This window comes from Aeromicrobium sp. Root236 (assembly GCF_001428805.1).
Taxonomy (GTDB): domain Bacteria; phylum Actinomycetota; class Actinomycetes; order Propionibacteriales; family Nocardioidaceae; genus Aeromicrobium.
This window is the reverse complement of sequence record NZ_LMIS01000001.1, coordinates 1-109,582: the sequence shown is the minus strand read 5'-3', so window position 1 is coordinate 109,582 and position 109,582 is coordinate 1. Positions and strand designations below refer to the sequence as shown.

Here is a 109,582-nt window from a genome sequence, read left to right as displayed (position 1 = left end):
CTGAAACAATCCAGTGACTACCGGGAAACTGCCCGAGCCTAGCGTCAACGGTACGGTGCAGCGACGCACTCACCTGTCATCGACAACACAGGCCGCCCAGCGGCCGAGGAGGCCCCATGTTCGGCAATGCCGACGAGTTGTTCAAGTTCATCAAGGACGAAGGTGTCGAGTACCTGGACGTCCGTTTCACCGACTTGCCCGGCATCCAGCAGCAGGTCACGCTGCCGGCTTCGACGTTCGACGCCGACATGGTCGCCAACGGCGTCGCGTTCGACGGTTCGTCGATCCGCGGCTTCCAGACCATCGACCAGTCCGACATGGTGCTCTTCCCGGACATCAAGACGGCGTACGTCGACCCGTTCAAGGCTCGCAAGACCATCGCGATGGACTTCTTCGTCCACGACCCGATCACCGGTGAGGCGTACTCGCGCGATCCGCGCAACATCGCCCGCAAGGCCGAGGCCTACCTCGCGACGACCGGCATCGGCGACACCGCCTACTTCGCGCCCGAGGCCGAGTTCTACATCTTCGACCGGGTCAACTACGGCACCAGCGCCAACAAGTCGTTCTACGAGATCACCTCGGCCGAGGCCGCCTGGTCCACGGGCGACTCGATCGACGACAACCGTGGCTACAAGGTCCGCTACAAGGGCGGCTACTTCCCCGTCGCGCCGACCGACAAGACGGCCGACCTGCGCAACGACATGATGACCAACCTCACCAACGCCGGGCTCATCCTCGAGCGCGGTCACCACGAGGTCGGCACGTCGGGTCAGGCGGAGATCAACTACCGCTTCGACACGCTGCTCAAGGCCGCCGACGACGTCATGAAGTTCAAGTACATCGTCCGCAACACCGCCTGGGCCAACGACAAGACCGTCACGTTCATGCCGAAGCCGATCTTCGGTGACAACGGCTCGGGCATGCACGTGCACCAGTCGATCTGGAACGACGGCAGCCCGCTGTTCTACGACGAGGCCGGCTACGGCGGACTGTCCGACCTGGCGCGTCACTACATCGGCGGCATCCTGAAGCACGCGCCGTCGCTGCTCGCGTTCACCAACCCGTCGGTCAACTCCTACCACCGTTTGGTGCCGGGCTTCGAGGCTCCGATCGCGCTGGTCTACTCGGCCCGCAACCGCTCGGCCTGTGTCCGCATCCCGATCACGGGCTCCAACCCCAAGGCCAAGCGCATCGAGTTCCGCTGCCCCGACCCGTCGGCCAACCCGTACCTCGCCTTCTCGGCGCTGCTGCTGGCCGGACTCGACGGCATCAAGAACAAGATCGAGCCGCCGGCCCCGATCGACAAGAACATCTACGAGCTGCCGCCCGAGGAGTACGAAGCCATCGACATGGTGCCGACCTCCCTCAACGCGGTGCTCGACTCGCTCGAGGCCGACCACGAGTTCCTCACCGCTGGTGACGTGTTCACGCCCGACCTGATCGAGACGTGGATCGACTACAAGCGCAACGAGGAGATCCTCCCCGTGCAGCTGCGCCCGCACCCGCACGAGTTCGAGCTCTACTACGACATCTGACCGGTGGACTCAGCTGGGCAGGCGATCGACGCGAGGCGGCCCCTCCGTCGCGAGACCCTCACCTGGCTGAAGGGCCGGTCACGATGACGTGAGCAGAACGCCCCCGACCACTCAAGGTCGGGGGCGTTCTGCCGTCCACGACTCTGCTGCCGCCATGGGCCGGAATCCCAGCCGCGGCGCCTGAGCTGGCTTACATTTGATCTCTGACCTTCAACGGGGCTGGTCTCCCAAGCTGAGAGCGGGAGACGATGAGCAAGCCGAGCACGAGTGCACTCGTGAAGCTGCTCATCGCCGGCCTTGCCATGGTGCTGCTCGTCCCGGCCGCACCAGCCGTCCCGGCGGAGGCGCAAGCCGTTCCGGCTCCCAAGGTCCTGTTCATCGGCGACTCGATGACATCGCTCTACAACAACAAGGTCGGCGACTACCACCGCGGCTGGTGGTCCTACGTGGCGGCGGCCAAGGGCTGGACCCCCATGAAGGACGCGGAGTACGGGTCGGGCTACCTGCGGCGCGGCCTGTCCTGCACCGGCACCCGGTTCGAGCACCGCCTGCCGACCGTCACCGAGCGCAAGCCCGACGTGATCGTCGTGGCGGGTGGCCGCAACGACGGCAAGAAGTGCGTTAAGGGCAAGCTCGTCGCCGCCACGACGTCCGAGCTGACCCAGGTGGTCAACACCTACTTCACCGGGCTCGCCGCCACGGCCAAGGCGCTCGGCGTCGACAAGGTCTACGTCGTGTCGCCGTGGGCCGGGGACTTCGCCACCGGCTACAAGGTCAGGGCGGTCATCCGCGACGCTGCTCGCGCGTACGGGTTCACGTGGATCACCACGCCCTTCATGCCACGCAACTACACCACCGACGGTCTCCACCAGAACGCCAGCGGCAACCGATGGCTCCGCGACCAGGTTCTGGCAGGCATGTCCTAGCGCTCCTGTGTGACGCCGTCGCCGGTCGACACCGACGAGCTACCGCTCGTCCAGGAACCAGCGCACGCCGGCGCGGATCGAGTCCTCGATCGGGGTCGGTTCCCAGCCGAGCTCGCGTGTTGCCTTGCCGTGGTCCAGCGGGGTCTGGATGTGCATCAGCCGGACGCTGGTCGACGTCACCACCGTGTCCTTGCGCAGCAACCGGGACGTCGCGCCACCGATGACCCCGATGACCCGCATCAGCGGCAGCGGGATGCCGACCCTGGGCGGTCTCGCCCCACCCTCGGCGGCCGCGATGCCGAACAGGTCCCGGATGGGCAGGTAGCGCTCCGAGATGATGTAGCGCTCACCGGGCCGGCCGTGCTCCTCGGCGAGCAGGAACGCGCGAGCGGCATCTTCGATGCCGACGACCTCCATCGACACACCCTTGACGTACGCGGGGACCTTGCCCCGCGCGGCAGCCCGGACCAGCTTCCCGTGCGGCGTCGGGCCGTGGTCTCGCGGCCCGTACGTCGTCGCCACGTTGAGGACGATCGCCGGAAGACCGTGCTCGCGGTGGTGCTGCAGGACGAGCTCCTCGGCCTGGATGCGCGAGTCGATGTAGGCGCCGCCGAGGTGTCGCCAGTTGTGCGGCATCGTCTCGTCAGCCAGGCCGGACTCCGCGACCGCGATCGTCACGACGCTGCTGCAGAAGACGAATCGCGGCACCCCGACCTCGACGGCCACCTCCAGCACGCTGCGCAACGCCTCGACGTTGGTGGCGTAGAGCGGCGTCGGGTCGCGGAGCCAGGCCCGCGCGTCGACGATGCAGTAGAAGACCGTGTCGACACCCTTCATCGCCGTGCGGAGCGCGTCGAGGTCGTCGAGGTCACCGTGGTGCCGTTCGACGTCGAGGCCGTCGAACCCGACGGTCGAGCTGGACTCCCGGATCCACACCCTGACCTGGTCACCGCGTTCGACGAGCTGACGGGTCACGTGCGAGCCGACGAACCCGCTTGCGCCCATGACGAGCTTGACTCCACCCACCGGGTCACTCCTTCTGCAGACTCCGACGATTCTGGCCCATGGAAGGCGTGGCGGCGGCCGAACGGGGCGAACGCGCCGGCTGGGTCAGCGAGGAGCGTACGCTCCGGCGTCGATGTCCTCGATGAGCGTCGGGCCCGAGGGCGTCCAGCCGAGGAGCTCACGCGTCGCAGCGCTGGTGGCACGCCCATCCATCGCGAAGAAGGTGCCGATCCAGCCGAAGTGGTCGACGACGTCCTCGGTCGCGATCGAGGCGACAGGCAGGTCGAACGCGCGCCCGATCGCCTCGGCGATCTCACGTGTCGTCACGCCCGTCTCGGCGATCGCGTGCAGGCGAGCGCCTGCCGGGGCCTTCTCGAGGGCCAGCGCGACGAGCTTCGCGGCGTCGGACCTGTGGACCGCGGACCAGCTGTTGGTGCCGTCGCCCGGAAAGCCGGAGACCCCTCTCTCGCGGGCGATTCCCGAGATCGTCGCGATGAATCCGTGATCCGCCACGCCGTGCACCGTGGGTGGGAAGCGCAGGCTCACGCTGTGGACGTCACGCTCGACGAGCTCCAGGGCCAGGTTCTCGCTGCCACCGCGCGGCGAGTCAGGACCGTGCGACGGTGACACGTCGTCCTCGGTGCCCGGCCTGCCCTGGGCGAGCCCCGCAACACCTGCGGCCAGCAGGAACCGGCGACCCGACCCGGCCAGCGTGTCGCCGATGGTCTGGACGGCGGCCCGTTCGGCCGCGTTCGAGACGGCAGGGTTGTCGAAGTCGTGCTTGTTGGCGAGATGTACGACCGCGTCGGCGGCGGCCGCACCGTCGCGGATGCTGTCCAGGTCGTCGAGATCTCCTCGCCGCACGTCGACTCCCTTCGCCGCGAGCGCAGCTGCGGAGGCGTCGGAACGGGCCAGGCCGCTGACCTCGTGACCAGCGGCGAGCAGCTCATCGACGGTGGCCGAACCGATCCAGCCTGAGGCTCCAGTGACGAATACGCGCATGATGTTCTCCTTGTCCGGTGACTGATGTCAGTCACAGACATGACGCTACCACCTGTACGTCAGTCACTGTCATCACTACACTCGCCACATGGTGCGATGGGAACCGGGGACGCCGGAACGGCTGCAGCAGGCAGCGCTCGAGCTCTTCGCCACGCGCGGCTACGAACAGACGACCGCCACCGAGATCGCACAGTCCGTCGGGCTGACGGAGCGAACGTTCTTCCGTCACTTCACCGACAAGCGTGAAGTGCTCTTCTTGGGGCAGGACGTGTTCAACCAAGCGTTCCTGGACGGCGTGGAGGCGGCGCCCGCCCAGGCCGCCCCCATCGAGATCGTGGCGAGCGCACTGGAGTCAGCCGCAGCACTGTTCCCCGACGAGCGGCGCGACCACTCCCGCACGCGGCAGCTCGTCATCGAGCAGAACCCGGCGCTGCGGGAACGCGAGGCGCACAAGCTGAGGAGCCTCGCCGCGACGATCGCCGACGCCCTGCGCGCTCGTGGCATCGACGATCCCGCAGCGACGCTGGCCGCCGAGTCCGGCGTCACCGTGTTCGGCATCGCCTTCACGCAGTGGCTTCGCCAGGACGAGCAACGCTCGTTCGGCACCATCACCACGGACCTGCTGCGCGAGCTCCAGACCGTGGCCCGCGGGACCGGGGCCTGACGCACCCACGACTCGAACATATGTTCTATGGTGTGCCACATGGGGTTCGTCGACCGGTCCGAGAGCGAGTTCCCGGAAGGCCGCGACCCCGTCAAGCAGCCGGCCCGCCATGTGTGGGTCAAGCCGTCGGCGCAGTACGCCATGACGCCGTGGGCCGGTCTGCTCATCGAGTGGCGGCGTACGTCCTCGGGTGAGTGGCTCGCGCTCGTCGCGGTGGTCACCGGCGGCGTCGGCAACAGCCTGACAGTGCAGTGGCACAAGGCGGAGCAGCTCGTACCGGCCAAGGGGTATGAGGCCCCGAAGCGCTAGGCCTGCGCGTCGGCTCCCCCGGACTCGCGGTGGCGCAACGTCGTCAGGGCCGCCGCCCAGGCTGGGTCCGACCAGTAGCGACCGTGACCGCGGAGCGCGTTGATCGGCGCCTCGACGATCGGATCGACGCCGGGCGGCAGCTCGACGGGCCGCCGGGTCGGGTCGGTCAGGCGCCAGTCGTCACCGCAGCGCCAGACCGCGAACGCTGCCGTGATGTCGTCGACCTGGTCGATCGCCGGGATGCTGCCGTCGATCGGCTCGAGCCGACCTGCAGGGACCTCGAAGTGCGACTCCCGCGGCGGCGTCACGTGGATGTCGTGGTTCCAGGACAGCACGGGACCTGCCAGCGGATCCGTGTCACGCCAGAGGTTGATCCACGCGTCGCCGAGCAGGCCGCGCGTCGACACGATCGCGGTGTGGTTGACGTACGCCGGGAACGCCCTCGGGAAGATGACTCGCAGCTGCGAGCCGAACGTGAGCAGGCCGATCCTCGAGAGCTCCTCGTCGCTGAGCAGGTTGAGGGCGGCGAAGGACACCAGGCTCCCCTGGCTGTGCCCGCAGACGATGACGGAGCGACCCGGCGCATCCTCCGGCGCGGTGGCGACGTGGTAGCGGATCCGCTCCGTCAGGTCGACCACTGCACGTTGGGAGTACGGCTCGGGCGCGAACGGGTGGACGGCGTGCGGCCAGAACGCGACGACGTCCCACACGATGTTGATGCCGCGCCTGGTCTGCTCGTCGCCGAGGGCCTGGCGTCCCTTCGCGATCAGGAGGGCGATCAGCCCGAGCAAGGTCCACGCACCCACCTGGGCCAGCACCGGAGCCCACGACTCGACCCGGTTCGGCAGCTCATTGACCTCGTCGGACGCCACGCTCAGCACCCTGAGGTCCTCCGGCGGGCGGGCGACGTGCTTGAGCGCTGCGAGCTCCGACCAGCCGAGGAACAGCGCGAGCACGGCACCTACGAGCACCACGGACCAGATGATCAGCTGGATCTGGTTCTTGAGCCGCGCCCGCCAGACCGCACTGCTGAGGGCGTGCCGCCAGCCGGCGGCCCTCGGCGCCGGATAGGGCTCGGCATCCTCGCGCCGGCCTTCGAACACCCGACCACTGGGATAACCGACGTCGACGTGCGCCAGCAGCCGGCGCCGACTCGCGATCCGGCTCACCAGGAGGCAGATGGCTGCCGCCAGGGCGACCACGATGATGCCAAGACCCCAGGCGTACGCGACCCGGTCGATCAGGGGCGTCGAACCCAGGGCGGTCTTCTTGCTGTCTCCCCCGGCCTTGACCTCCCGCTGGCCCAGTGCGGTCGACACCCCGGTCACCAACGCCGCGGAGAAGCCCACCCCGAGGATGACGGCCAGGTTGGCGACGGCGATCGAGGTCAGGCCCCAGCTGTAGGGCCGGAACGCCCAGGCGTCCTCGTCGGGACGCGCGCGCCACCTCCGGGCGCGCAGGGCCAGGCCGACGGCGAACAGTCCGGCGACCAGGGCTGCGACGGCGGCGAGCATGACGAGCCACCGTCCGATCACGTCGAACTCGACGACGCGACTGAGGAACTGCGGGATGCGGAACCGGTCGAGCCCGTCCAACGCGCGCTCCCGTGGCAGCCCCCGCAGCTGGAGCGCTCGAGCCGCGAGGCCCACCGACAGCATCGACAGCAGGAGGAGCACCAGGGACAGCCGGGAGATCCAGCGGTGCCACGTCAGCGCCCATCCGCGGCTCGCCCCTCCGTGCAAGGTCGTCGCTCCGCGCTCGGGGTCCCCGAGGCTGACGGTCGCGGCGATCGCGATGCCGAGCAGGACGAGGATCACCACGCCGAGGCCGGGCCTCCCCTCCGAGGCGTCGACGCTCCACAGCTGCCGCGCGCTGAAGCGTTGGGCCATCAGCGCGATCGTGAACAGCCCGATCGCGACGTGCAAGGCGCGGAACGCCGACGTGTCCGAGTCGCCGCGATAGAACTCCGGCCGGGCGAACGGCGTGCGACGCTGCACGTGCTCGACCTTTGCAGCAGGCCGAGACGGCGCGTCGACGGGTTGCAGCGCCGGATCGGGACCAGGGCGGGCCGGTGGTCCGTCGATCAGTGGCCCGGGTCGAAGGGACGACCCGAGCGGCAGGATCATCAAGGCGGCAAGCACGGCAGCGGCCGCCGGCACGAGGTTCTCGAACCCGTCAGGGATCGCCGACAGGTGCCGGTACGCCCACCGTGTGCCGATGATGTCGATCAGCACCATGCCGATCGCGAACGCGAACGTGACCGTCAGGAACACCGCCTGCAACCGCAGCCCCGCCATCGCGCCGATCCGCAGCCGCCGGGCCAGCGGGTCGACCTTGCCCTGGTCGTCCTCGACCGGCGGCAGCATGAACGCCGCTGCGTTGATCAGCCCGAACGGGATCAGCGCGAGCCACAGCGCCTTGCGCCACGAGCCCGACGTGTAGTTGCCCCAGTGGAATCCCTCGACGACGTGACCGTCAGCAGCCCTGATCTCGCGGCCGTCGTCGTCGACCGCGCGGAAGAAGCGCGACTTGTCGTCGCCGTCGACCTGCAGGACGTGCGGCTTGGCAAGCATCGCCTCAGGAGGTGTGCCGCTGACGCCGTGCACCCTGAGCTCCACCCAGTCCGCATGCGTGGCCATCTCGGGCTCCTCACTGTCGCGGGTGCTCTTCATCATGGCCCAGGAACCGCCACGTTCGCAGGCCCTGTGCGTGACGCCGGCTGAGATGGGTACGGACATCGCGACCGAGAGGAGCCCAGCATGACCACACCACACCCCGAGCAGCCCGCCGAGGGACCCGACGACCCGGCCGGCAGCGAGCCGGCAGAGGACCAGCCGTCCGAAGGCGGCAACTCGATCGACAACGACCCCGCCGAGGCCTGACGGGTCAGGTCAGCCACGCTGACAGAATGGCCGTATGACGGTCAGCACCGCACACGAGCTCATCGATCGCTGGATCATCACCTGGGCGCACGCGCGCGGGCTCGAGACCTCGATCGTCGACGGCTGGCCGCTCGTCCACGTGCGCTCGCGGACCCGCGAGACCGAGCTGATCTGCATCGATCCCGGTCTCGACGCGTTCGCCTCGCTCTTCCGCCACGTCGACGGCGACCCTCGGGCGATGCTCACCGTGATCGCCGACGACGCCAGCCCGTACGCCGAGCTGGCCCTGCCGCCGGGCGTACGCGTCGACCGCGACGACGAGACGCTCATGGCGACGACCTCCAGCCCGATCGAGGTACCGGCGCTCGACGCCCGGTTCACCCCGCGCTGGGACATCGAGGACCACCGCGCCCGCTACGTCGTCGAGGCGGGCGACCGCGTCGCGGCCGAGGGCACCGTCGGCATCCTCGGCGAGGACGCCACGTTCGACGCGGTCGAGACCACGCCGGCCTTCCAGCGGCGTGGGCTCGGCCGCCACGTCATGGCCACCCTCACCGCGTACGCACTGGAGCAGGGTGCCACTCGCGGCGTCCTGGCCGCCTCGGCCCGGGGCCGGCTCCTCTACGAGTCGCTCGGCTGGGAGGCAGCGGCCGACATGTTCTCGTTGATGGGCGCCGCGGAGTCGGACTAGACCCCGGCCACCGGCTGAGCGGCCGGGATCTCGCGGTCGAGGTCGACGCCGTGCGTCGAAGCCCATGCCGTGAACGCCGCGCTCGTCGGCTCGGACGCCGCTTCGAACGCAGGTCCCCATGGGTCGACGCTCTGCCCCGCGCCGGTCCGGAGCGTGGCGAGGCCGCCGTTCCAGGTGAGCGCGAATGCCGCAGCGCCTTCACGCACCAAGCTGTCGGCCGCTGCGTCCGCCAGCAGTCGAGCGACGATCTCGCGCTCCTCCTCGACCTCGGCGCCCTCCAGCAGCCCCGGGCTCCCTGGCCTGCCCAGCCGCTCGACGGCGGTACGCAGCGTCGGCGGCGCACCGACGCGTCGTGCCTGCGTGGCCAGAGCCTCCGCGGCCCGGCCCACCCGCGTGGTGAACGCGTCGGTGACCAGCACCTCCCACGCCGTCGGTCGCAGGTTGCTCCCGGCGAAGATGTCCGCCTCGAGCTTCCCGAACGCCGCGGCCGGATCGTCGAGCAGGGACGTGCCGGGGGTGCCGTCGTCGACGACCCCGTCGTCCGCCAACGCCTCGATCTTCGCGATCCGCTGGCTGGTCGGTGGGTGGCTGTCGTAGACCGAGGACGGCTGCTCAGGATGCTCGTCGCGGATCTTGACCAGCTGCTCGCGGGTCTCCGGGTCGTCGAGCATCGAGGCGAATCCTTGGAAGATCTCCGCGGGCCGCCGCCCGGAGTCCTGACCGAGCGCGGCGTACGAGTCGACGAAGTGGTCCCACGCGGCGTCGAGCGGCAGCAGCTTGCTCAACGACGAGGCAGCGGCTCCACGGCCGGCCAGGCGGGCGCTGAACTCGTCCGCCTCGAGCTCCTGACGGCGACTGACTGAGTGCGAGACGGCGTAGTACAGGCGGGCATACAGGCCGAGGAGCCGCCCGACGATCGAGTCGGGACCGAGCTCGCCGAGCACGCGGGCGATCGCCTCCTTGCCGCGATAGGTGACGGGTCCCAACGCCGTGTGCTTGCCGGAGTAGTGACCGAGCTCGTGAGCGAGCACCGAACGGAGCTCCTGGCGGGACAGGCCCAGCACGAGGGGCACACCGATGTACATCCGACGGGTGCCCGAGATCAGACCGAGGAACTTCGCATCCTCCGACACCGCGGCGTTGACCTGCGGCACCAGGCGGATCTCGTCGGGCGAGCGGGTGCCGACCGCGCCGGCGAGCTCGCGTACTTCGGACCACAACCCGGGCTGGTCCCGGTCCGACACCAGCACACCCGCCGGTCCGCTCGTGTCCTTGGTGCGGCTGAACAGCCCCTTGAAGATGCCGAACGCCACGATGACGACGACGAACCCGATCTTGGCCAAGGCGAATCCCGACAGGCCGACCCGCGCGGCTTCCACGACCAGGAAGATCAGTCCCGCGGCGACGCCGATGGCGACGACATAGAACCCGATCAGCAGGGCCACCGCCAGCGCTGCGCGCACCGTGTACTTCATCGATCCCACCCGTCTCGCCCGTCGCAGTCTGCGCGGAGTGGAAGGATCCTATGCGAGCCGAAGCCCTCTCGTTCGCGGTTTCACGACAGTCGTGCAAGCCTGTCTGACTCAGACCACCGCGCTGCGGCGACAGACCTCGTCCCACGGCGTCGGCTCCATGCCGAAGTGCTCGCGAGCGGCGCTGTCGTCGAGCACGTACGGCTCGGTCCACTGGTAGGACAGCTCACGCAGCTCACGGAGCAGCGGCACGACCTTCGCCAGCCCAGCGAACACGGCGTTGGGCACGACGCTGACCTTGACGGCCGGCTTGCCGACGCTGGTGAGCACGTCGGTGATCGCCTGCTCCTGCGTACGCGGCGGGTTGCTGGGCACGTGCCACGTACGGCCGTGCGCCGACTCGTCCTCGGCAGCGGCGATGAGGAGCCGTGCGGTGTCGAGCACGTCGGTGAACGTGTGAGGGACGTCCTTGGCGTTGAAGACCCAGGCACGCCTGCCCTTGAGCGCCCCGGGCACCTGCCGCGTGACGTGGCCGTTGCCGCCGACGCCCGTGCCCATGTAGTCCGAACCGCGGACCTCGACGGTGCGGATCCGGCCGGCATCGTGCAGCGCCTTGGCCTCGGCCCACATCGAGGCACGCAGCCGGCCCTTGTGGTCGGTGGCCGCGTCCGGCAGGTCCTCCGTCATCGGCTGGCCCACCGGCCCGTACGGATAGAGGTTGCCGGTGATCGCATACACCGCGCCGGACCGCTCGGCAGCGACGAGGAACGCCGCAGCGAGCGGCGGCCAGAACTTCTGCCACGTGGTGTAGTCCGCGGGGTTCGCGCAGTTGTAGAGCACGGAGACACCCTCCGCGGCAGCACTCAGGGCGTCGGCGTCCGAGGCGTCCAGCTTCAGGTGCGTCACGCCGTCGATGCCGGTGTCCGTGCCCGAGCGGGTGGCGACCGTGACGTCTGCACCGCGGTCCGCGAGCAGCTGGGCGACGTGACGGCCGACGGGTCCGGCTCCGACGACGAGGTGACGATCAGACATGGTGGTCCTTCCGATGATGGAGAGCACCGCTCTCGGTTGCGAGCATGGCAGACCCCGGACCCGAATGCAAGAGCAGTGCTCTCATTTGTTGCACATGCTCTCGCAATGCCGCACAGTAGGTGCATGGTAGTTGCCAGAACCGCCCGAGAACGGGCCCGCGCCGAGATCACCGCCGAGATCCTGGCCGCCGCCCGCGCCCAGCTCGGCGAGGTGGGCCCCAGCCAGCTGTCCCTGCGAGCCGTCGCCCGCGAGGTCGGCATGGTCTCGTCAGCGGTCTACCGCTACTACGCCAGCCGCGACGAGCTGCTGACCGCGCTGATCATCGCGGCGTACGACGAGCTCGGCGCTGCGGCCGAAGCCGCCGACGAGGCGGTCGAGGACCGCACGGACCACTTGGGGCGGTGGATGGCGACCTGCCGAGCGACCCGCGAGTGGGCCGTCAGCCACCCGCACGACTACGCCCTGATCTACGGCTCCCCCGTGCCGGGCTACGCCGCACCCCAGGACACCGTCGTACCGGCGACCCGGGTGATCGTACGACTCGTCGAGATCATCGTCGCCGCACACGCGTCGGGGTCCGCCGCGCAAGGGACCCGGCCACCCGCCGAGGCCGCCGATCCGTCGGACGTGGTCGCCGATGCGATGGCGTTCATCGCCGAGCGGAGCGACGTCGACCTCGAGGCGCTCCCTGAGCTGGTGATGCGCACGCTCATGGTGTGGTCCGCGATCTTCGGGACGCTGTCGTTCGAGATCTTCGGACACCTCAAGGGATCGGTGAGCGACTACGAGGGCTACTACGAGCAGACGACGCTCCGGCTCGCCGGTGACCTCGGCCTCGCCGAGTGAGCAATCCCTCACTGCTCTGATGGCCGCCAGAGGCGGTTCGCACGCGACAATGTTGGGATACGTCTGCTGTCGTGCCGAAGGAAGTCAATGCCCCGGATCACCCGTCGTACGTTCGTCGCCGCCCCCGCCCCGCACGTGTGGCAGCTGGCCGGCAACTTCGCCGAATGGCACCCCACGCTCCGCATCTACGCCAACGGGCCCGAGGCACCGGCCGACGTCGTCGTGACGATCGTGTCGCGGGACGACGAGGCGATGACGCTGTCGTACCACATCCCCGATCCGCCGTTCCCGATCGCGAACCACCGCGCGACGATCCTCGTCGAGGACGCCGGCCACTCCTGCTCGTACGTCACGTGGGAGGCCGACTTCACGGCCGAGCCCGAGGTGCTGCAGGAGCTCGAGGACTCGATCGGCGACGACGTCTTCGCCAAGGCTCTCGACAACCTCGCGACGTACGCGCAGGACGAGTACGGCAACCAGCAGGTCAACCGCGCCAGCTGATCCAGCTGGGTGCTCAACTGCGCCAGTCGCGGAAGCCGACGACGATCAGGCGCATCTGCCGGCGGGCGCCCTCCTTGATCTGCTCCTCGAGGTCGGGCCGCCCGTCAGGCATCTCCACGACCTCCTCGGCGTTGGACACCATGTTGCGGACGAACAGGCGCGAGACCATCTGCACGTCCTCGGTCGACCAGTTCTCGATGTTGGGCAGCCGCGCCAGCACCACCGCGAGCTCGCTGACGAACAGGTCGAGCTCGTGGCGGATCGCCGTGCGTACGACCTCGGGCCCGCCGACCCGCTCGCGGGCGACGAACGCGAAGTGCGCCTTGCTCTGCTTGACCGCCTCGACCAACACGTCTGCGGCGGCGTCGATGATGTTGTCGAACACGTGCGGATCGCGCTGCGCGTCGCGGATCATGCGCCGCAACGTCGAGAACGACTGCTCGACAAGGGCGAGGCCCAGCTGGTCCATCGACTCGAAGTGGCGGTAGAAGGCCGTCGGCACGACGCCCGCGTGGCGTGACACCTGGCGGAGGCTGACCTGCGCAAAGCCCTTCTCGTGGCTCAGCTCCAGCGCCGAGGCGAGGATGGCCTGGCGGGTGCGCTCCTTCTGGGCCTGACGCGAGGCGGATGGTGCTGGCTCGGTCATCCTCACAGCCTAGTCACCCCTTTCGGTGCACACTTGTATCACTCGTGTTCGAGGTCACTCGGCGCGCCGGTTGCGCGTGGGCCTCGGGTCGTGCACACTTTGAGTGTACGCATGTTCACTGATTTCGAGGAGGTTACAGATGGGCATCATCCGCAAGGCGCTCACCTCGCGCCCGGTCGCCTCTCTGACCTCCCCCCACACGATCGACCACTACCTCGACCAGATCCACCCGATGCTCGCAGCGGAGAACGTGCGCGCCCGGGTCGTCGAGGTCGTCCAGGAGACCGGTGACGCCAGCACGGTCATCCTCCGCCCCAACGGCGCCTGGAAGGGCTTCACCCCCGGCCAGCACGTCCAGTTCGGCGTCGAGGTCGACGGCACGCGCCGCGTCCGCTGCTTCTCCGTGTCGAGCTCGCGGGCGGCCAAGAAGGGCACGTTCAGCGTCTCGGTCAAGGCCCACCCCGACGGCTACGTCTCGCAGTTCCTGCACAAGGAGCTCAAGCCGCGCACGATCGTCTACCTGTCCCAGGCCGAGGGCGAGTTCGTCCTCCCCCGCCAGGTGCCCGACAACCTGCTGCTGGTCAGCGGCGGGTCCGGCATCACGCCGGTCATGTCGATGATCCGCACCTTGCGCGACACCGGCCACCAGGGCCGTGTCACGTTCCTGCACTACGCCCGTTCGCGCGACGACGAGATGTTCACCGCCGACCTCGACGCGCTCGCCGAGGCGGCCAACGTGACGGTCATGCGCATCTACACGCGCCAGCCGGCACCCGGAGCCGAGCTCAAGGGCCGCTTCCACGTCGACCACCTCAAGCACCTCGGCATCGACCCGACCGAGACCCTCACGTACGTCTGCGGCCCGGCCGGCCTGATCGCCACCGTCCGCGACACCTACACCGAGCTCGGCGCCGCAGACCAGCTCCAGCTCGAGTACTTCAAGGTGCCGTCCGTCGACCTCGACGCGGCTGACGCCACCGGGACCCTGACGTTCGACGACGCCAAGATCGAGGCCGACAACTCTGGCGCCACGATCCTCGAACAGGCCGAGGCCGCGGGACTCAAGCCCGAGTTCGGCTGCCGCATGGGCGTCTGCAACACCTGCGTCGTCAAGAAGAACCACGGTGCGGTGCGCCACGTGATCAGCAACGAGATCAGCGCCAACACCGACGAGACCATCAAGATCTGTGTGCACGTCCCCGTCGGCGACGTCAACGTCGCACTCTAGGAGAGGGAGAACCACCATGGCCAAGACCAAGAACGCGCCCATCAAGCCCCACAGCGCGCGCAACCACAACGCCGCTCCCCTGTCGCTGGTCGACACCACCAGCGACAAGAAGGCCACGATCGGCCTCGAGTACATGACGTACGAGCAGCTCGAGGAGTTCGGCGAGGAGCTCAACGCCGTGCGCCAGCGCGTGCTCGACGACCTCGGCCAGAAGGACGCCGACTACATCCGGCGCGTCATCAAGGCGCAGAAGGCCAGCGAGGTGCTGGGCCGCATCGGCATCTTCATGCCGTTCTTCCCGCCCGTCTTCATCGCCGGCATCCTGTTCCTCGGCCTGGCCAAGATCCTCGACAACATGGAGATCGGCCACAACGTCATGCACGGCCAGTACGACTGGATGAACGACCCGATGGTCGACGCCAGCCGCTACGAGTGGGACAACATCGCCCCCGCCAAGGACTGGAAGCACGGCCACAACTACATCCACCACACCTACACCAACATCCACGGCATGGACCGGGACATCGGCTACAACATGTTCCGCATCGACGAGGACCAGCCGTGGTACGCCAGCCACCGCTTCAACCTGCCGCTCGCGTTCATCCTGATGCTCGTGTTCGAGTGGGGCATCATGTACCACGGCGTCGAGCTCGACCAGTACCTCCAGGGCAAGATCACCAAGGAGGACTTCCAGGGTCGCAAGAAGCGCGCGCTCAAGAAGATCCGCAAGCAGGTCTTCAAGGACTACGTCGCGTGGCCCGCCCTCGGCCTGGCCCTCGTGCCGTTCGTCGGCTGGTGGGCGCCGGTCGCCATCCTGGTCGCCAACATCGTCGCCAACGTGATCCGCAACGTGTGGTCCTTCATCATCATCTTCTGCGGCCACTTCCCGGCCGAAGTGCAGACCTTCGCCGAGGAGGACGCGCAGAACGAGACCCGCGGCCAGTGGTACCTGCGCCAGCTGCTCGGCTCGGCCAACATCACCGGGCACAAGCCGTTCCACGTGCTGACCGGCAACCTGAGCTACCAGGTAGAGCACCACCTGTTCCCCGACATCCCGGCCCGTCGCTACCCCGAGGTCGCCGAGGACGTGAAGCGCCTGGTCGAGAAGTACGGCCTGCAGTACAACACGGGCCGGTTGTCCAAGCAGGTCGCCAGCGTCATCCGGCAGCTCGCCAAGCTCGGCCACAAGCCCGACGACCCGTACAAGATCGGCAACAGCCCCGAGTCCAAGGCGCTGCGCCGGGCCAAGCGGGAGGCGGAAGCCGCCCGTCGCGAAGAAGCGGCACGTGCGCCACAATTGACCTCGTAGTCGACTGCGACCGAGAGGTACACCCGATGGCACTGAGCCGACGTGAGATCGCCAAGGACGTCCTCCAGCAGTCGACCGAGGCGGCGATCGCCAGTGCCGGGCACGTCGTGGCGATCCTCTTCGAGTCGGCGCGCAAGATCACGACGGAGATCGGCGCGTTCGGCACCGAGATCTTCGAGATCACCGAGGCCAGCAAGCGGGCCGGTCAGGACGGCGACGGCACCAATCCGGCTGCCGAGTAGCAACGAATCACTGGCATGAGCATCTCTGCCGACCGGCCACCAGCCCATTCCTTCGGTGTCTCACGCGCACCACGCACTCCGTTCAAGGCACGCGCCGCCAAGGCGATCCTCAGGCCCACCGTCAACCGGGTGCCCGTACGCCTGAGGTTCGCCGACGGCCGTGCCTGGGGCGCCGGCGGTCCGGACGCCCCGGAGATGCGGGTCGTACGCCCCAAGGCGTTCTTCGCCCGGCTCGGGGCGGACACCAAGATCGGGTTCGGCGAGGCCTACATGGCCGGTGACTGGACGACCGGCAACGGGACCGACCTGGCTGACCTGCTGGAGCCGTTCGCCGCGCGGATGGCGACGATCGTCCCGGTCCCGCTGCAGAAGTTCCGCGTGTTCGTCGACAAGCGGCTGCCGCACCACCAGCGCAACTCGGTCAAGGGTTCGCGCCAGAACATCGAGGCGCACTACGACCTGTCCAACGACCTGTTCGCGCAGTTCCTCGACCCGTCGATGACGTACTCGTCAGCCTGGTTCGAGTCGGCTGACCAGGACCTCGAGGCCGCCCAGCTGCGCAAGATCGACGCGATCCTCGACGACGCGCATGTCACGGCCGGCACCCGGGTGCTGGAGATCGGCAGTGGCTGGGGTGCCCTCGCGATCCGCGCGGCGCAGCGCGGCGCTGCGGTCACGACCATCACGCTGTCGTCGGAGCAGGCCGCCCTGGCGCAGGAGCGGTTCGCCGAGGCCGGCGTCGAGGTCGACCTGCAGCTCGTCGACTATCGCGAGGTCACCGGCGAGTACGACGCCATCGTCAGCGTCGAGATGATCGAGGCCGTCGGCGAGGAGTACTGGCCGACCTACTTCGCCACGATCGACAAGCTGCTCGCACCCGGAGGACACGTCGCGATCCAGGCGATCACGATGGCGCACCACCGCTACCTCGCGACCCGCAACTCGTACGGATGGATCCAGAAGTACATCTTCCCCGGTGGGCTGATCCCGTCGCTCGAGGCGATCGACCAGTCGCTCGACGCGCACACCTCGCTGGCGGTGACGCATCGCCGTTCGCTCGGTCAGGACTACGCCCGCACGCTGCACCAGTGGCGCGACACGTTCAACGCCAACTGGGACGCCATCAGGACGCAAGGGTTCGACGAGACGTTCCGGCGTATGTGGGAGTTCTACCTCGCCTATTGCGAGGCGGGCTTCCGCACCGGCTACCTCGACGTCTTCCAGCTCTCCATCGCCCGGCCCGCGGAGGGCTGACCGGTGGCCAGCATCGGCCGCCTGCCCAAAGCGTTGCAGGAGGTCTACGAGTGGCAGTACGACGCGGCCTGCGTGGGCGTCGACGAGTCCGTCTTCTTCTCCCCCGACGCTGAGCGCGGCCCGAGTCGCCGGGCTCGCGAGGCGGCCGCCAAGGCGCTGTGCGCCGTGTGCCCGGTCGTCCGGGAGTGCCTCGAGCACGCGCTCGCGGTGCGCGAGCCCTACGGCGTCTGGGGTGGCCTGAGCATCAACGAGCGCATGCACCTGCTGCAGGACCGCAAGACCGCCTAGCGTTCTGGCGCACGTTGTCGGCCGTCGCTGGCATGCTGAGGTCATGGCCAGGAACGAGCTGCAGGAAGCCGCACACGCCCGCCTCGAGGAGCTGTCGGCTGAGCACCAGAAGCTGCCCGGCGTCGACTGGGGACGCATGTTCGGGTCGACCGGGCTGCGCGTACGCGGCAAGGTCTTCGCCGTCGCCGCCCATGCCGGCGGGTTGCTGATCAAGGTGCCCGAGGCGCACGCCGACGCGCTCGCCGAGTCCGGCGTCGCCGAGCACATGGTCATGGGTGGCGTGCCGCGACGTGAGTGGGTGCTCGTGCCGGACGACGCCGACGACGCGACGTGGGCCGAACAGCTCGCCGCCGCCTACGCCTACGTCGACTCGATCACGCCCTGAGCCTCACTCGTAGAAGATGCGCTCGACGACCTTGCGCGCCTGACGGGTGGTGCGGAGGTACTCGTCGACCATGCGCTCGCTCTGCTCCATGCCGTAGCCCAGCAGGTGCGCGACACCGGCGCGCTCGCTGGCCTGCTCGACCATCGACTCGGCGGGCTTGCCGCGCATCAGCACCACGGCGTTGCGGATGCGGCTGACGAGGCGCCAGGAGGCCTCGAGCGCCTGCGCGTCGTCGTGGCTGACGAGGTCGGCCTTGAGCGCAGCGTGGAGGGCGTCGAGGGTGCGGGTCGTACGCATCTCCGGCACGGCGTGCGCGTGCTGCATCTGAAGCAGCTGCACGGTCCACTCGATGTCGGCGAGCCCACCGCGCCCCAGCTTGAGGTGGGTGTTGGGGTTGGCGCCGCGCGGCAGGCGCTCGGAGTCGACGCGAGCCTTGATGCGTCGGACCTCGCGGATCTCGGCCGGCGTCGCACCGCCTTCGGGCCACCGCAGCGGGTCGATCAACGCCGTGAACCTCTCGTTGAGACCGGGGTCGCCGACGTCGGCGCTGGCCCGCAGCAGTGCCTGCGCCTCCCACACCGCCGACCACTTCTCGTAGTACGCCTTGTAGGCGGCGAACGTACGCACGAGTGGACCGTTCTTGCCCTCGGGCCGCAGGTCGGCGTCGACGTCGAGCGGCGGGTCGTCGCCCGGGGCGGCGAGCATCTTGCGCAGTCCCTGCGCGACCGCCATCGCCGCCTCGGCGGCCTCGGTCTCGTCGGCGCCCTCGACCGGGTCGTGCACGAACATCACGTCGGCGTCCGAGCCGTAGCCGGCCTCGCCACCCCCGAGGCGGCCCATGAGCACGATCGACAGCCGGGTCGGCATCGTGCCACGCTCCGCCTCCACCGCCGCGGTGGCGGCCTTGAGCGCGCCGTCGAGCGTCGCCGTCGAGACGTCGGTCAGGGCCTCGCCGACCTCGAGGATGTCGAGGCGGCCGAGCACGTCGGCGATGCCGATGCGCGAGAGCTCGCGGCGACGCACGCGGCGCACGGCGCGGATCGCGTCCTGCGGGTTCTTGTGCCGGCTCGTCGCGAGCTCGACCTCCGTGCGCAGGCGGTCGCGCTCGAGCGGCTTCAGCTCGGCGTCGTCGCCCAGGAGCGCGACGGAGTCCGGGGCCCGCAGGATGAGGTCGGTGACGTAGCGGCTCGACGACAGCACGTGGGCGAGCTGTTCGGCGCCCTCGCCCTCGTCGCGGAGCTTGCGGAGATACCAGTGCGTCTCGCCGAGGCCCTCGGAGATCTTGCGGAACGCCAGGAGGCCGCCGTCGGGGTCCGGCGACTCGGCGAACCACGCGAGCATCGCCGGGAGCAGCGACTTCTGGATCGCCGCACGCCGCGACACCCCTGATGTCAGCGCCTGGATGTGCGCCAGCGCGCCCTTGGGGTCGGCGAAGCCCAGCGCGGTGAGCCGCTGCTCGGCCGCCAACGGGGTGAGCCGCATACCGTCGGTCGGCAACGAGGCGACCGCCTCGAGCAACGGTTGGTAGAAGAGCTTCTCGTGCAGCCGGCGGACGATGCGCCGGTGCGCCTGCCACTCGCGGGTGAGGTTCTCGGCGGGATTCTGCCGGAATCCCATGCTGCGGCCGATACGCCTCAGGTCCTCGGCATCGTCGGGCACGATGTGGCTGCGCCGCAGCTTGAACAGCTGGATGCGGTGCTCCAGCGTGCGGAGGAACTCGTACGCCTCCTCCATCGCGGCGCCGTCGCGACGGCCGACGTAGCCACCCTCGATCAGTGCCTTGAGGGCGTGGAGGGTCGTCGAGCTGCGCAGGGACACGTCGGCACGACCGTGCACGAGCTGCAGCAGCTGCACCGCGAACTCGACGTCACGCAATCCGCCGGCACCGAGCTTGAGCTGACGCTCGCGGTGGTTGGGCGGGATGTTCTCGATGACGCGACGACGCATCGCGCGTACGTCGGCCACGAAGTTCTCGCGCGTGCTCGCCATCCAGATCATCGGCGAGAGCGCGTCGAGGTAGCCCTGCGCCAGCTCCTCGTCACCGGCGGCGTACCGGGCCTTGAGCAGCGCCTGGAACTCCCACGTCGTGGCCCACCGCTCGTAGTAGGCGATGTGGCTCGACAGCGAGCGCACGAGCGGGCCCGAGCTGCCCTCGGGCCGGAGGTTGGCGTCGACCTCCCAGATCGTGCCCTCGCTGGTGTGCTCGTGGCACAGCTTCATCACGGCGGCGGCGAGGCGGGTCGCCGCCGCGATGGCGGCACCGTCGTCGGCGCCCTCGGCGGGCTCGTGGATGAAGATCACGTCGACGTCGCTGACGTAGTTGAGCTCGCGACCGCCGGTCTTGCCCATCGCCATGATCGTCAGCCGGCAGAGGTCGGCGCTCTCGTCGGCCGCCTTGGCGATCTTGAGGGCCGCGCCGAGCGTCGCCACGGCCAGGTCGGCGAGCTCGGCCGACGACTGCTCGAACGAGGTCAGGGCCGTCAGGTCTCGCGCCGCGATGTGCAGGAGCTTGCGGTAGTAGGCGACGCGCAGCTCGTCGGCGGTCGTGGCCTCCTCCATCTGCCGCCGCCGCACGTCGAGGCCGATCGGTGTGGTCGACAGCTCTGCCGTGCTGAGGTCGAGCAGGTGCTCGGGATGACGCACGAGGAAGTCGCCGAGGGCCTGGCTCGTGCCCAGGACGACCAGCAGTCGCTGGCGCAGATCGGCGTCACCGGCCAGCAGGTCGAGCAGCTTGCGTGCCCCGAACCGCTCGCCGATCGACGTGAGCGAGGCGAGTGCCGTGTCGGGGCTCGCCACGCCGGCGATCTGGTCGACCAGGATGTCCGGTACGTCGCCCAGCCTCGTCAGGTCGGCGACCGCTCCGTCACCGTTGCGGAACCCCTTGCGGGCAAGTGCGAGGGCGAGCTCACGCGCGTCAGTTGCCACTCGATGAGGCTACTCGACACCGTGATGCACGATGGAGGTCGTGACCCCTGACGATCCTGCCCTCTCGTTCGGCGCTGCGGCCGATGCGTACGACCGCGCGCGGCCGCCCTACCCCGACGAGGTGGTGGACTGGCTGCTCGACGGTGTCGACGGACCCGTCACCGACGTCGGTGCGGGCACCGGCAAGCTCACCACAGCCCTCGCTGCTCGCCGTGACGGCGTCGTCGCCGTGGAGCCGGACCCGGGCATGCGAGCCATCCTCGGGCAGATCCCCGGCATCGACTCTCACGGCGGCTCGGCAGAGAACCTGCCCCTGGGTGACGGCGCCGCGAGTCTCGTCACCATGGCGCAGGCGTGGCACTGGGTCGACGTCCCGCGGGCGTCGGCCGAGATCGCCAGGGTGCTGCGTCGGCCCGGGCGTTTGGGACTGGTGTGGAACTACCGGTCGTCAGCCGACGCGTGGGTCGTGCGGCTGAGCGCTGCGCTCGGCGGGGTCGACTCGACGGGGCTGATGCACGAGATCCGCGGGCACGGCCCGGCTGCGGCGAGCCCGTTCGGCGCGTACGAGCGACTCGTCGTGGCCTGGGAGCACGTCATCGACGTCGACACCCTCGTCGCGCTGGCCGCGTCGCGCAGCTACGTCATCGTCCGGCCGCCGCACGAGCGTGAGCACGTGCTGTCAGCCGTACGGGAGCTCGGTGAGGAGCGTGCCGGTGCCGACGGGTCGGTCCGGCTGCCGTACGAGACGTACGCCTTCCGGTTCGACCTGGTCTGAGGCTCAGACCATCGGCATGAGGCGGTCGAGCTCGAACTGGGTGACCTGGGACCGGTAGTCCTGCCACTCCGCCCGCTTGTTGCGCAGGAAGAAGTCGAAGACGTGCTCACCGAGCGTCTCGGCGACGAGCTCACTGCTCTCCATCGTGCGGATCGCCTCGTCGAGGTTGCGCGGCAACGGGGCGATGCCCATCGCCTTGCGCTCGTTCTCGCTGAGGCCCCAGACGTTGTCCTCGGCCTCGGCCGGCAGCTCGTACTTGCCCTCGATGCCCTTGAGACCAGCGGCCAGCACGAGCGCGAATGCGAGGTAGGGGTTGCAGCCGGAGTCGATGCCTCGGTGCTCCACGCGCGCCGAGCCACCCTTGTGCGGCTTGTACATCGGCACGCGGATGAGCGCCGAGCGGTTGTTGTGGCCCCAGCACACGTAGTTGGGTGCCTCTCCCCCGCCGGCCAGGCGCTTGTAGGAGTTGACCCATTGGTTCGTCACCGCGGTGATCTCGGGGGTGTGCTCGAGCACGCCGGCGATGAACGCGCGACCGGTCTGCGACAGCTGGTACTCCGCACCGGCCTCGTAGAAGGCGTTCTCGTCGCCCTCGAACAGCGAGACGTGCGTGTGCATGCCCGAGCCCGGGTGCGCCGTGAACGGCTTCGGCATGAACGACGCCCACTTGTCCTGGCTCAGTGCCACCTCACGGACGACCGTGCGGAACGTCATGATGTTGTCGGCCGTGGAGAGCGCGTCGGCGTAGCGGAGGTCGATCTCCTGCTGGCCGGGTCCGCCCTCGTGGTGGCTGAACTCCACCGAGATGCCCATGTTCTCGAGCATCGTGATGACCTCGCGGCGGAAGTCCTGGCCGCCGCCCTGGGCGGTGTGGTCGAAGTAGCCGCTGTCGTCGACGGGGACGGGCTGCTCGCCGAGGCCGGGCTTGCCCTTGAACAGGTAGAACTCGATCTCGGGGTGCGTGTAGAACGTGAAGCCCGCCTCGGCCGCCTTCTGCAGCGTCCGCTTGAGCACGTGCCGCGGATCGGCGTACGACGGCGTGCCGTCGGGCATGAGGATGTCGCAGAACATGCGCGCCGTCGCCGGCGTCTCGCCGCGCCACGGGAGGATCTGGAACGTCGACGGGTCAGGCATCGCGAGCATGTCGGACTCGTGCACGCGGGCGAAGCCCTCGATCGCCGAGCCGTCGAAGCCGATGCCCTCGGCGAAGGCGCCTTCGAGCTCGGCCGGTGCGATGGCGACAGACTTCAGCGAGCCGAGCACGTCGGTGAACCACAGCCGTACGAACCGGACGTCACGCTCCTCGAGAGCGCGCAGCACGAAGTCTTCCTGTTTTCCCATGCTCACAGTGTGACGACGACGTGTTACGGCAATGTTTCGTCGCGCTGGGACAGCGCCCTCAGCCGTTCGAGCTGGTCCCAGTGCCGCGCGACCCGCTCGGCACCGTCCTTGGTGAGTGCGACGTTGGTGTTGGGCTTCTTGCGGACGAAGCGCTTCTCGACCGTCACGAGACCAGCGTCCTCGAGCTTGGTCAGGTGGCTCGAGAGATTGCCCTTCGTGAGTCCCGTCGTCCGCTGCAGGAACACGAAGTCGGCGTCGGCGACCGAGGAGAGCACGGTCAGGATCGCCAGGCGGCCCGGCTCGTGGATCAGCCGGTCCAACAGGAAGCCGTCGTCAGACTCCGGCACGGTCGGCCCCGATCCCGGACTCGGCTGCCGGTCCGAAACGGCGTACCAGGAGCCGATGATCCAGGAGTCCGCTGACGATCATCGCCACGCCGGCGAGCCACAGCCCGGTGTTGCCGCTCTCGCCACCGCGTTCCCAGACCGGCAGCGCACCGACGATCACGAGCCCGCCGTAGATCACCACGTGATGTGCCCGGAGTCCCACCGCGGCACCGATCGACAGCAGGAACACCAGTCCGAGGGTGATGGCCGTGGTGTTGACCGGAAGGTCCAGCGACCACGACACGCGGCTCGACAACCACAAGGAGCCGAGGATGACCAGCGGAATCGCGACCAGCACGACCACGGCGACCCGCACCCGGTGCTTCATCGACGGTGTCGCCCGCCCGAAACGGTCGGTGTAGAAGGTGTGGATCGGCCACGTCAGGCCGGCCAGCACGATCACTCCGACGACGAACACCCAGTTGTGCCGGAGCGGCCCCCACGAGGTGTTGCCGAGCGCAGCGAGGATCGCCAGAAGGCCGCCCACCACGCCGAACAGGCCTCGGAACTGAGCGTTCTCGGCCACTGCTGTCTCGATGCCCTTGCGGTCCATGTCAATCTCCAGACTGGTTTGTGCTGCAAACCTAGACCCGCTCTCCCGCGATGTCAAACCAGTCTGTGCGGCAAACCTGGGGTCCCGTCACCGCGCGCTCGTCCCGAGGCCACGGATAGGCTGATCCCGTGCCCCAGATGCGTCTCGCCCTTGCCCAGGTCAACGCCACGGTCGGCGATCTGGCCGCCAATGCCGACCTCGTCGTCGACTACTGCAAGGAGGCCGTCTCCCGGGGCGTCCACCTCGTGGTGTTCCCGGAGATGATGCTGACGGGCTACCCGATCGAGGATCTCGCGATGCGGGCCTCTCTCATCAAGGCGTCGCGTGCCGCCGCCGAGGACCTCGCCGTACGCCTGAAGGACGAGGGCTGCGGCGATCTCGTCGCGATGGTCGGCTTCCTCGACCAGGCGCAGCACGTGACCGAGCAGGTCGGCATCCCCAAGAACGCCCCCACCAACTCCGTCGCGGTCATGCACGGCGGCGAGATCGTCGCGCGCCAGGCCAAGCACCACCTCTGGAACTACGGCGTCGGCGACGAGATCCGCAACTTCGTCGCCGGTGACACGATCAACATCGTCCAGATCGGCGGTGTCGACGTCGCGCTCGCGATCTGCGAGGACCTCTGGCGCGACGGTCCGTCCGCTGCGGCCAAGGCGGCCGACGCGGCGCTGCTCGTCGTGCCCAACGGCTCGCCCTACGAAGCCGACAAGGACGACGTACGCCTGGAGCTCTGCGCCCGCCGCGCCGCCGAGGGCGAGTGTGTGCTGGCGTACGTCAACCTCGTCGGTGGCCAGGACGAGCTGGTCTTCGACGGCGACTCGATCGTGGTGGACGCCTCCGGCACGGTGCTCGGCCGCTCCGGTCAGTTCGAGCCCGAGCTGCTCGTGGTCGACCTCGACCTGCCCGCCGCGACCCCGGCCATGCCCGACGCCGACGAGCGCTTCGGCGGCCTCGCCATCAAACGTACGATCGTCAGCTCCGATCCGTTCGAGGCGTACGAGCCGCTGCCGACGGTGACCAACGAGCGCATGCCGCGCCTCGAGGAGATCTGGACCGCCCTCGTGGTCGGGCTGCGCGACTACGTGCGCAAGAACGGGTTCCAGTCCGTCCTGTTCGGCATGTCCGGCGGCATCGACTCCACCCTCGTCGCCGCGATCGCCGTCGACGCGCTCGGGCCCGAGAACGTCTTCGGCGTCTCGAACCCCAGCGCCTGGTCGAGCGAGCACTCCAAGTCGGACGCCGCCGAGCAGGCCCGCAGGACGGGCCTGACGCTCGACACCGTCCCGATCGCACCGATCTTCGACGCCTATCAGGACGCCCTGCACCTCGACGGGCTCGCCGAGGAGAACCTGCAGGCCCGCATCCGCGCCGTCATCTGGATGGGCCTGTCCAACCAGCACGGCCACCTGGTGCTGGCCTGCGGCAACAAGTCGGAGCTCGCGACCGGCTACTCCACGATCTACGGCGACGCCGTCGGCGCGTACGCCCCGATCAAGGACGTGCCCAAGACGTTGGTCTGGGAGCTCGCGAAGTGGCGCAACCAGGCCGCCTCCGAGCGCGGTGAGACCCCGCCGATCCCCGAGGACACGATCACCAAGCAGCCCTCGGCCGAGCTGCGACCGGGCCAGTACGACTCGGACTCGCTGCCGCCCTACGACCTGCTCGACGCGGTCCTCGATGCGTACGTCGAGCGGGATCTCGGGTCCGCCGACGTCATCGCCGAGGGCTTCGACCCCGCCTTGGTCGAGCGGGTCATCACGTTGGTCGACCGCGCGGAGTACAAGCGCCGGCAGTACCCGCCGGGCCCCAAGGTGTCGCGCCGCAACTTCGGCCGCGATCGCCGCGTGCCGATCACCCACCGCTGGCGCGAGAAGCTGTAACGAGTCTCACGTCTCCTTCTCACCCGGATTCTGGCACGCTGGAGACATCCGTGGACTCCGCAAGGAGCTGCGAGACGACAAGGAGAATCACCATGGCTGACGCCACCCCTGAAGAGACCGCGCCCTACGGCTCCGGACCCGCCGCAGCACCCGCTGCCCAGGCCGGAAGCACCCAGATCCGCAAGATCCGCACCCACCATCTCCTGCAGATGAAGGAGCGCGGCGAGAAGTGGGCGATGCTCACGGCGTACGACCAGTACGCCGCAGCGACGTTCGACGAGGCCGGCATCCCCGTGATGCTCGTCGGTGACTCCGCGAGCAACAACGTGTTCGCCAACGAGACCTCGCTGCCGGTGACGGTCGACGAGCTCATCCCCCTCGTCCGCGCGGTCACCCGCTCGACGACCCGTGCGCTGATCGTCGCCGACCTGCCGTTCGGGTCCTACCAGCGCTCCCCCGAGCAGGCCTTCGACACAGCTGTCCGCTTCATGAAGGAGGCGAACGCGCACGCGGTCAAGCTCGAGGGCGGGCTGGCGATGGTGCCGCAGGTCAAGCTGCTCACCGACGCCGGCATCCCCGTCATGGCGCACATCGGCTTCACACCTCAGGCCGAGCACAACCTCGGCGGCTATCGCGTGCAGGGCCGCGGCGACGCCGCCGAGCAGCTCATCGCCGAGGCCAAGGCGCTCGAGGAGGCCGGCGCCTTCGCGGTCGTCATGGAGATGGTCCCGGCGCCGGTCGCCGCCGAGGTCACCAAGGCGCTGCGCATCCCGACCGTCGGCATCGGTGCCGGCATCGACTGTGATGCCCAGGTGCTGGTGTGGCAGGACATGATGGGCCTGCGCACGGGCAAGGCACCCAGGTTCGTCAAGCGCTACGCCGACCTGCACGGCGTCATGCTCGAGGCCGCCAAGGCGTACGCCGACGACGTGGCCAACGGCGCGTTCCCCGCAGCTGAGCACTCGTTCGAGAGCTGACTGCGTGCTCGGCACCTCGGGCGGACCGCCGGTCGACCGCGACAGCCTCGACGTCGCGCTGGCCGAGCGGCTCGTACGCACCCAGTTCCCGCAGTGGGTCGACCTGCCGGTCCGGCCGGTCGACCTGCCCGGGTGGGACAACCGGACGTTCCGGCTCGGCGACGAGATGTCGATCCGCCTGCCGACCGGGCCCTGGTACGCGTTGCAGGTCGAGAAGGAGCAGCGCTGGCTGCCCGAGCTCGCCCCGCAGCTGCCACTGCCGATCCCGGCACCGGTCGCGCAGGGCCGGCCCGGCGAGGGCTATCCGTACGCCTGGTCGGTCTATCGCTGGATCGACGGCCGGCCGGCGCGCCGGGACAGGATCGGCAGCCTGACGACGTTCGCCACAGATCTCGCCGGCTTCCTCGCAGCGCTGCAACGGGCGGACGCCACAGACGGTCCCGGACCCGGTCGACACAACTTCTTCCGCGGCGGACCGCTCGACACGTACGAGAGCGAGGCCCGTGACGCGATCACGGAGCTCGGCGACGTGATCCCGGGTCGCGCGGCGCACCGCATCCTCGACGAGGCGCTGCAGGCCGAGTGGTCGGGCGTGCCGGTCTGGTTCCACGGCGACGTGGCGACCGGCAACCTGCTGGTCACGGACGGCGTGCTGTCGGGGGTCATCGACTTCGGCACGTCAGGCGTCGGCGACCCGGCCTGCGACGTGGTGATCGCGTGGACGCTGCTGGACGACGAGAGCCGAGCGGCCTTCCGCCATACGCTCGGCGTCGACGATGCCATGTGGGCGCGCGGACGCGGCTGGGCCCTGTGGAAGGCCCTCATCACGTACGCGCAGCACCGACGGGACGCTGACCCCGTCGGGGCAGCCGATGCCAAACGCGTTCTCGACGAGATCTTCACGGAGCACGAACGCTCCTAGGGACTCCAGCCCCACACCTTGGCGCCGAACCAGGCATAACCGGCCCAGACGAGGAGCCCCACGATCGGGACGACGATCGTGCGCCGGGGATGCGTGCGAGCCCATCTCGCCACGAGCCAGATCTGCGGGACGAGCAGCGCGAACGCGATCACGACGCCCCACCACGGCGCGAAGAGACCGGTCGAGACCGAGCACCACAGCACCATGCAGAGCCCGACGACCGCTATCCACGGACCGGAGCGGTCGAGCTGGAGCCTGCGGCGGCTCACTCCTTCGGCTGCTCGGCGTCGTCGTTCCAGTCGGGGTCGTTGTCCCAGTTCTTCGTGCGCTCCGCCGCGATCTCGTAGGCGTGCGAGGCCTCCTCGGCCGTGTCGTACGGGCCGAGGCGATCGGCCGCACGGCAGCCGTCCTCGCCCTCGACCGTGTTGTGCTTGGTGCAGTAGTAGAACTTGCCGTCGCTCATGCCTCCATCCTGCCCCAACAGGCGTTCGCGTGCGTTCTCTAGACTCGGCGGGTGACTGTCCTGACTGCCGGCCGCCTGTCTGCCGAGCGTGCGGTTCCTGCGTCGATCGAGCGTCCCGAGTACGTCGGCCAGATCGCGCCCCTGCCCTACCGAGGCCCGTTGGTGCGCGACGCCGAGACCATTGCGGCCATGCGGGTCGCCGGCCGGATCGCGGCCCAGGCCCTCGACGCGGTCGAGGCTGCGATCGCCCCCGGCGTCACGACCGACGAGCTCGACCGCATCGGCCACGAGTTCCTGGTCGAGCACGGCGCCTACCCGTCGACGCTCGGTTATCGCGGCTACCCCAAGTCGCTGTGCAGCAGCGTCAACGAGGTCATCTGCCACGGCATCCCCGACGACCGTCCACTCGCGGACGGCGACATCGTCAACATCGACATCACGGCGTACGTCGACGGGGTCCACGGCGACAACAGCAAGACCTACCTCGTGGGCGATGTCGACCAGGAGTCACGGCTGCTCGTCGAACGTACGCACGAGGCCACGATGCGAGCCATCCGCGCCGTCAAGCCCGGCCGCGAGGTCAACGTCATCGGCCGCGTCATCGAGTCGTACGCCAAGCGGTTCGGCTACGGCGTGGTCCGCGACTTCACGGGCCACGGCGTGGGGCCGGCGTTCCACGACGGGCTCGTCATCCCGCACTACGACGAACCGTCCTACGACACCGTGATCGAGAAGGGCATGACGTTCACGATCGAGCCGATGCTGACGCTCGGGTCCGTCGAGTGGGACCTGTGGGACGACGGCTGGACCGCGACGACCCAGGACAAGTCGCGCACGGCCCAGTTCGAGCACACGCTGCTGGTCACCGCCGACGGCGCGGAGATCCTGACCCTGCCCTGACCGCTCAGGGGATCCAGTTGAACTCGTCCGGGTTCGGCCCCGTGCGCTGATCCTTGTTGAGTGCCGTGATGAGGCCCAGGTCGGAGTCGGACAGCTCGAAGTCGAACAGGTCGAAGTTCTCCTCGACGCGGCTGCGGGTGACCGACTTCGGGAACACGATGTCGCCGCGCTGCACGTGCCAGCGAAGGACGACCTGCGCCGGCGTCTTGCCGTGCGCAGCAGCGATCCCCGTGATGACCGGGTCGTCCAGCACGAGCCCCTGAGCGATCGGCGACCACGCCTCGGTCGCGATGCCGTGCTCGGCGTTGACCGCGCGCACGTCGTCATTGGTCAGGTAGGGGTGCACCTCGATCTGGTTGACCGCGGGGACGATCTCGGTCTCCTGGACGAGGCGACGGATGTGGTTGGCCTGGAAGTTGGAGACGCCGATCGCCTTGGCCCGGCCGTCGCGATAGACCTCCTCGAGCGCCTTCCAGGTCTCGACGAAGTCGATGTCGATGCCCGGCAGCGGCCAGTGGATCAAGAACAGGTCGAGGTAGTCGAAGCCCAGCACATCGAGGGACTCCTCGAACGCCGCGATGGCGTCGTCGTGCGCGTGGAACCCGTTGTTGAGCTTGCTCGTGACGAACACCTCGGACCGGTCGAGGCCGGACTCCCGAACAGCCTCACCGACACCCCGCTCGTTGCGATACATCTCCGCGGTGTCGATGTGCCGGTAGCCGACCTCGAGGGCCGTCAGCGTCGCGTCCTTGGTGTCCTTGGGCGGCACCTGGTAGACGCCGAATCCCAGCTGAGGGATGGACACACCGTTGTTCAGGGCAATCGCGGGCACAGTGCTCATGAAGCAGAACTCCTGGAAGGTCGTGGACGGATTCGGGGCCGGCCGAGGGCCTCTGCGAGGCTCGCCGGCGCAGCCTCCACCAGCCTACGCGGGACGTGATGCTGCCCACGCCTAACTTCCGGCTGCCCTCGTCGTTCTTGATGTGGGGGCCCAGACAGGGAGGTCGGACGTGCATCGAGTCGTACTCAACATGCAGATGAGCAGCGACGAGGCATTCGCCACTGTGTCGACCGCATTGGGCGCCATCCCCGACATCACGATCGACGCTCCCGGGTGGAACAACAACCGTCACCTCGTCGTCACGATCCAGACCGAGGACCCCGACATCGTCGACATCGTCCGCGAGATCACGTGGCAGTTCGACGCCCTCGCGATCCAGCACTCGCTGCACCTCGCCGACGCCGGCTGACCGCCGTCGCGGTCAGTCCCGGATGATCTCCGGCGTCATGATCTTGGTGGCGCCGACCAGGGCCACCGTCCCGACCGCGCCGAGCACGATCGCCGGCACCACGACATCGCTGTCCAGCCCGCCAGCCATGGTCGGCACCAGCACCATCCAGCCGAACGACACCACGGCGCTGAACAGCGTGTGCCACCACAGCGGCCGTTGCTTGGGCTGCTTGCGTCGCTTGCGGTTGAGCCCGATCGTGAGCCCCACGGCGCAGCCCAGCAGCGGACCGATCATCCCGCCGAGGAAGCCCGCGAGGCGATCGGCACGACCGAGCCAGGCGAGCTCGGCCAAGGCGAGGCCAAGCGTCACGAGCAGTCCGAGCATCCCGCCCAGCAGATGGTTGCGCTTGTTGGCGATGGGCCGCGGTTGCTCGTCGGCGTACGCACCGGTCCACCGCGAGCCGTCCCACCACTGCAGGCGCCCGGAGTCGTCCGGATACCACCCCGCGGGCGACGTGGTCTGCTCCGTCATGTGGATCCCCTTCCACCTTCGGAGGTACACGATTGCACCAGTCCGTACCCCGGGCGCCTCCGGGGCATTCCTCGAGGTCGCTCAGCGTCGCTTGAGCGGTCGCAGCGTGAAGAGGTTGTCCGAGGGGTCGACGACGGCGTTGAACCTCGCACCGACGACGTACGCCTTGTCGTGCGTCTCCTTGCAGACCGCCTGGAACTCTGGGACGTCGTCGCCGCTGATGCGCAGCTGCATGCGGGCGACGTCGGCCGAACCGTCGCCCGGATCCGTCACCTCGACGTCGAGGATCTCGGCGACTGCGTCCCGCCCGTCGCGCAGCAGTCGTTCGGTGTCGGCCGCCGCGCTGGCGGCCTCGAACCACAGGACCAGACCCAGCAGGCCCATGAGGACGACGAAGCCGAGGATGGTCAGCGTGGCGAGCCACCACGACTGCTCGACCTGGCCGAACACCAACCTCGCCGGCCAGAACAGGATGAACAACCAGCAGGCAACGGCACACACGCGGAGATAGGTCCGCGCGAAGCGGCCGGCGATCGACGCCTGCTTGGCCGTGACGACCTCATCGGTGGACATGCTGTCAGGATATCGGGGCGCAGGGGTCGCGGGGCGAATGAGCCGGCCTGTAAGCCGGATCCTGTCGGGCCACCGAGGTGGCCCGGGCGACCATCCATCTGGGACGCCCATTGCTGGGCGCCTCGTGCGACCTACCCGCTGACATAGGACGAGCAGCCCGTCAGCGCAGACTCCACGTCGCCGAAACGGCGTGGCGTCCTCTTGGTCTTGCTCCCGGTGGGGTTTACCTAGCCGCCCCGGTCACCCGGAGCGCTGGTGAGCTCTTACCTCACCGTTTCACCCTTACCCGTTCCCCGAAGGGCCGTTGGCGGTTTGATTTCTGTGGCACTGTCCCGCACGTCGCCGTGGGTGGCCGTTAGCCACCACCGTCGCTCTGCGGAGTCCGGACTTTCCTCGACACCGCAAGGGTGCCGCGGCCGCCCGGCCGACTCATTCGCGTCCGCAAGCCTACCGCCCGCCGAGGTGTCGCGGCGCCGTCCGCTAGACTGGGGACACGAAAGGGAGTAGTCCCCAACGGCTGTGTCGACATACTGACTCCACGAAACTGTGGGTTCCGGTGCAGCAGGCCACCTCACAGTGGCGGACGAGACTTTCGACCGGAATTTGTCATTGGCAATGCCTGGTCGAAGGCTTGTCATCCCGGCTCTTCGTCCAGGTGGACGAGGAGCTTTCTTCATGTACGCGGTCCTGCTGAGTGCGGCGTTGGTGTTCATCGCCGAGCTCGGCGACAAGAGCCAGCTGATGTCGATGACGTTCGCGACCCGCTACCGGGCGCGCACCGTGATCATCGGTGCCGGCATCGCCTGTGCCCTCACCAACCTGGTCTCCGCCCTGGTCGGCAACGCGATCGGTGACGCACTGCCCCAGCACGCCGTACGCGTTGCCGGTGGCGTGCTGTTCCTCGTGTTCGCGGCGCTGACGCTGCGCCATCTCGCCGCCGGAGAGGAGCCGAAGCCGCCGGCGAAGGGCGGCGCGGCGATCTTCGTCGTCGGCGTTGCCTTCGTGCTCTCGGAGCTCGGCGACAAGACGATGCTGGCGACCATGACGCTGTCGACGCAGTATCACTGGGTGCTGATCTGGATCGGCAGCACGATCGGCATGCTGGTCTCGATCGTGCTCGCCGTGTTCGTCGGGCGAGCCCTCCTGCAGGTCCTGCCGATCAAGGCGGTCCACCTCGTCTCGGCGCTGTTGTTCGCCGGTGTCGGGGTGTGGATGCTGGTCGGCTAGCCTCCTCCGGGTGACACACGACCTGGGCTCGCTGGCGGAGATCGTCGGCTTCCTGGTCGCGATCATGGTCCTGGCGCAGGCGTGCGCCGACGAGCGCCTGTTCGACGTGCTTGGCGACCGGGTGTCGAGGTCCGCCGGCGGGTCGAGCGTCCGGCTGCTCGCCTGGAGCGTCGGCCTCGCCGCCGCGGTCACGGCCGTCCTCAGCCTCGACGCGACCGTGGTGCTGCTGACCCCGATCCTCATCGCCGCCAGCGCGCACCGCTCTCACGCGTACGCCACGGTGCGGCTGGCCAACTCGGGCTCGACCCTGCTGCCGGTGTCCAACCTGACCAACCTGCTGGTGTTCGGCGCCACCGGCCTGACGTTCGTGGGGTTCACCTGGGCGATGCTCCCGGTGTGGCTGGTCGCCGTGGCGGGCGAGTACGCGGTGCTGCGGTGGTGGTTCCGCGCCGAAACCCGTGAGCCGTACGCGACCCCCACCGGCGAGCCGTATGCCCTCCCGGTCTTCCCGCTGATCGTCGTCCTGCTCGTCCTGGTCGCGCTCGCGACCGGCACGACGCCGTGGATCCCCGCGGCAGCCGGAGCAGTGCTGGTCGGCGCCTACGCGCTCGTCCGCCGCACCGCGTCCTGGCGGGACCTCGTGCACGCCGCGAACCTCCCCCTCGCGGTCGTCGTACTGGCTTGGGCCCTCGTGGTGTCCTGGCTCGGCACGACCGCCGTCGGCGAATGGTTCACGGACGCGATGCCGGCCGGCACGGGCCTCGGAGCATTGCTGGTCACGGCGCTGGTGGCGATGGTGGCGGCCAACCTCATCAACAACCTGCCGGCCACTCTGCTGCTCCTGCCCGCCGCCGACTCGGCCGGGTCGCTCGCAATCCTTGCCCTGCTCATCGGCGTCAACGTCGGCGCCAACCTGACGATGATCGGGTCGTTGGCCAACCTGCTGTGGCGCCAGTCCGGCGGCCGGGCCCTCTCGACTGTGCGTGAGTTCCACCTCCTGGGCCTCGCGACCACGCCCGCTCTGGTCGCTCTCTGCACCGTGGTGCTCTGGGCGTGGACCTCGCTCATCTGGTGACTCTGTAGGGTCGGTCCGTGCTGATCCTGCTGCCGCCTTCCGAAGGCAAGACCCGCCCGGAAGCCGGAGCGCCCCTCGACCTCGAGGCACTGTCCTTCGGCCGTCTCACGCCCGTGCGCGCACAGCTCCTCCGTACGCTCGTGAAGCTCTGCAATGGCAACCCGAAACGGGCCATGGAGGTCCTGGGCCTCGGCACGACACAGGCCGACGCGATCGCCGTCAACGCGGTGCTGCCGGACGAGCCCACCGCGCGCGCCGACGAGATCTACACCGGCGTGCTGTTCTCCGAGCTCGACCTGCCGAGCCTCGACGAGTCGTCACGCAAGCGCGCCGACGCGTCTCTCGCGATCTCCAGCGCGCTGTTCGGCCTGCTGCGCCCCGACGACCTCATCCCGGCCTACCGCCTGTCGGGCAACGTGACCCTGCCGCGACTCGGCACCGTGGCGGGCCGTTGGCGTACGCCGCTCCCCCGCGTCATGCGCGACCTGGCCGGCGACGGACTGCTGGTCGACCTGCGCTCCGGGACGTACACCGCCCTCGGCAAGCCGCCCGCGGAGCTGGCCGAGCGCACCGCGACGATGCGGGTGCTGCACGAGCACGGCGGTGCGCGCAAGGTCGTCAGCCACTTCAACAAGGCGACCAAGGGCCGGATCGTCCGCGGCCTGCTGGAGTCTGGCGCCGATCCGCGCACGGTCGAGGAGCTGCAGAGCGTGCTGGCCGACCTCGGCTGGACCGTCGAGCGCGACGGTCAGCGGCTCGACATCGTCGTCGCCGAGGTCTGACGCCCTCGCCCAACTACTCCGGGACGACGTTGACGTTGCGGACCGAGGCCACACCGTCGGGGTACCACTGGATCGTCGTGATCGACGCCGGCGACAGCTCGACCTTGTAGATCATCTGCATCGGGGCGTCGAGCGCGAGTCGCACGAGCAGCTTGATCGGCGTGACGTGGGTGACCGCGACGACCGTCTTGCCGGCGTACGTTCCAAGGATCCGGTCGCGCGCCGCCGCCACCCGCTCGGCGACCGTGTCGAACGGCTCGCCCCCGGGCGGCGCCACCGCCGTCGACGCGAGCCAGGCGTCGAGCTCGGTCGGCCAGCGCTCCATGATCTCGGCGAACGTGAAGCCGTCCCACTCGCCGAACGAGGTCTCGGCGAGGCCGGCCTCGAGCTCGACGTCCAGGCCGAGCTCGCCGGCCACGACGGCCGCGGTCTCACGCGTGCGCTGCATCGGCGACGAGATGACCGCGTCCACCCCGCCGAGCCGCTTGAGCCATGCGGCAGCCCGCCGGGCCTGCTCGATGCCCGTCGGAGTCAGGCTGGGATCGGCTCCCCCGCTGCCGGAGAACACCTTGCGCTCGGTCGCCTGGGTGACGCCGTGACGCAGCAGGACGATCGTGGTCGGCTCGCCGTGTGCACCGCCGCGCCAACCGAGCTGAGCGCTCTGGGTCTGCCTAGCGGGCTCGCCGGCACGAGCGGGCTCGCCGACCGTGCCGGTGCCGCCGGCTGCCTCGTCGTCGAGGGCGGCGTTGGCGAGCGCATCCGCGGCGGTGTTCTGCTCGCGGGGCACCCAGGTCCAGGTGACCGTGCCGCGCGGCAGCAGGGCACGGGCGTGCTCGGCGAGCGGCTGCATGCTCGCGTGCTTGATCTTCCAGCGGCCGGCCATCTGCTCGATGACCAGCTTGGAGTCCATCCGCACCTCGATGTCATCGACGTCGGGTGCGTGCTCACGCGCCAGCTCGAGACCGGCGATGAGGCCGGTGTACTCCGCGACGTTGTTGGTCGCGATGCCGATCGTCTCGCCCCTCTGGGCGATGACCGTGCCGGTGTCGGCGTCCCGGACCAGCGCCCCGTACGACGACGGGCCCGGGTTGCCCCGCGAGCCGCCGTCGGCCTCGACGATGATCCGCGAGGTCACAGCCCGGACTCGGGCGTACGTACGAGGATGCGGCCGCACTCGGGGCAGCGCAGCACCTCGTCCTCAGGCGCGGCCGCGATGTCGCGCAGGTCCGCGCCGTTGAGCTCGAGGCGGCAGCCCTCGCACTTGCGGGCACGCAGTGCCGCCGCACCGAGACCGCCGTACTGGGCCCGCACCTTGTCGTAGAGCGCGATCAGGTCGTCCGGCACGCCCTGTGCCGCCTGCGCGCGGTCGGCCTGGGCCGCCGCGGCCTGCTCGTCGAGCACGACGATCGCCGCGTCGCGGGCGTCGGTCGCCTGTGCGAGATCCTCGTTGACGGCGGTGAGGTCGGACTCGAGGGCGGTCAGCCGGGTCTGCGCCTCCTCGAGCTTCTCCATGACCTCCAGCTCGTCGTCCTCGAGCGTCGAGATGCGGCGTTCGAGCGCGACGAGCTCGTGCTGCAGGCTCTCGAGATCCTTGGGGTTGCTGATCGCGCCGGAGTTGAGCCGCTCCTCGTCGCGAGCCCGGCGGGTCTTGACCTGCTCGACCTCGGCGTCGGCCTTCTTCTGCGCCCGGGTCAGGTCCGACACCTCGGTGTCGGCCTCGATGCGGGCCCCGTCGAGCTCGTTCGCCTTGGCCTGCAGATCCGCGATCTGGGTGTGCTCGGGGAGTGAGTTCTTGCGGTGCTGGAGCTGGGCGAGGGCGGAGTCCTGGGCCTGCAGGTCGAGCAGGGCGGACTGGGCGGCGGGGTCGGCTTTCACAAGGGCTACCGTACCGGCTCAGAGTTCCCCGTCACGGTCCGCTCGACCCGGGCGCAGCTCACGAAACGTGGGACGTCCAGGGATCGGTCACGATCGTCGAGACCTTGGTCTCGATGCCGGCCAGGCGTTCGCTCAGGGCTCGCGCTCCCACGGGCAGCCACGTCCACTCGGCGGCCCAGTGCGGCACGTCGATGACGGCGCACGCACCGGGGTTCTCGAGGTGCTCGCTGACCGGGTGGTGGCGCAGGTCCGAGGTGACGTAGACATCGGCGCCCGACGCGTTCGCCGTCGACAGGAGGAAGTCACCCGAACCGCCGCAGAGGGCCACCGTCCGGACGAGAAGGTCCGGATCACCGGCGACGCGGGTGGCACTGTGGTGCGTCGGCAGCCGGTCCGAGACGTGCGACGCGAACGCGGCCAAGGTCATGTCCGTGGGGAGGGTGCCGATGCGGCCGCTGCCCCAGTCCGCCGCGCGGGCAGCCGGCTCGAGCACGTCGTAGGCGACCTCCTCGTACGGGTGAGTGGCGAGCATGGCCGCACGTACGTCTTCGCGCAGCCGGCGGTCGGCCGTCATCTCGATGCGCGCCTCCGCAACGTGCTCGACCGCCCCGACCTCGCCGATGGCGGGGTTCGCGCCGGGGAGCGGCCGGAAGGATCCCGTGCCGGTCGACCGGAACTGTGCCGAGTCGTAGTCGCCCACGTGTCCGGCGCCCGCTCCGTGCATCGCCGCGGCGACCCGGTCGGCGTCCGCCTCGGGCACGAACACGATCCACGTGTCGGTCGGGTCGCCGGCGTCGGGTTCCAACGGGCGTACGTCCGACAGCCCGAGCGCCAACGCCATCGACTCCGACACCCCCAGAGCAGGACTGTCGGCGTTGGTGTGACACGTGTGCAGGCCGATGCCGTTGCTGATCAGCGTGTGGACCACGCGACCTTTGGGCGACGTCGCCGCGACGCTCGTGACTCCCTTGAGCCACAGCGGGTGGTGCGTGACCACGAGATCGGCACCCCAGGCGACGGCCTCGTCGACGACGGCCTGGACCGGGTCGACAGCGAACAGCACCTTGCCGACCTGGGCCTCGGGGTCGCCTGCGACGGTGCCGACGGCGTCCCAGCTGTCCGCCCACCTGGGGTCGTACAAGCCGTCGAGAACGCCGACGACGTCACGCAGTGTGGGCATGCCGTCACTGTAGTGAACGCACGACGCCACCCCGCACGAGCCGCATGAGCGGTTGTGCGAGATGGCGTGCGAACGAGTCAGCCGGCCTTGACCTTGACGTGGTTCAAGGACTTCACGGTGCCGTCAGGGCGCAGCAGGACGTTGTGCTGCTGTGGGTGCCCGAACGTGAACAGCGTCGTGATGTTGTTGGCGCGGGCATCGAACGAGTGGTCGCCGATGCTCTTGACTCCCCAGTTCTGCTCGATGAACTGCAAGACCGAGGTCTGCTCGAGCTTGGAGTGCGAGACGTAGTTGCGCTTCGCGTAGGGCGAGATGACCAGGAACGGCAGCCGCTGGCTTGGTCCGCAACGGTCGGCGTACCCGCCGGCGGGAGCCGTCGACGCCTTCGCTGCCGCCGTCGTGCACACTGCCTGGTCCGTCGCAGGGTCGGCCGAGCCGTTGAGGATCGACGGTGCCACGTGGTCGTACCAGCCGTCCGAGTCGTCGTACGTCACGACGATCGCTGTGCTCGGCCACGACTTGGACGCCTGGATCGCGTTGATCTCGCGGGTCAGGAACTTCTGCTCGTCGAGCGGGCTGGAGTACGACGCGTGGCCGTCCTGCGCCTCGGGCGCCTTGACGAACGAGACCTCCGGCAACGTGTTGGCCTTGACCGCCTTGTCGAACCACGTGAGGTCGTAGTTGTGGTTGGCCCGGCCGTTGTGGCCGACCTCGGCGAGCGACGTCGGCGCGAGGTGGTGCGGGTTGGACGTCGACTTGAAGTACTCGAACGGCGAGTGGTGCGGCGAGTAGTCCCGGACGTTCTGCCCGATGCTGTTGGTCGTCGTGGTCTCGCACTTCGCGTAGTCACCCTCGGTTCCGTCCCACGCCGTCGACGGGGTGAAGCCGCCCTGGAACCAGCCCCAGGTGACCTTCTTCTCGTTGAGCCGGTCGCCGATGTTCTTGCCGGACATGCCGACCAGGGCGGAGGTCGCCGTGTGGTCGTTGTCGGAGCAGTCGTCGTACACCGGGTCGGGGTCGCCGATGACGGTGCCGACCCCGCTCGCGTTCGGGCTCGCGACGGCCGTGGATCCGGTCAGGACCGCGCCGGTCTTGGGGTCGTACGCCGTGCCGCCGTGGGTCTGGCCCGACACGAGGTTGAGCGCACCCGGGGTGGACGGGCCGAAGGTCGTGTCCCAGTTGTTGTCGCTCATCGCGTAGTTCTGCGCGTAGTTCCACAGCCCGGTGACGGTGTTGCCGTCGAAGTAGTCCATCGCGAGGCCGGGGCTGCCGTAGAGACCCGTGCAGGTGTCGACGCTGGTGGACTCGACGAACTTGTCCATCGCGCCGCCGTTCACGGCCTTCTGCTCCGGCGTGTAGTTGTGGTTCTGGCTGCAGGTCGCGTTCTGCTCATGGGTGAGCCGGCTCGGCGCGTACGCGTTGGGGTTGTCCGTCAGCGCGTTCGACGACACGAGGTTGTTGTTCTTGGGCGTCTTGGTCCCGGCGTGGAACGTCACGCCGTCGGTGTTGGCGGCCTTGGGGTAGGTGCCGAAGTAGTGGTCGTACGACACGTTCTCGTCGAACAGGACCACCAGGTGCTTGATGGGGGTCTTGGTGCGGGACGTACGCCCGCTCTGGTGTGCCACGCGCGTATGGGCGCTCGCAGCAGACAGCTGCATGCCGCCGGCCACGAGACCGGCTGCCGCCATGAGCGCCATCGCGCCCTGGCGCAGACGCTTGGTCCTTGTCACCATGTTTCGTTCCTCATCTTCTCGGGGGTTGGTGTTGCCGGTGGCTGGGGCGACGGCTCAGGCGAGCAGTCGCCGGCCCAGCCAGTCCTGGTGATCCCGGACGCCGGGGAGGGCGAAGAAGTAGCCGCCCCCGAACGGCGAGACATAGTCGACGAGTGGCTCGTCGGCGAGGCGCTTCTGGATCGCGACGAACTGCTTCTCGAGGTCGGCGTTGAAGCACGTGAAGATCAAGCCCATGTCGAGGTTGCCGTTGGCGTCCGTGCCGCCGTCGTAGTTGTAGCCGCGACGCAGGATCTGCTGCTTCTTCGCCTGCGCCGTGTGGGGGTTGGCCAGCCGGATGTGCGCGTCCATCTGGATCACCTCGCCGGAGGGGTCGGCGGCGTAGTCGGGCACGTCGTGCTCCTTGGAGCCGGTCAGCGGCGCACCGCTGTCGCGCCGACGACCGAAGATGTTCTCCTGCTCGCGGATCGAGATGCGGTCCCAGAACTCCACGAGCATCCGGATCTGGCGGACCACGTGATAGCTGCCGCCGTCGACCCAGTCGGGCTCGTCGCCCCCCGACCGGGTCCAGACCAGTTGGTCCATCAGCGACGCGTCCGCGGTCGTCGGGTTGGCCGTGCCGTCGCGGAAGCCCATGAGATTGCGGGACGAGCCGGCCGGCCGCGGCGGGGAGTGGAAGCCGTCGCGCCGCCAGCGCACCTGCATCGCCCCGCGGGTGGCCCGCGTGATCTCGCGCAGTGCGTGCAGCGTCGTGTCCTGGTGGTGTCCGCAGATCTGCAGCAGCAGGTCGCCGTCGCAGACCGCACGGTCGAGGTCGTCGTTGGGGAAGTCCTCCATGCGGCGCAGACGCGCAGGCTTGTCGGCGGCCAGGCCGAAGCGGTCGTCGAACAGCGAGGCGCCGACCGACGTCGTGACCGTCAGGCCGTCGGCCGGGACCACCGGCCCCAGCATCCCGGAGTCCGACGGCGGTGTCGCGAGTCCGCTGTCCGGCGGTGTGCCACCCGTCGTCAGCGCTCGGGCCGTCGAAGTGATCGTGCGGAACAGGTCGGCGAGCTCTGCCTTGGAGGACGCCGTCACGTCGAGCGCGACGTACGACGCCTGCGCCTGCGGTGGGGTGAGGATGCCGCGCTGGTGCACGCCCTCGAAGGCGTACCGGTGTGACGCGGTGTCGGTCGCCGCACCGGCCGAGCGGGGCACGAGCGCCGAGCCCGCTGCCACGGCGACTGCTCCGGCTGCCGCCCCGCCCAGGAGGTTGCGGCGGCTCAGACCATGGACCTCGGTGCCGCGCTTCACGCGGTCCGCCTCGGGTCGCAGATCGCGGCCACCGGAGCGAGCAGCTCGAGCGTCGCGTCGATCTGGGCGTTGACCTTCTGCCGCTGGCTGCGGGTCAGCGCCGAGAGCGGGGCCCACTCGCCGTCGGTGCGCTTGAACGTACGGACCAGATGCTGGGAGGTGTCGAGGGCCCGCTCGGTCGCCGCCAGGTCGGGATAGCGCGACGCGAGGATCGTCCGGAGCGGGGCCAAAGCCTCGCGCGTGCCGGTGAGGTTGGCATCGACGGTGGCCAGTGCGGTGTGGCTCCCGGCGTCGGTGCGGCCGGTGAGCTCGAGCTCGAGCGCGTTCTCGAGGATCTCGTGCGACCGGAGCCCGATGTCGACCGGATCGACCCGGCCGCTCACGAACGCCGTACGCAGGTCCGCGACCGCGTGTGCCAGCCGGGCGACGTGCGGGGCGATCGAGCCGGCCGCCGCGCCGCCGTAGAGCAGTGCCTCGATGCGATGGAAGCCCTCGAGGTGATCGTCCTGCAGAGCCGTCGTGCCGGGCGCGGGCAGCCCGTTGATCGCCGCGTCGAGGTCGCCGAACGCGCCGTAGGCGGCGCCGAGCGTCTCGTACGTCTGGTGCGCGGCGAGCCAGCTGGTCCTGGCCGAGGCGAGGTCACCTGCCTTGACGTCCGACTCGAGCGCCCGTACCTGGCTCTGCAGCACGGGCAGCCGGCCCCGCACCCATGCCTGGTACGTCTTGAGGGCCGGGATCAGCTCGTTGCGGGTCACCGGCTTCAGCGCGGGTGTCACGTCAGCGACGTGGCTCGAGCCGGAGATCGTGACCTTGGGCCCCAACGCCGGCTCGCCGTCGGCCGGCAGGCACACGAATCGGTAGGTGCCGTTGCCGAGCGTGACGGTGGCGGACTGGCGGGCATCGGCGCCAAGGCTCTCGACGTCGAGGTACAGGGCACCCGTCGCCGCGTTCTCGAGGTGGACCTCCTCGCCGGCGATCGTCGTGTTGTGGATCTCGAACGTCTGACGACCACCGTCGGACGAGCTCCAGCCCTTGCCGCAGTCGTCGACGCCTGCCGAGACACGAAGGGCCGTTGACGGCTTGGCCGTCTCGCCCGGTCCCCCACACGCCGTCAGGGCGAGAGCTGCTCCGAGAATCCCCGCCAGAGCACCGTTGCGAGAGTTGATCGACCGCATCCTGATGTCGTCCTGTCCGAGAGCTCATGGCTGGTTGCCACAAGAAGGTTGCAGGATGAAACAACGGCTTCCAAGCCAGAACCGGGGTTCTCGCCGACCCTTCGGCGAGCGTTCATGCGCCGGTCATCTGGCGCGCCGATCGTTCAGGCAACGACCGCCAGGGCCAGCGGGAGCACGGACCCGGCACCGTGCCGGCGCAGCTCACGCGCGGCCACGGTCATCGACCAGCGGCTGTCGATGCGGTCGTCGACCAGGAGCACCGGCTGGCCGCCCAGCGCTGCCAGTCCTTGGGCGAGGCGCTCGCTCACCCCGAACGTGCCCCACACGTCGGCCAACCGGTAGGCGCTGTTGCCGCCCGGGCCGCCGCGGGACCCCTCACCGACCTGATCGAGGGAGCCGAGGTCCTCGAGCCTGCCGATCCGCGCGATGCCCCTGGCCAAGGAATCGACGAGCTGGGGATGGGATCTCGACGGCATGCTCACGACAGCTGCGGGCCGCTGCGCCCAGCCCCAGTCCTTGAGCACCCTGACGCAGGCGCCGAGCAGCTCGTCGGTGACCGGCGCATCGTCGACGCCCGGCGAGAACAGCTCACGCAGCACGCCACCCCAGCCGAGGTCGGTCAGGCGGGCGACTGCGCGGCCGGGCTCGAAGCGTTCGTCCTCGGCGATCTTGCCCTTGGCCTCGACGCCCAGACGCGTGGCGCCGGTCGGCCACTGGGCACGCGGCTCGATCTCGACACCGACCTTGTCGAGGGTGCTGGACGCCACGCGGGCAGCATCGTCGGCGACGTCGGTCGGGAACCATGGCTCGGTGCAGTTGTCGCACCGCCCGCACGGCGCAGCCGTGGGGTCGTCGAGGTCGCGCTGCAGGATCTCCATGCGACACGTCGACGCGCGCTCGTAGTCGATCATCGACTTCTGCTCGGCCGCACGCGCCTCGGCGATCCGCTCGTAGCGCTCCCGGTCGTACGTCCACGGCTGGCCCGTCGCGACCCATCCGCCCTGCACCCGGCGCACAGCACCGTCGACGTCGAGCACCTTGAGCAGCAGCTCCAGCGGCGTGCGCCGGATGTTGACGAGCGCCTCGAGCGCAGGCGTCGACAACGGCGTGTCGCTGAGCTCGCCGATCACCGCAGCGGCACGCTCCTCGCTCGGCATCGACGAGGTGGCGAAGTAGTGCCAGATCTCGGCGTCCTCGCGTCCGGGCAGCAGCAGGACGTCGGCGTTGTCGGTGGCGCGACCCGCACGGCCGACCTGCTGGTAGTAGGCCACGGGGGACGACGGCGCGCCGAGGTGGATGACGAAGCCGAGGTCAGGCTTGTCGAACCCCATGCCGAGGGCGCTCGTGGCGACGAGAGCCTTGAGCTCGTTGCCCTTGAGCTGACGTTCGAGCTCCTCGCGCTGCTCCGGGTCGGTGCGACCCGTGTAGGCGCGCACGGCGTGCCCACCCTCGCGCAGCAGCCGGGCGGTGTCCTCGGCGGCCGAGACGGTCAGGGTGTAGATGATGCCGCTGCCCGGCAGCTCGGCGAGGTGGCTCAGCAGCCAGCCGAGGCGGTCGCGGGAGCCGGTGAGCTCGAGCACGCCGAGTCGCAAGGACGTACGGGCGAGGGAGCCGCGGATCGTGGTGACCTGGTCGACGGATCCGAGCTGCTCGGCGACGTCGGTCACGACGCGGGCGTTGGCCGTCGCGGTCGTCGCGAGGACCGGGAGGTCGGCCGGCAGCCGGCCGATCAGCTCCGCGAGGCGTCGATAGTCGGGGCGGAAGTCGTGGCCCCAGTCGGAGATGCAGTGCGCCTCGTCGACCACGAGCATGCCCATGCGGTCGATCAACGCCGGCAGCTGCTCGTCGCGGAACCGCGGGTTGTTGAGCCGCTCCGGCGACACGAGCAGGACGTCGACCTCGTCCGCGGCGAGCTTGGCCTGCGTGTCCTCCCACTCGTGCGGGTTTGCCGAGTTGATCGCGACGGCCCGTACGCCCGCCCGCGCGGCGGCGGCGACCTGGTCGCGCATCAGCGCCAGCAAGGGTGAGACGAGCAGCGTCGGGCCAGCGCCCCGCTGTCGCAGCAACAGCGTGGCGATGAAGTAGACCGCTGACTTGCCCCAGCCGGTCCGTTGCACGACGAGCGCCCGACGTCGGTCGTCGACGAGCGCCTGGATCGCCTCGAGCTGCCCGTCGTGGAAGACCGCGTCGTCGCGCCCGGTCAGCTTGCGCAGCGCGGTGGTGGCGTCCAGCTCGGTGCTCGTCGTCGAAGGCATGACCCCCACTGTGTCAGCCGATGCCGACAGCGTCGCGCTGCGGCCGTGAGGCTGTGGACAGGAACCGCGTCAGCTCACCGGTGGGATCTGCACGATGAACTGCTTCCACGACTTCGAGCCCCGGATGACCAACAGCGCCTGAGTCTCGTCGTCGTTCATCGCATCGAACGACGTGCCCTTGGGGAACGCCCTCATCACCTTCGACTCCAGGTCGACGAGGAACACACGATCGTCGCCACCGTCACTGGTCAACGTGACACCGGTCCATGGCCCGATGGGAACCACATGGTGGGGAACCGGGTAGTTCGACGAGGTCGTCGGGAACGGCTTGAAGCGGGTCGTCCTCCCCGACCTCTCCGTGATGGTGAGCTCCGGGTCCACCACGCCCTCCATCTCGTCGTTGGAAGGGCTGCCCACGCACATGGTCTCGAATGACGCGGTGAACTCTGCTCCGCAGAAGCCTGGGTCCTTCGTACGTGGGCTGACCGGCGCCGGCTTCGTCTCGCCGATCTCGAGGTCGCGGGTGAATGGCTTGTCCTTGACCTCGTACGTCAGGAAGTCCCCCGCGAGCGCCACCCACTTCCCGCCCTTGACCAGCACCCTGGCCGGTGACGAACCGTCGATCGGCACCGAGTACACCGCGGCGTTCCCCCGGTCCCTCTTCCGGCAGCAGGCGAACCTGCTGAAGTACGCAGTTCCTCCTCTGACAACGAGATCAGCGCCGCCGTTCATCACGCCCTTGGGGTCGTCCGCACTGAACAGCTGCACCACCTTCTTGCTGCGCCGGTCGTACGAGTGGATCGCGATCCTGGAGCTGCTGGCCGTGGTCTCCGGAGACTCCAGCCACACCACGAAGTCGCCCGAGCTGACGACAGTCCATATCTGCGTGTTCGTCTCGCGCTTGCGGGAGTCCAGGACCGTGAACTCCTTCGTCGCCACGTCATAGAGCACCGGATACGCCTGGTGCGAGAAGCCGCCGATCCCACCGGTTGACGGGTCCTCCGGCAGCGACACGCTCCCCACGAGCTTGCCGTCGGCAGTGAATCCGTCGAACGAGGCCTCTTGCTGCCCGAACCTGTTCGGCAGCTGGGCGACAATCTTGAGGTCCTCACCGAGCGTCATCGTCGTGGCCTTCGAAGGATCGATCGTACGGACGGCGGCCTTGGTCGGCTTCGGCTTCGCCGGCTCGTCGGAGCCGGACGTGCACGCGGCCAGGCAGGCCACCACAACGGCGCCGATGACAAGCTCTCGCACTCGCATGACGCATGGTGACACTGATTCAGCGTGCGTGTCCGCCGATCACGACAGTTCCGTCGACGTCGTCGGCGCGCCGCACCTCAGGGGTCAATCCGCCCTCACGGAACGCGTCGACCGTCAGGGGCGCCTGTGCCACGCTCGTCTCGATCAACATGTGCCCGCCAGGCGCCAGCCATTCCGCGGCGCCGGCAGCGACCCGTCGCTGGATGTCGACGCCGTCCGCTCCCCCGTCGAGCGTCACGTGGGGCTCGTGCTCGCGGGCCTCCGGCGGCATCAGCGCGATGGCATCCGACGGTACGTACGGGGCGTTCACGACGAGCAGGTCGACGCGCCCGCGCAGCGACGCCGGCAGCGTCTCGTACAGGTCTCCTTCGAACACCAGGCCACCGAGCGGCTCAAGGTTGCGACACGCACACCGTACGGCGGCGGGCTCGACGTCCGACGCATACAGCTCGACGCCACCGAGGGCCGCGTGGATCGCAGCTCCGACCGCACCCGTGCCGCAGCACAGGTCGAGCACCACCGCGCCCGTACGCCCGGCGGCGACCGCTTCGCGAACCACCACCTCCGTGCGCCTGCGCGGCACAAAGACCCCGGGTTCGACGACGATCCGCCGACCGCAGAACTCGGCCCAGCCGACGATGACCTCGAGCGGCAGCCCGGCGACGCGCTGCCCGATCATCGACTCGAGCTCGTCGGGCGTGCGCGCCTCCGCAACGAGCAGCGCCGCTTCGTCCTCGGCGAACACGCTGCCGGAGGCGCGGAGCCGGGAGGCGATGTCGCCGACGTCAGGCATCGACCCTGCGGCTCACTGCCACTCGTGGACGCGGGCCGCGAACATGTGGACGTAGCCGCAGCGATCGCAGACCACGCCGTCGGACGACTCGTTGAGGAAGTCGAGGTCGAAGAACGTCATGCCCGTCGTCTGCATCTTGATCTCGCGCTGCAGGAAGCGGTCGTTGCCGCACACCTGGCACACCAGGGGCTTGTCGAAGACCAGCACGCCGCGTCCGTCTTGGCTCATGGCGACATCGTTTCACGAAGCGCGCTCACGCCCTGATCGGGTTCTGTACCTACTGGTATGTATAGACTGCTCACATGAGCTCCCGAGACCTGCTGGTCGAGACCATGAGCGACCTGTTGTGGGAACGCGGCTATGCCGACACGAGCCCCCGTGACGTACGCCAGCGGTCCGGCGTCGGCCAGGGCAGCATGTATCACCACTTCCCCACCAAACGAGATCTCGCGCTCGCCGCCCTCGAGCGCAACGTTGCGGACGCCCTCCCCGCAACGTCCGACCTGGACGGTCCGGGTGACCCGATGGCTCGCATCGAGGCCTACCTGACCCGGCCGCGGCAAGCCCTCAAGGGCTGCAAGGTCGGCCGCATGACCCAGGACCCGCAGGTCCGCGAGGACCCGGTCCTGCTCGCCCCCGTGGCACGCGCGTTCGCCCGGGCGCAGGTCAGCTGGGCGGGCGCGCTCCGCGAGGCGATCGCCACCGGCCAGCTGCCCGACAGCCTCGATCCCGAGCGTCTCGCGCACACCCTCATGGCCGTGATCCAGGGCGGCTACGTGCTCGCGATCGCCCAACAGGACGCGGCTCCCTTCGAGGACGCGTGCGCCGGCGCCCTCGACCTGCTGCGTGCAGCAGCGCCATCGACCCGCAAGACCACGACACCAAGGAGAACGTGACCATGACCGTACGTATCGGCATCAACGGGTTCGGGCGGATCGGCCGCAGCTACCTGCGCGCCGCCCTCGCAAACGACGCAGACATCGAGATCGTCGCCGTCAACGACCTCACCGACGCCCGTACGCTGGCGACCCTGCTGGAGTGGGACTCCGTCTCCGGCCACCTCGACGGCGTCGCGGTCGAGGACGGCGCGATCCTCCTCGGCGACAAGCGCATCACGGTGTTCGCCGAGCCGGATCCGGCCGCGATCTCGTGGGGCGACGTGGGCGCCGACATCGTGATCGAGTCGACCGGCCGCTACACCGACGGCGACACGGCAGCCGCACACCTCAAGGGTGGCGCGAAGAAGGTCATCGTCTCCGCTCCGGCCAAGGGCGACGTCCCGACGTTCGTCCTGGGCGTCAACGACGACACGCTCGACCCCGACACGTACGACGTGTTCTCCAACGGCTCGTGCACGACGAACTCACTGGCACCGTTGGCCAAGGTGCTCAACGACTCGTTCGGCATCGAGTCCGGGCTCATGACGACGATCCACGCCTACACAGGTGACCAGAGGCTGCACGACGCTCCGCACTCGGACCTGCGCCGGGCCCGCGCCGCGGCGCTCTCGATCATCCCGACGTCGTCGGGCGCGGCGAGCACGATCGGCAAGATCATCCCCGAGCTCGACGGGCTCCTCACGGGAGCCTCGCTGCGCGTGCCGGTTCCGGTCGGCTCGATCACCGACTTCACGGTCGTCCTCAAGCAAGCCGCCAGCGTCGACGAGGTCAACGCAGCGTTCCGCGAGGCCGCCGACTCGCAACCGTTACAGCGCTACCTGCAGTACTCGGAGGCTCCCCTTGTGTCTTCGGACATCGTGGGCAACCCGCACTCGTCGATCTTCGACGCGCCGCTGACCGAGGCCGTCGGCAGGCAGGTCAAGGTGCTCGGCTGGTACGACAACGAGTGGGGCTTCTCGAACCGCCTGGTCGAGTTCTCCGAGCGCATCGGCACCGCCGTCAGCTGACCGGGCACCTCATGCCAGTCGTGAGGTCTCCGTCGCTTCGTCGCGGCCCCGCAGGACAAGGCTCTGGTGGTCGACCCAGTGCCTCTGCTCCTCGGGGCTGGCGGCGGACACGCTGGCCGACGACACCAGCACGCGCCCCTCGACGTCCTTCGCCAGCTCGGTGAGGCGCGCAGCCGCGTTGACCGCGTCGCCGATCACGGTGTACTCGAAGCGCGAGCTGTGGCCCACGTTGCCCGCGACCGCCTGCCCCGTCGACACCCCGATGCCGGCGCCGATCTCGGGCATCTCCTCCGCGAGGCGATGCGCGATCACGCGCGCAGACGCCAGCGCTGCCGTGGCGTGGTCGTCGAGGTCGACGGGCGCGCCGAAGATCGCGAGCACGGCATCGCCCATGAACTTGTTGACCAACCCGTTGCGGCGGTCGACCTCCTCGATGACGACCGCGAAGAACCGGTTGAGCATGTCGACGACCTCGCTGGGTGGCCGGTTCTCGGCGTATGTCGTCGAGCCGACGAGGTCGATCATGAGGACCGAGACGATCCGGGTCTCGCCGCCCAGCTCGACGTCGCCCACTGTGGCGGCCTGCGCCACGGACTGACCGACGTGACGGCCGAACAGGTCCCGGATCCGCTCCCGCTCCCGCAGACCCTGCACCATCTCGTTGAACCCCGACTGCAGCAGGCCCAGCTCGGTCCCGTCGTCGACGCGCACCTCGACGTCGAAGTTGCCCTCGCCGACCCTGGTCAACGCCGCCTGGACCGCCTTGATCGGGCCGACGACCGCGCGGGCGTTCAGCACCGTGACGAGCAGACCGAAGACCAGGATCACGACGGCGAGGCCCGCCACCACCCACGACAGGCGCGCCACGCTCGGGTCGTCGATCGTGAGGGCGATGAAGGCAGCAACGACCAGCCCGAGGACCGGTGCACCCGTGCCGAGGCTCCAGAACACGATCATGCGGCGCTGCACGCCGGCACCGAGCCGGTCCGTCGTCGACCGCCCGGCGAGGGCCCGTGCCGCGACCGGCCGCAGCGCGAACTCCGTCACCAGGTACGCGATCGCGCTCACCACCACTCCCGCGATGCCGACGGCGAAGAACGCACTCACGGCGGCGCCCGGCTGGATGACGATCGCGAGGGTGCCGAAGACGATGACGCCGCCGAACCACAGCAGCGACTGGATCAGGGTCAGCCGCAGCGGCAGGCGCAGGGCCGTACGCCGCTCGGCGTCGGTCGGCTCGCGCTCCTCGAGGGCCCAGCGCAGGGCCCGCAACGCGCTCACGGTGACGGTGCTGGCGCCGATCACCACGGCACCGACGACGTACGCCGGGACCGCGATCGCCAACGCCGTCAGATAGGCCGTCGACGGTCCCTCGCCCGGGGTGATGAGGAACGTCAGGCCGAACACGATGCCGGCACCGATGACGTTGGTCAGGATCAGCAGGATCGTCAGCAGGACCTGGACGCGGGCGCGCAGCCGGGTGAACGGCTGCTCCGGCGAACCCACGAGCCAGTCGTTGCCACGCCGGTACACGCTTGCCACGCAGACTCCGTTCGGCTCACGTCGGTGGCGGGCGGAACTGCCGCGACCCCGAGCAAAGACTAGTCGGGGTCACGGCGAATGTGGGCGAAGAGGGACTCGATCCCCTACTGCTCGCTGCGCTCGCAGCGGGGGCCCACCCAAGGGGTTCTCGTGCCGTACCCGAAATTCGCTGTGAACCCCGACCAAAGGACAGTCGGGGTTCACAGCGAATGTGGGCGAAGAGGGACTCGAACCCCCGACCTTCCGGGTGTAAACCGGATGCTCTAACCAGCTGAGCTATTCGCCCTCAGGACCAGCGGAACGATACCGCAAGCGGGCCGCCGAGCCCGCATCCCTCGGCGCCGGCACGTAGAAGAACCGCGGCTGCCAAGGTCTCGGGTCCCTGGCAGCCGCGGCAGGTCAATCAAACCGTACTGACGGGTTCAACCGCAGGTGATTTGGCAAGAATTCAGGAAACTTCGGCCACTGCCGCGAGGGTCTCGGCGAGGTTGCGGCGATCACCGATCCCCACCTGCACCTTCCACCTCAGGATTCCCTCCCGATCGATCACGTACGTACCGCGGTTCGGGGCCCCGGCGTCCTCGTTGAACGTGCCGTACGCCCTGCTGACCTCGCCGTGCGGCCAGAAGTCGCTGAGGACCGGGAACGTCAATCCTTCGGCGTCCGAGAAGGCTCGGTTGGAGAAGAAGTGGTCGCACGAGACCGCCAGCACCTGGGCGCCATGGCCGGCGAATGCGTCGAGGCTGTCGCGGATCTCGCCGAGCTCGCTCGTGCACGTGTTGCTGAAGGCGAACGGGATGAACACCAGCACGACGTTGCTCGAGCCCCGATAGAACGCCAGCGTGACGTCCTCGCCGTGCTGGCTCTTGAGGCTGAAGTCCGGCGCGACAGCTCCGACGTCGACGGTCACGCGGTCTCAGCGTTTGTGTGCCGTCAGACGGGTCGAGGCCCAGTCGTCGGAAGCCGAGGCCGTCGTCGTCGTCGACAGGCCCGCGATCGGGGCCGCCTCCACGACGTCGGCACCGGGCACGTAACCAGGTCGGCCCACCTTGGGGGTGAACAGCCAGACCGAGCCACCCTCGGCGAGATCCTGCAGAGCGTCGACCAGCGCATCGATGAGATCGCCGTCCTTGTCGCGCCACCAGACGATCACACCGTCGACGACGTCACCATGGTCTCCGTCGACCAGATTGTTGCCGGTGACACGCTCGATCTCGACACGGAGCTCCTCGTCGACGTCCTCATCCCAGCCAAGCTCCTGGATGACGGTGTCAGGACCGAAGCCCAACTTGCCCGCGTCCACCGCGATGTCTCCCTACGTTCGTGGAAAACCTACTGAAAAGTAGGTTCGTCAGCACTGTTGCCGCTAACACAGTAGCGAACCCGGGGTGGAATGATGGACACGTCCACAAGACTCTAGGGAGCAACCATGCCGCAATCCGGCCCCGAACGCCCGGCTGTCATTCACGAGGGTCTGCCGACCCAGTTGCCCGACATCGATCCGGACGAGACATCCGAGTGGGTCAGCTCGCTCGACGAGATGATCGAAAGCCGCGGACGCAGCCGTGCCCGCTACGTCATGCTCAAGCTCCTCGAGCGCGCCCGTGAGCAGAACATCGGCGTGCCCGCCCTGCGCAGCACCGACTTCATCAACACGATCCCGCCCGAGCGCGAGCCGTGGTTCCCCGGCAACGAGGCGATCGAGCGACGCATCCGCTCCTACATCCGCTGGAACGCCGCCGTCATGGTGTCGCGCGCCAACCGCCCGGGCCTGGGCGTCGGCGGCCACATCGCGTCCTACCAGTCGGCCGCCAGCCTCTACGAGGTCGGCTTCAACCACTTCTTCCGCGGCAAGAACCACCCCGGCGGCGGTGACCAGATCTACTTCCAGGGTCACGCGGCACCCGGCATCTACGCCCGGTCGTTCCTCGAGGGCGGCCTCAGCGAGACGCAGCTCGACCGCTTCCGCCAGGAGCACTCGCACGGCGAGGGCAACGGCCTGTCGTCCTACCCGCACCCGCGCCTCATGTCGGACTACTGGGAGTTCCCCACGGTCTCGATGGGCCTCGGGGCGATCAACTCGATCTACCAGGCGCGCTTCAACCGCTACCTGCACAACCGCGGCATCAAGGACACGAGCCAGCAGCACGTGTGGACGTTCCTCGGCGACGGCGAGATGGGCGAGCCGGAGTCGCTCGGCGCGATCGGCATCGCCGCGCGAGAGGAGCTCGACAACCTCACGTTCGTCGTCAACTGCAACCTGCAGCAGCTCGACGGCCCCGTGCGCGGCAACGGCAAGATCATCCAGGAGCTCGAGTCCACGTTCCGTGGCGCGGGTTGGAACGTCATCAAGGTCGTCTGGGGCCGCGAGTGGGACGACCTGCTCGCCCGCGACACCGACGGCGTCCTGGTCAACCAGATGAACCGCACGCCCGACGGCGAGTTCCAGACCCTGTCCGTCGAGTCCGGCGCCTACAACCGCGAGAACTTCTTCGGCCCCGACCCGCGCCTGCGCAAGATGGTCGAGCACCTGTCCGACGAGGAGATCGAGCGTCTCCCCCGCGGCGGCCACGACTACCGCAAGGTCTACGCCGCGTTCGACGCCGCCCAGAAGCACACGGGCCAGCCGACGGTCATCCTGGCGCACACCATCAAGGGCTGGCTGCTGGAGTCGTTCGCCGGCCGCAATGCCACGCACCAGATGAAGAAGCTCACCAAGGACGACCTCAAGGGCTTCCGCGACCGCCTCAACATCCCGATCTCCGACGCCCAGATCGACGGCAGCGACATCGCGCCGTTCTACCACCCGGGCGAGGACAGCGAGGAGATGCAGTACATGCGCGCCCGGCGCGAGGCGCTCGGCGGCTCGTTGCCCAAGCGCGTCGTCAACCCGGTCAGCGTCAAGCTGCCCGAGGACAAGATGTTCGACGAGCTCAAGAAGGGCTCGGGCAAGCAGCAGATCGCCACGACGATGGCGTTCGTACGCCTGCTGCGCGACCTCATGAAGGATCCCGAGATCGGCCACCGCATCGTGCCGATCGCGCCCGACGAGTACCGCACGTTCGGCATGGACTCGATGTTCCCGTCGGCCAAGATCTACAACCCGGCCGGCCAGACGTACGAGTCGGTCGACCGCAAGCTGCTGCTCGCCTACAAGGAGTCGGCGCAGGGCCAGCTCCTGCACGAGGGCATCAGCGAGGCCGGCGCCATGGCGTCGGCGATCGCGGCCGGCAGCGCGTACGCCACGCACGGCGAGCCGATGATCCCGGTCTACCTCTTCTACTCGATGTTCGGCTTCCAGCGCACCGCCGACTCGATCTGGGCGATGGCCGACCAGCTGGCCCGCGGTTTCCTGATCGGCGCCACCGCCGGTCGTACGACGCTGACCGGTGAGGGGCTGCAGCACGCCGACGGCCACTCGCCGTTGATCGCCCAGACCAACCCGGCGGTCGTGCACTACGACCCGGCCTACGGCTTCGAGATCAGTCACATCATGAAGTACGGCCTCGAGCGGATGTACGGCTCGACGGAGACGTTCCCCAACGGCGAGGACATCATCTTCTACCTCACCGTCTACAACGAGGCGATCAACCAGCCCGTCGAGCCGGAGGATGTCGACGTCGAGGGAATCCTCAAGGGCGCCTACGTCTACCGCAAGGCGACCGGGGGCGAGGCATCTGCGCGCATCATGGCGTCGGGTGTCTCCGTGCCGTGGGCGCTCAAGGCGCAGGAGATCCTGGCCGCCGACTACGGCGTCGAGGCCGACGTCTGGTCGGTGACGTCGTGGAACGAGCTGGCCCGCGACGCCATCGCCGCCGAGAAGTGGAACCTCAACCACCCGGGCGAGTACAGCCGGATGCCCTACATCACGGTCAAGCTCATGGACACGTCCGCCGTGACGGTCGCGGTCAGCGACTACATGCGTGCGGTGCCCGACCAGATCGCCCGCTGGGTGCCCGGTCCGTGGCAGTCGCTCGGCACGGACGGGTTCGGCTTCGCCGACACGCGCGCCGCTGCCAGGCGTACGTTCCAGGTCGACGCCGAGTCGATCGTCGTGTCGGTCCTGCAGACGCTGGCCCAGCGCGGCACGGTGCGGCCCGAGGTCGTACGTGAGGCGTTCAACCGCTTCCGCATCGACGATCCGACGGCCGTCGCCGACGTCCCGCAGGAGGGCGGCGACGCCTGACCCGGGCCGAGACAAGCCCTCACAAGAAGTCCTCAGGGTCGCCCAATAGGATGGCGACCATGCGTCAACGGCCCTATCATTTCGCAGTCTGCCTCTCGATTGTCGTGGGGCTGGCAGCGATCGTGGCGTCGAAGAAGTACGACGTCCCGTTGCGCGACCCTGATGGATTCCTCGGCCCGGCCTACATCCGACTGCCGGTGATCGGCCTGCTGTTCTTCGCCGCAGGCATCGCTCCCCCGGCGTTCCGCCGCTCGAGGCGTACGTTCACGGGCACGCCCCAGTGGCGCCGCTCGCTCGACTTCAGCTCGCCGCTCACCAGCCGCCTGCTCGACGCCCTCGTCACGACGTTCTTCTGGGGCCTCGTCGCCGGCATCGCGTCGATCGGCTGGACCGCCGCCGACGGCTCGACCGCCGGCCGGCTGTCGGTCGTCGTCGTCGCCCTGGCCGTCGTGGCCGCGTTCGCCGCGCTCGAGCTGCGGAGCCAGACCACGACGGGCATGACGACGATCTCGCGCCTGACCGAGATCGTCGTGCTCGACGAGTCCACCCTGCGCCCGATCTCGTGGCGACGTGCCCTGGCGCGCCAGACGCTCAGGATCGTGCTGCCCCTGCTGGCCGTACGCGCCGTCGCGGACTACGCCCACCCCTACATCGGCGACTGGGCCTGGCTCGGTGTGCTGCTCATCCCGCTGTGGCTCACGACGAACGGCGCCGACCGGCTCGTCGCGGCCCGCCGTTTCGAGGCCAACCGTATGCCGGCCGACGTCGCGCCGCTGCGGGCGCTCGAGACCCGGCCGCGGCTGTTCATGTTCATGGACATCATCCGCGACGAGTGGACCTGGAAGCGCGTCCTCTACATCGTCCTCGGACTCGTCTCGTTCTACATCTGCTACGTCAGCTACCGAAACCTCAAGAGCGACCTGCCGCTGGCCCGCGAAGGCGTGCACTTCGACAAGCAGATGCTCGACATCGACTACTTCCTGTTCTTCAACCACAACCCCGCGCCGGTGCTGCACGACCTGCTCGGCACGGGCTTCGCCGCCCAGGTGCTCTCGGTCATCTACGTGGCCTACCTGCCGTTGATCCCGCTGACGCTCGGCGCGTTCCTCGTGTGGGGCAAGGACCTGTCCCTGGGCGCCTGGTACGCCACGGCGCTGAGCCTCAACTGGGTGCTGGGCGTCATCAGCTACTACATCTTCCCGACGTTCGGCCCCGCATTCGTGCAGCCGTCGATGTTCGCCGACCTGCCCGACACCAGTGCTGCGCAGCTCCAACGCAGCCTGTTCAGGGCCGCCACCAAGTTCTACGAGGACCCGGCGGGCGGCAGCACGTACGGCATCGCCGGCTTCGCCTCGCTGCACGTCTCGGTCGTCGTGTCGGCGGCACTGTTCCTGCGCGCGACCAACCAGCGCAAGGTCGTGCAGCTCATCGGCTGGGTCTACCTCGGGCTCGTCGTGCTCGCGACGATCTACTTCGGCTGGCACTTCATCGCCGACGACATCGCCGGCGCGTTCATCGGCTGGGCCGCGGTGGTGGTCGGGGCGTGGGCCACGGGCAACACCAAACGACAACGCCGCAAGGAGCAGGCCGCGCTCGAGGCTTCTCCAGCGGAGTCACCCAGCCCGGTCGCCTCTAGCTGATCGCCGGCTCGGCGGCCGCCGGCACGCTCTCGAGCGCGTACTGGTCGCCGCGGCGCAGCAGCGCCCGCCAGCGACCGCGGTGGTAGTGCGCGGGCTCGTTGGACGCGATGAACGCCGTCACGAGGTCGCAGAACTCCTCCGGGTGGTCCTTGTGCGGGAAGTGCCCGGCGTCGTTGAGCACGTGAACATCCGAGACCTGCGTCGGCGCGAAGTCGGCGTGCTTGGACGGGATGACCATGTCGTCGCGGCCCCAGACGACCAGCACCGGCATGAGGCGGGCCAGGTAGCTGCGGTCCGTCATCGTGACGAACTGGCCCTTCCAGTTGAGGACGTGGCTCGTCACGCGCTGCACGGCCCTGCGGGTGGCACGGTCAGCCAGTGACTCGTAGATGCGGGCGACCTCGTCGAGGTCGCGCGTCGCGGTGAGCGGCGTACGGGAGAGCGCCCGCATGCCGCCGGCGACGAGAGGTCGCCAGGGGCGGAACGTGGCGGCCGCGAGCGCGGCGCTGCTGCCCGGCACGGTGAGGAACCGGATGAGTGGCGTGACCTCCTTGCCGAGCCCGCCGGTCGACACGAGCACGACGCGTTCGGTGCGGTCGGGGAACTGGTAGGCGAACTGCATCGCGACACCGCCGCCGAAACTGTGGCCCACCACGGTGACCTTGTCGATGCCCAGCACCGTCAGCAGGTCGCGCATGCCGTTGGCGTAGCCGCCGAGCGAGTAGTCGGCGTCAGGCTTGTCGGACTCGCCGTGGCCCAAGAGGTCAGGGGCGATGACGGTGAAGTGCTCCGACAGCGTCGGGATGACGTCGAGCCAGGTCGACGAGTCGCACGCGAGGCCGTGCAGCAGGAGCAGCGCAGGGCCGGAGCCGGAGATGCGGAACGCGCGCCGATAGCCATGCACCACCAGGTACTGGACGTCCTCGACGCTTTCCATCCCGACATCCTAGGGCTGCCCTGTCGGGGGCCTCGGGCTGGCCCTGCGTGGTGTGCGGGATCGTCCAGGCCGCTCGTTAGACTCGACGCGTGCCGTCTCCCTCATCAGTCCATGAACACCTCAAGGACATCCTGGTCCGCGTGGTCGGCTGCCCGGCCGATGCAGTCGTGCCGGACGCCAGCCTCAAGGAGCTCGGCACCGACTCGCTCACGATCGTGGAGCTCGCCGACGAGCTCGGCCGGCGCTTCGACCTCTACCTGTCCGACGACACCGTCGACAGCCTGGTGACCGTGCAGGACGCGATCGACGCGGTCGTCAACCACGACGGTGCGACGGCCCCTGCTCGCAGCGGCCGCGTGCCGACGGCGCTGGAGTCCCCCGCGCCGCCGGTTCGCGACGATGAGGACGTACGCCGTCGCCGGCTCCTCGAGCGCTTGCTGGTCTCGTTCGTGTTGGTCGGCGCCGCCGTGGGCGCGATCCTCGGGTTCGGCGGATCAGCCCTCATCGACGCAACGGGACTCGGTTCCGTCAACCTGGCGCCGATCAACAACCCGACGACAGCCCCCTCGACGACTCCGACAACCACGCCGGCGCCGACCCCGACGCAGACGACCGAGCCGGACTCCGACGAACCGAAGCCGACGATCAAGGTGTCGAAGCCCCAGGTCGCACCCGGCGAGCGGTTCGTCATCGAGGGCAGGTTCCCCGAGCTCGGCGAAGGCGCGGAGCTCCAGGTCCAGGTCAAGGACGAGGGCAGCGACTGGGACGACTTCCCGATCGAGACCACGACCAAGAGTGGCGGGCGCTTCAAGACCGAGCTCTACACGTCCCGCACGGGTGATCGGCAGTTCCGCCTGCTCAACAAGAAGACCGACAAGTCGACACCCGCGGTCACCGTGCAGATCGGCTAGATCACCTGGTGCAGCCAGCGCACGGGAGCCCCGTCGCCGGCGTGCCGGAACGGCTCGAGCTCGGCGTCCCAGGCGGACCCCAGCAGCCCGTCGAGCGCCGAGTCCATGTCGACCTCGCCCAGCGCGACCTTGACCCGGAACGCCTTGATGCGGTCCTCGGGGATCAGGATGTCGCCGTGCAGCCCGGCCATCGCGTGGAAGATGCCCAGCGACGGCGTGTAGGAGTAGCGGGCGCCCTCGGTCGACGCCGTGGGCTCCTCGGTGACCTCGAAGCGGAGCTTGTCCCATCCCCGGAGGGCCGACGCGAGCGCGGCCGCCGTGCCTGCGGGTGCCTGCCATGACAGCTCGGCCCGGTAGGTGCCGGGCTCGGCCATCTGCGGCACCCAGGCCAGGTCGGGAGTGCCGCCGAGCACGCCGGCAGCAGCCCACTCGACGTGCGCGCAGAGCGCAGACGGAGCTGAGTGCACGAAAAGAACACCCCGGGTCGGGGTGGTCGGCGAAGACATATTCATCGGTGCCTCCCTAGTGTCGCCTTCCCCAGCGTCTTGGGTGCACCTGAGACCATTGTGACGCATGTTCTCCCGTACGGACAACATCACAGCCGAAGGGAATGTCGGATGACGACCACTGTGGCGGACAATCCCGCCTCGTCGAGGTTCGAGATCACGGTCGACGGCGAGCTGGCCGGGTTCCTCGACTACCGCAAGGACGGCGACGAGTACGCCCTCCCGCACACCAGGATCTACACGGAGTTCGAGGGCCGCGGCCTGGGCACCGAGCTCGTACGCGGCGCATTGGCCGAGATCGCGGCGCGCGGCGGCACGGCGCTCCCCTACTGCCCGTTCGTGCCCCGCGTGATCCGCGACAACCCCGAGTTCCTCGAGCTCGTGCCCAAGGACCAGCGCGACACCTTCGGGCTCTGACCGAAACGGTTGATCCTGGGGCAACCGGGTAGGTAGTCCCCAATGGACGAAGCACTGCACGACAACATCCGCCGTCTCGCCGAGGCGCTCAAGCCCGGCGACTTCGACGCGACCCTGAACGCGATCACGACAGCGGCCGTCGAGGTCCTGCCGGACGTCGACTACGCCTCGATCACGGTCAAGCACGCCGACGAGTCGATCACCACGGTCGCGCCGACGGCGGACCTCGTCCTCGACCTCGACGGCAAGCAGTACGAGCTCAGGGAGGGCCCCTGCTACGAGGCTGCCGTCGAGACGGCGCACGTCATCTCCCCCGATCTCGCCACCGACGAGCGGTTCCCCCAGTACGGCCCGTACGTCGTCGAAAAGGGCATCCGCGCACAGGCCGGACTGCGACTCTTCGACGCGCCGACCTCGCAGGGTGCGCTCAACATCTACTCCCACCGGCCGGGGGCGTTCGAGGACTTCGCGACCATAGCCGACCTGTTCTCGCACCAAGCGGCCATCGCGATCGGCTACGCGCGGGAGATCGCCGACCTCAACGACGCGCTCCGCACACGGACGACGATCGGCCAGGCCGTCGGCATCATCATGGAGCGCTACGAGCTCAACGACGAGCGCGCGTTCGCGTTCCTGACCCGGCTGTCGCAGCACCGCAACGTCAAGCTGCGGCTCATCGCGGCCGAGATCGTGGACGACGTGGAGCGCCGCCGCAACTGACTCAGTCGACGACGTGCACGTCGATGCCGTTGTCGCGCCACAGGTCGATCACCGCCGGCTTGTCGTCCCACGCCTCCAGCACCGAGAACCCGTCGTCCGCGATCTGCGCGAGGATCTCCTTCTTGATGACCACGTCCTTGCGGTAGTCGCCGACGATCCGCATGTAGAGCGCGTCGTACGGGATGCCGTGCTCGACCAGCCAGTCGAGCGTCAGGTCGCGCCAGATGAACTCGCGGGACGTCACGACGAGGATCGCCCGGCCCTTGTCGCGCTCGGCGCGGGCGGCCTTGACGACCTTGGGCCGCGGTGGGCAGGTCGCCGAGGCAGCGTGGAACGCGTGGAAGTCCTTCTCCTGACCCGAGATGAAGTGCTCGATCGTCGTGGTGTCGCACAGCGTGCCGTCCATGTCGAAGATCACCGCGTCGCGCATGCCTCTGATTGTGGCCCATCGAGTGGCCAGACAGGACTATCGCCTTCACCGATCGGCGGGCGTACCGTCGGATCCGGGGTACAAGCAGAGGAAGAAGTCATGTTGAGCGATCTGGAAATCTATGCCGTCGTCCCCGCTTCGGATCTCGGCCGCGCGCGCGAGTTCTACCGGGACAAGCTGGGGCTCGAGCCAGTCGAGGAGCGACGTGAAGGGCTGATCTATCAAGGTGCGGGCGGCACGAAGTTCCTGCTCTACGAGACGCAGTTCGCCGGCACGGCGCAGAACACCGCCATGAACTGGGCCACCCCGGACCTCGACGCCGAGATGACGGAGCTGCGGGGTCGGGGCGTGGTCTTCGAGGAGTACGACTTCCCGGGCTTCAAGACCGAGAACGGCGTCGTGGCGGACGATGACGGCCGGGCTGCGTGGTTCAAGGACTCCGAGGGCAACATCCTCGCGCTGTCCGAAGGCATGTGACCGGACGATCGTAGGGAGGGCGGGGCTCGAACCCGCGACCCAGGGATTATGAGTCCCCTGCTCTAACCAGCTGAGCTACCTCCCCTTGGGAATGCGGGCTTAGCCTAACCGTATGGAACCCACACCACTCGAGCCTGTCAGCGAGCACTGGGAACGCGCCCTCGTGGTCGTCGCGCACCCGGACGACGTCGAGTTCGGCGCAGCCGCGGCGATCGCGCGCTGGACCGACCAGGGCAAGACCGTCGTCTACTGCATGGTGACCAGCGGCGAGGCGGGCATCGACGGCATCGCGCCCGACGAGTGCCGTGAGATCCGCATCGCCGAGCAGATCGCCTCGGCCAAGATCGTCGGCGTCGACAAGGTGGAGTTCCTGGGCCTCCCCGACGGGGTCGTCGAGTACGGCGTGCCGCTGCGCCGGGCGATCACCGAGGTCGTACGCCGGCACCGTCCGGAGGTCATCATCACCAACAACTTCCGCGAGACGTGGGGCGGCTCGATGCCCAACCAGCCGGACCACATGGCCGTCGGCCGGGCGGCGCTCAACAGCGCGGGCGACGCGGGCAACCGGTGGATCTTCCCCGAGCAGCTCGTCGACGGACTCGAGCCGTGGGGTGGCGTCACGCAGGTCTGGGCCGCTGGATCCCCGGACGGCAAGCACGGCGCGGACACCACCGCGACGTTCGACCGTGGGGTCGAGTCGCTCAGAGCCCACAAGGCGTACATCGACGGTCTGGGCTGGGAGAACTTCGATCCGGCTGAGTTCCTCGAGAGCATGTCCCGGCCGACCGGTTCACGCCTGGGCGTCACGCACGCGACCCCGTTCGAGGTCTTCTCGATGACATTCGGCGAGTGACCTCAGCGTGAGCGCGATCGACGAGCCGCACGGTAGGCGCCTTCGCGCATCGCCGCGGCCCAGTCGTAGTAGGCGAGCCCCGGCAGCTGGTTGAGCACCGGGTCGAACGACGGCGACTCGTCCGTCGTCGCCTCGGTCAGGGTCATCCGGGCGAAGGACTCCCAGGCACCAGAGGGCCGGGCGTACGCGAGGTCGAACGTCAGGCCGTCGCGCGCCACGGGCACGGCCGCGAGGACGACAGGACCTGTCGAGGTGCGGTACGGCAGCAGGGTCGAGTACGCCCGCTGCCCCGGGTGCTGTGCGGGGAAGAGGACGAACCTCGACAGGCGCCCCAGCCCTGTCGTGGCGAAGAGGATGTCGGCGTGCGCGTCGCCGAAGAGTGGCAACCGCAGCGACAGACCGTAGATGTCCGGCAACGCGTTCGGGATCCCGATGGCGCGCGACACGCGTGCGAGACCGATGGAGCTGCCCGGCTCGTCGATCCACGGGACGCCGATCCGGTCCCGGAGTCCTGAAATCTCGATGCTGGCCGTGTGCAGCTCACCGCGTGGGTGCAGAGGCTTGCGCGTGGGCCGGAGGCGCGCCGTGGCAGCGAAGACTCCCTCGAGCGCCTTGCCGGTCAGTGCCGCGGCACCTCGGCCGACCCCTTCGACCTTGGGCTTGATGTCCACACTGGTCGCGTACCCAGCGCCGTCGATCTGACGCGGATCGACAGGTGCCCGGAAACCACGAAACGGCGCCGAGATCGGCGCCGTTCGGGTGATGCTCCCCCACTTGGACTCGAACCAAGAACCCTCCGATTAACAGTCGAATGCTCTGCCAATTGAGCTATGGGGGATCGGCTCCTCTTGCGAAGGAGCACGGTCAACTACTTTAGCAAGCCGCCTCCGGAGTTGTCGCATCGCCTTGGCCTCTACGTTGCGCACCTGAGCGACGGTCAGCCCGAGGCGTTCGGCCACGATCCGCCGGGGCATCGGCACGGCCAGCGGATCGCCCACTCCGAACCGCAGGCGAAGGACCTCGGCCAGCTCGTCGGGCATGCCGTCGAGCAGGTCGAGATCGCCGGATTCGCCCTGCGGTGCCGGTCGGTCCTCGTCGCCGAGGGGTTGCTCGGGACGGTGCTGCACGGTCATCGCGGAGCCGATCCAGTGCCAGGCGTACGTCGCGAGCCGAGCCCCACGGTCAGGATCGAACCGGTCGATCGCGCGGATCAGACCGACGGCACCTGACTGCACGGCGTCGCGCAGCTCCTCGCCGTGGAACCCCCGGAGGCGGGCGCGCATGGCCACGGAGCGCATGCCCGCGGTGATCAGTGCCTCGCGCGCCTTGCGGTCGCCCCGACGCGCGAGCCGGGCCAGCGCCAGCTCCTCGGCAGCGTCCATCGGCGGGAGGGAGAGCAGCTCACGTACGAATCGGTCCATGCCCCCAGCGTCGGACGGCGCGGCGGCGCAGGCAGGTGCCGTCGACGCGCCCTGTGGACCGCCGGACGTACGTGCGTCAGCTGGGGATGTCGCCGCCGAGCGAGCGGTCACGCAACGTGCGGAACTGCTGCTCGAGGGCGATGAGCTCGCCGAACATACGGTTGTAGGACTCGGCCTGCTCGATCGGGTTGGTGCGCTGCAGCTTGGACTTGATCTCGGTGATCCGGCGGCCGCAGGTCAGCATCTGGAGGCGGAGGATCACCGACGCCACGACCGCGGCGGTGTTGCTCTCGCGTGCGCGCATCGGCTCGACCGCGGCCACCGACAGCACGCGTCGAGCGTCCTCGTCCTGGACCGACTCGGCAAGCCTGGGCAGCCAGTTGGAGTCGGGTCCGGTCGGCCAGGTCATGCCCTGGATGTGCTTCCAGAGGTACTTGGACACGAAGTGGGTGAAGTCGTTGTCGTCGAGCTCGTCGGCGTGCTCCCTGGCGAGGTGCGGGTATTGCACGATCGCCTTGAGCGCCTCGCGCTCGTCGGAGAACTGCGGCGCGCCGAAGCTGACCGCCTGGCTGGGCGGCTCGACCGGCGCAGCGGCCTCCCCCGACACCGGCTGGGCGACCTTGGCAGGACCCGCGCTCGTACGCTTGCGGTGCTCGGCCCGGACCTGCTCGATGTCGGTGCCGACCCGCCCGGCGATCTCGCGGAGCAGCTCGTCGACCTTGGACTTGTCGCGGATCGCGGACGCCAGCCCCACGGCCTCGCGGACGGCGTCGACGCGCTGGTCGCCGCGATCGAGGTCGTACTTGCCGAGCATGTTGTCGAGCACGAAGCGATAGAGCGGGATGCGCGAGGCGACGAGCTCGCGCACCGCGGCGTCGCCCTCGGCCAGGCGCAGGTCGCACGGGTCCATGCCGCGCGGCTCGACGGCGACATAGGTCTGGGCGACAAACTGCTGGTCGCCGCTGAACGTCTTGAGCGCCGCGCGCTGCCCGGCCTCGTCGCCGTCGAACGTGAAGATGACCTCGCCGTGGAAGGCCTGGTCGTCGAGCATGAGCCGGCGCATGACGCGCGCGTGGTCCTCGCCGAAGGCCGTGCCACAGGTGGCCACCGCGGTCGTGACCCCGGCTTCGTGGCACGCCATGACGTCGGTGTAGCCCTCGACGATCACGGCCTGGCCCGATGACGAGATCGACCGGCGGGCAAGGTCAAGACCGTAGAGCACCTGGCTCTTCTTGTAGATCGGCGTCTCGGAGGTGTTGAGGTACTTAGCCTCGACCCGGTCGTCGTCGAACATGCGACGGGCGCCGAAGCCGATGATCTCGCCGGTCATCTCGCGGATCGGCCACAGCAGGCGACCTCGGAACCGGTCGTAGAGTCCCCGCGACCCCCGAGCGGCCAGCCCGCCGACCATCAGCTCGTCGTCGGTGAAGCCCTTGGCCTTGAGGTGGGCGACCAGCGCCTCTCCCCCGCGTGGCGCGAACCCCATGCCGAACTTCTCGGCGACGCTCTGGTCGAAGCCGCGGTCCTTGACGAACTGGCGGCCGACCTCGGCGTCGGCGGAGCTCTGCAACGCGGCGGCGTAGAACGCGCCGGCCTCGCGATGGGCCTCGAGGAGTCTCGGCCGCTGCTGCGGATCGCGGCGCGGACCGGTGCTGGCGCCCTCTTCGTAGTGCAGCGTGATGCCGACTTTGACGGCCAAGCGCTCGACGGCCTCGACGAATGTCAGCCCCTCGATCTCCATGAGGAACTTGTAGACGTCGCCCGACGCCCCGCAGCCGAAGCAGTGATAGAAGCCCTGCACCGGTCGTACGTTGAACGACGGCGACTTCTCGTCGTGGAACGGGCAGAGCCCCTTGCGGGAGCCGCCGCCGGCGTTCTTGAGCGTGACGTACTGCTCGACGATCTCGTCGATGCGGGCGCGTTCGCGGACGAGCTGGATGTCGTCGTCCTTGATGCGTCCGGCCATGGGGTGAATGTTAGTCGCCACCACCCACGGCCGAACCGGGTCATGGCACGCGACACATGCGAGCACCCGGACGTACGTCGTGCGGACCCGTCATTTCTCTGACACCGGACGTTGCCAGGAGTAGCGTGACGTGCACTTCTCCTTGACATGGCAAGGGTTTCACCGGGGGCTCATGGAGGTCTCATGGTGACGTATGCACGACGGACGATGTCAGAGGCGCTGGCGCGGGCGAAGCATCTCGACGGCCACCGCAACGAGGTCGGCATGTGCCTGGCCGAGGTCGCCGAGATCTTCGGGCTGACCGGACCGTTCAGGTGGGGTGGCAACGGCAGGGCGTGGGCGATCAACTTCTGGCTCGCCGCGGTCGAGCACGGCAAGGTCGTCAAGACGTCCGACCCCGCCAAGGTCCCCGCAGGGGCAATGCTCTTCCACGCGCCGCGGCCGGGAGCGAAGTCGGTCGGCGGCCGCGCCGGCCACGTCGCGATCAGTGCCGGCGGCGGCAAGGAGTACTCGACCGACCAGCCGCACGACGGTCGCCGCGGCAAGGTCTCGATCCGCTCCGTCGAGAAGGCGTGGGGCAAGAAGCTGCTCGGCTACATCGTCGTGACAGGCGACGGGATCACGCTGACGGACCGACCCGGCTCGATCTCGACGGACCGAATGGACCCGGCGGCGTACTTCCTGGACGCCCGCGGGCCACACGTGACCTGGCTCGGCGAGAGACTCGAGCTGCATCTCGCGGCGTTGGGGATCCCTTCTCCGTACGCGTTGGGTCCCGGACCACACTTCACAGAGGTGGACCGGGCCGCCGTGAAGCTGTTCCAGGAGGCGCAGGGCTGGATCGGCGACAACGCCGACGGGTTCCCCGGCCCCACCACGCTCCTCCGGCTGTCCCGCACTCCGGGCCCCACGCCGATCAGGGCGCTGGCGATGGTGGCCTCCAGCGATCACTTCATGGTCCCGCAGCGCAGCCTCTCGATGAACTGCGCCGGGTACGACCACGTCGGGCGCGGTGCGGCGACGGCTCGGCGGAGGGCCGCCCGTATCGGCGCCAAGATCCTGACCTTCAAACCCACTGTCGTCTGCCTGCAGGAGCTGGAGATCCACAGCGTGAGGGAGATGGACCGGGCGTTGAGGCCCGGTGGTTATCGCCGGATCGCGGGCGGCGGGAAGGGACGCGAGATCTACCTCGGCAAGGGCTGCTCGCAGATCGCCTCGGGGCTGGGGCGGGTCCACACCGAGCTGCACGACGACGACAAGCCGTGGGTGTGGACGGCGTACACGTTCAAGGGCACGCGGTGCCTGGCCGTGTCGTTCCACAACGAGAACCAGGGTCACGCGGTGCAGCGACAACAGCTGGCCGAGGTGCTGCAGAGCGCCCTTGCACTGGCCAACAAGTACAAGGTCCCTTGGGCGAACCTGTTCGTCACCGGCGACGGCAACCTCCCGACGGCCGAGGACGCCGCCGAGGAGCTCAACTGGATCTCGGCGGGCAAGCACGCCCCCAAGCGCACCAACTACGGCCTCCGCACGGCGACGGGCTGGGGACCGAAACGGCTCGGCAAGCCGATCGACGTCGACCTGTTCCGGCACAACGCGGCGGTCGAGGCGTACTCCCAGCTGGTCAACAACACGTTGTCGGACCACTACCTGCACTACGTCGACTTCAAGGCCGTCGGACGCTGAGCCACGCGGTCAATTGAGCAGGCGGAGGGCCCACGTACGCGCGGAGGCGTCCGTGAGGCTGGCGACCTGGTCGATCACGACCCTGCGACGGGCCGCGTCGTCAGCGGCCTGGGCGAAGTCGAGGGCGAACTCCGCCTCGAGCTCCTGACCGTCCGACTTGTCGAGCACCTCGACGAGCGCCAGCAGCAGCTCGCGCTGGCGACTCAAGGGCCCGGCTCGGTCGTCCGAGCGCATGACGTAGTGCGCGGCGATCGACTTCAGCACCGTGATCTCGTCACGCGTGTCATCAGGCACCTCGAGGTCGGCGGCGAAACGTATGAGCGGACCGGCGCCCCACGCCTCGACGGTCGCAAGCTCGGCCTCGTGCGCGAACCGGCCGATCAGCGCGCTCGTGAGGCTCTTGAGGACGGCCCGGGCGGCACGGCTGCCGTCGAACGGCGTGGTCGGCCACTCCGGCATCTCCTGGAGGCGGCCCAGCGCGGCGTCGAGCCGGTCGTCGGAGGCGGTCGGGTCGTACCAGTCCCGTGCGACACCGTGGATCGCCTCGCGGTCGAGCTCACCGGAGCGCAGCACGAACCAGCCCCCGACGACCCCGTCCTCGACGTCGTGCACCGAGTAGGCGATGTCGTCCGCAAGGTCCATGACCTGCGCCTCGATCGGTCGGCGCTTCGCGGGTGCGCCCTCGCGCAGCCACTCGAAGACCGCGACGTCGTCGGCGTACGCGCCGAACTTCCCGCTGGCGTCGGGTGCCTCGCCACGAAGCCACGGATACTTCACGCACGCCGAGAGCGTCGCGCGCGTCAGGTTGAGGCCGACGCTGGAGCCGTCGCCCGCGAACGCCTTGGACTCGAGCCGACTGAGGATGCGCAGCGTCTGGGCGTTGCCCTCGAACCCTCCGCACGACTGTGCCGCCTCGTCGAGGGCCGCCTCACCGTTGTGACCGAAGGGCGGGTGACCGAGGTCGTGCGCCAACGCCGCCGAGTCGACGATGTCGGGATCGCAGCCGAGCGCCTTGCCGAGCTCGCGCGCCACCTGGGCGACCTCGAGCGTGTGGGTCAGCCGGTTGCGTACGAAGTCGTCGAAACCGGCGCCCATGACCTGCGTCTTGGCCGACAGCCTGCGCAACGCGGCCGAGTGCACCACGCGGGCCCGGTCACGCTCGAACGGCGTACGGCCTGAACGCTTGGGCGGCTCGTCGACGAAACGCGCGCGGGCCTCGTCGCCGTAGGGTGCGTCGGTCACGCCGGCGAGATCCGCTTCATCATGTGTGTGCTGGTCGGCGCGTAGCCCGCTGACTCGTAGAGTGCCCTGGCGGTCGTGTTGGGGGCGAACACGTTGAGGCGTACGGAGACGCTGCCGTGCTCGGCGCACCACGACTCCGCTGCCTCGAGCAATGCGCGCCCGAGACCGCGCCCGCGATGCGGCTCGAGGATCTCGATGTCATAGATGTAGGTGCTCTGAACGGGCTGCTTGGGGTCTGTGTAGAGCCAGAGGTTGCCCGCGACCTCTCCGTCGACGACGCCGACGAACAGGTCGTGGCCCGAGGTCGCCCTGCCCTCTGGGAGGCTCTCGGCCTGCTCGGCCTTGGACAGCTCGAGCGCGTGCTCCTCGGGCCAGAGACCGGCTTCGACCTTCTCGCGCGCGTACTCCACGATCAGGCGCTCGTTCCACGCCGCGAAGTACTCGTCAGACATCGGCTGCAAGGTGAGGCTCACGCGGCCCAGCGTAGTCAGAACTTGCCGTTGCGCGGCCTCGGCTGGCACGTCGGGCACCAGTAGGACGAGCGATTCATGAAGGCGTCGCGGCGGATCGGCGTGCCGCAGCGCTGGCACGGCTCGCCCTCCTGCCCGTAGGCCTGCAGGGAGCGCTCGAAGTAGCCGCTGTTGCCGTTGACGTTGACGTAGAGGGTGTCGAACGACGTGCCGCCCTGCGCCAGCGCCTCGAGCATGACCTCGCCGATGTGCACCAGCAGGCCCTCGACCTCGCGGGAGCGCAGGTGCCGGGTGTTGCGGGCGTAGTGCAACGGGGTGCGCCACAAGGACTCGTCGGCGTAGATGTTGCCGACGCCGGAGATCAAGGTCTGGTCGAGGATCGCGCGCTTGACGCCGGTCTCGCGCTTGCGCAGGCGGGTGGCGAACTCACCGGCGTCGAAGAGGGGGTCGAGCGGGTCGCGGGCGATGTGCGCGATCTCGGGCGGCAGCTCGGCACCGTCCTCGCTGAACGACATGCCGCCGAAGATGCGCTGGTCGGCGAACCGCAGCTCACGCCCGTCGTCGAGGGTCAGGGCGATGCGCAGATGGCGGGGCGGCGGAGCATTGGCCTCGGAGATGAGGAACTGGCCACTCATGCCGAGGTGGCACAGGACGGCGTCGCCCTGGTCGAGCTGCATCCAGAGGTACTTGCCGCGCCGTGCGGCGCCGACGACCGTACGACCCTGGAGACGGTCGGTGAAGTCGGTCGGCCCGGGGAGGTGCCGGCGCACCGAGCGGGCGTCGTGCACGACGACGTGGGTGATCGTGCGGCCGACGACGTGCTCGGCGATGCCGAGGCGTACGACCTCGACCTCAGGCAGCTCTGGCACGGATCACAGCCTAGGCGTGATCGGCGACAGAACTCTCGAGCCCGGCACTGATCGCTCGCCAGGCGATCTCGGCGACCATCTGCTCGGCTTCCTTCTTGGAGCGGCCGCTGCCGCCACCGAAGACCCGGTCGCCGACATGCACCTCGGCGGTGAACGACTTGTCGTGATCCGGGCCGGTGCCCTCGAGCACGTAGTGCGGCACACCGAGGTCGTTGTTGGCGGCGATCTCCTGGAGCGACGTCTTCCAGTCGAGCCCGGCGCCGAGCTCGGCGGCCACGGCGATCACCGGGTCGAAGATGCGGTGGATGACCTCGGCGGAGCGTTCGATGCCGAACTGCACGTAGATCGCGCCCAGGAGCGCCTCGACGGTGTCCGACAGGATCGAGGCCTTGTCGCGGCCGCCGGTGGCTTCCTCGCCACGTCCGAGGCGTACGTGGTCGCCGATGCCGAGGGTGCGAGCCACCTCGGCGAGCGCCTTGGCGCTGACGACGGCAGCGCGGAGCTTGGCGAGCTGGCCCTCGGGAAGCTCGGGGTGCTCGGTGAAGAGCGTGTCGGTGACGACGAGCCCCAGCACCGAGTCGCCGAGGAACTCGAGGCGCTCGTTGTTGGGGACGCCACCGTTCTCGTACGCGTACGAGCGATGCGTCAGGGCATGCTGAAGGAGCTCCGCATCCAGGTCCTCCACACCGAGAACCTGCCGGAGCCCATCAGCACTGAATGCTGCAGAGATCAGAGGACCTGGCGACGCTCGCCGCGAGCTCCGTACTGTCCGCACTTGGTGCACGCGTGGTGCGGCTGCACCTTCGAGTCGCACGCAGGGTTCGCGCAGTCGACGATCGCGGTCTTGGTGGTCTTCCACTGTGCACGACGATGGCGCGTGTTGCTGCGCGATGTCTTCCTCTTCGGGACTGCCACGATCTACTCCTTGCTGTCGTCGGACGTGATGTCCGACCCTGTCTGGTCGGCTGGCGGGACCGGTTGCTCCGCCAGCTGGCTCAACGATGCCCACCTCGGGTCGATCGCCTCACCGTGTGTGTGATCTGGATCGTCCGCGAGCCGTGCTCCACATTCGGGGCACAATCCCGGACACTCCGGACCACACAACGGGTTGTGCGGCAGTGCGAGCACCACCGCGTCCCGCAGGACGGTCTCGAGGTCGAGCAGGTCGTCCTCGAGGACAAACTCCTCTTCTTCGGCCTCTTCCGGATCGGAAGGCGCCTCGTAGAGGTACAACTCCTGGAATCCCACCACGACAGCTTCGTCGATCGGGTCCAGGCACCGCACACACTCGCCCACGGCCCGCGCCGAGATGGTGCCTGTTGCCAGAACACCTTCCATGATGGCCTCGAGCCGGAGCTCGATCTCCATCGGGGAATCCTCGGGAACGCTGTAGACGTCGTAACCCATGTCTGCCGGCGCCGGGACCGTCAGGGTGAACGTACGTTCGGCGCCCGGTTTGCGACCCATCTCGTGGGTGTCGAAAACCAATGGTCCCGAAAGCACGGCTTGCCCATCTGTCCAAGTGCACGACAAAACTTCAACCTGCGAACAGGCCGAAGAGAATCGTAACCCGCCGGGCCCAGCCGAGGCCAATCGCCCTTCGGTCGCTGCGCTCCCTCCCGCGGCTCCGCCGCTAGGGACCGCAGTCCGTTTGTCCCTGACGGATGACACGATGCGGGTATGACCGAGGGTACCGTCCTGCACGCCGACCTCGACGCGTTCTACGCGTCGGTCGAGCAGCGCGACGATCCCTCGTTACGCGGCCGCCCGGTCATCGTCGGCGGCGGTGTCGTGCTGGCGGCGAGCTACGAGGCCAAGGCTCGCGGCGTCCGTACGGCCATGGGTGGGCGGCAGGCCCTACGGCTGTGCCCCGAGGCGATCGTCGTGCCTCCGCGCATGAAGGCCTACACGCAGGCGAGTCGCGACGTGTTCGACGTGTTCCGCGACACGACTCCCGTCGTCGAGGGCCTGTCGATCGACGAGGCGTTCCTCGAGGTCGGCGGGCTGCGACGCATCCGCGGCCTGCCGTCGTCGATCGCCGAACAGCTGCGCCACGACGTGCGCACCAAGGTCGGGCTGCCGATCTCGGTCGGCGTCGCCCGGACCAAGTACCTCGCCAAGGTCGCGAGCGCGGTCTCCAAGCCCGAGGGCATGCTCGTCGTCCCCGTCGAGAAGGAGCTCGAGTTCCTCCACGCGCTGCCGGTGGAGCGGCTCTGGGGCGTCGGCAAGGTCACCTCCCAGAAGCTCCGCGACGCCCGCATCGTCACGGTCGGCGACGTCGCCAACCTCTACGAGGTCGAGCTCGTGCAGCTGCTGGGTCCCGGATCGGGTCACCACCTCTACGCCCTGGCGCACAACCGTGATCCACGACCGGTCGTCGTCGGCAAGCGGCGCGGCTCGATGGGCGCCCAGCACGCCATCGGCCGTGGCCCGCACTCCCCCGACGAGATCGACCTCGCGCTGCTGACCCTCGTCGACCGCGTGACCGGACGCATGCGCGCTGCCGGGCGTACGGGCAGCACCGTGACGATCCGGCTGCGGTTCGGCGACTTCACCGGGTCGACGAGCTCCCACACGCTGGCCCGGCCCACCGCACACAACACGACGGTGCTCGAGGTCGCCCGGTTGCTGCTCAGGTCACGCGAGGGAGCGATCAAGGAGCGCGGGCTCACCTTGATCGGGGTCTCCGTGGGTTCGCTCGACGACAACCCGGCTCAGCTGGCGCTGCCGCTCGACGTCACGAGCGGTGCGCAGCTCGACGAGGCGATCGACGCGGTGCGCGACAAGTACGGCTCGAAGTCGCTGCGTCGCGCCGTCCAGCTCGGCAAGCGGGAGCACCTCGCCGTCCCCCAGCTCCCGGACTGAGGCCTTTCGGTGGTTGAGGTGCGGAGGCCGCCCGCGGCCGTAGCCTCGAAACCACACATCGGTCGCCTCATTGAGTATTCTCGCCAGGTTTCGTCACCTGACGCCTTCGGCGTGATCGCTCAACCCGCCTTCGGCGCTCCCTCGCAGAGCTCGCTCGACCTCAGGCGTACTTGGCCTTCAGCTCGGTCAGCACGAAGTCGGGCACGAGGCGGGAGACGTCGCCACCGTGCTTGGCGACCTCCTTGACGAGGCTCGACGCCAGGAAGGAGTACTCCGGAGTCGTCGGGATGAAGAGCGTGTCGACCTCTGTCAGGCTGCCGTTCATCTGCGCCATCTGCAGCTCGTAGTCGAAGTCGGTGACGGCGCGCAGGCCTTTGACGATGGCGGAGACCCCGTTGTCGGTGCAGAAGTCGACCAGCAGGCCATTGAAGGACGCCGTCGTCACGTTGGGGAGCTGCGAGGTGGCCCGGTCGAGCAGCGCGAGCCTCTCGTCGATCGTGAACAGGCCCCGCTTGCTCTCGTTGACGAGCACCGCGACGACGACCTCGTCGAACAGTCGTGAGGCGCGCCCGATGATGTCGAGATGACCGTTGGTCACGGGGTCGAACGAGCCTGGGCACACGACCTTCGTCATGTCAGCGACCGTACCAAACGGTCGTCTCGCCGTACTTCTTGTCGCGGAGACCTTCGACACCCTCCGGCCAGGTGAATGGGTCGCGGGTCGCGCGCTCGACGACGAACAGTGCGTTGTCGGCTGACAGCTCGTACGCTCGCCGGACCAAGCCGGCCAGCTGCTCGGTCGGCAAGGCGTACGGCGGGTCGAGGAAGACGAGGTCGAACGGACGGTCCGGCTCCCGCTCGAGGAACCCGCCGGCCGTGCCGCGGACGACGACCGCGCCAGTGGCACCGAGGTCCTTGGCGTTGGCCTTGATCACGGCGGCTGCGCGGGAATCGGACTCCACGAACAGCGCCGACGTGGCCCCGCGGGACAGCGCTTCGAGACCCAGCGCTCCCGAGCCGGCGAACAGGTCGAGGACGTGCAGACCGGCGAAGCCGCCGAGCTCGGACTCGATCGACGAGAACATCGCCTCACGGACCCGGTCGGACGTCGGCCTCGTGCCGTCGCCCTTAGGCGTCTGGATCCGCCGCCCGCCGTAGGTGCCCGCGATGATGCGTGTCACGTGCGCTCCAGGTAGTCGGCCTGCTCGGACCGCTCGAGCTCGTGCACCGCGGCGGCCAGACCCGGGTGCGAGGCGAGCGTCGGGTCGCCCTCGACGATCGCGTCGGCGACCCGCCTGGCCTCCTCGATGACTTCGCCGTCCTTGACCACCGACAACAGCCGCAGGCTCGACCGGATGCCAGACTGTCGCGCGCCCAGGACGTCGCCCTCGCGCCGCAGCTCGACGTCGAGGCGGGACAGCTCGAACCCGTCGGAGGTGGACGCCACCGCGTCGAGCCGCTCGCGAGCCGGTGAGTCGACCTCTGAGGCGGTGACCAGCAGGCACAGCCCCGCCTCGGATCCTCGGCCGACGCGGCCCCGTAGCTGGTGCAGCTGCGACATGCCGAAGCGGTCGGCGTCCATGACGACCATGACGGTGGCGTTGGGCACGTCGACGCCGACCTCGACGACGGTCGTCGCCACGAGCACCTCGATCTCGCCGCGCGCGAACGCGTTCATCGTCGCGTCCTTCTCGTCGGGCGCCATCCGGCCGTGCAGGCTGCCGAGTCGCAGGCCGTGCAGGGCGCCACCCTCGAGCTCCTCGCGCAGCTCCAGGAGCGACGTGGTGTCCTTCTCGCCGCCGTCGTCGCCCTCGCCGATGCGGGACACCACGACGTACGCCTGACGGCCGCGGCCGACCTCCTCGCGTACGCGCTGCCAGCCGCGTTCGAGCCACTGCGGGCGTTCGTTGTAGGGCACCACCGTCGTCTGGATCGGCTGACGACCGGCCGGCAGCTCGCGGAGCGTGGACACCTCGAGGTCGCCGAACACCGACATCGCGAGCGTGCGCGGGATCGGCGTCGCGGTCATGACGAGCACGTGGGGCGTGACCTCGGCACGGTCGACCAGCGCGGCCCGCTGCTCGACGCCGAACCGGTGCTGCTCGTCGACCACCAGCAGGCCGAGCTCGGCGAACTGCACGTGGTCCTGGATCAGGGCGTGCGTGCCGATCACGATGCCGGCCTCCCCTGACGCCGCGTCGAGCAACGACTCCTTGCGGGCCTTGGCGCCCTGCGAGCCGGTCAGCAGGCGGACGCGGGTGGCTCCGTCGGCGCCGCCGAACATGCCGCCCTTGGCGAGGTCACCGAGCATCGCGGTGATGGCGCGATAGTGCTGCGCGGCGAGCACCTCGGTCGGCGCCAGGAGGGCGGTCTGCGCGCCCGCGTCGACGACCTGCAGCATCGCGAGCAGCGCGACGATGGTCTTGCCGGAGCCCACTTCACCCTGCAGGAGCCGGTGCATGGGGTGCGTACGCCCGAGGTCCGCCGAGATCTCCTCGATGACGGACTTCTGGCCGGCGGTGAGCTCGAACGGCAGCTGCTGCTCGAATCGCTCGCGCAGGCCCCCCGGCGCCACCGGTCGCGAGGCCGCTCGCTCGTGCTCGAGCGCGTTGCGGCGCTGGGCGAAGATCGTCTGGACGACGAACGCCTCCTCGAACCGGAACCGGTCGCGAGCGCCCTGCCAGTCCTTGGCGTTGCGCGGCCGGTGGATCGCCTCGAACGACCCCTTGAGGTCGAAGAACCCGTGCGCCGTGCGCACCTCGTCGGGCAGCGGGTCGTCGAGCGGACCGAGAGCGTCGAGGCACATCGCGACGCAGTGCTCGATCTTCCACGAGGGCATGGCGGCAGTGGCCCGGTAGATCGGGATGACACCGCGACCCAGCCGCGAGCTGTCCATGAGGTCGGCGGACTCCTGGAGGGGCTCCCAGTCCGGGTGCGTCAGCTGCAGCTTGCCGTTGAACAGCGTGACCACACCGGCCGCGAGGCCCAGCGACTCCGTCTCCATGGTCTTGAGCCGCCACGCCTGCTGGAAGAACGTCAGCGTCAGGTGCCCCGTGCCGTCCGAGACGACGACCTCGGTGCGCGTGCGCCGGCCGCCCGGACCGAACGAGTAGTTCTTGGCCGACGCGACCCGCGCCATGATCGTGACGTGCTGGCCGACCTCGAGCTTGGACAGGTCCGTGAGCTTGCCGAGCTCGGCGTAGCGACGCGGATAGTGCCGCAGCAGGTCCTCGACGACGACCATGTCGAACGCCTTGGTGAGCGGCTTGGTGGTCTTGTCGCCGATCACGTTGACCAGCTTGGTCGAGAGCTCGACCATCACTCCACCGCGAAGGTCGCGAAGAAGTGATTAATTGGTGTCATTTCAACGGTTTCCTTAACTGGTGCAATGAAAATCAGCGGCGGCGTCCAGGTGCTCCATGCAACACCTAGGAGGCATCATGCCAAGACGAGTGACCCCGACCGTGGCCGACGCGGTTGAGAAGTACCAAGAGATGGGGCGACCTAATGTCTCGCTTGCCACGCTCGCTAACGATCAGTCGTGCTTGCGGGCGTTTGCTCGCGGTGTCGGTCCCAAGACACAGGTCCACCTGCTCAGCCCTGGGTTTCTTGCGGATCGTCCAACTCCGGTGACTTAGCGGCCTTCTCGGCTTTGCGCGCCTTACGCTCCAACCGTCGCCCGTTCATGTCCTTCACAAAATCCACGTAGAACATCGCCAACAGGGCTAGCGCCAAAACGAAGGAAATCAGAGCACACATCAGCAGAATGCTTCTGACTTGGAGGTAGGTTCCGTGACTCAGCGGGTTGGCACCGTCCAACTTGTAGTAGTCCACAGCGCCCGCAAGCGCGATCAGTGACCAAGCAGCGAGGTAGAAAAGTCCGGTTTTGCGGAGGGTGTCGCGCCGCCACTCGTGGTTTCTGTCGACTTCGTACCACTCAGCGCTGCGGATGATTTCCGAGCGGAGAATTTCCTTCGCCTTGCCTTTGGGAAGTTCTTTGAACGTGGCCGCTTGCTCTCTCATATAGGCAAGATCGCGGTTGCGCGAGAGCAAGGCCACGACAACCGGGAGCGTCGCTGCAATGAAGGTGAGAATTGCGACGACAACCTTTTCCATGCTCGGAACCCTACTGTCCGTGAAGTCGCAGTTCTGCGTTTCTCGTCGGCACGCTGCGCCAGACTGATTTGATGACCACCGCACAGATCTCCATCGTTGCTTCGTCTGCTGTCGCTATCGCGTCTCTTCTCGTGAACCTCATCCAAGCTGTGGGGCAGAGACGGCACGATGCAAAGCAGGGATTTGAGGCGCGGACTTTCGATCGGAAGATTGACGCCTATCTGGATCTCATCTCGGTTGCTGACAGCATCGAACGCCAAGCGCATACTCCGTCACGGCTCGCCTTGGATGTGTGGGAGGACTACAAGCATCTAGCCGATGTTCGACCTGTGGTTTTGGCCTATGGGTCAGACGATTGCAAGAAGGCCGTAGCCGAATTGACGACTCTTTACGAAGGCTTCATTAAGGAGGTGAGCCCTTGGGAACAAGAGTCGCTTGTCCGGCTTCGACGCGAGAAGGAAGAACTAATTTCGGAGCAGGACTTTGAGGGCGCATCAAAGAAGAGGGATGCCGAGAAGACGCTCTTGAAGCGGCTGGATGAGGACTTCAAGTACGACAAGGACGCACTCATCAAACTCGCGAAACACACGGTGGAAGTGACGGCCGCAACCATCAAAGCGACGTAATTAGACCTGCGAGATTCTGTTCTCAGGTACAAACACCTAGGCGTTTCCGCAGGTCAGAGGCCCGCATTTACTCCACCGCGATGAACAGCGGGTAGTTCTCCTGGCCGCCGTCGTAGACCACGAGGTCGACGTCGGGGCGCAGCGTGCGGAGGTATTGCGAGATCGACTCCTCGATCAGCCCCTCGGCACCGTCGCCCATCACGACGGTCAGCATCTCACCGGCAGGTGACAGGATGCGATCGATAACCTCGTAGGCCACCGCGAGGATGTCCTGGCCGACGACCGCGAAGTCGCCCGCCACGACGCCCAGCACGTCGCCGACGTCGCACGGGCCGACCATCGTCATGCCCGGCTCGGTGGCGATCGTGACGGCCCCGTGCTGCGTGTGGGCTGCCGCGCTCGACATCGCCACGACGACCTCGTCGAAGCCGAGTCCGGGATCGTGCACCGCGAGGGCGGCGAGCCCCTGCACCTGGGCGTGCGTCGGGATCACCGCGACGCGGATGCCGTCCTGCCGGGCGGCCTGTGCGGCCGCCTCGAACTGTCGGACGTACCGCTGGTTGTTGGGCAGCACGATGACCTCGTCCGCACCGGCGTCCCGCAGCGACGCGCTCATCTCGGCGATCGTCAGGGGACGCTCGCGGGTGAACTCCAGCGTCATCGCACCGGCCTCGGCACAGAGCGCCGTGAGGCCCTCGCCGGTCGTCGCGGCGATCACGACACGGCCGCTGCGCGGCGACTGCGCCATCTGGTCGGCGAAGTGGGTGACGGCGATGCGATAGGGCCGGCCCACCGCGATGCCGGCCTCGATCGCGGCACCGACGTCGTCGACGTGCACGTGGACGTTCCAGAGCCGGTCACCGCCCACGACGACGAGCGAGTCGCCGAGGGGCAGCAGCGATGCGCGCAAGTCGGCGATGCGGTCGTCGTCGGCCTCGAGGAGATACATGACCTCGTACGACGGACCGTCGGCGCTCAGGTCGTCACCGGCGCCCACGGCCGGCACCGGGATCGTGCTCGCGGCGGGCGTGGGGATGCGGCCGGTCAGGGCCTGCTCGGTGGCGTCGAGCACGACGACAAGCGCGCGTCCGCCGGCGTCGACGACACCGGCGCGCGCCAGCAGCGGCATCTGCTCGGGCGTACGGGCGAGCGCCTCGCGCGCGGCACGGGCGGCCTCGCCGAAGACCGTGCGGCCGTCGATCCCCGCTGCGGCCGACTCGGTCGCGCCTTCGGCGGCGGCCTTGGCGACCGACAGGATCGTGCCCTCGACGGGCGCACCGACCGCTGCCCAGGCGGCGTCGGAGGCAGCGACGAATGCCTTGGCGACGTCGTCGGCGCTGACGTCGCCACCGGCGAGGTCGAGGTCGCGGAAGCACGCGCGTACGAGCTGGGAGAGGATCACGCCGGTGTTGCCCTTGGCACCCGTCAGGAGCCCGTCGACGTACGCCTTGACGAGCTCGGCGAACGACACGTCGGCGGGCATGCCGGCGACGGCGTCGGCCCCCGAGGCGAACGTCAGGTAGGCATTGGTCCCGGTGTCGCTGTCGGGCACGGGGAACACGTTGAGCGCGTCGATCTCAGCCCGAGCCGACGACAGGGCCCCCGCGCACAGCTGCGTCCACGCACGGAACGCCGTGGGGTTGAGGGTGAGGCCCATGGGGCGAGGCTATCGGTCGGCGTCGTGGTTCGAGGGGAGCAGCCGGGCTGATTCGCGTCGGCGTCGGGTCTTCGGCTATTCTTGAGCGGTTGTCGTCGCACCGTCTGGTCGCGGTGGCAGCCCCATTCATCCAAGTTGTCTCAACATTCAGGAGTTCGCCGTGGCTGCGGTCTGTGACGTGTGCGCCAAGGGACCTGGCTTCGGCCACAACGTCTCCTTCTCGCACCGACGCACCAAGCGTCGTTTCAACCCCAACATCCAGCGCGTCCGCGCCGTGGTGGAGGGCACCCCCAAGCACCTCAACGTGTGCACCTCGTGCATCAAGGCCGGCAAGGTCTCTCGCTAGACCGCTGGCTCACGGCTGCGAAGTGACTCTAGAGTCATCTCGTGACCAACGAGAAAAGCATTCGCGTCCACGCCTTCGGTGACGACGCACTCGGCGACCTCGACACTGTCGGGGTCGCCGCTGCTGTTGCCGCAGGGCAGATCAGCGCCCGCGAGGCAGCCGAGGCCGCCATAGCCCGCGCCGAGCGGGTTAATCCCGAGCTCAACGCGATCCAGCACGCCGACTTCGAGCGCGGCCTGGCCGCCGCCGAGCACCCCGCCGAGGGCGTGTTCGCGGGCGTTCCCACGTTCGTCAAGGACAACACCGACTTCGCCGGCCTGCCGTCGGACCAGGGCTCCCTCGCGGTCAAGGCGCGCCCGGCCGCGGCACACGCGCCATTCACCGAGCAGTTCCTGTCCGCCGGGTTCACCGTGCTGGGCAAGTCCACGATGCCGGAGTTCGGCTTCAACGCCACGACCGAGTACGCCACGCTGCCGCCGACGCGCAACCCGTGGAACACCGGCTACTCCGCTGGCGCGTCCTCCGGAGGCGCCGCGGCCCTGGTCGCGTCCGGCGTCGTGCCCATCGCGCACGCCAACGACGGTGGCGGCTCGATCCGCATCCCCGCGGCCGCATGTGGCCTCGTCGGGCTCAAGCCGACCCGTGGGCGCGTGGTGCCCGCCGCGGAGGCCGCCAAGCTGCCGGTCGACATCATCTCCAACGGCGTCGTCACGCGCACGGTGCGCGACACCGCCCACTTCATGGCGGCGACGCAGGCCTATCGCCCCGCGACCGGCCTCAGGCCCCTCGGGCTCGTCGAGGGCCCGTCCGACCGCCGCCTCAAGGTCGGGCTGATCATCGACTCGATCACCGGCAAGCCGACCGACGAGGACACCCGCAAGGCTGTGCTGGCGACGGCCGACCTGCTCGGTTCACTGGGACACCACGTTGTCGAGGTGCCGCTCCCGGTCGGCAAGGCGTTCATGGAGGACTTCAAGCACTACTGGGGCCTGCTGGCGTTCTCGACCCAGCACTTCGGCCGCCGGGTCATGAGCCCCGACTTCGACAAGACGCTGACTGACCCGTTCACCCGCGGTCTGGCGCGACGGTTCGTCCGCCAGGCGTGGCGCACACCGACGGCGATCCGCGGCCTGAAGCGGTCGGAGCAGCGCTATCGCGCCGCGTTCGCCGACGTCGACGTGGTCCTGTCGCCGACGTTGGCCTACGCGACGCCGGAGCTCGGCTACCTCTCCCCTGCCGTCGACTTCGCCGTCATGTTCGAGCGCCTGGTGCAGTACGCGGCGTTCACCCCGCTCAACAACGCCTCGGGCGGTCCTGCCATCTCCCTGCCCCTCGGCCGCTCGTCGGCCGACATGCCGATCGGCGTGCACTTCTCGGCCGACCACGGTGACGAGCAGACCCTGCTGGAGCTGGCGTACGAGCTCGAGGCCGCGCAGCCGTTCGCGAAGATCCATTGAGCCTGGTCCTGCGTCGCCTCGCCCTGGGCGACGAGGCCGACACGATCGCGGCCGTCACCGAGATGGCGGCCGAAGGTGGTCACTGGTCCTACCGCTATCGCCCCGACCTGCCCTGGGCGGACTACGTCGCGCTCGTCCGCGGGTGGGAGGAAGGCCGTGACCTGCCCGGCGACTTCGTCGCGAACGCCGATCTCGTCGCCGATGTCGACGGGGTCGTCGTCGGCCGGTCGTCACTGCGGTTCGAGCTCAACGACTTCCTGCGGACCCTCGGCGGCCACATCGGCTATGCCGTACGCCCGCAGTTCCGTGGTCGCGGGTATGCCAAGGAGATCCTGCGACAGTCCGTCGAGCTGTTGAGGGACCGGGGCATCAGCCCCGCGTTGGTCACCTGTGACGACGACAACCTCGCGTCAGCCAGGGTCATCGAAGCCAACGGGGGCGTCCTCGAGGGGATCGTGCCCGGCGTGGCCCACATCCCCAAGCGCCGGTACTGGCTCAGCTGAGGTCGGCCACCACGACCCGGCCGTTGGCCAGCGATCGTCGCTGCCTGACCGGCCGACCCGATTCCACGGCGAGCGCCAACAGGTCGTCGTCGCGAGCAACCGTGAACCCGTGTGTCTCGAGCAGCTCTCGCATCGCCTCAGCGGTCCAGGTCGACCTCGTCGGCTCACCCGCCAGCGGGTTGGGCCGGCGACTCAGGGTCGTCATCGCGCCCATCACCAGGCGGCCGAGCGCCGCGGACGTCGAGGGAGCCTGGTAGTTCACGATCAGTCGGCTTCCGGGGGCGGACAGGTCATCGATGACGCGCATCGTGGCCTCCACGTCCGTACGGTCGAGATAGGGCACGACGCCCTCCCAGACCCAGGTCGTCGGCCCGTCGGTGCGATGTCCCTGCGCGACCAGCGCCTCGTCAAGCCGGTCGCGGCCGAAGTCGACGGGCACGAACCGCACGTCCCGAGCGGCAGGCGTCATCCCCTCTGCCCTGGACCGCTTCGCCTGCTGCGACGCGGGATGGTCGACCTCGAAGACGTCCGATCCGGCCAGCTCGGTCATGCGCCACGCGCGTCCGTCCAGGCCGGCACCGAGGATCACGACCTGGTCGCTGACCCGCTCGCGCACGGCATCGTCGATCGCCACGGTCCTCGGCACGATCACCTCAGCAGTCGCGCGCAGCATCTCCCACTCCATGCGCAGGCCCCACCCCGGAGGCGGCGCGTCGTCACTGGCCAGGTCGACGGCGACCCGCTCGTCGTCGAGCAGCAGCCGCGCCGCTGTCGGGTCGGAGAACGGCCCGACGTCGTCCCACATGTCGGCGACGGCCCGCCCCTGGCAGACCAGCACCGCCGTCCGACTCGCCGTCGTTGCTGACTTCATGTCACCACGCTAGGTCGCGCACCTGAGAGCCGACCATGACAAATCACCTGAAGTGCTGGTGACCTGCCGGACCCTCGTACGCCTTGCCGTCGACCAGGATCCCGGCTCCGTCGGAGACCGCGCCGATCGCGGTCCAGCCCTCGGGCAGCGAGGCCTGTGAGCTGAACGTGGCGACCAGCGCGTAGTCGTCGCCGCCGGTCAGCATGAACGTAAGGGCGTCGACGCCGAGCGCCTCGCTGACCGTCGCCACCGGCTCGGGGATCTCGAACGTCGACGAGACGAGGTCGATCGCCACGCCGCTCGCGTCGGCGATGTGCCCCAGGTCGGCGAGCAACCCGTCGCTGATGTCGGTCATGGCGGTCGCGCCGGCACCGGCGGCCTGTGGGCCAGCGGCGTAGGGCGGGTGGGGAACGCGATGCGCCTCGACCGCAGCCTTGGGCGACCGGAAACCGCGACTGAGCGCGGCGAACCCGGCACCAGCGAGGCCCAGCTGTCCGGCGTACGCCACGACGTCGCCGGGGAGCGCTCCGGACCGGAGCACCGGACGCACGACATCACCCATCGCGGTGACGGCGATGACGATCTTGTCGGACGCCGTGACGTCGCCACCGACGACATGGGCGCCGACGTGCGCACACTCGACCTCGAAGCCGCGGATCATCTCCAGCGCCCACGACACCGGCAGCTCTGCGGGCGCGCCGAACCCCACCGTGAGCGCCGTCGCGACCCCGCCCATCGCGTTGATGTCCGAGAGGTTGCAGGCCGCGGCCTTGCGGCCGATGTCGTGCGCCGAGGACCAGTCGCGGCGGAAGTGCCGGCCCTCGATGAGCAGATCCGTGGACACCAGGAAGCTGCCGTCCTTGGTCGACACGTGGGCGGCGTCGTCGCCGGGACCGAGCAGGACGTGGCGATTGTCGCCGATCTCGGCGCGCAGCTGGTCGATCAGGCCGAACTCGCCGATGTCGCCGATCGTGGGTTCGTCCGGAGCACTGGTCGCCATAGCCGCCATTGTGTCGCAGGCAGCGGCGCACGTGAGGAGGCGCATCGGGTAGCGTGGCACAGTCCGGTCTACTGAAGGAGTTCCACGATGGCTGTGCAGGCTTACATCCTCGTCCAGACCGAGGTCGGCAAGGCCGCCGAGGTCGCGACCGCGATCGCTGCCATCGACGGTGTCACGCTCGCCGAGGACGTCACCGGACCCTACGACGTCATCGTGCGGGCCGAGGGCCCCAGCGTCGACGAGCTCGGTGCGTTGGTCGTCACGACGATCCAGAACGTCCCCGGCATCACCCGTACGCTCACCTGCCCCATCGTCCGCATCTAGGGACATGCGCCGGCGCCTTCTCCTCGCCGCCGCTCTCTGCCTCGCCCTCGTCACGGCGGGCTGCGGGTCGGAGCTGTCGGTCGACGAGTACCCGACCGTGCGCGGCACGGAGGTCAACTGCAAGGGCCTGTTCGCCGACCGGCCGTTGAAGGTCGCGGGTCAGAAGAATCGCATGGTCAAGGGCGAGAACGCGTCTGCCTGGGGCGATCCGGCGATCATCCTGCGGTGCGGCGTCGAGAAGCCCGAGGACCTCGGTCCGGCGTCGCGGTGCGACATGGTCGACGACGTCGGCTGGTTCAGCGAGTCGACGTCCGACGGCTACCTGTTCACCACGATCGGCCGCGACTACTACGTCAGCGTCGAGGTGCCGGACGACTACGCGCCCGAGGCCGACGCCCTCGCCGACCTGGCCGACTCCATCGCGCGGCACGACCCGGTCAAGAAGCCCTGCGTCTAACGCAGTCCGGTCTCGCGACCGAGGGCGAGCTGGATCAGGCGGTCGACGAGCTCGGGATAGGACATCCCGCTCGCCTGCCACAGCACGGGGAACATCGAGTAGGGCGTGAACCCCGGCATCGTGTTGATCTCGTTGATCACCAGGCCGTCGTCGGTCAGGAAGAAGTCGACGCGGGCCAGTCCCTCGCAGCCGACCGCCTCGAAGGCCTGCACGGCGTACGTCCGGATGCGCTCGCTGAGCGTCACCGAGATGTCCGCCGGCACCACGTTGCGACTCGTGCCGTCGAGGTACTTGGCCTCGAAGTCGTAGAACTCGTGTGCTGAGTCCGCCTCGACCGTGATCTCGCCGACGAGGCTCGCGACGGGCTTGCCGTCGGGCTCCTGGATGACGGCGCACTCGAGCTCGCGCTTGCCCTTGGCTCCGGCCTCGACGATGACCTTGGGGTCGAAGTCACGCGCCTTGTTGACGGCGCTGTCCAGCTCCTCCCACGTGTCGACCATCGTCACGCCCGAGCTCGATCCGGCACGGGCGGGCTTGACGAAGACCGGCAGGCCCAGCGCACGGATGCGCGCCTCGACGCGTTCGCGCTCGCCCTTCCACTGCCACGGCAGCACCGTCACGTACGGGATCTGCGGCAGGCCCGCGGCGGAGAACACGGTCTTGGTGAACGGCTTGTCCATGCTCACGGCGCTGGAGAGCACGCCGGCGCCGACGTAGCGGACGTCGGCCATCTCGAGCAGACCCTGGATCGTGCCGTCCTCGCCCCACGGGCCGTGAAGCAGCGGGAAGACCGCGTCGAATCCGCGCAGCTCCTCCCAGGCGAACGAGGGACTGTCACCACGTACCTCGGGCAGTTGACCGGCGGCGAGCTCCGGCCACACGGCCGTCTCCTGGACCCACGCACCGTCTCGCGTGATGCCGACGGGCTGGACGTCGTAGCGATCGTGGTCGATCGCCGCGATGACCTCGCGCGCCGTGAGGCAGGAAACCCCATGCTCACTGGAACGGCCGCCAAAAATGACAGCAAGTCTTGGTTTGCCGACTGAGGTGTCCACCGAGAGGCTCATTGCGGAGCACGATACCGGTCAGGGCATGATGTCCTCATGCCCGGACACGAACTTTCGCCCTCGACCATCGCTGTTGGCGCAGGGCGGCCGAACCGCGTCCCGGGGGGACCGCTCAACGCGCCCATCACGCTCGCGAGCGCGCTGGTTCCCGGCGGTGCCTCCGAGTACGGCCGGCAGGGCAATCCGACGTGGGACTCGTTCGAGACCGTCCTGGGCGCGCTCGAGGGCGGGCGTGCCCTGTCCTTCGCCTCCGGCACCGCGGCCACCAGCGCGCTGTTCGACCTCGTGCCGGCCAAGGCCACGGTCGTGGCGCCCCGGCACGCCTACTACGGAACCCTCACCCAGCTGCACGAACGCGCACGTCGCGGCCAGATCGACCTCAAGCTCGTCGACATCGACAACACCCAGCACGTGATCAACGCCGCCGAGAACGCGGCTCTGGTGTGGATCGAGTCGCCGACCAACCCCTCGCTCGAGATCGCCGACATCGCCGCGATCTCCCAGGCCGCGTCGCACGCCGGTGCCGCCGTCGCGGTCGACAACACGTTCGCCACTCCCCTGCGCCAGAAGCCGCTCGAGCTCGGCGCCGACTTCGCGGTGCACTCGGCGTCCAAGCTGCTGTCAGGTCACAGCGACGTCATCCTCGGTGCCGTGGTGACCAACAGCGACCGGGCCTACGCCGCGATCGAGAAGCGCCGCTCGGTGCTCGGCGCGATCCCCGGCGCGATGGAGACGTGGCTCGCCGCCCGCGGCATGCGTACGCTCCACGTGCGGCTCGACCGTGCTGAGGCCAACGCCCAGGAGCTCCACAAGCGGCTCTCCGCGTCCAACCGCATCGCGTACTCCCGCTACCCGGGGTTCGGCACGATCATCGCGTTCGAGGTCACCGGCGGCGCCCAGGTGGCGCAGAAGATGACCGAGCAGAGCGACATCATCACGTACGCCACGAGCCTCGGCGGCGTCGAGTCGACGTGGGAACGTCGCCGTCGCCACCCCGGCGAGCCGGAGTCGGTGCCCGAGGGCCTGATCCGGCTCTCGGTCGGCATCGAGGACGTCGAGGACCTCTGGATCGACATCCAGAACGTGCTCGCCGCGTTCAGCTGACCAACCGTTCCTTGAGCTTGTCGAAAGGACGCACTGGCGTACTTTCGACAGGCTCAAGGACCAGACGGCAGCTAGACCGTCTCGGGCTTGGCCTGTCGCGAGATCAGCCGCGAGACGAGCTCGTCCGGGCTCATCTCGCCGGCGATCAGGGCCGCGACATGCTCCACGATCGGCATCTCGACGTCGTGCAGCTTGGCCAGCTCGCTGACCGAGACGCATGACTTGACGCCCTCGGCCACCTGGCTGGTCTGGCCCATGACCTCCTCGACGCTCATGCCCTGCCCGAGCTTCTCGCCGAACGTGCGGTTGCGCGACAGCGGCGACGAGCAGGTCGCCACGAGGTCACCCATGCCGGCGAGGCCCATGAACGTGACCGGGTCGGCGCCGATGGCCGCGCCGAGGCGTGCCGTCTCGGCGAGCCCCCGGGTGATGACCGAGGCCTTGGTGTTGTCGCCGTAGCCGAGGCCCACGCACACGCCGACAGCCAGGCCGATGATGTTCTTGGCGGTGCCGGCAAGCTCGCAACCGACCACGTCGGTCATCGAGTAGGGCCGGAACGACGCCGTGTGACACAGCTTCTGCAGCCGCTCGGCGACCCCTTGGTCCTCGCACGCGACGACGCTCGCGGCCGGCTCACGGTTGGCGATCTCGCGGGCCAGGTTGGGACCCGAGACCACGGCGATGCGCTCAGGGCCGGCGCCGGTGATCTCGGCGATGACCTCGCTCATGCGCTTGTGGGTGCCGAGCTCGACACCCTTCATGAGGCTCACCATGACGGCATCGGCGGGCACATGCTCGCTCCACGACACGAGATTGTCGCGCAGCTGCTGCGACGGAACCGCCAGCACGACGATCTCGGCGCCGGCCATCGCCTCGGCCGGGTCGTGCGTCGCGGTGATCTCCTTGGGCAGCTCGATGCCCGGGAGATAGTCGGAGTTCTCGTGCTTGGTGTTGATCGTCTCGCACAGCTCGGTCCGCCGTCCCCACAGGCGTACGTCGTTGCCGGCATCGGCCAGCACCATGGCGAAGGCCGTGCCCCACGAACCTGCGCCCATCACGGCAGTCTGCGCCATTCACGAATCCAATCGCTTGTAGTTGCTCTTCGGCTTGCTGAGGGTATGCACATCGATGCGAGGTGTCGAGGGCAGCTCGCCCCGCACCTCGGCCATCATGGCAGTCAACGTGTCCATCAGGCGGTCGGTTGCCGCGTGGAGGACCTCCTCGGTGAGCTCCTTGCCCTCGAAGTCGGACAGGTCCACCGGCTTGCCGACGCGGATGTGGATCGTCTTGCGCGGGAACAGCCGCACCTTCTTGGCGTACGGCCACAGGATCTCCTGGGGGCCCCACTGCATCAGCGGAACGAGCGGCTTGCCGGTGCTCAGCGCGACGCGTACGGCGCCCGTGCGGCCGCTCATGGGCCACGCGGCCGGGTCGCGGGTGATGGTGCCCTCGGGGTAGATCGTGACGACGTGACCGGCCTCGACGGCGGCAGAGGCCGCGCGGAGCGACTCGGCGGCGCCCTCGGTGCTGCGATAGACCGGGATCTGCTGGGCGTTGCGCAGGATCCAGCCGTACCACTTGGCGCCGACGAGGGTGTCCTTGGCGAGGAACCGGGGCGCGATGTTGTTGTCGAGCATGAAGTGCCCGATCAGGAACGGGTCGGCGTGCGACACGTGGTTGGGCGCCAGGACGAATCCGCCGTCGGGCAGGTTCTCCATGCCCTGCCAGTCCCGCTTGGTCGTGACCATCAGGATCGGCCGGAGGAAGAACTTGATCACCTTGGTCGTGAATGGAACAGGGCGCTTCACCATGAGGGCGAGCCTAAACCTTCCGGAGCCGACTAGGGTGACTGCCATGCAGGGCACCGTTGCGACCTTCGACCAGTCCACGCGGGCCGGGAGCCTCCTGACCGACGAGGGCATGCCGCTGGAGTTCCCCGCCGAGTCGCTCGCCGAGCACATCCGTCATCTGCGCATCGGCCAGCGTGTGTTCGTCGAGACCGACGGCGACGCGGTCACCTCGATCAAGATCTGGCAGTGACAGCGATTAGAGCGTGGCGGGCTTGAAGCTCGGGCGCGACTTCTCGTAGGTGACGATGGCGTCCTCGTGGCTCAGCGTGATGCCGACGTCGTCGAGGCCCTCGAGCAGGCGCCAGCGGGTGTAGTCGTCGATCGTGAACGAGTCCTCGATCGCGTCGACGCCGTCGCCGGCCTTGACCGTGCGCGACTCCAGATCGACCGTGATCGTCGCGCCGGGGTTGGTGTCGAGGTAGTCCCAGAGCCGCTGCACGACCTTGTCGTCGACCTGTGCCGCCAGCAGACCGGCCTTGCCGGAGTTGCCGCGGAAGATGTCGCCGAATCGCGGCGAGATGACGACCTTGAACCCGTAGTTCTGCAGCGCCCACACGGCGTGCTCGCGCGACGAGCCGGTGCCGAAGTCGGGGCCGGCGACGAGGACCGTCGCGTTCTTGTAGGCGTCCTGGTTGAGCACGAACGACGGATCGCTGCGCCAGGCCGAGAACAGGCCCTCTTCGAACCCGTCGCGCGTGACCTTCTTGAGCCAGACGGCGGGGATGATCTGGTCGGTGTCGACGTTGCTGCGCCGCAGCGGGGCGCCCACACCTGTATGAGTCGAGAACTTCTCCATGACTAGGCTCCTGCCTTCTCGAGCTCGGCCAGGTCGGCGGGGCCGGCGAGGTGTCCGAGGATTCCGGTGGCGACGGCCACGTCGGGCGACACCAGGTGCGTACGTCCACCCTTGCCCTGACGGCCTTCGAAGTTGCGGTTGGACGTCGACGCGCTGCGCTCCCCCGGCGTGAGCTGGTCGGGGTTCATGCCCAGGCACATCGAGCAGCCCGCACCGCGCCACTCGGCGCCGGCGTCCTTGAAGATCACGTCGAGGCCCTCCTGCTCGGCCTCCAGGCGTACGCGCACCGAGCCGGGGACGACGAGGATCCGGGTGTCCGGAGCGACCTTGTGCCCCTCGATGAGGTTGGCGGCGACGCGCAGGTCCTCGATGCGGCCGTTGGTGCAGGACCCGATGAACACCGTGTCGACCTTGATGTCCTTCATCGGCGTGCCGGCCTCGAGGCCCATGTAGCGCAGGGCGTTCTCGGCGGCGATGCGCTCGTTGTCGTCCTCGAACGATGCCGGGTCGGGCACGTTGCCGGACAGCGGCACGCCCTGGCCGGGGTTGGTGCCCCACGTGACGAACGGCGTGATGGTCGAGGCGTCGATCGTGATGACCTTGTCGAACTCGGCGTCGTCGTCGGTGACGAGACTGTCCCAGTAGGCCACCGCGGCGTCCCAGTCGGCACCCGTCGGCGCGTTCGGGCGTCCCTCGAGGTAGTCGTAGGTCGTCTGGTCCGGAGCGATGAGTCCGGCCTTGGCGCCCCACTCGATCGACATGTTGCAGATCGTCATGCGGGCTTCCATCGACAGCTTGCGGATCGCCTCACCGCGGTACTCCACGATGTAGCCCTGTCCGCCGCCGGTCGTCTCCTGCGTGATGAGCGCGAGGATCAGGTCCTTGGCGGTCGAGCCGACGGGCAGCTCGCCGACGACCTCGACGGCCATCATCTTGGGCTTGGCCTGCGACAACGACTGCGTCGCCAGCACGTGCTCGACCTCGGACGTACCGATGCCGAACGCGATCGAGCCGAAGGCGCCGTGCGTCGAGGTGTGCGAGTCGCCGCACACGATCGTCATGCCGGGCTGGGTCAGGCCGAGCTGCGGGCCGACGACGTGCACGATGCCCTGGTCGATGTCGCCCATGGGGTGCAGGCGTACGCCGAACTCCTCGCAGTTGCGGCGGAGCGTCTCGACCTGCGTGCGCGACACGAGGTCGGCGATCGGCTTGTCGAGGTCGGTCGTCGGGATGTTGTGGTCCTCGGTCGCGAGGGTGAGGTCGGGGCGGCGCACGGTGCGCCCGGCGATGCGGAGCCCGTCGAAGGCCTGAGGACTCGTCACCTCGTGAATCAGGTGCAGGTCGATGTAGAGCAGGTCGGGCTCGCCCTCGTGGCTGCGTACGACGTGCTCGTCCCAGATCTTCTCGGCAAGGGTCTTGCCCATGGCGCTCTCCTCAGCTGCGTTCCGATGCCCCTCGGCACCACCACCAGTATGCACTTGCGTCTCACAATGCGATACGGCAGTATCAAGACATGGACAACTCTAGCGGAGTCGGCGTTCTCGACAAAGCCGCTCTCGTGCTCGCCGCGCTCGAGCCCGGACCCGCGACACTGGCCGGTCTCGTGGCGAGCACCGGCCTCGCGCGACCCACTGCGCACCGCCTCGCCGTGGCACTCGAACATCATCGGCTCGTCGCTCGGGACATGCAAGGACGCTTCATCCTCGGCCCGCGTCTCGGCGAGCTCGCTGCCGCTGCCGGAGAGGACCGCCTGCTGGCGGCCGCCGGACCGGTGCTGGCCCGTCTGCGTGACATCACCGGCGAGTCCGCACAGCTGTTCCGTCGCCAGGGCGACTTCCGCGTATGTGTCGCCGCAGCCGATCGCCCGACCGGTCTGCGTGACTCGATCCCCGTCGGCGGCCAGCTGACGATGAGTGCCGGCTCCGCCGCCCAGGTCCTGCTGTCGTGGGAGGACCCGGAGCGGATGAACAAGGGACTGCTCAAGGCCACGTTCTCGGCCGCCGAGCTGTCGGCCGTACGCCGTCGTGGCTGGGCCCAGAGCGTCGGAGAGCGCGAGACGGGCGTCGGCTCGGTCTCCGCGCCGGTCCGCTCCCCCTCGGGCAAGGTCGTCGCCGCGGTGTCGGTGTCGGGCCCGCTCGAGCGACTGACCCGGCAGCCCGGCCGGATGCACGCGCCAGCCGTCGTCGCTGCCGCTGAACGCCTCTCGCAGAGCCTCCGCCGGTCCAACTAGACGCCGGCTAGGCGGCAAGGTCGTCCGGCGACATCACGCGCAGCACCGAGTCGTCCGCGGTGTGCAGCGGCCACTCACCGAGTGAGTGCGCGGCCGTCACGGCGGTGATCGCCCGGACCCACTGGATGTCGGACGCGCGGGTGCCCGCATGCGTCGGCCGAGCCCACAGCATCGCGATCGAGCCGTCCGGATCGGCCTCGTCGAGCACGGTGCGCAGCGATCGCGCCAGGTTGACGAGCATCTGCCCGTCCGGTGTGGCCGGGCAGTCCGTGACGTTGACGATCGAGGGATGGACCCGCCCGTCGCGATCCAGCATGATCGCGAAGATCTGCCGGCTGCCGAACCCCAGCGGCTCGATGAGATGGCGCCAGACGCGCTCGAGGTCAGCCAGGGAGTGGACGTCGGGGATGTCTGATGAGGTCATGCTCCACGATCGCCGGACGACTCCGACGACGTCGAACCCGTCATCCACAGCCATGGCTAGATCAGCTCGGCGAGCAGCTGGTCCTTGCGCATGCGCGAGTAGCCCGCGACGCCCTGGTCCTTGGCCGCTGCGCGAAGCTGCGTCACGGTCCACGTCGGCCCGGGCGCCTTGGGTGCGTCCCTGAGGGCGAGGGGTTCGGCCCGCGGGTGATCGGCGATCACCTGACGGGCGCGCGCCTTGGCCTTCTTGCGCTTGGCGTTGGCCTCGGCGATCGCCTGCTCGGCCTTGGCGCGCACCTTCTGCACGCGGGATCGCTGCTTCTCGGCGCGCTTCCTCCACGTCGCGGCTTCGACCTCGAGGGCCTTGACCCGGTCGCGGAGCACGGCGATCTCGGCCGTCAGCTCCGCGACCGTCGCGGTCGCGACAGCGAGCTTCTTCTCGGACTTCGTCGGGCGGGTCTTCTTGCCGGGCTTGGCAGCCATGTTCACCTCCGGTGCGGGTGCCCCACACCATGGCGGACGGTGGTGAACGGAGGGCGAACACGCTGGTCAGAGACCTGCCCGTCGAGTCAGCCCTTGAGGGCGGCGACCAGCTGGGCCTTCGTCATCCGCGAGTAGCCGGTGACACCCTGCGCACGCGCCGCGGCTCGCAGCTCCGCGACGGTCAGCTCCGACTTCGGCGCTGCCTGGACGGGCACGACCTCGACCTTGGCCGCCGGCGCGGGCTTGCCGCCCCTGGCCTTGCGAGTCGAGGTGCGTGCGGTCTTGGCCGCGGACTTGCCGGCGTCGCGGGCGGACTTGACCGCCGACTTGCCGGCCTGCTCGGCCGCTCCGCGCAGCTTCTTGGCATCGCGCTTCAGCTCACTGACCCGCTTCTCCAGCTTGTCCTCGAGCTTGCCGACGGACTTCTCCAGCTTGGCCACGGTGGCCCGGAGGTTCTTGATCGCCTCCTGGGCGGCGGCGAGCTCCGAGTCCGGCGAGCCCTTGCCCTTGCCCGACTTCTTGGACGACTTGGTACGTGCGGCCATGGCCTTCTCCTGTGCTCGAACGACACTGGCTCGTCATGGTGCCACGTCCGGGTGAACAGCGGGCGGCTCAGAACAGGCCGGGCACCTCGAGGTCGAGCAGGGTCTTCTTGCGCTCGAGACCGCCGGCGTAGCCGGTCAGCGAGCCGTCGGAGCCGATCACGCGATGGCACGGCACGATGATCGGGATCGGGTTGGCCCCGTTGGCCGCGCCGACCGCACGGGAGATCACCGGCTCGTAGCCCAGCCGCCGGGCGATGTCGCCGTAGCTCGCGGTCTCGCCGTAGGGGATGCGCTGCAGCTCGGCCCAGACCTTCTTCTGGAACTCCGAGCCCTCGCTGGCCAGCGGGAGGTCGAACGACGTGCGCTCGCCGGCGAAGTACTCGCTGAGCTGCTGCTCGGCGCGGTCGAGGAGTGGATCGTTCGAGCGGGTGCGGCGCGGCTTGCCCGCACCGAAGTCGATCGCGGTGATGAGTCCTGCGGAGGCGTGAATGCGGAGCCCGCCGATCGGCGAGTCCATCCAACGTGTGGTCATGTCAGGGTCCTTTCGACGTCGGCGCTCGCGCGCCAGAGGTGCATGGCGGCGTAGGAACGCCATGGCTTCCATCGTTCGGTGCGTTCGGGCTCGACGCCGTGGCGTTCGAGCATGCGGCGGATGATGAGGTCGGTCTCGAGCATCACGTCCGGGTGCGCGAGGGCGCGCATGCTGATGTAGTCGGCGGTCCATGGCCCGATGCCGGGCAGGGCGACCAGGTCGGCGCGTACGGCCTCGCGGTCGGCGCCCGGGTCGAGCTCGATCTTGCCGTCGGCCACCGCCTGCGCGACACCGATCAGCGCGCGTGCCCGGCTCCGCGGCATGCTCAGGGCCGTGTCGTCGGCCTCGGCGAGCGCCTCCGGAGTCGCGAACGCGTGGGTCAGGCCGTGCGAGGCAGCGAGGTCGAACGTCACCGGGGTGCCGTAGGCCTCCGCGAACCGGCCGAGGATCGTACGGGCCCCGGCGACCGAGACCTGTTGGCCGACGATCGCCCGGACGGCGACCTCGAAGCCGTCGACCTGGCTCGGCAGCCGCAACCCCGGGGCCGCCGCCACGAGCGGGGCGAGCAGCGGATCCTCCGCAAGCACCTCGTCGATCGCGAGCGGGTCGGCGTCGAGATCGAGCAGGCGCCGGCACCGCTGCACCGCGACGGCGGTGTCACGCAGGTCGGCGAGCTCGAGCTCGCAGTCGACGTGGTCGTCGTGCAGCGTCAGCTGGACCGCGCCGAGACCGTGCGGCAGCCGCATCACGCGGGCGTATGTCCGGCCGTCGATCCGCTCGACACCGGCGATCAGCCGGCCGCCGAGGAACTCGAGGAGCCCGTCGGCGTGGAACGGTTGGCGCACCGCGAGGCGCAGCGTGACGCGGCCGGTCGGCGTGCTGCGGCGACGACCGCGCATCTCGGTGGGCGACAGCGCGTAGACGTGGCGCACGGAGTCGTTGAACTGCCGGATCGAGGCGAAGCCGGCGGCGAACGCGATGTCGGACATCGGCATCTCGGTGGTCTCGATGAGGACCCTGGCGGCGTGCGCCCGGTTGCTGCGTGCGAGAGCCAGCGGTCCGGCGCCGAGCTCCTGGGTCAGCATGCGGGTCACGTGCCGCTGGCTGTAGCCGAGGCGGCTCGCGAGGCCGTCGACGCCTTCGCGCTCGACCACGCCGTCGGCGATCAGGCGCATCGCCCGGCCCACGGCGTCGGCGCGTACGTTCCACTCCGGCGAGCCCGGCGTGGTGTCGGGACGGCACCGGCGGCAGGCTCGGAAGCCGGCGTCCTGGGCCGCTGCGGCGGAGGCGTAGAAGGTGACGTTCTCGCGCTTGGGCGTGACCGCCGGGCACGATGGACGGCAGTAGATGCCGGTCGTCCTGACCCCGACGTAGAAGACGCCGTCGAACCGCGCGTCGCGCGACTCAGCGGCCCGGTAGCAGCGTTCGTGGTCGGTGTGCATACGTCCATCATGACGGCCGGCGCCGACACTTACCGGCGGGTTTCAGACATGGACGCCGGATGCGTCAGGACGCCTGGAACGCCCCGACAATGAGGCCCATCAACGCGGTCCCGACGACGAAGTAGCCGGCGTCGACGGCGAAGCCGGTGAGGGACCAGGAATCCCGTCGGCGATGGCGCCCGAGCGTGATCAGTCCGGCAGCCGCGCCCGCCCCCAGGCCCAGCAGGAATCCGTGCTCGACGCCGTCCGCGTCGATCTGCGTGGCGAGAGCGAACGCGAGGACGAGCCCCACGAGCATCGTCGCGCCGAGCACGATCGGATGCGGCCAGGTCCCGGTCGGATCGTCCGCGAGGCCCGAGGCGACCTGCCACGTCCGACCGAACATGACGCCGTACCAGAGGACACCGAGGAACGAGAAGGCCAGCGCCGCGACGACGATGCCGGGAATCGAGAGGTCAGCCACGCTCAGAACGTACCGGGGTCAGGTCCGGCCGGATGGACCGCCCCGAGGGAGCAGCGCGGTTCGCGGCTCCCCCGTGGCCCGCGCCTGGGTCAGGCAGCGTCCTTGACGTCCTTGAGCGCGTCCTTGAGCGAGTCGAGGTCGCCTCCGGTCGGGGCGTTCTCCACGCCGGTCCAGTCCGGCGACGGCAGGACCTGCTCGGTCGCCTTGCCCTGCTGCACGTCGCGGATCGCCGCGACAATCGCATCGAGGTTGTTGGGCACGGGCCGGTTGCACTTGCGCAGCTCCGACCCGAGCTTGAGAGTCAGGCGCGGCTTGTTCGCTGCGACGGCATCCGCGGTCGTGCCGGACTCGACCGTGCTGTCCGACAGGTCCGAGACGGTGCCGCACACGTGGTAGACCTCGCCACCGCCGGCCCAGTAGACCTTGTCCTCGCCCAGGAGCTGGATGACCGCCTGCTTCTCGGCGGTGTACTTCTCGACCGACGCGGGGTTGAAGTCGATGCCCATGACGACGGCCAGGAGCGCCACCACGATGCCCACCGCTCCGGCGACACCCTTCTGCGTCTTGCCCATGTCCTTGTTGAGGAAGATCAGGATGATGACCGGCAGGAACGCGATGATCGGGATGAACGCACCGAGCTGGTTCTGGATGAAGAACCGGAACGGCTCCTTCTCCGAAGCCGGGTCGAGCTTGTTGGCCTTCTTCCACAGCATCGAGCCGATGATGACCGCAATGCCGTCGAGGACCAGCAGCGCGATGAGCAGCGCGAACGCCCACGTCGGGAACTTGCCAGCGGACAAGACACCGTCGCTATCGACGGTTGCAGTGAGGATCGACTTGTTGAGCAGCAGACCGAAGATCGCCCCGATCTCGATCAGGATGCCGAGAGCCCACAGCAGCACGGCATAGAGGCGCAGCTTCTTGGCCTGCGACGTCGACTCAGCGGAGGCCTTCCACGTCGAGTCGTTGGCGGAGCTGTCGGCGGCATCCTTGCCCGAGCTGGTCATGGAATCTCCTGGAGATCGAGGATCGGCGATCGAATGCTATCGCCAACGGCGCGTCTGTCGTCCGATCTGCGTGTCGCTACGACGGATCGCCCAGCTCCGCCGCGACGTCGACGGCGATCTCGATCGCCCGGGTCGCCAGCGGTGACAGCGTGCGACCGGCTGGCCAGTGCAGGTGGATCTCGCGCGCCGGCACCGCAGGCTGCAGCTCATGGACGCTGAGCGTCGGGTCGGACTCGACGTTGGCGCCGCGCACCGCCAGCCACGGCAGGACGGCGCAGCCGAGACCGGCGCGCACCATCGACAGCAACGCGTCGTTGACCGCCGTACGGAACACGATCCGCGGATGGGCGCCACCTCGAGCGAGCGCCTCCTCCATCTCGGGCTGGTCGCAGTCGAGCGGCCAGGCCACCATGGGCACCCGGTCGAGCCGAGCCAGTCGGACCGGGCCCTCAGGGAAGTCGCCCGCGCCCGCGACCAGGAGGTAGGGGTCGTCGAGCAGCTTCACCCGCTCGACCTCCCCGTCGACCCGGCCGTCGTAGAACAGGAGATCCAGCTGGCCGATCTGTGGCGTGTCAGGTTCCTCCTCGGAGAGCCTGATGTCGCAACCGGGGTGCTCGTCCCGCAGACGGCGGACGACCGACGGGAGGATCACGCTCGAGACGCTCTGGAACGTACCGATGTCGATGCGGCCCTCACCGGCCTTGAACCGCTCGACCGCATCGCTCAGATCCGCGGACCTGGCCAACAGCTCGCGTCCGCGCTCCAGCACCAGCGCCCCCAGCGGCGTGACGCGCGCCGGTCTCGGCCCGCCGGGGCGGTCGAACACCGGGCCGCCGACGGCTTTCTCCAGCGCAGCGACCTGCTGGCTCACGGTGGACTGGGTGTAGCCCAGCCGGGCCGCGGCTCGGCCGAAAGAACCCTCCTCGGCGATCGCCGCGAACGCGGCGAGGTGGCGCAGCTCGACATCTCGCATGTCGCCAGCCTAGAACAGAGCGATCCCTTCCGGCGATGGGAATGATCGGAAATCATCGCTTTTCACGATCCACCTCTCCGACCTAGCGTGCATGCCATGACCTCCTCTCTCGCTCACGACGAGCAGCTTCTCGACGTCAACGGCATCACGCTCTGCGCCCAGACCCTCGGCGACCCGTCCGCGCCGACCATCCTTCTCATCGGCGGCGCCGAGGCATCGATGGACTGGTGGGCCGACGAGCTCTGCGCCCGCCTGGCCGGCGGCGGTCGCCACGTCGTCCGGTACGACACTCGCGACACCGGCCGTTCCACGACGTACCCGCCGGGCAAACCGCCGTACGGTCGCGATGCGCTGCTCGCCGATGCCGTGGCGCTCCTCGACGTGCTGGGCATCGAGTCGGCCCACGTCGTCGGCGTCTCGATGGGCGGCGACATCGCCCAACGCCTGGCCGTGCGCCACCCCGACCGGGTCACCTCGCTGACCCTCATCGCCACCAGTCCCGGCGGGCCGGACCTGCCGCCGATGAGCGAAGAGCTCGCGGAGAAGTTCGCGGAGGGCGGCGACGAGGCACCGGACTGGTCCGACCGCGAGGCGGTCATCGCCCACTACCTCGACGGCGAGCACACGTTCGCCGGCACGCTCCCGGTCGATGAGGACTGGGTACGCCTGGTGGCCGGGAGAGCATGGGACCGCAGCCCGGCACTCGCGTCCGCGCAGAACCACTGGCTGCTCGACGACGGCGAGTCGGTCAGTGGGCGGCTCGCCGAGATCACGGCGCCGACCTTGGTGCTGCACGGGACGGCCGACCCCCTCCTGCCGTACGGGCACGGCGAGGCGCTGGCACGAGAGATCACGGGAGCGCGGCTCGTACCCCTCGAGGGGATGGGACACGGCATGCCGCCGCTCGAGGTGTGGGACACCGCGATCAGCGAGATCCTCGCCATCTCCGAGGCGGGCCGATGATGCGCTCGGCCCTCTGGCTGCCGCTGTTCGACGAGCTCGCCGATCCGAAGGTCGTCGCAGGGCTGGCGGCCGATGCCGAGGCCGCCGGGTGGGACGGCTGCTTCGTGTGGGACCAGCTGCTCTGGCGGGAGCCCGTGCGCCACGTCGCGGATCCATGGATCAGCTTGGCCGCCATGGCGACCGCCACCGAGCGGCTGCGCATCGGCCCGATGATCACGCCGCTCCCCCGCAGGCGGCCGACCAAGGTCGCCCGGGAGACCGCGACCCTCGACCGGCTGAGCGGCGGGCGCCTCACCCTCGGGGTCGGCCTCGGCGGCGACCAGTTCGCGGGCGAGCTGTCCAGAACCGGCGAGGAGCTCGACGACCGCCGGCGGGGGCAGATGCTCGACGAGTCGTTGGAGATCCTGGTCGCCGCGTGGAACGGCAATCCCGTGCACCACCAGGGTGAGCACTACGTCGTGGACGGCATCGAGTTCCGGCCCCGGCCGGTCCAGGAGCCGCGCATCCCGATCTGGGCCGCCGGCTTCCCCGGCAACGCGCGACCGATGCGCCGGGCGGCCCGCCTCGACGGCTTCTTCCCGGCGAACCTCGAGCACCCGGACCAGCTCGCCGAGGTCGTCGCGACGATCACCGACCTGCGTACGGACCGGACCGCTCCGTACGACTTCGCGGTCGGCCTGCCGTACGACGTCGACCCGCTCCCGTACGCCGCGCTGGGCGCGACGTGGTGGCTCCCGGAGGTCCCGCCGGGCGTCTCGCTCGACACCGTCCGCGGAGTCCTGCGCGACGGTCCCGCGATGGCGGGTGCCTGACATGTTCGACTACGACGCGGAGCTCGTCCGCTACAACGCGCACCTGCAGGCTGCCGCTGACATCCAGCCCGACGACCTCGTCCTCGACATCGGCTGCGGAGCCGGACAGACCTCCCGCCAGGCTGCGAGATCCGCCCGCGAGGGATCCGTCATGGGTGTCGACGTGTCCCGGGAGATGGTGGAGCGCGCTCGCCTGCTCGCCGAGGAGGAGGGTGTTGGCAACGTCAGCTTCGTGCACGCGGACGCGCAGACCCACCGCTTCGAACCGCAGGGGTTCACAGTCACCATCAGCCGTTACGGGACCATGTTCTTCGCCGACCCGGTCGCGGCGTTCACCAACATCGGCTCGGCACTGCGACCGGGCGCACGACTCGTCCAGCTGGTCTGGCAGGCCGCCGATCGCCAGGACTGGGTGACGGCGATCCGTGCGGGCATTGCCGGTGACCGCCCACTGCCACCAGGGCTCCTCGGCGGACCGTTCTCGCTGGCCGATCGCACGGTCACCCGGCACCTGCTGGCTGCCGCCGGTTTCGACGATGTCGAGGTCACGGAGGTCCACGAGCCGATCCAGTACGGGGCGGATGCGGCCGACGCCCACGCCGCGCTGCTCGACCTCGGGATGATCGACTTCCTGGCACCCGACCTCGACGGCGCCTCGGCCGCCCAGGCACCTGACCGGCTGCGCACCGTGCTGGAGGCGCACGACGGCGCCGACGGGGTCTGGTTCGACTCCGCGTGCTGGCTCGTGACCGCTCGCTGGGGGCGTTGAGGTCACGACGCAGAAGACCCCCTGACCGGCATCTCTGCTGGTCAGGGGGTCTTCGCCATGGTAGCCCCGACGGGATTCGAACCCGCGCTACCGCCTTGAGAGTTGAAACCAGGCCTGATGGGACAGTGGTGGTTACTGCTGTTTTTGGTTGATATCCCAGCCTTTTCCTGACCGGCATTGGTTGGACGTTTGTGGCAACTATCGACGATTCTTGGTTCTCGTGTTGCCCGAGTGTTGCCCAAGCGGTCGGCCACCACCGCGGCGAACGAATGAGATGATGCCGCCAAACATCTCGATGAGACAGTCGCTCTTCAGTATCATCGGTGGCTCCGCCCCCCCGAGAGCGGACGCCCCGCCCTGCGTTCTCCCCTGGATAGCAGGGCGGGGTGCTCGGTTCGTCCGCTTGGTCGGCAAATCTGACCGGCGACGATGCAACTGGGTCGGATCCCGATGCGTAAACAGTGTTGACGCCACGCTATGACCAGGACTTCATGTGTCGGCCCTGGATCGCGTTCCCATCTGGGTCTGGACCAGGCCGCGCCGTTGCAAAGACGAATCGCTTGTAGGACCAATAGCGAAAGAGAGTCCCGAGGCCGAGACCAATGACGTTCGCCGAGATGTTGTCGGAGAACCTGCTGGTCAGACCGAGCAGGTCGTGCGAGATGGCGAGAGTCAACACGGAGAATCCCAGTCCGATGATGTTGAAGACGACAAAGAGCGCGATCTCACGGCGCCGTCCCCCGGCGTCCGCGCCGCGCCACGTCACGGCACGATTGCCGATGTACGTCACGACCATCGCGAGCCCCACCGCGAAGGTCTTGGCTATCGACGGATCCAAGGTGGCGAAGACCGGCGCCGATCGAAGGTAGTTGAAGGCACCGATGTCGACGATGTACCCGACGCCGCCCACGGCAAGGAAGCTGACGACCTCAGGACTCGACAGGCGAGCAGCCAGGCGGTCAGACCCGAGCATCGAGCGACCGATCCGCGGTCGTCACAGGAGCAGGAGGCCGACGGCGGATCTCGTGCCAGCGCCACGCCAGGACTCGTAGCACCGCCTCTCGGACGATGTCAGGTGACATCTTCGAGACGCCTACGGTGCGGTCTGTGAAGGTGATGGGAACCTCGGTCGTGGTCAGGCCGAGGCGGGCAGCCCGCCACGTGTTCTCGATCTGGAACGAGTAGCCGTTCGACTGTGATTCCAACGCCCCGAGCGTCACCAACGCCTCGCGGCGGAACGCGCGAAACCCCGCCGTGGCGTCCCGCACCCGCAGGCCGAGAACCATTCGGACGTAGGCGTTGCCTGCCCGTGAGATGAGACGTCGTCGCAAGGTCCAGTTGCCGACGCCACCGCCCTTGACATAGCGCGACCCGATCGCGATGTCGGTGTGCCCAAGGGCAGCGATGAGCTCGGGGATCTTGGCAGGTGGATGTGACAGGTCGGCGTCCATCTGGACGATGACGTCATGGCCGCGATCCAGGGCCCACGTGAACCCGGCGCGGTAGGCCGCACCGAGGCCGTTCTTCTGTGGCCGGGTCAAGAGGTGAATCTGGGTGGGATACCTCGGATGCGCCTTCACGACCTCGCCGGTGCCGTCCGGGCTGCTGTCGTCGACGACGAGGATGTCGATGTCCGGGGCCGTGCGCAGCACCGCGTCGAGCGTGATCCGGACGCCGAGCGCCTCGTTGTAGGTCGGGATGATGACGATCGGGGTCATGGGAGGAGTTCCTTCATCGTGACGAGTGGCGTCGTGGCACCGCGGCAGTCGCCGACGATGCGAGGGGTGGGCCGGTCGACCCCGTTGCGCAAGAAGATGGTGTGACCGCACAGGCGGGTGACGCGGTGGTAGTCGTGATCGAGGATCAAGCCGGTCCGCGCGGTGTTGAGTCCCCAGGAATAGAGATGCTTGCGGATCACGAACCAAGTCGGCGGCGCAGATCCGCGGAGCACGCCGTCGAGCTGGGTGAGCTGCGGGTCGATCGTCTTGACCGGGAGGCTCCAGAGCTGCGCATATGGCGAGGGCAGGCCCGATGCGAAGGTCAGGTCGGCGTTCCCCCAGGCGTTCACGATCGTGTCGTGCGGCATCGAGGAGGCAGCGATGGCCTGTCCCACGGACCGTGCATCAGTCCCCTGCGGTCGGGTCAAGCTCACACCCCAGGCCACAGACCCGGCCACCAGCACGTACGCGACGATCTTCCGTGCGGCGAAGCCGTGGCGGGACACCAGGACACCGGCTGCGATCGACAGCGGGCCGGTGAGCTCGACGAGGTAGTGGTACCAATAGTTGCCGCCGAGCAGCACCGAGGTGCCGGCGAACAGAGTCATCGCCACCAGCGCCAGGAAGGATGTGTCGCGCCTGTGGCGGGTCACCACGTGGTGGACCAGCCCCAGGAGGAGGAGTCCGAGCCCGCTGACTGTGACCGCGATCAGCAGCCCATGCAGCCTGGCGGAGGAGTGGGCGCTGCCCTCGGCGGCTTGGACCGCAGCAGCGTGGATACGGAAGGGGTACATCGCATCGAACACCCCAACCAGTGACGTCCCCTGCGCGATGGTCCATACGGCCAGGACGGAGATGACGGCCGAAGCACCGGCGACGGCACCGGCAGCCATGGCCCAAAACCGCTGCCGATTGAGCTCGCCGCGCCAGACGGCGAGGACCAGAGCGACGAACCCGAAGACCGCTGCGTCAGCCAAGTTCTGCTTGATGAGCATGGCGGACATGGCCAGAGCGCCCGCCGCCGCCGACCGCGCCACGGCCTCGTGGCGATGAACGGCGCGCAGCGCGGCCAGTACGCAGATGACGCCCCCGAGCACGAAGGGTGCTGCCAGCAGCTCGCCGTTGACCTCATATCCGCCCAGGAGCGGACTGATGCTGAGGCCGGCAGCCGTGACGGCCGCCCACTGGGCGGCGACCCGGCCGCCGATCATCCCAGCGACGCGCGCCACGCCGAGGACTACGAGCGCCACCGCGACACATCCGATGAGGCGAAGGGCCGTGAGCCCTCCCAGTGCCGACGCGGCACGAAAGATCGTGACGAGCAGAGGTGGGCGGTCCACCCAATACCTGCCGTACAAAGACCCGCCGGCCCCGTGCCACTGGGCGCCGACGACGAGGAAACCACCTTCGTCCGGGCTCGCGGCATGCCCCAGGAAGGGCAAACGGGCAGCCACCGAGGCCGCGACCGAGGCACCGATCGTCCAGGCCGGAAGAACTGAAGCACGAGCAGCCGGCAACCGGGGAACCGGAAGCGCCAAAGCTGTCATGTGGCCAATTTGGTGTCCCCAACCTGCATGCGACCTGACTGCGCGGACGAACCATGCGACGTGGCGACGCGCCGTGGTGCACGATGGCGCCATGACGGTGATCGGCATCTGCGAGGACGATCCAGACGTCCGCCGCGTCCTCACCGACGCGCTCAAGATGAGTGGGTACGCCGTCGTGATCGCTCGCAACGGGCGCGAGGCGGTGGACAATCTCGGCGTGCGAAGCGGGGTCGAGGTGCTGATCCTCGATGTCGGGCTACCTGATGCCGACGGACGCGATGTCTGCCAGGCGCTGCGCGCCGGTGGACAACACGCTCCGGTCCTTTTCCTCACCGCTCTCGACGGGGTCCACGATCGCGTGGCGGGCTTTCACGCCGGCGGCGACGACTACGTGGTCAAGCCCTTTGCGATCTCGGAAGTTCTCGTACGCATTGCCGCGCTACTCCGTCGTAGTCGACCCGAACCCGTTTCCGTCAGTGGCTTGACCCTCCATCCCGACCGGCTTTCGGTCGAGGCAGGCGGTCGGGAGAGCAGCTTGACGCCGACGGAGTTCCGGCTGCTGGCCGCGATCGCCGCAGATCCGAGTGCCATCACGCGCCGACGTGCCGCCGTCGCTGCGGCGTGGCCAGATGGCGCCATGGTCAGCGAGAACACGATCGACTCGTACGTGCGACGTATTCGGGTCAAGCTGGCGTCGATCGAGTCGCCGGTCGAGCTGACGACCGTGCGAGGAGTGGGGTTCACCCTCCGATGAGGTTCTCGCACCGCACGCTCATCTCGAGGATCGTCTGGACGACGCTGATCGTGTCAGCGGTAGCCATGACCGCCATGGTTGTGACGGTCATGCTCGTCCTCTCGGCTCTGACGAACAAGAACATCGAAGCGCGGCTTCGCGATCAGCTCACCGCTGTCTCCTCGACCGTCAAGGTCGGCCCTGACGGGAGCCTCACCGCGTTGGAGACACCCGACGACACCATTGACGACACCACGTGGATCTATGCAGCGGACGGCGCCCTCGTTGAAGGTCCCCGCGTGGGCCAGCGGCTCACCGCGACTGCGGAGTCGTTGGCTGACGTCCGCAAGCAGACCCGGTTGGACCGTCACGAGCGCTCGTTCCTGGCCGGCCCGGTGCGGCGCAACGGGAAGGTTGAGGCGGTCGTGGTCGTCGAGGCTCCGCTCGAGCCATACGAGTCCACTCGCAACCTCACTCTGCTGGGTCTGCTCGCACTCGCGTTGACGGTGACGGGCGGCTCTGCGGCGATCGCCGCCTGGACCGTCAAGCGCACCCTCGGACCGGTCGAGTCGATGGCAGCCCAGGCTCGCGACTGGAGCGAGCACGACCTCGAGTCCAGGTTCGACACGACCGCGGCGGACGACGAGTTCGGCCGGTTGGGCAGAACCCTCAACGTTCTCCTGGACCGTGTCGCCGGCGCGCTGCGCAGCGAACAACAGCTGACGTCCGAGCTGGCTCACGAGCTGCGGACGCCCTTGACCGCGATCCGCGGTGAAGCAGAGCTCACGATCATGGCCTCGCCGGGCCCGGCCATCACCGAGCGGCTCGACCGGGTCGTGGCCCTCGTGGATCGCATGAGTATCACCATCACGTCGCTGCTGGCCATCGCGCGCAATGAGGCTCGGATCGAGACCCGCACGACAGCGATCGCCCTCGTCAACGAAGTGCTCGACCATCGCCCCGACAGGCCGGGACTGAACGTCTCGAGCGACGGCGTCGAAGAGGTTGAGCTGTCGGTGCCGACCGAGCTGGCGGTCCGCGCGCTGGCACCCATCGTCGAGAACGCGTTCACGCACGCGCGCACGTCTGTCGAGTTCCTGAGCGTCACCCATGAGCGATCGATCGACATCATGGTCAGCGACGACGGCGTCGGGATCGCCGCGGACGACCTCGAGGCCATCTTCCGGTCGGGCCAGCGGGGAACCGGTTCAGCCGGGGCAGGGCTGGGCCTGGCGTTGTCGCGACGCGTCGCCCGAACGCTGGGCGGCGACGTGAACGTGACGTCGCCGCATGGCCCGACGACATTCACTCTCACCCTCCCCCGCTCCTGAACATCAGTCAGGTTCTTGGCAGGTGGCTCCGAACAAGGTGGAGCGCATGACTCAATCACCTGCACCGACGTCCAGCCGTGAGGCGAGCCATCTCGACCGCGGAGCCTGGACCCGCACGTTGCTCAACAAAGTCCCCGAGGTCACCATCTTGTTCTGGGTGGTCAAGATCTTGTCGACCACCGTCGGAGAGACCGCCGCCGACTACCTCAACGAGAACGTCGGCCTCGGCCTCTCGGCCACCACCGCCATCATGGCCCTGCTGCTGGCCGCCGTGCTGGTCGTCCAGTTCACCGTTCGACGCTACATTCCGTCGATCTACTGGCTTGCAGTCGTGCTGATCAGCGTGGTCGGGACCCTGTTCTCCGACAACCTCGTCGACAACTTCGGAGTCAGTCTGTGGACCACCACGGCGATCTTCGGGGCGGGGCTCATCATCTCGTTCGTCGCCTGGTTCCGTAGTGAGCGCACGCTGTCGATCCACTCGATCGTGACCCGACGTCGCGAGGCGTTCTACTGGCTCGCGATCCTGTTCACGTTCGCGCTGGGCACGTCTGCCGGCGACCTGATCGCCGAGAAGCTCGCCGTCGGCTACTTCCCGTCCGCGCTCATCTTCGGCGGGGTCATCGCCGCGATCACCGCGATCTACTACGGCTTCAAGACCAACGCCGTCTTGGCGTTCTGGGCCGCGTACGTCATCACCAGGCCGTTCGGCGCCTCGATGGGCGACTTCCTGACCGCGCCGACCAAGGACGGCGGCCTGGGGCTGGGCACCAACGGCACCAGCGCCCTGTTCATCGCCATCATCGTCGCGTGCGTTGTCTGGTTCACCGTCAAAGCCAGGCGCGAGGACCGCGAACTGGTGACCGCACCCGTCTAACCACCCGAACTGCCCCGCCCAGACCGCCCCCGATGGTTTGGGCGGGGCTCTCCACGTGAGGCTCCACATGCGCGCACCGGCTCGACTCACAGCCCTGGCCACCACCCTGGTCGGAGGTTCGATTGCCGGCGTGTTCTTCCTTGCCGACTCCGCCCGCGAACACGATGGAGTCTCGGCAGCCGTTGATCCGTACGTTGCGGCTGACGCAGTCAGCGCAAGATCCGCTCCCCTGACGGCCGCCGCCAAGCTGCTGACGCTAGTCGGCAGCGAGGCGGTCGTCGGCGTGTTGGCGTTGCTCCTGATCATCGCCCTGCTCGAGCGTCGCGGACCGTTCTTCGCCATGTCCGCCGCAGCTGCCATGGGCGTGTCCGCATCCCTCACGCTCGGCGTCAAGCAACTCGTGGCACGACACCGTCCCGGTTCAGGAGTCAGGCTCGGAGCTGTCGACCGTACGTACTCGTTCCCTTCCGGTCACACCCTCAACTCCGCGGTGTTCCTCGGACTGGTGGTCATCTTGCTGGTACCGCTGATGCACAGGCGCCGCCAGCGCATCGCAGCCACCTGCTGTCTAGCTTTGCTCGCGGTCGGGATCGGGCTCAGCCGCGTCTACCTCGGCTATCACTGGGCCAGTGACGTCATCGCATCCTGGCTCCTGGCCGCCGCGATATTGGCTCTTCTCGGGCTCGTGAGCGCCATCTGGGTGCGCACGCCGGGCCACACCGATCGATCAGGCGCCGATCAGGTTCCCGCACCTAACGTGACGCCATGATCGCCATCCTGACGCCGCTGCTGTACTCCCTCGGCCCTGCCGCGTTGCTGCTGATCATGGCAGTCGTGTTCGCCGAGAGTGGACTGCTCGTCGGGTTCTTCCTGCCGGGCGACTCGCTGCTGTTCCTCGCGGGCGCCCTCGTCGCATCGCACGTCATCGCGCTGCCGATCTGGCTGCTTGGTTTCGGTGTCTTCGCGGCCGCCGTGCTCGGTGACCAGGTCGGCTACTCGATCGGGCGGCGACTCGGGCCGCGGCTGTTCTCGCGGCCGGACTCGCGACTGTTCTCCCAAGCCAACGCAGACCGCGCCAGCCAGTTCTTCGACCACCACGGCTCGGGCGCGGTGATCCTGGCGCGATTCGTCCCCGTCATACGGACATTCGTGCCCGCCGTCGCGGGAGTCGCGCACATGCCCCGCCGCCGCTTCAGCATCTACAACCTGGTGGGCGGCGCCGCGTGGTCGGTCTCGATCGTGACGGTCGGCTACCTCTTCGGCGGCATCACCTTCGTCGCCGCCCACATCGAGCTCATCACCATCGGGCTCGCCGCACTGTCAGTCGTACCGGCAACCGTCGCGTACGCGCGCAACCGTCGCGGGCGTCCCGTCCGTGCCTGATGGTCAGGTTGCGATCAGGTGCAGCCACCTAGCGTCCTGTCACGTGCCCACACGAACCTTCCGCGCGACCAAGGTCCCTGAGGTCTTCCTCCTCTTTTGGATCATCAAGCTGCTGACCACCGGTATGGGTGAGGCCGGATCCGACTACCTCGGCAGCGTCAGCATCCCGTTGGCCGCCCTGATCGGGATCGGTGGGTTCTTCGTGGTCCTGTGGCTGCAGCTGCGAGCCGACCGCTACCACCCGGTCCGTTACTGGACGACGGTCCTGAGCGTCGCACTGTTCGGCACGATGATCGCCGACGGACCGCACGTTGCGCTCGGCACGCCGTACGCGGTGGACTCCGCCATCTACTTCGTCCTCCTGTGCGGACTCCTCGCATGGTGGAAGGCCAGCGAGGGCACGCTCTCGGTGCACTCGATCACCACCAATCGGCGCGAACGATTCTACTGGGGCGCCGTCCTGCTCACCTTCGGCCTCGGCACGGCGGTCGGCGACGCGACAGCGATCGAGATGGGTCTCGGGTTCGCCTGGTCGATCCTCCTGTTCGGAATCCTCATCCTGGTCCCGCTCGTGCTGTGGCGAGTCGGGCTCGACGCCACCATCGCGTTCTGGGCGGCCTACGTGCTGACTCGCCCCCTTGGGGCGTCGGTCGCCGACTGGCTCGGGAAGTCGCACTCCGCAGGTGGACTGGGCTGGGGCGACGGGACCGTCACCGGGCTGGCACTGCTGATCTTCGCCGCCCTGGTCACGTATGTGGCCGTCACCCACAGCGACACCGAGGGTGCGCATGGATCCGTTCGGGACGCCGAACTTCCAGAGGACGAGCTCGACGCGGTCTAAGGAGGTCGTCCGGCCTGGCAGCAGCCGGGAGACTATCTCCATGAGTGGGGTTGACGCAGTGCAGTCGGGGATCGCAGTTCTGGTCTTGCTCGGAATCACGATCATCACGTCGAGCGTGGCGCGGGTACGCATTCGAGCCGACGTATTGATCGCGCTTGCACGCGGAGCCGTTCAAATGGTGGCGATTGCACTGGTGATCGGTTGGGTCTTTCGACACCCTGAAGGCGTCGCCGTCTATCTCGGCGTGATGCTGGTCGCCGCATCGATCACCTCAGCCAGACGGATCCGATGCGGCATGCCGCTGGCACCGCTGCTCGGGCTGGCAATCGCAGCTGGCGCTGCGTGCGCAGTGATTCCCGTCCTCGCCAGCGGGGCCTTGCAGATGCAGTCCGAGACCATCGTGCCCTTCAGCGCCCAGATCATCGGCGGATCCATGACGGCCGCATCGCTCACAGGCGTGAGACTGCGCGACGACGTGGGGCGTGACTGGGGACAAGTCGAAGCGTGGCTCTCCCTCGGAGCGACGCCGCGCCAAGCCGTGGCCGACTTCGGACGCGTGGCCGCCGGCAGGGCACTGATACCAGCGATTGACCAAACTCGAAGTGCGGGCCTGGTCACTCTTCCTGGAGCTTTCGTCGGCCTCTTGCTGGGCGGCGCATCTCCAGGCGAAGCAGCCGAGGTCCAATTGCTCGTCCTCGCTGGGCTGCTCGCTGCCGAGACCGTAGCGGCCGTCCTGACCGCGCGAGCCCTGGCCACATGGCTGGGCACCACCCGGCCAGCCACAATCATTTGACCTCCGGGTCCGAACTCGTCAACGCCGAACAACCTCTACCGCCTGGACGGATTTGCTCTGGCGCCATGCATAGGTGAGGCTTACCTGCGCACACGTCCAGGAGGAACGCATGACCCTGTCCACCACCTTGCTGCTCGGCCTGATCGCAGGCGGCGCGATCATCATCGGCCTCCCCATCGGCAGGCTCAAGCGCCCCGCCCCGCAACTGCGCATCACACTGAGCGCAACAGCCGTGGGTGTCCTGCTGTTTCTCTTCTGGGACGTCATGTCAGCGGCCTGGGAACCCATCGACAGCGCTCTCGCCGCGGTGCACGAGGGCGACGGGAGCGCCGGCCCGATCGTGGGCTACGGAGCGTTGTTCGTCGCCGGGCTCTCCCTCGGACTGCTCGGCCTGGTCGCCTTCGACCGCCACGCCAGCCGGTCGTCGCTCGGAGATCAGCGCAGCCAGGCTCCCTCCACATTCCAAGAAGGTGACACCAAGACGGCAACGGGCGTGCGGTGGTCAACCGCCAAGCAACTGTCGCTGATGATCGCGGTCGGAATCGGACTGCACAACTTCGCGGAGGGTCTCGCGATCGGCCAGGCGGCCGCCAGCGACGAGATCGCTCTTGCCACGGTGCTGGTCATCGGGTTCGCCCTCCACAACGCGACCGAAGGATTCGGCATCGTCGCGCCGCTCGCGGGCGACCTCGGCGACGACGGGCAGGCACAGATGCCGAGCTGGCGATTCCTGCTGACGATGGCTGCCATCGGCGGTGGCCCCACATTCGTCGGCGCCGGCGTCGGGCACAGCTTCACCTCCGAGCCGGTCAGCGTCGCATTCCTCACCTTGGCCGCAGGCTCAATCGTCTACGTCATCGCCCAGTTGTTGGGGGTCGTTGCCAAGGCCAAACGCTCCGACCTGGTCGCGCTCGGCCTGCTACTCGGAATCCTCGCCGGCTTCATCACCGACGGCATCGTGATCGCCGGAGGAGTCTGACGGCACAAACCGGCAGCGTTCTGGGGCAACAGCGATCAGGTTGAGTGCAGGTCAACGCCTGCATCGTAGGACCGTGACCATCAGTGCCCGACGAACCGGGAACCCTGATCGCCGGCGCCCACACGGCAGCCGGCGGGTGCGCCGCGACCTGGTCCTCGGCGGTGGCCTGCTCTCCGTACTGGTCTGCGTCCAGCTCATCCGCTGGCTGAGTTGAACGGGTCCATCTCCTCGGCCACTGGCGATCAGGTTCTGATCAGGAAACTCACCGTAGTTTCACCCACATGTCGTTGAGAATTCCCGCAACCGGGAGCACGCCCAATGCCGAATGACTTCCATGGCCTGCCACTCCACCCCTTGATCGTGCATGCGACCGTCGTCCTCGTCCCGCTCGCCGCGCTGACCGTCCTGCTGGCCGCGTTGTGGCCACGGTTCCGAACGTGGGCAGGACCACTGCCGGCCGGCCTCAGCCTCATCGGACTGGCGCTCGTCCCCCTCTCCACCTCCACAGGTGAAACTCTCGAACGACACGTTCCCCACTCTGCCCTGCTGGAGAGACACACCCACCTGGCAGACGGGCTGCTGCCGTGGATGATCGGCCTCGCAGTTGTTGCCGTCACCAGTTACGCCGCCCAACGACGCGGGCGCACCCCGTCTATCCACCGCTCGATCCTCATCGCCCTCGCCATCTGTACAGTCTTCGCAGCAGCAGGGACGACGGTCCAGGTGGTCCGGATCGGAGAGAGCGGCGCCAAAGCCGCATGGTCCGACACCAACATGAACTCTTGAGCACCAAGACATCTGCGCGACTCAGAACCCGTCACGCTTGGCCCACACGTAGGGACCGCATCTCTCGTCGCTTCGTATGGCTCCACCCTGGCTCGCCACGAAGAACATGACTCACGAACTTCACTGACAAAGCTCGGCAATTGTGCCGCCACGGATTCGAAAGACGAACATCCACACACCTCTTGCATTTCTGGGAGGGTCGTTTCGTCCGTACGTATCTGTGCGGGCCCGCGACGTCGTCGGGAAGGCCCCACCTCTTGCTGCCCACCGGGCTGGTGTGGCTCTCAGAATGGTTGCCTCCCGGCGGCGGAAAGTGGTCGGGGGTGACGCTCAATAGAGGCTTGGAACGTCCCGAGAAATGCCTGCGCACTCCGTCCTCAGCGGACCATTCCCGAGATGGAGGAACATCGT

The 109,582-nt window shown here is 68.7% G+C and carries 118 protein-coding genes, 3 tRNA genes and 1 other RNA gene; 55 read left to right on the top strand and 67 right to left on the bottom strand.

Features of this window, described 5'->3' with window-relative positions; all coding sequences use genetic code 11:
* Positions 1-116 precede the first annotated feature (116 nt).
* Positions 117-1,538, top strand: a complete 1,422-nt coding sequence (glnA, locus tag ASE12_RS00600) for a type I glutamate--ammonia ligase (protein WP_056395553.1) — start codon at positions 117-119, stop codon at positions 1,536-1,538.
* 248 nt (positions 1,539-1,786) lie between these two features.
* The gene (locus ASE12_RS00595) at positions 1,787-2,464 is read left to right on the top strand and encodes an SGNH/GDSL hydrolase family protein (protein ID WP_056395550.1); all 678 of its coding nucleotides are present in this window, start codon (positions 1,787-1,789) and stop codon (positions 2,462-2,464) included.
* Positions 2,465-2,503: 39 nt separating this feature from the next.
* On the opposite strand, the gene ASE12_RS00590 is transcribed toward ASE12_RS00595, so the two are convergent.
* Complete coding sequence (locus ASE12_RS00590) at positions 2,504-3,490, bottom strand: NAD-dependent epimerase/dehydratase family protein (RefSeq protein WP_200954937.1); 987 nt, start codon at positions 3,488-3,490, stop codon at positions 2,504-2,506.
* Between the two features lie 84 nt (positions 3,491-3,574).
* Positions 3,575-4,471 carry an SDR family oxidoreductase gene (locus ASE12_RS00585; RefSeq protein ID WP_056395547.1) on the bottom strand — a complete coding sequence of 299 codons (897 nt, stop codon included), beginning with the start codon at positions 4,469-4,471 and terminating at the stop codon, positions 3,575-3,577.
* Between the two features lie 88 nt (positions 4,472-4,559).
* Here ASE12_RS00585 and ASE12_RS00580 point away from each other — a divergent pair, with 88 nt between their 5' ends.
* Together ASE12_RS00580 and ASE12_RS00575 are read left to right on the top strand one after the other, a co-directional pair.
* Entirely contained in the window at positions 4,560-5,135 is a 576-nt protein-coding gene (locus ASE12_RS00580) for a TetR/AcrR family transcriptional regulator (protein ID WP_056395544.1), read from the top strand.
* A 39-nt stretch (positions 5,136-5,174) separates the two neighbouring features.
* The gene (locus ASE12_RS00575; protein WP_056395541.1) at positions 5,175-5,444 is read left to right on the top strand and encodes a hypothetical protein; all 270 of its coding nucleotides are present in this window, start codon (positions 5,175-5,177) and stop codon (positions 5,442-5,444) included.
* On the opposite strand, the gene ASE12_RS00570 is transcribed toward ASE12_RS00575, so the two are convergent.
* Positions 5,441-8,083 carry a hypothetical protein gene (locus ASE12_RS00570; RefSeq protein WP_157412762.1) on the bottom strand — a complete coding sequence of 881 codons (2,643 nt, stop codon included), beginning with the start codon at positions 8,081-8,083 and terminating at the stop codon, positions 5,441-5,443. The two genes, ASE12_RS00575 and ASE12_RS00570, sit on opposite strands and share 4 nt — an antisense overlap.
* 120 nt (positions 8,084-8,203) lie before the next feature.
* Here ASE12_RS00570 and ASE12_RS20635 point away from each other — a divergent pair, with 120 nt between their 5' ends.
* Both ASE12_RS20635 and ASE12_RS00565 read left to right on the top strand, forming a co-directional pair.
* Positions 8,204-8,326: a hypothetical protein gene (locus ASE12_RS20635; RefSeq protein WP_255355456.1), complete on the top strand. Its 123-nt coding sequence runs from the start codon at positions 8,204-8,206 to the stop codon at positions 8,324-8,326.
* Positions 8,327-8,360: 34 nt separating this feature from the next.
* Entirely contained in the window at positions 8,361-9,017 is a 657-nt protein-coding gene (locus ASE12_RS00565; RefSeq protein WP_056395537.1) for a GNAT family N-acetyltransferase, read from the top strand.
* Here the strand turns inward: ASE12_RS00565 and ASE12_RS00560 are convergent.
* Both ASE12_RS00560 and ASE12_RS00555 read right to left on the bottom strand, forming a co-directional pair.
* Positions 9,014-10,492 carry a M48 family metallopeptidase gene (locus ASE12_RS00560; protein WP_056395532.1) on the bottom strand — a complete coding sequence of 493 codons (1,479 nt, stop codon included), beginning with the start codon at positions 10,490-10,492 and terminating at the stop codon, positions 9,014-9,016. The two genes, ASE12_RS00565 and ASE12_RS00560, sit on opposite strands and share 4 nt — an antisense overlap.
* Positions 10,493-10,600: 108 nt before the next feature.
* Positions 10,601-11,521 carry an NAD-dependent epimerase/dehydratase family protein gene (locus tag ASE12_RS00555; RefSeq protein ID WP_056395531.1) on the bottom strand — a complete coding sequence of 307 codons (921 nt, stop codon included), beginning with the start codon at positions 11,519-11,521 and terminating at the stop codon, positions 10,601-10,603.
* A 123-nt stretch (positions 11,522-11,644) separates the two neighbouring features.
* On the opposite strand from ASE12_RS00555, the gene ASE12_RS00550 reads away from it, so the two are divergent.
* The gene (locus ASE12_RS00550; RefSeq protein WP_056395529.1) at positions 11,645-12,367 is read left to right on the top strand and encodes a TetR/AcrR family transcriptional regulator; all 723 of its coding nucleotides are present in this window, start codon (positions 11,645-11,647) and stop codon (positions 12,365-12,367) included.
* Between the two features lie 87 nt (positions 12,368-12,454).
* On the top strand, positions 12,455-12,868 hold the full coding sequence (locus ASE12_RS00545; protein WP_056395527.1) for an SRPBCC family protein: 414 nt from the start codon (positions 12,455-12,457) through the stop codon (positions 12,866-12,868).
* 13 nt (positions 12,869-12,881) lie between these two features.
* Here the strand turns inward: ASE12_RS00545 and ASE12_RS00540 are convergent, their stop codons facing one another.
* Complete coding sequence (locus tag ASE12_RS00540) at positions 12,882-13,514, bottom strand: TetR family transcriptional regulator (protein ID WP_056395526.1); 633 nt, start codon at positions 13,512-13,514, stop codon at positions 12,882-12,884.
* Positions 13,515-13,653: 139 nt separating this feature from the next.
* Between ASE12_RS00540 and ASE12_RS00535 the strand changes: the two genes are divergently transcribed.
* Genes ASE12_RS00535 through ASE12_RS00510 form a run of 6 tightly spaced genes read left to right on the top strand, consistent with a single transcriptional unit; the run spans position 13,654 to position 18,220 of the window.
* Complete coding sequence (locus tag ASE12_RS00535; RefSeq protein WP_056395524.1) at positions 13,654-14,742, top strand: ferredoxin reductase; 1,089 nt, start codon at positions 13,654-13,656, stop codon at positions 14,740-14,742.
* A 16-nt stretch (positions 14,743-14,758) separates the two neighbouring features.
* The gene (locus tag ASE12_RS00530; protein WP_056395522.1) at positions 14,759-16,051 is read left to right on the top strand and encodes a fatty acid desaturase; all 1,293 of its coding nucleotides are present in this window, start codon (positions 14,759-14,761) and stop codon (positions 16,049-16,051) included.
* A gap of 26 nt (positions 16,052-16,077) precedes the next feature.
* Positions 16,078-16,293, top strand: a complete 216-nt coding sequence (locus ASE12_RS00525) for a hypothetical protein (RefSeq protein WP_056395519.1) — start codon at positions 16,078-16,080, stop codon at positions 16,291-16,293.
* 15 nt (positions 16,294-16,308) lie between these two features.
* Positions 16,309-17,547, top strand: coding sequence for a cyclopropane-fatty-acyl-phospholipid synthase family protein (locus tag ASE12_RS00520; protein WP_056395518.1), 1,239 nt, complete (start codon positions 16,309-16,311; stop codon positions 17,545-17,547).
* A gap of 3 nt (positions 17,548-17,550) precedes the next feature.
* Positions 17,551-17,835, top strand: coding sequence for a WhiB family transcriptional regulator (locus ASE12_RS00515; protein WP_056395517.1), 285 nt, complete (start codon positions 17,551-17,553; stop codon positions 17,833-17,835).
* A 43-nt stretch (positions 17,836-17,878) separates the two neighbouring features.
* Positions 17,879-18,220 (top strand): TfoX/Sxy family protein, encoded by a 342-nt coding sequence (locus ASE12_RS00510; RefSeq protein ID WP_056395516.1) that lies wholly within the window; start codon positions 17,879-17,881, stop codon positions 18,218-18,220.
* A gap of 3 nt (positions 18,221-18,223) precedes the next feature.
* Here ASE12_RS00510 and ASE12_RS00505 read toward each other — a convergent pair whose 3' ends face one another.
* The gene (locus ASE12_RS00505; RefSeq protein WP_056395515.1) at positions 18,224-21,145 is read right to left on the bottom strand and encodes a bifunctional [glutamine synthetase] adenylyltransferase/[glutamine synthetase]-adenylyl-L-tyrosine phosphorylase; all 2,922 of its coding nucleotides are present in this window, start codon (positions 21,143-21,145) and stop codon (positions 18,224-18,226) included.
* A gap of 40 nt (positions 21,146-21,185) precedes the next feature.
* On the opposite strand from ASE12_RS00505, the gene ASE12_RS00500 reads away from it, so the two are divergent.
* Positions 21,186-21,920: a class I SAM-dependent methyltransferase gene (locus ASE12_RS00500; protein WP_162255455.1), complete on the top strand. Its 735-nt coding sequence runs from the start codon at positions 21,186-21,188 to the stop codon at positions 21,918-21,920.
* Between the two features lie 3 nt (positions 21,921-21,923).
* Here the strand turns inward: ASE12_RS00500 and ASE12_RS00495 are convergent, their stop codons facing one another.
* Genes ASE12_RS00495 through ASE12_RS00485 form a run of 3 tightly spaced genes read right to left on the bottom strand, consistent with a single transcriptional unit; the run spans position 21,924 to position 24,200 of the window.
* Positions 21,924-23,261 carry a glutamine synthetase family protein gene (locus ASE12_RS00495; protein ID WP_056395511.1) on the bottom strand — a complete coding sequence of 446 codons (1,338 nt, stop codon included), beginning with the start codon at positions 23,259-23,261 and terminating at the stop codon, positions 21,924-21,926.
* A gap of 23 nt (positions 23,262-23,284) precedes the next feature.
* Complete coding sequence (locus tag ASE12_RS00490; RefSeq protein WP_056395509.1) at positions 23,285-23,608, bottom strand: transcriptional regulator; 324 nt, start codon at positions 23,606-23,608, stop codon at positions 23,285-23,287.
* Positions 23,595-24,200, bottom strand: coding sequence for a hypothetical protein (locus tag ASE12_RS00485; protein ID WP_056395506.1), 606 nt, complete (start codon positions 24,198-24,200; stop codon positions 23,595-23,597). The genes ASE12_RS00490 and ASE12_RS00485 overlap by 14 nt, the downstream gene beginning before the upstream one ends.
* 137 nt (positions 24,201-24,337) lie before the next feature.
* Between ASE12_RS00485 and ASE12_RS00480 the strand changes: the two genes are divergently transcribed.
* From ASE12_RS00480 to ASE12_RS00470, 3 genes are all read left to right on the top strand, one after another.
* Complete coding sequence (locus ASE12_RS00480) at positions 24,338-26,080, top strand: NAD+ synthase (protein ID WP_235508951.1); 1,743 nt, start codon at positions 24,338-24,340, stop codon at positions 26,078-26,080.
* A gap of 92 nt (positions 26,081-26,172) precedes the next feature.
* Positions 26,173-27,057, top strand: coding sequence for a 3-methyl-2-oxobutanoate hydroxymethyltransferase (gene panB / locus ASE12_RS00475; RefSeq protein WP_056395498.1), 885 nt, complete (start codon positions 26,173-26,175; stop codon positions 27,055-27,057).
* Between the two features lie 4 nt (positions 27,058-27,061).
* The gene (locus tag ASE12_RS00470; RefSeq protein WP_056395497.1) at positions 27,062-27,979 is read left to right on the top strand and encodes an aminoglycoside phosphotransferase family protein; all 918 of its coding nucleotides are present in this window, start codon (positions 27,062-27,064) and stop codon (positions 27,977-27,979) included.
* On the opposite strand, the gene ASE12_RS00465 is transcribed toward ASE12_RS00470, so the two are convergent.
* Together ASE12_RS00465 and ASE12_RS00460 are read right to left on the bottom strand one after the other, a co-directional pair.
* On the bottom strand, positions 27,976-28,248 hold the full coding sequence (locus ASE12_RS00465) for a hypothetical protein (protein ID WP_056395496.1): 273 nt from the start codon (positions 28,246-28,248) through the stop codon (positions 27,976-27,978). The genes ASE12_RS00470 and ASE12_RS00465 overlap by 4 nt on opposite strands.
* The gene (locus tag ASE12_RS00460; RefSeq protein ID WP_056395493.1) at positions 28,245-28,442 is read right to left on the bottom strand and encodes a hypothetical protein; all 198 of its coding nucleotides are present in this window, start codon (positions 28,440-28,442) and stop codon (positions 28,245-28,247) included. Before ASE12_RS00460 ends, ASE12_RS00465 begins: the two co-directional genes overlap by 4 nt.
* A gap of 51 nt (positions 28,443-28,493) precedes the next feature.
* Between ASE12_RS00460 and map the strand changes: the two genes are divergently transcribed.
* The gene (map, locus tag ASE12_RS00455) at positions 28,494-29,342 is read left to right on the top strand and encodes a type I methionyl aminopeptidase (protein WP_056395489.1); all 849 of its coding nucleotides are present in this window, start codon (positions 28,494-28,496) and stop codon (positions 29,340-29,342) included.
* Between the two features lie 4 nt (positions 29,343-29,346).
* On the opposite strand, the gene ASE12_RS00450 is transcribed toward map, so the two are convergent.
* Positions 29,347-30,183, bottom strand: coding sequence for an aldo/keto reductase (locus ASE12_RS00450; RefSeq protein WP_056395485.1), 837 nt, complete (start codon positions 30,181-30,183; stop codon positions 29,347-29,349).
* 169 nt (positions 30,184-30,352) lie between these two features.
* Between ASE12_RS00450 and ASE12_RS00445 the strand changes: the two genes are divergently transcribed.
* Positions 30,353-30,592 carry a hypothetical protein gene (locus ASE12_RS00445; RefSeq protein WP_157412761.1) on the top strand — a complete coding sequence of 80 codons (240 nt, stop codon included), beginning with the start codon at positions 30,353-30,355 and terminating at the stop codon, positions 30,590-30,592.
* A 12-nt stretch (positions 30,593-30,604) separates the two neighbouring features.
* Here the strand turns inward: ASE12_RS00445 and ASE12_RS00440 are convergent, their stop codons facing one another.
* The 3 genes from ASE12_RS00440 to rnpB all read right to left on the bottom strand — a co-directional run bounded on the left by ASE12_RS00440 (position 30,605) and on the right by rnpB (position 32,110).
* Entirely contained in the window at positions 30,605-31,105 is a 501-nt protein-coding gene (locus ASE12_RS00440) for a DUF2510 domain-containing protein (protein WP_056395481.1), read from the bottom strand.
* 81 nt (positions 31,106-31,186) lie between these two features.
* Positions 31,187-31,678 (bottom strand): hypothetical protein, encoded by a 492-nt coding sequence (locus ASE12_RS00435; protein ID WP_056395480.1) that lies wholly within the window; start codon positions 31,676-31,678, stop codon positions 31,187-31,189.
* 34 nt (positions 31,679-31,712) lie between these two features.
* An RNA gene (gene rnpB / locus ASE12_RS19610) (RNase P RNA component class A) lies at positions 31,713-32,110 on the bottom strand.
* Between the two features lie 243 nt (positions 32,111-32,353).
* Here rnpB and ASE12_RS00430 point away from each other — a divergent pair.
* Genes ASE12_RS00430 through ASE12_RS00420 form a run of 3 tightly spaced genes read left to right on the top strand, consistent with a single transcriptional unit; the run spans position 32,354 to position 34,762 of the window.
* Positions 32,354-32,905 carry a TMEM165/GDT1 family protein gene (locus tag ASE12_RS00430; protein ID WP_056395478.1) on the top strand — a complete coding sequence of 184 codons (552 nt, stop codon included), beginning with the start codon at positions 32,354-32,356 and terminating at the stop codon, positions 32,903-32,905.
* Positions 32,906-32,915: 10 nt separating this feature from the next.
* Positions 32,916-33,980 carry an SLC13 family permease gene (locus ASE12_RS00425; RefSeq protein ID WP_056395474.1) on the top strand — a complete coding sequence of 355 codons (1,065 nt, stop codon included), beginning with the start codon at positions 32,916-32,918 and terminating at the stop codon, positions 33,978-33,980.
* Between the two features lie 17 nt (positions 33,981-33,997).
* On the top strand, positions 33,998-34,762 hold the full coding sequence (locus ASE12_RS00420) for a YaaA family protein (protein ID WP_056395471.1): 765 nt from the start codon (positions 33,998-34,000) through the stop codon (positions 34,760-34,762).
* Between the two features lie 13 nt (positions 34,763-34,775).
* Here ASE12_RS00420 and ASE12_RS00415 read toward each other — a convergent pair whose 3' ends face one another.
* From ASE12_RS00415 to ASE12_RS00370, 10 genes are all read right to left on the bottom strand, one after another.
* Complete coding sequence (locus ASE12_RS00415) at positions 34,776-35,897, bottom strand: bifunctional RNase H/acid phosphatase (RefSeq protein ID WP_056395470.1); 1,122 nt, start codon at positions 35,895-35,897, stop codon at positions 34,776-34,778.
* Positions 35,894-36,637: a zinc ribbon domain-containing protein gene (locus tag ASE12_RS00410; RefSeq protein WP_056395469.1), complete on the bottom strand. Its 744-nt coding sequence runs from the start codon at positions 36,635-36,637 to the stop codon at positions 35,894-35,896. Before ASE12_RS00410 ends, ASE12_RS00415 begins: the two co-directional genes overlap by 4 nt.
* A gap of 58 nt (positions 36,638-36,695) precedes the next feature.
* Positions 36,696-37,817, bottom strand: a complete 1,122-nt coding sequence (locus ASE12_RS00405; protein ID WP_056395468.1) for a Nif3-like dinuclear metal center hexameric protein — start codon at positions 37,815-37,817, stop codon at positions 36,696-36,698.
* 77 nt (positions 37,818-37,894) lie between these two features.
* A complete protein-coding gene (locus ASE12_RS00400) occupies positions 37,895-39,550 on the bottom strand; it encodes a phospholipase C (protein ID WP_157412760.1) in 1,656 nt (551 codons plus the stop codon).
* Between the two features lie 54 nt (positions 39,551-39,604).
* Positions 39,605-40,840 carry an iron uptake transporter deferrochelatase/peroxidase subunit gene (efeB, locus tag ASE12_RS00395; RefSeq protein ID WP_056395467.1) on the bottom strand — a complete coding sequence of 412 codons (1,236 nt, stop codon included), beginning with the start codon at positions 40,838-40,840 and terminating at the stop codon, positions 39,605-39,607.
* Positions 40,837-42,015 (bottom strand): EfeM/EfeO family lipoprotein, encoded by a 1,179-nt coding sequence (locus tag ASE12_RS00390; RefSeq protein ID WP_056395466.1) that lies wholly within the window; start codon positions 42,013-42,015, stop codon positions 40,837-40,839. Before ASE12_RS00390 ends, efeB begins: the two co-directional genes overlap by 4 nt.
* Positions 42,016-42,158: 143 nt before the next feature.
* A complete protein-coding gene (locus ASE12_RS00385; protein WP_056395465.1) occupies positions 42,159-44,270 on the bottom strand; it encodes an ATP-dependent DNA helicase RecQ in 2,112 nt (703 codons plus the stop codon).
* Positions 44,271-44,339: 69 nt separating this feature from the next.
* Complete coding sequence (locus ASE12_RS00380; protein WP_157412759.1) at positions 44,340-45,524, bottom strand: hypothetical protein; 1,185 nt, start codon at positions 45,522-45,524, stop codon at positions 44,340-44,342.
* Positions 45,525-45,549: 25 nt separating this feature from the next.
* Positions 45,550-46,323: a putative protein N(5)-glutamine methyltransferase gene (locus ASE12_RS00375; protein WP_056395463.1), complete on the bottom strand. Its 774-nt coding sequence runs from the start codon at positions 46,321-46,323 to the stop codon at positions 45,550-45,552.
* A gap of 12 nt (positions 46,324-46,335) precedes the next feature.
* Complete coding sequence (locus ASE12_RS00370; protein ID WP_056395462.1) at positions 46,336-46,551, bottom strand: zinc ribbon domain-containing protein; 216 nt, start codon at positions 46,549-46,551, stop codon at positions 46,336-46,338.
* 74 nt (positions 46,552-46,625) lie between these two features.
* Here ASE12_RS00370 and ASE12_RS00365 point away from each other — a divergent pair, with 74 nt between their 5' ends.
* Together ASE12_RS00365 and gap are read left to right on the top strand one after the other, a co-directional pair.
* Positions 46,626-47,219, top strand: coding sequence for a TetR/AcrR family transcriptional regulator (locus ASE12_RS00365; RefSeq protein WP_056395460.1), 594 nt, complete (start codon positions 46,626-46,628; stop codon positions 47,217-47,219).
* 2 nt (positions 47,220-47,221) lie between these two features.
* The gene (gap, locus tag ASE12_RS00360; protein ID WP_056395458.1) at positions 47,222-48,229 is read left to right on the top strand and encodes a type I glyceraldehyde-3-phosphate dehydrogenase; all 1,008 of its coding nucleotides are present in this window, start codon (positions 47,222-47,224) and stop codon (positions 48,227-48,229) included.
* A 9-nt stretch (positions 48,230-48,238) separates the two neighbouring features.
* On the opposite strand, the gene ASE12_RS00355 is transcribed toward gap, so the two are convergent.
* The 4 genes from ASE12_RS00355 to ASE12_RS00340 form a co-directional block, all read right to left on the bottom strand.
* A complete protein-coding gene (locus tag ASE12_RS00355; protein ID WP_056395455.1) occupies positions 48,239-49,771 on the bottom strand; it encodes a mononucleotidyl cyclase in 1,533 nt (510 codons plus the stop codon).
* A gap of 212 nt (positions 49,772-49,983) precedes the next feature.
* A tRNA-Val gene (locus ASE12_RS00350) sits at positions 49,984-50,057 on the bottom strand.
* Positions 50,058-50,219: 162 nt separating this feature from the next.
* The gene (locus ASE12_RS00345; protein ID WP_056395451.1) at positions 50,220-50,681 is read right to left on the bottom strand and encodes a peroxiredoxin; all 462 of its coding nucleotides are present in this window, start codon (positions 50,679-50,681) and stop codon (positions 50,220-50,222) included.
* 6 nt (positions 50,682-50,687) lie between these two features.
* Positions 50,688-51,074: a DUF3052 domain-containing protein gene (locus tag ASE12_RS00340; protein WP_056395448.1), complete on the bottom strand. Its 387-nt coding sequence runs from the start codon at positions 51,072-51,074 to the stop codon at positions 50,688-50,690.
* A gap of 126 nt (positions 51,075-51,200) precedes the next feature.
* Here ASE12_RS00340 and aceE point away from each other — a divergent pair, with 126 nt between their 5' ends.
* On the top strand, positions 51,201-53,957 hold the full coding sequence (aceE, locus tag ASE12_RS00335; protein WP_056395445.1) for a pyruvate dehydrogenase (acetyl-transferring), homodimeric type: 2,757 nt from the start codon (positions 51,201-51,203) through the stop codon (positions 53,955-53,957).
* Between the two features lie 59 nt (positions 53,958-54,016).
* Positions 54,017-55,597, top strand: a complete 1,581-nt coding sequence (locus ASE12_RS00330) for a phosphatase PAP2 family protein (protein ID WP_157412758.1) — start codon at positions 54,017-54,019, stop codon at positions 55,595-55,597.
* Here ASE12_RS00330 and ASE12_RS00325 read toward each other — a convergent pair.
* The gene (locus ASE12_RS00325; RefSeq protein ID WP_056395441.1) at positions 55,590-56,534 is read right to left on the bottom strand and encodes an alpha/beta fold hydrolase; all 945 of its coding nucleotides are present in this window, start codon (positions 56,532-56,534) and stop codon (positions 55,590-55,592) included. The genes ASE12_RS00330 and ASE12_RS00325 overlap by 8 nt on opposite strands.
* A gap of 89 nt (positions 56,535-56,623) precedes the next feature.
* Between ASE12_RS00325 and ASE12_RS00320 the strand changes: the two genes are divergently transcribed.
* Positions 56,624-57,445, top strand: coding sequence for an acyl carrier protein (locus tag ASE12_RS00320; RefSeq protein WP_082581994.1), 822 nt, complete (start codon positions 56,624-56,626; stop codon positions 57,443-57,445).
* Here the strand turns inward: ASE12_RS00320 and ASE12_RS00315 are convergent.
* A complete protein-coding gene (locus ASE12_RS00315) occupies positions 57,442-57,951 on the bottom strand; it encodes a DUF3145 domain-containing protein (RefSeq protein ID WP_056395435.1) in 510 nt (169 codons plus the stop codon). The genes ASE12_RS00320 and ASE12_RS00315 overlap by 4 nt on opposite strands.
* A gap of 111 nt (positions 57,952-58,062) precedes the next feature.
* Between ASE12_RS00315 and ASE12_RS00310 the strand changes: the two genes are divergently transcribed.
* Positions 58,063-58,368, top strand: coding sequence for a GNAT family N-acetyltransferase (locus tag ASE12_RS00310; protein WP_056395430.1), 306 nt, complete (start codon positions 58,063-58,065; stop codon positions 58,366-58,368).
* Between the two features lie 42 nt (positions 58,369-58,410).
* Positions 58,411-59,088, top strand: a complete 678-nt coding sequence (locus ASE12_RS00305; protein WP_056395427.1) for a GAF and ANTAR domain-containing protein — start codon at positions 58,411-58,413, stop codon at positions 59,086-59,088.
* 1 nt (position 59,089) lies between these two features.
* On the opposite strand, the gene ASE12_RS00300 is transcribed toward ASE12_RS00305, so the two are convergent.
* Entirely contained in the window at positions 59,090-59,518 is a 429-nt protein-coding gene (locus ASE12_RS00300) for an HAD family acid phosphatase (RefSeq protein WP_056395423.1), read from the bottom strand.
* Between the two features lie 102 nt (positions 59,519-59,620).
* Here ASE12_RS00300 and ASE12_RS00295 point away from each other — a divergent pair, with 102 nt between their 5' ends.
* A complete protein-coding gene (locus ASE12_RS00295; protein WP_200954935.1) occupies positions 59,621-59,995 on the top strand; it encodes a VOC family protein in 375 nt (124 codons plus the stop codon).
* 11 nt (positions 59,996-60,006) lie between these two features.
* Here ASE12_RS00295 and ASE12_RS00290 read toward each other — a convergent pair.
* Positions 60,007-60,080: transfer RNA gene (locus tag ASE12_RS00290), tRNA-Met, on the bottom strand.
* Between the two features lie 27 nt (positions 60,081-60,107).
* Between ASE12_RS00290 and ASE12_RS00285 the strand changes: the two genes are divergently transcribed.
* Entirely contained in the window at positions 60,108-60,848 is a 741-nt protein-coding gene (locus tag ASE12_RS00285; protein ID WP_056395416.1) for a PIG-L deacetylase family protein, read from the top strand.
* A 2-nt stretch (positions 60,849-60,850) separates the two neighbouring features.
* Here the strand turns inward: ASE12_RS00285 and ASE12_RS00280 are convergent, their stop codons facing one another.
* The 4 genes from ASE12_RS00280 to dnaG form a co-directional block, all read right to left on the bottom strand.
* Positions 60,851-61,519 carry a hypothetical protein gene (locus ASE12_RS00280; RefSeq protein ID WP_056395414.1) on the bottom strand — a complete coding sequence of 223 codons (669 nt, stop codon included), beginning with the start codon at positions 61,517-61,519 and terminating at the stop codon, positions 60,851-60,853.
* Between the two features lie 94 nt (positions 61,520-61,613).
* Positions 61,614-61,686 (bottom strand) — tRNA-Asn (locus ASE12_RS00275).
* Positions 61,649-62,131, bottom strand: a complete 483-nt coding sequence (locus ASE12_RS20745; RefSeq protein ID WP_369797237.1) for a sigma factor — start codon at positions 62,129-62,131, stop codon at positions 61,649-61,651. The genes ASE12_RS00275 and ASE12_RS20745 overlap by 38 nt, the downstream gene beginning before the upstream one ends.
* Before the next feature lie 214 nt (positions 62,132-62,345).
* Positions 62,346-64,235 (bottom strand): DNA primase, encoded by a 1,890-nt coding sequence (gene dnaG, locus ASE12_RS00265; RefSeq protein ID WP_056395407.1) that lies wholly within the window; start codon positions 64,233-64,235, stop codon positions 62,346-62,348.
* Between the two features lie 183 nt (positions 64,236-64,418).
* Here dnaG and ASE12_RS00260 point away from each other — a divergent pair, with 183 nt between their 5' ends.
* A complete protein-coding gene (locus ASE12_RS00260; protein WP_056395404.1) occupies positions 64,419-65,921 on the top strand; it encodes a hypothetical protein in 1,503 nt (500 codons plus the stop codon).
* Positions 65,922-65,930: 9 nt separating this feature from the next.
* On the opposite strand, the gene ASE12_RS00255 is transcribed toward ASE12_RS00260, so the two are convergent.
* From ASE12_RS00255 to ASE12_RS00230, 6 genes are read right to left on the bottom strand one after another with little or no spacing between them, the layout of a single operon-like run.
* Entirely contained in the window at positions 65,931-67,163 is a 1,233-nt protein-coding gene (locus ASE12_RS00255) for a deoxyguanosinetriphosphate triphosphohydrolase (protein WP_056395401.1), read from the bottom strand.
* Positions 67,160-67,636 (bottom strand): GNAT family N-acetyltransferase, encoded by a 477-nt coding sequence (locus tag ASE12_RS00250; protein WP_056395398.1) that lies wholly within the window; start codon positions 67,634-67,636, stop codon positions 67,160-67,162. Before ASE12_RS00250 ends, ASE12_RS00255 begins: the two co-directional genes overlap by 4 nt.
* A gap of 14 nt (positions 67,637-67,650) precedes the next feature.
* Positions 67,651-68,502, bottom strand: coding sequence for a bifunctional DNA-formamidopyrimidine glycosylase/DNA-(apurinic or apyrimidinic site) lyase (mutM, locus tag ASE12_RS00245; RefSeq protein WP_056395395.1), 852 nt, complete (start codon positions 68,500-68,502; stop codon positions 67,651-67,653).
* Between the two features lie 10 nt (positions 68,503-68,512).
* Complete coding sequence (gene rnc, locus ASE12_RS00240) at positions 68,513-69,187, bottom strand: ribonuclease III (RefSeq protein ID WP_235508807.1); 675 nt, start codon at positions 69,185-69,187, stop codon at positions 68,513-68,515.
* 44 nt (positions 69,188-69,231) lie between these two features.
* The gene (rpmF, locus tag ASE12_RS00235) at positions 69,232-69,417 is read right to left on the bottom strand and encodes a 50S ribosomal protein L32 (protein ID WP_056213101.1); all 186 of its coding nucleotides are present in this window, start codon (positions 69,415-69,417) and stop codon (positions 69,232-69,234) included.
* Positions 69,418-69,420: 3 nt separating this feature from the next.
* A complete protein-coding gene (locus ASE12_RS00230; RefSeq protein ID WP_056404415.1) occupies positions 69,421-69,969 on the bottom strand; it encodes a DUF177 domain-containing protein in 549 nt (182 codons plus the stop codon).
* A 213-nt stretch (positions 69,970-70,182) separates the two neighbouring features.
* Here ASE12_RS00230 and dinB point away from each other — a divergent pair, with 213 nt between their 5' ends.
* Positions 70,183-71,367 (top strand): DNA polymerase IV, encoded by a 1,185-nt coding sequence (dinB, locus tag ASE12_RS00225; protein ID WP_056395392.1) that lies wholly within the window; start codon positions 70,183-70,185, stop codon positions 71,365-71,367.
* A 160-nt stretch (positions 71,368-71,527) separates the two neighbouring features.
* On the opposite strand, the gene coaD is transcribed toward dinB, so the two are convergent.
* The 4 genes from coaD to ASE12_RS00205 form a co-directional block, all read right to left on the bottom strand.
* Complete coding sequence (gene coaD, locus ASE12_RS00220; RefSeq protein ID WP_056395390.1) at positions 71,528-72,001, bottom strand: pantetheine-phosphate adenylyltransferase; 474 nt, start codon at positions 71,999-72,001, stop codon at positions 71,528-71,530.
* 1 nt (position 72,002) lies between these two features.
* Positions 72,003-72,548 carry a 16S rRNA (guanine(966)-N(2))-methyltransferase RsmD gene (gene rsmD / locus ASE12_RS00215; protein ID WP_056395388.1) on the bottom strand — a complete coding sequence of 182 codons (546 nt, stop codon included), beginning with the start codon at positions 72,546-72,548 and terminating at the stop codon, positions 72,003-72,005.
* A complete protein-coding gene (gene recG / locus ASE12_RS00210) occupies positions 72,545-74,686 on the bottom strand; it encodes an ATP-dependent DNA helicase RecG (protein WP_056395386.1) in 2,142 nt (713 codons plus the stop codon). The genes rsmD and recG overlap by 4 nt, the downstream gene beginning before the upstream one ends.
* A gap of 275 nt (positions 74,687-74,961) precedes the next feature.
* Positions 74,962-75,483 carry a hypothetical protein gene (locus ASE12_RS00205; protein WP_056395384.1) on the bottom strand — a complete coding sequence of 174 codons (522 nt, stop codon included), beginning with the start codon at positions 75,481-75,483 and terminating at the stop codon, positions 74,962-74,964.
* Positions 75,484-75,554: 71 nt separating this feature from the next.
* On the opposite strand from ASE12_RS00205, the gene ASE12_RS00200 reads away from it, so the two are divergent.
* Positions 75,555-76,109 (top strand): UvrB/UvrC motif-containing protein, encoded by a 555-nt coding sequence (locus ASE12_RS00200; RefSeq protein ID WP_056395378.1) that lies wholly within the window; start codon positions 75,555-75,557, stop codon positions 76,107-76,109.
* 67 nt (positions 76,110-76,176) lie between these two features.
* Here the strand turns inward: ASE12_RS00200 and ASE12_RS00195 are convergent, their stop codons facing one another.
* Entirely contained in the window at positions 76,177-77,766 is a 1,590-nt protein-coding gene (locus ASE12_RS00195; protein WP_056395375.1) for a DAK2 domain-containing protein, read from the bottom strand.
* A 160-nt stretch (positions 77,767-77,926) separates the two neighbouring features.
* On the opposite strand from ASE12_RS00195, the gene rpmB reads away from it, so the two are divergent.
* Genes rpmB through ASE12_RS00180 form a run of 3 tightly spaced genes read left to right on the top strand, consistent with a single transcriptional unit; the run spans position 77,927 to position 80,072 of the window.
* Positions 77,927-78,112 (top strand): 50S ribosomal protein L28, encoded by a 186-nt coding sequence (rpmB, locus tag ASE12_RS00190; RefSeq protein ID WP_056213090.1) that lies wholly within the window; start codon positions 77,927-77,929, stop codon positions 78,110-78,112.
* Positions 78,113-78,153: 41 nt separating this feature from the next.
* Complete coding sequence (locus ASE12_RS00185; RefSeq protein WP_056395372.1) at positions 78,154-79,569, top strand: amidase; 1,416 nt, start codon at positions 78,154-78,156, stop codon at positions 79,567-79,569.
* Positions 79,566-80,072, top strand: a complete 507-nt coding sequence (locus ASE12_RS00180; RefSeq protein ID WP_082581992.1) for a GNAT family N-acetyltransferase — start codon at positions 79,566-79,568, stop codon at positions 80,070-80,072. Before ASE12_RS00185 ends, ASE12_RS00180 begins: the two co-directional genes overlap by 4 nt.
* Here ASE12_RS00180 and ASE12_RS00175 read toward each other — a convergent pair.
* Together ASE12_RS00175 and ASE12_RS00170 are read right to left on the bottom strand one after the other, a co-directional pair.
* Entirely contained in the window at positions 80,065-80,943 is an 879-nt protein-coding gene (locus tag ASE12_RS00175; RefSeq protein ID WP_056395369.1) for a class I SAM-dependent methyltransferase, read from the bottom strand. The genes ASE12_RS00180 and ASE12_RS00175 overlap by 8 nt on opposite strands.
* Before the next feature lie 43 nt (positions 80,944-80,986).
* A complete protein-coding gene (locus ASE12_RS00170; RefSeq protein WP_056395366.1) occupies positions 80,987-81,943 on the bottom strand; it encodes a thiamine-phosphate kinase in 957 nt (318 codons plus the stop codon).
* Between the two features lie 87 nt (positions 81,944-82,030).
* On the opposite strand from ASE12_RS00170, the gene ASE12_RS00165 reads away from it, so the two are divergent.
* Together ASE12_RS00165 and ASE12_RS19615 are read left to right on the top strand one after the other, a co-directional pair.
* A complete protein-coding gene (locus ASE12_RS00165) occupies positions 82,031-82,267 on the top strand; it encodes an Lrp/AsnC ligand binding domain-containing protein (RefSeq protein ID WP_056213083.1) in 237 nt (78 codons plus the stop codon).
* A 4-nt stretch (positions 82,268-82,271) separates the two neighbouring features.
* Entirely contained in the window at positions 82,272-82,724 is a 453-nt protein-coding gene (locus tag ASE12_RS19615) for a DUF3515 domain-containing protein (protein ID WP_082581991.1), read from the top strand.
* Here ASE12_RS19615 and ASE12_RS00155 read toward each other — a convergent pair.
* Positions 82,721-83,791: a D-alanine--D-alanine ligase family protein gene (locus ASE12_RS00155; RefSeq protein ID WP_056395363.1), complete on the bottom strand. Its 1,071-nt coding sequence runs from the start codon at positions 83,789-83,791 to the stop codon at positions 82,721-82,723. The two genes, ASE12_RS19615 and ASE12_RS00155, sit on opposite strands and share 4 nt — an antisense overlap.
* 36 nt (positions 83,792-83,827) lie before the next feature.
* On the opposite strand from ASE12_RS00155, the gene ASE12_RS00150 reads away from it, so the two are divergent.
* Positions 83,828-84,895: a PLP-dependent aspartate aminotransferase family protein gene (locus ASE12_RS00150; protein ID WP_056395361.1), complete on the top strand. Its 1,068-nt coding sequence runs from the start codon at positions 83,828-83,830 to the stop codon at positions 84,893-84,895.
* A 71-nt stretch (positions 84,896-84,966) separates the two neighbouring features.
* Here ASE12_RS00150 and ASE12_RS00145 read toward each other — a convergent pair whose 3' ends face one another.
* The gene (locus ASE12_RS00145) at positions 84,967-85,968 is read right to left on the bottom strand and encodes an NAD(P)H-dependent glycerol-3-phosphate dehydrogenase (RefSeq protein WP_056395358.1); all 1,002 of its coding nucleotides are present in this window, start codon (positions 85,966-85,968) and stop codon (positions 84,967-84,969) included.
* On the bottom strand, positions 85,969-86,706 hold the full coding sequence (locus tag ASE12_RS00140) for a 1-acyl-sn-glycerol-3-phosphate acyltransferase (RefSeq protein WP_056395349.1): 738 nt from the start codon (positions 86,704-86,706) through the stop codon (positions 85,969-85,971).
* A gap of 43 nt (positions 86,707-86,749) precedes the next feature.
* Between ASE12_RS00140 and ASE12_RS00135 the strand changes: the two genes are divergently transcribed.
* Positions 86,750-86,935, top strand: a complete 186-nt coding sequence (locus ASE12_RS00135) for a hypothetical protein (protein ID WP_056404410.1) — start codon at positions 86,750-86,752, stop codon at positions 86,933-86,935.
* Positions 86,936-86,941: 6 nt separating this feature from the next.
* Here ASE12_RS00135 and leuD read toward each other — a convergent pair whose 3' ends face one another.
* Together leuD and leuC are read right to left on the bottom strand one after the other, a co-directional pair.
* Positions 86,942-87,541, bottom strand: a complete 600-nt coding sequence (gene leuD / locus ASE12_RS00130; protein WP_056395347.1) for a 3-isopropylmalate dehydratase small subunit — start codon at positions 87,539-87,541, stop codon at positions 86,942-86,944.
* A 2-nt stretch (positions 87,542-87,543) separates the two neighbouring features.
* Positions 87,544-88,965, bottom strand: coding sequence for a 3-isopropylmalate dehydratase large subunit (gene leuC / locus ASE12_RS00125; protein WP_056395345.1), 1,422 nt, complete (start codon positions 88,963-88,965; stop codon positions 87,544-87,546).
* An 89-nt stretch (positions 88,966-89,054) separates the two neighbouring features.
* Here leuC and ASE12_RS00120 point away from each other — a divergent pair, with 89 nt between their 5' ends.
* Entirely contained in the window at positions 89,055-89,771 is a 717-nt protein-coding gene (locus ASE12_RS00120; protein WP_056213070.1) for an IclR family transcriptional regulator, read from the top strand.
* A 7-nt stretch (positions 89,772-89,778) separates the two neighbouring features.
* Here the strand turns inward: ASE12_RS00120 and ASE12_RS00115 are convergent, their stop codons facing one another.
* The 8 genes from ASE12_RS00115 to ASE12_RS00080 form a co-directional block, all read right to left on the bottom strand.
* On the bottom strand, positions 89,779-90,195 hold the full coding sequence (locus ASE12_RS00115; protein ID WP_157412756.1) for a hypothetical protein: 417 nt from the start codon (positions 90,193-90,195) through the stop codon (positions 89,779-89,781).
* Between the two features lie 56 nt (positions 90,196-90,251).
* Entirely contained in the window at positions 90,252-90,677 is a 426-nt protein-coding gene (locus ASE12_RS00110; RefSeq protein ID WP_157412755.1) for a Rho termination factor N-terminal domain-containing protein, read from the bottom strand.
* Positions 90,678-90,763: 86 nt separating this feature from the next.
* A complete protein-coding gene (locus ASE12_RS00105) occupies positions 90,764-91,222 on the bottom strand; it encodes a Rho termination factor N-terminal domain-containing protein (protein ID WP_056395336.1) in 459 nt (152 codons plus the stop codon).
* 67 nt (positions 91,223-91,289) lie between these two features.
* Complete coding sequence (locus ASE12_RS00100) at positions 91,290-91,754, bottom strand: methylated-DNA--[protein]-cysteine S-methyltransferase (RefSeq protein WP_056395333.1); 465 nt, start codon at positions 91,752-91,754, stop codon at positions 91,290-91,292.
* Positions 91,751-93,196, bottom strand: a complete 1,446-nt coding sequence (locus ASE12_RS00095; RefSeq protein ID WP_056395331.1) for a DNA-3-methyladenine glycosylase 2 — start codon at positions 93,194-93,196, stop codon at positions 91,751-91,753. Before ASE12_RS00095 ends, ASE12_RS00100 begins: the two co-directional genes overlap by 4 nt.
* A gap of 64 nt (positions 93,197-93,260) precedes the next feature.
* Positions 93,261-93,659 (bottom strand): DUF1761 domain-containing protein, encoded by a 399-nt coding sequence (locus ASE12_RS00090; protein WP_056395328.1) that lies wholly within the window; start codon positions 93,657-93,659, stop codon positions 93,261-93,263.
* 89 nt (positions 93,660-93,748) lie between these two features.
* A complete protein-coding gene (locus tag ASE12_RS00085; protein ID WP_056395324.1) occupies positions 93,749-94,666 on the bottom strand; it encodes a hypothetical protein in 918 nt (305 codons plus the stop codon).
* A 76-nt stretch (positions 94,667-94,742) separates the two neighbouring features.
* Positions 94,743-95,639, bottom strand: a complete 897-nt coding sequence (locus tag ASE12_RS00080; RefSeq protein WP_056395322.1) for a LysR family transcriptional regulator — start codon at positions 95,637-95,639, stop codon at positions 94,743-94,745.
* A gap of 96 nt (positions 95,640-95,735) precedes the next feature.
* Here ASE12_RS00080 and ASE12_RS00075 point away from each other — a divergent pair, with 96 nt between their 5' ends.
* The 3 genes from ASE12_RS00075 to ASE12_RS00065 are packed head-to-tail and all read left to right on the top strand — an operon-like array spanning position 95,736 to position 98,183.
* The gene (locus ASE12_RS00075; RefSeq protein ID WP_056395319.1) at positions 95,736-96,602 is read left to right on the top strand and encodes an alpha/beta fold hydrolase; all 867 of its coding nucleotides are present in this window, start codon (positions 95,736-95,738) and stop codon (positions 96,600-96,602) included.
* Positions 96,599-97,414, top strand: coding sequence for an LLM class flavin-dependent oxidoreductase (locus tag ASE12_RS00070; RefSeq protein WP_200954934.1), 816 nt, complete (start codon positions 96,599-96,601; stop codon positions 97,412-97,414). The genes ASE12_RS00075 and ASE12_RS00070 overlap by 4 nt, the downstream gene beginning before the upstream one ends.
* Before the next feature lies 1 nt (position 97,415).
* Positions 97,416-98,183 (top strand): class I SAM-dependent methyltransferase, encoded by a 768-nt coding sequence (locus ASE12_RS00065; RefSeq protein ID WP_056395317.1) that lies wholly within the window; start codon positions 97,416-97,418, stop codon positions 98,181-98,183.
* Positions 98,184-98,658: 475 nt separating this feature from the next.
* On the opposite strand, the gene ASE12_RS00060 is transcribed toward ASE12_RS00065, so the two are convergent.
* The 3 genes from ASE12_RS00060 to ASE12_RS00050 are packed head-to-tail and all read right to left on the bottom strand — an operon-like array spanning position 98,659 to position 101,556.
* Positions 98,659-99,156 carry a GtrA family protein gene (locus ASE12_RS00060; protein WP_056395314.1) on the bottom strand — a complete coding sequence of 166 codons (498 nt, stop codon included), beginning with the start codon at positions 99,154-99,156 and terminating at the stop codon, positions 98,659-98,661.
* Positions 99,143-99,901: a polyprenol monophosphomannose synthase gene (locus ASE12_RS00055; RefSeq protein WP_056395311.1), complete on the bottom strand. Its 759-nt coding sequence runs from the start codon at positions 99,899-99,901 to the stop codon at positions 99,143-99,145. The genes ASE12_RS00060 and ASE12_RS00055 overlap by 14 nt, the downstream gene beginning before the upstream one ends.
* Positions 99,898-101,556: a hypothetical protein gene (locus ASE12_RS00050; protein WP_157412754.1), complete on the bottom strand. Its 1,659-nt coding sequence runs from the start codon at positions 101,554-101,556 to the stop codon at positions 99,898-99,900. Before ASE12_RS00050 ends, ASE12_RS00055 begins: the two co-directional genes overlap by 4 nt.
* Here ASE12_RS00050 and ASE12_RS00045 point away from each other — a divergent pair.
* The 9 genes from ASE12_RS00045 (at position 101,540) to ASE12_RS00005 (ending at position 109,171) form a co-directional block, all read left to right on the top strand.
* Positions 101,540-102,202: a response regulator transcription factor gene (locus tag ASE12_RS00045; RefSeq protein ID WP_056395305.1), complete on the top strand. Its 663-nt coding sequence runs from the start codon at positions 101,540-101,542 to the stop codon at positions 102,200-102,202. The two genes, ASE12_RS00050 and ASE12_RS00045, sit on opposite strands and share 17 nt — an antisense overlap.
* A 65-nt stretch (positions 102,203-102,267) precedes the next feature.
* Positions 102,268-103,512 carry a HAMP domain-containing sensor histidine kinase gene (locus tag ASE12_RS00040; protein WP_162255454.1) on the top strand — a complete coding sequence of 415 codons (1,245 nt, stop codon included), beginning with the start codon at positions 102,268-102,270 and terminating at the stop codon, positions 103,510-103,512.
* Positions 103,513-103,558: 46 nt separating this feature from the next.
* Positions 103,559-104,389, top strand: coding sequence for a hypothetical protein (locus ASE12_RS00035; RefSeq protein WP_056395300.1), 831 nt, complete (start codon positions 103,559-103,561; stop codon positions 104,387-104,389).
* 67 nt (positions 104,390-104,456) lie between these two features.
* Positions 104,457-105,158, top strand: a complete 702-nt coding sequence (locus tag ASE12_RS00030) for a phosphatase PAP2 family protein (protein WP_157412753.1) — start codon at positions 104,457-104,459, stop codon at positions 105,156-105,158.
* On the top strand, positions 105,155-105,772 hold the full coding sequence (locus ASE12_RS00025) for a VTT domain-containing protein (protein ID WP_056395294.1): 618 nt from the start codon (positions 105,155-105,157) through the stop codon (positions 105,770-105,772). The genes ASE12_RS00030 and ASE12_RS00025 overlap by 4 nt, the downstream gene beginning before the upstream one ends.
* A gap of 43 nt (positions 105,773-105,815) precedes the next feature.
* Positions 105,816-106,613 carry a hypothetical protein gene (locus ASE12_RS00020; RefSeq protein ID WP_056395292.1) on the top strand — a complete coding sequence of 266 codons (798 nt, stop codon included), beginning with the start codon at positions 105,816-105,818 and terminating at the stop codon, positions 106,611-106,613.
* 40 nt (positions 106,614-106,653) lie between these two features.
* Positions 106,654-107,406, top strand: coding sequence for an ABC transporter permease (locus ASE12_RS00015; protein ID WP_162255453.1), 753 nt, complete (start codon positions 106,654-106,656; stop codon positions 107,404-107,406).
* 109 nt (positions 107,407-107,515) lie between these two features.
* Entirely contained in the window at positions 107,516-108,385 is an 870-nt protein-coding gene (locus tag ASE12_RS00010) for a ZIP family metal transporter (RefSeq protein ID WP_056395288.1), read from the top strand.
* Positions 108,386-108,703: 318 nt separating this feature from the next.
* Positions 108,704-109,171 (top strand): DUF2231 domain-containing protein, encoded by a 468-nt coding sequence (locus tag ASE12_RS00005; RefSeq protein WP_056395285.1) that lies wholly within the window; start codon positions 108,704-108,706, stop codon positions 109,169-109,171.
* Positions 109,172-109,582: the final 411 nt, after the last annotated feature.

What these genes read in the sequence shown, in the direction of transcription:
- ASE12_RS00195 (WP_056395375.1), bottom strand. Translation starts at nt 77,766, where the DNA reads ATGGGCCTCACCCTCAACCCCACGGCGTTCCGTGCGTGGACGCAGCTG.
- ASE12_RS00025 (WP_056395294.1), top strand. Translation starts at nt 105,155, where the DNA reads ATGATCGCCATCCTGACGCCGCTGCTGTACTCCCTCGGCCCTGCCGCG.
- leuD (WP_056395347.1), bottom strand. Translation starts at nt 87,541, where the DNA reads ATGGAGAAGTTCTCGACTCATACAGGTGTGGGCGCCCCGCTGCGGCGC.
- ASE12_RS00115 (WP_157412756.1), bottom strand. Translation starts at nt 90,195, where the DNA reads ATGACCTCATCAGACATCCCCGACGTCCACTCCCTGGCTGACCTCGAG.
- ASE12_RS00535 (WP_056395524.1), top strand. Translation starts at nt 13,654, where the DNA reads ATGGGCATCATCCGCAAGGCGCTCACCTCGCGCCCGGTCGCCTCTCTG.
- ASE12_RS00060 (WP_056395314.1), bottom strand. Translation starts at nt 99,156, where the DNA reads ATGCTCGGGTCTGACCGCCTGGCTGCTCGCCTGTCGAGTCCTGAGGTC.
- ASE12_RS00480 (WP_235508951.1), top strand. Translation starts at nt 24,338, where the DNA reads ATGCGTCTCGCCCTTGCCCAGGTCAACGCCACGGTCGGCGATCTGGCC.
- ASE12_RS00065 (WP_056395317.1), top strand. Translation starts at nt 97,416, where the DNA reads ATGTTCGACTACGACGCGGAGCTCGTCCGCTACAACGCGCACCTGCAG.
- ASE12_RS00135 (WP_056404410.1), top strand. Translation starts at nt 86,750, where the DNA reads ATGCAGGGCACCGTTGCGACCTTCGACCAGTCCACGCGGGCCGGGAGC.
- ASE12_RS00310 (WP_056395430.1), top strand. Translation starts at nt 58,063, where the DNA reads ATGACGACCACTGTGGCGGACAATCCCGCCTCGTCGAGGTTCGAGATC.
- ASE12_RS00530 (WP_056395522.1), top strand. Translation starts at nt 14,759, where the DNA reads ATGGCCAAGACCAAGAACGCGCCCATCAAGCCCCACAGCGCGCGCAAC.
- ASE12_RS00405 (WP_056395468.1), bottom strand. Translation starts at nt 37,817, where the DNA reads ATGCCCACACTGCGTGACGTCGTCGGCGTTCTCGACGGCTTGTACGAC.
- ASE12_RS00070 (WP_200954934.1), top strand. Translation starts at nt 96,599, where the DNA reads ATGATGCGCTCGGCCCTCTGGCTGCCGCTGTTCGACGAGCTCGCCGAT.
- ASE12_RS00145 (WP_056395358.1), bottom strand. Translation starts at nt 85,968, where the DNA reads ATGGCGCAGACTGCCGTGATGGGCGCAGGTTCGTGGGGCACGGCCTTC.
- ASE12_RS00580 (WP_056395544.1), top strand. Translation starts at nt 4,560, where the DNA reads ATGGTGCGATGGGAACCGGGGACGCCGGAACGGCTGCAGCAGGCAGCG.
- aceE (WP_056395445.1), top strand. Translation starts at nt 51,201, where the DNA reads ATGCCGCAATCCGGCCCCGAACGCCCGGCTGTCATTCACGAGGGTCTG.
- ASE12_RS00560 (WP_056395532.1), bottom strand. Translation starts at nt 10,492, where the DNA reads ATGAAGTACACGGTGCGCGCAGCGCTGGCGGTGGCCCTGCTGATCGGG.
- ASE12_RS00460 (WP_056395493.1), bottom strand. Translation starts at nt 28,442, where the DNA reads ATGAGCGACGGCAAGTTCTACTACTGCACCAAGCACAACACGGTCGAG.
- panB (WP_056395498.1), top strand. Translation starts at nt 26,173, where the DNA reads ATGGCTGACGCCACCCCTGAAGAGACCGCGCCCTACGGCTCCGGACCC.
- leuC (WP_056395345.1), bottom strand. Translation starts at nt 88,965, where the DNA reads ATGGGCAAGACCCTTGCCGAGAAGATCTGGGACGAGCACGTCGTACGC.
- ASE12_RS00555 (WP_056395531.1), bottom strand. Translation starts at nt 11,521, where the DNA reads ATGTCTGATCGTCACCTCGTCGTCGGAGCCGGACCCGTCGGCCGTCAC.
- dnaG (WP_056395407.1), bottom strand. Translation starts at nt 64,235, where the DNA reads ATGGCCGGACGCATCAAGGACGACGACATCCAGCTCGTCCGCGAACGC.
- ASE12_RS00100 (WP_056395333.1), bottom strand. Translation starts at nt 91,754, where the DNA reads ATGACCACACGTTGGATGGACTCGCCGATCGGCGGGCTCCGCATTCAC.
- ASE12_RS00565 (WP_056395537.1), top strand. Translation starts at nt 8,361, where the DNA reads ATGACGGTCAGCACCGCACACGAGCTCATCGATCGCTGGATCATCACC.
- ASE12_RS00435 (WP_056395480.1), bottom strand. Translation starts at nt 31,678, where the DNA reads ATGTCCACCGATGAGGTCGTCACGGCCAAGCAGGCGTCGATCGCCGGC.
- ASE12_RS00575 (WP_056395541.1), top strand. Translation starts at nt 5,175, where the DNA reads ATGGGGTTCGTCGACCGGTCCGAGAGCGAGTTCCCGGAAGGCCGCGAC.
- coaD (WP_056395390.1), bottom strand. Translation starts at nt 72,001, where the DNA reads ATGACGAAGGTCGTGTGCCCAGGCTCGTTCGACCCCGTGACCAACGGT.
- ASE12_RS00495 (WP_056395511.1), bottom strand. Translation starts at nt 23,261, where the DNA reads ATGGGAAAACAGGAAGACTTCGTGCTGCGCGCTCTCGAGGAGCGTGAC.
- ASE12_RS00010 (WP_056395288.1), top strand. Translation starts at nt 107,516, where the DNA reads ATGACCCTGTCCACCACCTTGCTGCTCGGCCTGATCGCAGGCGGCGCG.
- ASE12_RS00055 (WP_056395311.1), bottom strand. Translation starts at nt 99,901, where the DNA reads ATGACCCCGATCGTCATCATCCCGACCTACAACGAGGCGCTCGGCGTC.
- ASE12_RS00105 (WP_056395336.1), bottom strand. Translation starts at nt 91,222, where the DNA reads ATGGCCGCACGTACCAAGTCGTCCAAGAAGTCGGGCAAGGGCAAGGGC.
- ASE12_RS00390 (WP_056395466.1), bottom strand. Translation starts at nt 42,015, where the DNA reads ATGCGGTCGATCAACTCTCGCAACGGTGCTCTGGCGGGGATTCTCGGA.
- ASE12_RS20745 (WP_369797237.1), bottom strand. Translation starts at nt 62,131, where the DNA reads ATGCGCGCCCGCCTCCGGGGGTTCCACGGCGAGGAGCTGCGCGACGCC.
- ASE12_RS00315 (WP_056395435.1), bottom strand. Translation starts at nt 57,951, where the DNA reads ATGTCTTCGCCGACCACCCCGACCCGGGGTGTTCTTTTCGTGCACTCA.
- ASE12_RS00400 (WP_157412760.1), bottom strand. Translation starts at nt 39,550, where the DNA reads ATGGTGACAAGGACCAAGCGTCTGCGCCAGGGCGCGATGGCGCTCATG.
- ASE12_RS00260 (WP_056395404.1), top strand. Translation starts at nt 64,419, where the DNA reads ATGGTGACGTATGCACGACGGACGATGTCAGAGGCGCTGGCGCGGGCG.
- ASE12_RS00365 (WP_056395460.1), top strand. Translation starts at nt 46,626, where the DNA reads ATGAGCTCCCGAGACCTGCTGGTCGAGACCATGAGCGACCTGTTGTGG.
- ASE12_RS00525 (WP_056395519.1), top strand. Translation starts at nt 16,078, where the DNA reads ATGGCACTGAGCCGACGTGAGATCGCCAAGGACGTCCTCCAGCAGTCG.
- ASE12_RS00430 (WP_056395478.1), top strand. Translation starts at nt 32,354, where the DNA reads ATGTACGCGGTCCTGCTGAGTGCGGCGTTGGTGTTCATCGCCGAGCTC.
- ASE12_RS00170 (WP_056395366.1), bottom strand. Translation starts at nt 81,943, where the DNA reads ATGGCGACCAGTGCTCCGGACGAACCCACGATCGGCGACATCGGCGAG.
- ASE12_RS00550 (WP_056395529.1), top strand. Translation starts at nt 11,645, where the DNA reads ATGGTAGTTGCCAGAACCGCCCGAGAACGGGCCCGCGCCGAGATCACC.
- ASE12_RS00015 (WP_162255453.1), top strand. Translation starts at nt 106,654, where the DNA reads ATGAGTGGGGTTGACGCAGTGCAGTCGGGGATCGCAGTTCTGGTCTTG.
- ASE12_RS00095 (WP_056395331.1), bottom strand. Translation starts at nt 93,196, where the DNA reads ATGCACACCGACCACGAACGCTGCTACCGGGCCGCTGAGTCGCGCGAC.
- ASE12_RS00375 (WP_056395463.1), bottom strand. Translation starts at nt 46,323, where the DNA reads ATGCCTGACGTCGGCGACATCGCCTCCCGGCTCCGCGCCTCCGGCAGC.
- ASE12_RS00030 (WP_157412753.1), top strand. Translation starts at nt 104,457, where the DNA reads ATGCGCGCACCGGCTCGACTCACAGCCCTGGCCACCACCCTGGTCGGA.
- ASE12_RS00140 (WP_056395349.1), bottom strand. Translation starts at nt 86,706, where the DNA reads ATGGTGAAGCGCCCTGTTCCATTCACGACCAAGGTGATCAAGTTCTTC.
- recG (WP_056395386.1), bottom strand. Translation starts at nt 74,686, where the DNA reads ATGGTCGAGCTCTCGACCAAGCTGGTCAACGTGATCGGCGACAAGACC.
- ASE12_RS00200 (WP_056395378.1), top strand. Translation starts at nt 75,555, where the DNA reads ATGACCACCGCACAGATCTCCATCGTTGCTTCGTCTGCTGTCGCTATC.
- ASE12_RS00520 (WP_056395518.1), top strand. Translation starts at nt 16,309, where the DNA reads ATGAGCATCTCTGCCGACCGGCCACCAGCCCATTCCTTCGGTGTCTCA.
- dinB (WP_056395392.1), top strand. Translation starts at nt 70,183, where the DNA reads ATGACCGAGGGTACCGTCCTGCACGCCGACCTCGACGCGTTCTACGCG.
- ASE12_RS00075 (WP_056395319.1), top strand. Translation starts at nt 95,736, where the DNA reads ATGACCTCCTCTCTCGCTCACGACGAGCAGCTTCTCGACGTCAACGGC.
- ASE12_RS00330 (WP_157412758.1), top strand. Translation starts at nt 54,017, where the DNA reads ATGCGTCAACGGCCCTATCATTTCGCAGTCTGCCTCTCGATTGTCGTG.
- ASE12_RS00040 (WP_162255454.1), top strand. Translation starts at nt 102,268, where the DNA reads ATGACCGCCATGGTTGTGACGGTCATGCTCGTCCTCTCGGCTCTGACG.
- ASE12_RS00305 (WP_056395427.1), top strand. Translation starts at nt 58,411, where the DNA reads ATGGACGAAGCACTGCACGACAACATCCGCCGTCTCGCCGAGGCGCTC.
- ASE12_RS00450 (WP_056395485.1), bottom strand. Translation starts at nt 30,183, where the DNA reads ATGAGCACTGTGCCCGCGATTGCCCTGAACAACGGTGTGTCCATCCCT.
- ASE12_RS00510 (WP_056395516.1), top strand. Translation starts at nt 17,879, where the DNA reads ATGGCCAGGAACGAGCTGCAGGAAGCCGCACACGCCCGCCTCGAGGAG.
- ASE12_RS00300 (WP_056395423.1), bottom strand. Translation starts at nt 59,518, where the DNA reads ATGCGCGACGCGGTGATCTTCGACATGGACGGCACGCTGTGCGACACC.
- ASE12_RS20635 (WP_255355456.1), top strand. Translation starts at nt 8,204, where the DNA reads ATGACCACACCACACCCCGAGCAGCCCGCCGAGGGACCCGACGACCCG.
- ASE12_RS00045 (WP_056395305.1), top strand. Translation starts at nt 101,540, where the DNA reads ATGACGGTGATCGGCATCTGCGAGGACGATCCAGACGTCCGCCGCGTC.
- ASE12_RS00325 (WP_056395441.1), bottom strand. Translation starts at nt 56,534, where the DNA reads ATGGAAAGCGTCGAGGACGTCCAGTACCTGGTGGTGCATGGCTATCGG.
- ASE12_RS19615 (WP_082581991.1), top strand. Translation starts at nt 82,272, where the DNA reads ATGCGCCGGCGCCTTCTCCTCGCCGCCGCTCTCTGCCTCGCCCTCGTC.
- ASE12_RS00035 (WP_056395300.1), top strand. Translation starts at nt 103,559, where the DNA reads ATGACTCAATCACCTGCACCGACGTCCAGCCGTGAGGCGAGCCATCTC.
- ASE12_RS00005 (WP_056395285.1), top strand. Translation starts at nt 108,704, where the DNA reads ATGCCGAATGACTTCCATGGCCTGCCACTCCACCCCTTGATCGTGCAT.
- ASE12_RS00540 (WP_056395526.1), bottom strand. Translation starts at nt 13,514, where the DNA reads ATGACCGAGCCAGCACCATCCGCCTCGCGTCAGGCCCAGAAGGAGCGC.
- ASE12_RS00165 (WP_056213083.1), top strand. Translation starts at nt 82,031, where the DNA reads ATGGCTGTGCAGGCTTACATCCTCGTCCAGACCGAGGTCGGCAAGGCC.
- ASE12_RS00085 (WP_056395324.1), bottom strand. Translation starts at nt 94,666, where the DNA reads ATGACCAGCTCGGGCAAGGATGCCGCCGACAGCTCCGCCAACGACTCG.
- ASE12_RS00595 (WP_056395550.1), top strand. Translation starts at nt 1,787, where the DNA reads ATGAGCAAGCCGAGCACGAGTGCACTCGTGAAGCTGCTCATCGCCGGC.
- ASE12_RS00585 (WP_056395547.1), bottom strand. Translation starts at nt 4,471, where the DNA reads ATGCGCGTATTCGTCACTGGAGCCTCAGGCTGGATCGGTTCGGCCACC.
- ASE12_RS00545 (WP_056395527.1), top strand. Translation starts at nt 12,455, where the DNA reads ATGCCCCGGATCACCCGTCGTACGTTCGTCGCCGCCCCCGCCCCGCAC.
- ASE12_RS00385 (WP_056395465.1), bottom strand. Translation starts at nt 44,270, where the DNA reads ATGCCTTCGACGACGAGCACCGAGCTGGACGCCACCACCGCGCTGCGC.
- ASE12_RS00120 (WP_056213070.1), top strand. Translation starts at nt 89,055, where the DNA reads ATGGACAACTCTAGCGGAGTCGGCGTTCTCGACAAAGCCGCTCTCGTG.
- ASE12_RS00175 (WP_056395369.1), bottom strand. Translation starts at nt 80,943, where the DNA reads ATGAAGTCAGCAACGACGGCGAGTCGGACGGCGGTGCTGGTCTGCCAG.
- ASE12_RS00230 (WP_056404415.1), bottom strand. Translation starts at nt 69,969, where the DNA reads ATGGGTCGCAAACCGGGCGCCGAACGTACGTTCACCCTGACGGTCCCG.
- ASE12_RS00110 (WP_157412755.1), bottom strand. Translation starts at nt 90,677, where the DNA reads ATGGCTGCCAAGCCCGGCAAGAAGACCCGCCCGACGAAGTCCGAGAAG.
- glnA (WP_056395553.1), top strand. Translation starts at nt 117, where the DNA reads ATGTTCGGCAATGCCGACGAGTTGTTCAAGTTCATCAAGGACGAAGGT.
- ASE12_RS00370 (WP_056395462.1), bottom strand. Translation starts at nt 46,551, where the DNA reads ATGAGCCAAGACGGACGCGGCGTGCTGGTCTTCGACAAGCCCCTGGTG.
- ASE12_RS00285 (WP_056395416.1), top strand. Translation starts at nt 60,108, where the DNA reads ATGGAACCCACACCACTCGAGCCTGTCAGCGAGCACTGGGAACGCGCC.
- ASE12_RS00440 (WP_056395481.1), bottom strand. Translation starts at nt 31,105, where the DNA reads ATGACGGAGCAGACCACGTCGCCCGCGGGGTGGTATCCGGACGACTCC.
- ASE12_RS00050 (WP_157412754.1), bottom strand. Translation starts at nt 101,556, where the DNA reads ATGCCGATCACCGTCATGGCGCCATCGTGCACCACGGCGCGTCGCCAC.
- ASE12_RS00205 (WP_056395384.1), bottom strand. Translation starts at nt 75,483, where the DNA reads ATGGAAAAGGTTGTCGTCGCAATTCTCACCTTCATTGCAGCGACGCTC.
- ASE12_RS00155 (WP_056395363.1), bottom strand. Translation starts at nt 83,791, where the DNA reads ATGAGCCTCTCGGTGGACACCTCAGTCGGCAAACCAAGACTTGCTGTC.
- ASE12_RS00570 (WP_157412762.1), bottom strand. Translation starts at nt 8,083, where the DNA reads ATGGCCACGCATGCGGACTGGGTGGAGCTCAGGGTGCACGGCGTCAGC.
- ASE12_RS00080 (WP_056395322.1), bottom strand. Translation starts at nt 95,639, where the DNA reads ATGCGAGATGTCGAGCTGCGCCACCTCGCCGCGTTCGCGGCGATCGCC.
- gap (WP_056395458.1), top strand. Translation starts at nt 47,222, where the DNA reads ATGACCGTACGTATCGGCATCAACGGGTTCGGGCGGATCGGCCGCAGC.
- ASE12_RS00150 (WP_056395361.1), top strand. Translation starts at nt 83,828, where the DNA reads ATGCCCGGACACGAACTTTCGCCCTCGACCATCGCTGTTGGCGCAGGG.
- ASE12_RS00485 (WP_056395506.1), bottom strand. Translation starts at nt 24,200, where the DNA reads ATGGACCGCAAGGGCATCGAGACAGCAGTGGCCGAGAACGCTCAGTTC.